This is a genomic window from Nocardioides sp. NBC_00368 (assembly GCF_036090055.1).
Lineage (GTDB): Bacteria > Actinomycetota > Actinomycetes > Propionibacteriales > Nocardioidaceae > Nocardioides.
Genome location: NZ_CP107970.1, coordinates 2501 through 117843, shown reverse-complemented (window position 1 = coordinate 117843; position 115343 = coordinate 2501). Strand labels below are relative to the sequence as shown.

Sequence of the window (115343 nt, the reverse complement as noted above, 5' to 3'; positions counted from 1 at the left end):
GAGCTCGGAGGGCTTGTGGCCCAGGCGCTTGCCGATGCCGAGGGTGTCCGCGATCATCTGCGCCCGCGCGCGCGTCTCGTCGGTCACCCGCTTGCCGGCCAGCTCCAGCGGCAGCTGGATGTTCTGCCCGGCGGTCAGCATCGGCAGCAGGTTGAACGCCTGGAAGACGAAGCCGACGTTCTCCCGGCGGAAGACGGTCAGCTGGTCGTCGTTGAGGTTCTCCAGCGGCTGGCCCGCGACCACCACCTCACCCGAGGTCGGGCGGTCCAGCCCGGCCAGGCAGTGCATCAGCGTCGACTTGCCCGAGCCGCTCGGGCCCATGATCGCGGTGAACGCACCACGGCGGATCTCGAGGTCGACCCCGCGCAGCGCGTGCACCTCGGTGGCACCCTTGCCATAGGTCTTGGTCAGGCCCACCGCTCGGGCGGCGGCCGTCATCGTGGGAACAGAGGTCTGTGTCATGCCTCAGAGCCTCTCGTCGCGAGGCGTCAGCCCACATCGGGCTGGGGGCTGATCCCGGCGTACGACCTGGGGCTGATCGGCAAGGGTCGGCTCGGGGTCATCCCCTATTCATGCCGCGGATTCGTGCCGCGGGTGAGCGTCACCCCGTCAGCCAACCGGTAGGGGTTGGTCGAGACGAGCGCGCCGATCGAGCGGCGCAGCCGGGAGACCTCCGCTCGCACGGTGACGATGTGCTCGGCGTCGCCGAAGACGGCCTCGCTGAGCCCGCGGGCGGTGAGGCCCGTGGGACCGGCGGCGTCGACGAGGGTGAGGATCTCGACGTGGCGGCGGGTCAGCGTCGTGCGCCAGCTGCCCGACTCGGAGACGACCTCGAGGGTGCCGTCGGGATCGAGCCGGGCGGTCAGGCTTCCCGAGCCCGCGGAGGTGGGCCGGACCAGCCAGCCGCGTTCGCCGACCCGCTCGGGCAGGCACAGGCCCAGGCCCGGGACGGTCAGCATCTTGTCCTGCCGAGGTGCCGCGATCCGGTCGCGGGCGGCCATCCCGGCGTGGTGGGCGACCCAGCCGTCGTCGTCGACGACCAGCAGCGGGCCCTCGACGGCGGAGACGACGTGGTCGGTCTCTCGGCGCAGCCGCTCGAGCCACTCCTGGTGGTGGCGCCACAGGCTCATCTCGGCCAGGCGCACCGCGCTCTCGACCAGGGCACCGATCGCCGGGTGCAGGGTCAGCGCGGGCCCGCTGACGTCGACCACACCGAGCAGTGCTCCGGTGCGGGGGTCGTGGATCGGCGCGGCCGTGCAGTACCACGGATGCTGGGCCTGCTCGAAGTGCTCCGCGGAGAAGAGCTCGACCGGTGCCGCCTCGGCCAGCGCGGTGCCGATGGCGTTGGTGCCGACCGCGCGCTCGGTCCACAGCGCGCCCTCGACGAAGCCGAGCTGGTCGGCGATCTTGAGCACCCGCGCCGAGCCCTCGCGCCACAGCACCACGCCCTCGGCGTCGGTGACCACCATCAGGTACGTCGCGGCGTCCGCCGCCGAGGTCAGCACCGCGCGCAGGTCGCCGATCACCGTCGCCAGCGGCGAGCGCGCTCTCCTGGCCGCGCACTCGGCGGCCGACGGCGTACGTCTGCCGTTGCTGCTGCCGGGCTCCAGGCCCATGCTCATCACCCGGCGCCAGGAGCGCTCGACCAGGATCCGGGGCGTGCTGGGCGGGCGACCGCCGGACAGGACGGCGTCGTGGACGCGTACGAGGTCGCGGGCGAGGCGCGGCAGGTCTGCTCCCGCCGGCACTGCTCCGGTCGCTGTCATCTGGCGTCCACCTCCGACTCCGAGGGTAGGTGCTCGCTGTGACCCGCGCCACATGCAATCCGTTGCAACCCTTTCTCCCGCGCCCGCGTGGCGGTGTGCTGGAGGCATGACGCAGACACTCGAACCCCCTACCGCGGCCGTGCAGAGCGGCCCGGCGCAGACCTGGCTCGCCGACTTCGAGGCGGCTCTGAAGGAACGCGACATCCCGCGGGCCGCGGGCCTGTTCGCCACCAAGAGCTTCTGGCGCGACCTGGTCGCCTTCTCCTGGAACATCACCACCGTCGAGGACCCGACCGGGGTCGCCGACCTGCTCTCGGCCACGCTGGAACGTGTCGACCCCTCCGGCTTCGCGCTCGAGGAGCCGGAGGCGACCGCGGACGGTGTGACCACGGCGTGGTTCACCTTCGAGACGGCGATCGGACGTGGCCGCGGGCTGCTGCGGCTCAAGGTCGACGGTGACCGCCCCAAGGCGTGGACCTTCCTGACCACGCTCTACGAGCTCAAGGGCCACGAGGAGCCCCGCGGCGAACGTCGCCCGAAGGGTGCCGAGCACGGCGTCAACCGCGACCGGGTCACCTGGGCCGAGAAGCGGCAGGTCGAGGCGGAGACGCTGGGCCTGACCGAGCAGCCGTACGCGGTCGTCATCGGTGGCGGCCAGGGCGGGATCGCGCTCGGCGCGCGGCTGCGTCAGCTCGGCGTGCCGTCGCTCGTCATCGACCGCTACGAGCGGCCCGGTGACCAGTGGCGCGGCCGCTACAAGTCGCTGTGCCTGCACGACCCGGTCTGGTACGACCACCTGCCCTATCTGAAGTTCCCCGACAACTGGCCGGTCTTCGCACCCAAGGACAAGATCGGCGACTGGCTGGAGTCCTACGTCAAGGTGATGGAGGTGCCGTACTGGTCCTCGACCACGGCCACCAGCGCCTCCTACTCGGAGGAGGACGGGGAGTGGACGGTCACCGTCGAGCGTGGCGGGGAGGAGATCACCCTGCACCCGAAGCAGCTCATCCTGGCCACCGGGATGTCCGGCAAGCCGAACATCCCCGACCTGCCGGGCATGGACATCTTCCAGGGCGAGCAGCACCACTCCTCCCAGCACCCGGGCCCGGATGCGTACGAGGGCAAGCGGGTCGTCGTGATCGGGTCGAACAACTCCGCCTTCGACATCTGCGGGGCACTGTTCGAGCACGGCGCCGACGTGACGATGGTGCAGCGGTCCTCGACCCACATCGTGAAGAGCGACACCCTGATGGACATCGGGCTGGGCGACCTCTACTCCGAGCGCGCGGTCGCCTCCGGGATGACCACGGAGAAGGCCGACCTGGTCTTCGCCTCGCTCCCCTACCGGATCATGCACGAGTTCCAGATCCCGCTCTATCAGCAGATGGCCGAGCGCGACGCCGACTTCTACGCGCGCCTGGAGAAGGCCGGGTTCCGGCACGACTGGGGCGACGACGGCTCGGGGCTGTTCATGAAGTACCTGCGCCGCGGCTCGGGCTACTACATCGACGTGGGCTCGGCCGAGCTGGTCGCCGACGGGTTGGTCAAGCTCGCGCAGGGCCAGGTCTCCCACCTGACCGCGACGTCCGTCGTCCTCGAGGACGGCACCGAGCTCCCCGCCGACCTGGTCGTGTACGCCACCGGCTACGGCTCCATGAACGGCTGGGCCGCCGACCTGATCAGCCAGGAGGTCGCCGATCGCGTCGGCAAGTGCTGGGGCCTGGGCTCCGACACCACCAAGGACCCCGGCCCGTGGGAGGGCGAGCAGCGCAACATGTGGAAGCCGACCCAGCAGGAGGCGCTGTGGTTCCACGGCGGCAACCTGCACCAGTCGCGCCACTACTCGCTCTACCTCGCGCTGCAGCTCAAGGCCCGGTTCGAGGGGATCGAGACGCCGGTCTACAACCTGGCGCCGGTGCACCACCTCTCCTAGCCGCGCTCCATGGCGGCACCATCGAACCCGATGGTGCCGCCATGATCAGCGCCGCTCCGTAGCGATCTCAGCAGTGGACGCCGACGACCTGCTTCCACGATGTTCCTCCGGTCTCCACCTCTGTCCAGGTGACCTGGACCTGCACCGTCCCGCGCCCCGTCGGGGGCAGGCAGTCGGGGCGACCGTCGGAGTGGAAGACGCCGTCCTTCGTCCACGCCACGTCGAGGGGCACTCCGTACTCCCCCTGGCCGGGCGAGTCGAGCGGGCCGCACGAGATGGCACCGACCGCCGACATGCATGCGACGTTCGCCTCATGCATGTGTGAGCGCCCTTGCGCGAACACGAAGCCGATCACGAGTCCCAGCAGCAACGCGGCGACTGCGATACCGATCGGGGTGAAGAGGCGGTCGCCCAGCCTCGTTGCATCGTCGTGACCTCGTGACGCCTGCTGGTCCATCTGGTTTCCCCTGACTTTCACGACGCACCGCGCTCACTGTCGCCGATACCGTTTGAGATGTGGTCTCGACCGGCTCGACCACGGGCGAGACTAGCGGCCGACCAGGCCGGTCTCGTAGGCCAGCACCACGAGCTGGACGCGGTCACGGGAACCGGTCTTGGCCAGCAGCCGCCCGACGTGGGTCTTCACGGTCGCCTCGGCGACCACGAAGGTCTCGGCGATCTCGGTGTTGGACAGGCCGCGGCCGACCAGCGTGAGCACCTCGCGCTCACGTTCGGTCAGCGCCGCCAGCTGCTGCTCGGCGGCCGCGGGGGCGGTGGTCGAGGGCGCGGAGGCGGCGAAGTGCTCCAGCAGCCGCCGGGTGGTGCTCGGCGCGACGACCGAGTCGCCGGCGTGCACCGTACGGATCGCGGTGAGCAGGTCCTCGGGACGGGCGTCCTTGAGCAGGAACGCCGCGGCGCCCGCCCGGATCGCGGCGAAGGCGTACTCGTCGAGGTCGAAGGTGGTCAGCACGATCACCCTGGGCGCGCCCTCGCGGCCGGCGATCAGGCCGGTCGCCTCGACCCCGTCCATGCGCGGCATGCGTACGTCCATCAGGACGACGTCCGCCTCGGTGCCGCCCGGGGTGAGCGCGGCGACGGCCTCCTGGCCGTCGCCGGCCTCGCCGACGACGCTGAGGTCGGGCTGGGAGTCGATGAGCATCCGGAAGCCGGCTCGCACGAGCTCCTGGTCGTCGACGAGATAGACACGAATCGTCATAGCGGCATCTTCGCGTAGACGCGGAACCCGCCGCCGGGCGCCGGGCCGGTCTCGAGGGTTCCGCTGTGAGCGCTGATCCGCTCCTCCATCCCGACCAGCCCGAGACCCCCGGACTCCTTCGCTTCCGCAGCGGCGCCCCGGCCGTCGTCGGTGACCTCGATCTCCAGGCTGCCGCTCCCGGCGGTCACGGCGACCCTGGCCGCGGCTCCGGGGCCGGCGTGCTTGCGTACGTTGCTGAGGGCCTCCTGCACCACCCGGTAGGCGGTCAGCGCGACACCCTCGGGCACCGCGAGGCCGGGCTCGGGAAGAGTCGCGGCCAGCTCCATCCCGCCGGCCCGGGTCTCCTCGACGAGCGTCGCGATGTCGCCCAGCCGCGGCTGCGGGCGGGTCAGCGTGTCCCCGTCGCGCAGCAGACCGAGGAGCTGCCGCATCTCCGTCAGGGCCTCGCGCGCGGTCTGCGCGACGGTCTCCAGCGCCTTCGGCGCCAGGGCCGGGTCCTGCTCGGCGGCATAGCGCGCGCCGTCGGCCTGGACCACGATCACGCTCAGTCCGTGGGCCACCACGTCGTGCATCTCGCGCGCGATCCGGGCCCGCTCCTGGGTCGCGCCGAGCTCGGCGCGCTGCTCGGCCTCGCGGCGCAGCTGCTCGTTGCGCTGGATGAGGGAGTCGACGTACGCCGTTCTGGTGCGGGCCAGGGCGCCCAGCGCCCAGGCGGCGACCGGGAAGGTGGCGAGCGAGAGCGCGACCGGGACGTAGGTGCTCCAGTTGATGCCGTCCTGCGGCTCGCCGGCGGAGGTGGTGTCGACGGAGCTCATCCAGTCGTGGGTGCCGAGGACGGAGCCGAACAGGCCCACCGCGAGCGCCGCCAGTCCCCAGCGCGGGCTGGCGTAGCGCGCCACCGAGTAGACCGCGATCGGATAGGAGACCTGCGAGACCAACGGGTAGTCGATGAGGAGCACCTGCAGGCCGCAGGCGCCGGCCACGATGGCATAGACGATCACCGGGTGCCGGCGGCGCCACAGCAGCGGCACCAGCTGGACCACCACGAGCACCAGGTCGGCGACGTGGCTGGTGCTGCCGACGTCCTTTGCGGCGCCACCGTCGAGCAGGACCTGGATGGCGTAGAACGGGATGATCAGGAACAGGGTGCCGGCGAGCAGGACGTCGAACCACCATCGCCCACGCGGGCCGAGCCGCCAGGGGCGTACCAACTCCTCCACAGGCCCACCGTAGAGGAGCCGAGGCGGCTGCGGCGTCAGCCCGGGGACGGATGTCAGGGTCAGACCGCGGGCGGACTAGAATCCAGAGGCTGGCAATGGATCTGGCATCGGTTACCGGGTCGGATGAATGGGGTTGGAGGACTCGTGGAGGCAGTGCGCTACGTCGCGATCGGTGACTCGTTCACGGAAGGGGTCGGCGACGAGAAGCCCGACGGTCACGTACGCGGCTGGGCCGACCTGGTAGCCCAGGGCTGGGCGGCCTCGGGCACGCGGGTGGAGTACGCCAACCTCGCCATCCGCGGGCGCCTGATCCGCCCGATCGTCGAGGAGCAGCTTCCCGCCGCGCTGGCGCTGAAGCCGACACATCTGTCCTTCAACGGCGGCGGCAACGACATGCTCCGCCCGAAGGCCGACGCGAACGCGATCGCCGACCTCCTCCACCCCGTCCTCGAGGCTTGCGACGCCCACGGGATCACGCTGATCCTGCTCTCCGGCGCCAACCCGTCGGCCCGGCTCCCCCTCGGCAAGGTGTTCCAGCGCCGCGGCGACGAGCTCGTCGGCCTGGTCGAGCAGCGGGTCGCCCACCGCGACGACATCGTGCGCGCCTACAACTGGCCCGACACCACCCTCATGGACGGCCGCTTCTGGTCCGAGGACCGGCTCCACATGAACGCCCGCGGCCACCACCGGGTCGCCGCCCGCGTCCTCGACTCGCTCGGCGTCGAGGTCCCCGAGGGCTGGTGGGACCTCGACTTCGAGGCCGCTGCGGGCAAGAAGGGTCTTGCCTACTACCGCGAGTTCGTCGGCCCGTGGATCCACCGCCGCCTCACCGGCCGATCCTCAGGCGACGGCCGAACCGCCAAGTTCCCCACCTGGACCGCGATCGCCGACTGACGGCCGAGGCGGCCGAGGCGGCCGAGGGGTCAGGACCAGTGGCGACGGATCACGGCGGTGACGTCGAAAGGGTCTGCGCCGCGCTGGGCGGCCAGGAGGCCGGCGCCCTCGGGTGAGCCGGTGTAGAGCAGGCCGGAGCCGCCGACCCAGCGCTCCCAGGCGGCGCGGAACGCCTTCGCATCGGCGGCGCGACGGCCGAGGGCGGTGGGGACCGCGTGCCAGGCCTCGGCCTCGGCGGTGTGTCTTCCGGATATCCCCAGGCGAAGGGTCGCGAGGGGGTCCAGGTCGCCCACGACCGGCCGCGAGACCAGGTAGCGGGGCGCGGCGATCGGCGCCAGCGCCTCCTCGAGCGAGGCCGCGAAGAGCGCCGACTCGGCCTCGGGCACCCCGGCCAGGTGGACGCGGTAGCTGCCGTCGGAGTCCACGGCGATCTCGAGCCCTGCGGCGCCGACCGAGGCCTGTCCGGTCTCGTGCAGACCGTCGGCGACCGCCGCAGCGACGGCGCCCACGCTCGGTCGACGGCGCAGCTGGGAGGCAATCCGGGTGCCGTCGCGGTAGACGTACGCCGCCCAGAGTGCCCACAGACCGCCGGCGGCGCCACCGAGCGCCGCCGCGCCGCCCCCGGCACCGGCGAGGACGATCCCGACGAGCACGACGCTCAGCAGCGCCGCGGGCGCGAGGACGGCCTTGGCCGGCAGCCGCCACTCCGGGACACGACCCTCCAGCAGCCGGAAGCCCGGCGGTCGCGGCGCGAGGACCACTCCCGCCGGCGCGCGCAGCGCACCGGCCCGGCGGAGACGGACCCGGACGGTACGACCGGCGACATCGGCGTACGGCTCTCCGATCCGCCACCGCTCCCGGATCGCGGCGCGGTCCTCCGAACGGGCGACCATGCGGGCGTTGACGGTGTCGAATTCGGACTCGTGCGGGGCGGCGTACGGGGAGAACGACTCGTCGATGTGGCCGACGCCGTCCACGACGGAGCCGTCCTCGTCGGCACCGAAGAAGCCGGTGTGCTTGCGGACCAGCCGCTTCCAGTCGTTGTCGCCGCGGGGGTGCTCCTCCTCGACGCAGACGACGGTCCAGTTGACGGCGACCTTGTCGGGCCGCCTGGGATCCGTACGCAGCGACCGCCCGCGCAGCTGCACGACCGCTGTCGTGGTCGTGGCGGCGGTGAGATCGACGATCCCGGTCACCGATCGGGCGTCCCAGCCCTCTCCGAGCAGGCCGCGCGTGCCGACCAGCACCCGGCACCCGCCGGCCTCGAAGAACCGGGTCACGTGGGCGACCCACTGCCGGCTCCCCCAGCGCCCCACGAGCGTGGCGTACGCCTCCTCCTTCTCGACCGCGAGACCTTCGGCGAGAGCGGGGTCGGTCTGCGCGATGTGCGCCACCAGCTCGGCGAGGGTCGCCGGCGGGCCGGCGACGGTGGCGCCGGTGACCAGCAGGACGTCGTCGTTGGCGGCGCAGAGCGTGGCGAGCACCGCTCGTGCGGAGCCGGACTGCTCGGCGATCACGCCCCGCAGGTCGACCGGCAGCGTGGCCGAGGCCCGCTCGTGGTCGGTGACGACGAGGAGCCGCAGCGAGTCGCCGTGCGCGAGCCGCTCGTGGTCGACGATGGCCGCGGTCGCCGTCGTCTTCGCCTCCGAGCGGGCCATTACCCGGTCCACCGGTGAGCGACCGGCCCGGATGCCACGCCGGGTCAGCGAGTAGCCGACCGCGGGCAGCGCCTGCTTGATCGCGGCCAGCGCGTCCTGGTCCGCCGCGTCCTCGGAGGACATGAGATGTCCGCGCACCCAGTCGCCGATCAGCGCCACCCAGTCCTCGGCGGACGGGTCGCGGCGATGGGCCTCGGTGAGCGTCGCCCCCTCGGGCAGCGCGAGCAGCCCGCGGTGGTGGGCCCGCAAAGCGGCGGTCGCCAGGTCGGGCGACGCCTTGGCGAGATCGGCCCAGGAGGGCGCACCCTCGGAACGCGCCACGAAGCGCCGGTCCAGCCAGGTCAGGAACGGCACGCTGCCCAGATCGGCCGAGGTCAGCGCGGTGAGCAGCTCCTCGAACCGCTCCGCGCTCCCCCGCAGCCACTCCCGCTCACCCGGCGTGGGCGTGGTCAGCCACACCAGGTCGGCGAACGGAGCCAGGTCGCCCTCGCGGACGACCGCCGGGATCGAGGTCGAGAAGACGATCTCGCCGAACAGCGTCCCGACCAGCGCGGACTCCTCCTTGGTCAGCGCCTCGGGCGGGGTCGCGGTCAGGCCCAGTACCCGCGCGTCCGGGAGCAGCTGCAGGATCTCGCCCAACAGCTCGCCCCAGACCTCGAGCAGGTGGTGGCACTCGTCCAGCACGAGCAGCAGCGGCCCGGCGCCTCGCAGCGCCTCGACCAGGGCACGGCCGTTGTCGTGCAGCCTGGCCAGGTGGCTCTCGCCGGTCTCCGCCTCGTCGTCGGGGTCGCCGAAGACCGCGACGGACTGGTAGGTCAGCGACGTCAGCGGCGCGTCGATCTCACGCGACGACGACGCCTGCAGGTCCCGCGCGGCCGCCTGGCGCAGCCACTGCCCCTGGATCGCCGTGTTGGGGCTGAGCACGACGACCTTCGCCCCGTCCGCGATCGCCTCCCGTGCCGTCTCCAGCCCGACCAGCGTCTTCCCCGCACCCGGCGGCAGCACCACCCACGCCCGCGACCGCCCCGCCTCCCAGGCCGCGCCCAGCGCGGACAGCGCACGCTGCTGATGGACACGGAGCTTCACTCCGCGAAGCCTAGCCAGCGCCGAGGCGTCCCGTACGTCGGCCGACGCGGATGACGTCTCGGCCGACGCGGGTGACGTCTCGGCAGGCTTGTCAGGCCGCGGTGGCGAAGGCCGCCTCGGACTCCGGGTTGCGGGCGACCGAGCGCCGCGCGAGGGAGAAGGCGACGGCGCCGAGGACCGAGGTGACCACCATGGTGATCGCCAGCGGCACCGCGGTGTGCTCGCCGGCGACGGCACCGAGCGGCGAGGCGAGGCCACCGCCGAGGAACATGATGCCGCCCATCAGCGCCGAGCCGGCGCCGACCGAGGGACGCGCCTGCTCGATGGCCAGGGCGCCGGTGTTGCCCATGATCAGGCCGACGGACGTGGTGACGACCACGATCGGCAGCAGGATGAGCACCTTCGGCGCCGGCAGCAGCGCCACGACCAGTACGAACAGGGCGGCCAGGGCCATCACCGGCTGCGCCGTCCGGATGATCCGGGCCGGGTGCACCTGCCGCTTGGCCAGCCGCGCCGAGACCAGCCCGGCGACAGTGAGGAACGCGGCGTTCACCGCGAACCCGATGCCGTAGACCGCAGCCGAGGTGCCGATCACCGACTGGTAGAGGAACGAGGAGGAGGAGACGTACGTCATCAGGGTGGCGAACGTGAGCGACTGGGTCAGCGTGTAGCCGAGGAAGGCGGGCTTGGCGAGGAGGCGGCCGAGGTCGGCGTACTCGACCCGGCTGCTCCGCCGCTCGGCCGGCAGGCTCTCCCGGATCACCAGGAGCACGACGACGACCTGAAGCACCGCGATCGCGGCGACGATGCCGAGCACCCCGCGCCACGGCACGAACCCGGCGAGGGCGCCGCCGATCACCGGGGCCAGGATCGGGGCGATGCCGCTGATCGACATCATGATCGACATCGCGCGGGCGGCGGCGAAGCCGTGGAGTACGTCGGCCACGATCGCCCGCGCCATCACGATTCCGGCCGCGGCGGCGAGCGCCTGCACGAACCGCGCGGCGATCAGCAGCTCGACGGTCGGCGCCAGCGCGGCCAGCACGCCGGCGACCGCGGCCACGACCGAGCCGATCAGCAGGGGCTTGAGCCGTCCGAAGCGGTCCGAGATCGGGCCCCAGGCGATCTGGCCGAGCGCGAGCCCGATCAGGAAGGCGGTGAGGGTCAGCTGCACGTTGCTCGCCGCGGCGCCGAGATCGGAGCCGATCTGCGGGAAGGAGGGTAGGTAGAAGTCGATCGCAAGCGGCGCGGATGCCGAGAGCAGGGCGAGTGCGAGCAAGAGCCGCGGCGGGACTGACGTCACCGAGGGAACCTCCGGAAGAGTCTGGTCGAAGAAAGCCAGTTGAAGAAGACAACCAACCGAACGTCGCAGCCCCGCCGGGCATTCCTCACCAGAGCGTGATGGACCTCTCGAAGATCCCGGTGAGGTCCTCGGCCGACGGCTGCTTCGGTGCGGTGGCGAGCAGCCGCTGCTGCTTGAGCGCCCCCTCGACCAGGTCGGGGATGTCGGCGGCGACGTAGCCGACCTCGCCGATCCCCGCCGGGATCCCGATGTCGCGCATCAGGTCGGCGAGCACCCGGGGCAGCAGATCGCGCGGCTTCTCCTGAGACTCGTCGAAGCCGGGAGCCAGCAGGCGGGCCGCGCGGAGGTGCCGCTCGGGTGCGGCGTCGAAGGTGTAGCGGAACGCCTCCGGAGCGGTCAGCGAGACAGCCATCCCGTGCGGCACCAGCGCCTCGTCCCCGGGGTAGTCCGCCGGGTGGAAGTCACGTACGCGCCCGGCGATCGGGTAGGCGCAGGCGTGCGGGATGTGCACACCGGCGTTGCCGAAACCGAGCCCCGCGAAGGTCGCCGCGAACGCCATGTCACCGCGGGCGAGGGTGTCGCCGCCGTGCGCGACCGCCTGGCGGAACGAGCCCGCCAGCAGCGACAGCCCCTTCTCCGACCACATGTCGGAGATCGGGTTGGCGCCGCAGTAGGGCACCCGCTGGGCGGGCTCCTTGCGGTCGTAGGAGGTGTAGGGGCGGGCGGTGTAGCTCTCCAGCGCGTGACACAGGATGTCCATCCCGGACGCGGCCGTCACCCCGGCCGGCTGAGTCATCATCAGGTCCGGGTCGACGACGGCCAGCGTGGGCCGCAGGCGCGCGTGGGAGATCCCGGTCTTCACCTTCAGCGACAGCACGTCGAGCACGCACACGGTCGTCGACTCCGCCCCGGTCCCGGTGGTCGTCGGCACCGCGACCAGCGGCAGCAGCGGGTTGGCCGGTGCGAGCCCGCGACCCACCGGCGCGTTGAGGTAGTCCATCAGGTCGCCGTCGTTGGTGGTCAGCAGGTTGACCGCCTTGGCGGTGTCGATGCTCGACCCGCCGCCGACCGCCACGATCGCGTCGAACGGCCCGTTCTCGCGGGCGAACTCCACCGCGGTCCGCATGCTCTCGTCGGTCGGCTCGACATGGACGCCGTCGAAGACGACGGCCTCGACGTCGTACGTCTTCATCTGCTCGGCCACCCGCTGCGGCAGCCCGGTCGCGGAGATGCCGGGATCGGTCACCACGAGGGCACGGCGGGCGCCCAGCGACGCCAGGTCGTAGCCGATCTCGGCCGATGCGCCGGTGCCGAACTTGAGTTGCGGGGAGCCATAGGTGAACACGGTATCGGGCGTTGCGTGCGTCATGACCGCACGATATCGACCGGCTCCCATGCGCATCATTGTGCGGAGTGCCCAAACGTCTCGTGAGACACCCGTGGTCTTAAGTCATGTATTTCACTAGACTTTATTCAGATCAAGCCGACGCCGTCAGAGGAGACCACGCATGACGATCACCGAAGCATCCCCCGTCAACGAGCTGACCGTCCACAAGGTCGGCGGGCGGATCGGCGCCCGCATCGACGGCGTGACCCTCTCCGGCGACCTGCCCGCCGAGACGGTCGCCGAGATCCGGGCCGCGATCCTGCAGCACAAGGTCGTCTTCTTCCGCGGCCAGGACCATCTCGACGACCGCACGCAGATCGCGTTCGGCGAGCGTCTCGGCCCGCTGACGACCGCGCACCCGACCGTCAACACCGGCAGCGCCCGGGTGCTCACGCTCAAGGCCAACCGTGGCATGGCCGCCAACTCCTGGCACACCGACGTCACCTTCGTCGACCGGCCGCCGGCGTTCTCGATCCTGCGTGGCGCGGAGATCCCGGAGTACGGCGGCAACACTGTCTGGGCCAACACGGTCACCGCCTACGAGAGGCTCCATCCGCAGCTCAAGGCGCTGGTCGACGACCTGTGGGCGGTCCACTCCAACGACTACGACTACGTACGCCCCGACCAGGCCGAATCCACCGACGACGTGGCCGCGCGCAAGCGTGAGGAGTTCATCTCCACGATCTACCAGACCGAGCACCCGGCGGTCCGGATCCACCCCGAGACCGGTGAGCGCGCGCTCGTCCTGGGTCACTTCGTCAAGCACTTCACCGGCCTGAACCAGAAGGAGAGCGCCACCCTCTTCAACCTGCTCCAGGACCGGGTGACCGCCCTGGAGAACACCGTCCGCTGGCACTGGCAGCAAGGTGACGTCGCGATCTGGGACAACCGCGCGACCCAGCACTACGCCGTCGCCGACTTCGACGAGCTGCCGCGCGAGGTGCGGCGTATCACCGTGCAGGGTGACGTACCCGTCTCCATCGGCGGCGCGCACAGCCGGGTCATCGAGGGCTCCGCCGAGGTCTACAACCGCCTCGACGAGCTGATCTCCTGACCGACGCGCGTACGTCCGGGAGGTCAGGCGATGGTGAAGCCGACCTTCCGGGCGGCGACGTCGGCCGTCTCCAGCCGCACCTGGACCTCCTCGCCCAACGGGAGGGCCGCCGCACTGGTGAGCCGGGCCTCGATGGCGGGCTCCTCCACGGTGATCGCGCCCTTCCGCTTGTCCTCGTCGTCGACCTCCACGACGACCGCGGCGAAGGTCTCGCCGACCCGCTCGGACAGCAGCCCGGCCTCGACGAGGTCGACCACGCCGCGCTCGTAGGCACCGCTGGTCCGGGACGAGGCCCGCATCGTCTCGGGGAGCGTGGTGAACGCTCTGGTCACCCAGTCGGGGACCGGCTGGTCGGCGCACAGCGCCAGGCAGACCTCGCCGGCGTAGCGGTCGATCAGCCGGCGCAGCGGGGCGGTGACGTGCATGTACTCGTTGGCCAGCGCCGAGTGCTCGGTCAGCTCGGGGAGCTCACCGTTGAACGAGGCGTACCCGCTCCCGCGCAGCAGCCTGGTGCAGGCGATCGCCATCGCGGCGTGCTTGCCGTTCTTGCCGTCCAGCGAGCGGATGAAGTCGGGGTAGAGCATCTCGGCGGGCCACTCCAGCCCGAGCGCACGGGCGGTGCGGTGCAGCCGCTGCACGTCTCGGGGATCGGGCTCGGGAAGGGTCCGCAGGAGCCCGACGCGGGCGTAGACCATCAGGTCCGCCGCCGCGAAGCCGGTGAGCAGCGAGATCTGGGCGTTCCAGTTCTCGACCGGCAGCAGGTCGCGGTACTCGAGCGACCAGTGCTCGCCCACGACCGAGATCTCCTGGTCGCGCAGCGGGAGGTTCACCCCACCGCGGGCCGCCTCGAGGGCGATCCGCTTCTCACCGATCTCCTTCAGCAGCTGAAGCGACTCGCCGACCCGTTGGTCGAGCTTGTCGAGACCACCGAAGCCCTCGCCGTCGAACATCTTCTGCACGCCGTCGTAGGACAGCTTCGCCCGCGACCTCACCAGCGCGCGCTCGACGAAGGTGTCGATCCCCTCGCCAGTGGCATCGAGCTTGTGGGTCCACAGCAGCGCCGGTCGCACCTGGTCGGGAAGCAGCGAGGCGGCGTCCTCGGAGAGCACCTTGGGGTGGAGCGGGATCTTCGCGTCGGCGGCGTAGAGCGACTCGCCACGCTTGTTGGCCTCGATGTCGACCGGGTCACCGGGCGCCAGGAAGGCGGCCACGTCCGCGATCGCGTAGTGCACCACGTAGCCCTCGCCGTCGCGCTCCAGGTGGAGCGCCTGGTCGAGGTCCATCGACGTCTCGGGGTCGATGGTCACGAACGGCAGGTCGGTGCGGTCCAGCTCGGGAAGCCTCGGGTCGGCCGCTGCGGCGGCCGCCGCCTCCTCCACCTCGGGCGGGAACTCGGCACTCACCCCCAGCTCGGCCTGGAGCGCGGCGATCCCGTCGCGGAGCGTGGTGGCAGCGACACCGTCGTCGGCACTGGCCACCCGGATGATGCGTGCGGAGCCCATGGCCGGAACTCTAGTGGCTACTTCTTCTTCGACTTCGCCTTGTAGGTCTTGTACAGCGAGGCGGCCTCCTTGCCGAAGGCCTTCGGGTTGCCCTTGAAGGCGGCGAACTGTTCCCACAGGTCCTTCTTGGACCCGTTGTACGCCTTCGCCGACCGGTCGATCCGGGCCAGCGCCTTGCGCTGGGAGGAGGTCAGCGACCGCTTCGCCCTGAGGTGCTCCGAGCGTGCCCGGGCCTTCTTCGAAAGGTCCTGGATCATCCAGAACACCCCGACGATGACGATCACGAGAAGGAGGCCGCCGAGGTTGGTCTCGGACGCGGTTTCGGCGGCCAGGGCGATCATCTCTGGACTCTAGGCACACCGCGTTCTCGCAGGTCACAGGCGCTTTGAAAGATACCCAATCCTCGATTCGGCCATCCTGCTCCCGGACGGCACCATAGTCACCGTGCTGATCCTGCTGCCGCCCTCGGAGGGCAAGACCGCGGCCGTACGCGGCAACCCGCTCACGCTCGACGACCTGAGCCTCCCGGTGCTCAACCCGGCGCGCGCCAAGGTCATCGACGCGCTGGTCGAGCTGTGCGCCACCCGGCCGGAGGCGGCCGTCGAGATCCTCGGCATCCCGAAGACCCAGCCCGAGCTGGTCACGTTGAACGCCGGGCTGTTCGACGCGCCCACCGCCCGCGCCGACCGGATCTACACCGGCGTCCTCTACGACGCCCTCTCCCCCGCGACCCTGTCACCGGCCGCGAAGCGCCGCGCGACGAGCCGGGTCATGGTGACCAGCTCCGTGTTCGGTCTCGTCGGCCTGGCCGACCGGATCCCTGCGTACCGGCTCTCGGGGGACACCACCCTCCCCGGCATCGGCGGCATCCAGTCCCACTGGCGCGCCCACCTCGGCGCCGGCATGACCGAGGCCCTCGGCGACGGCCTCCTCGTGGACCTCCGGTCCGGGACGTACGCCGCGTTCTGGCGCCCCGACGCCGAAGGGTCGAGCACTGTGCCCGCCCGCACCGCCACCGTCCGCGTCCTCCACGAGCACAACGGCCAGCGCAAGGTGGTCAGCCACTTCAACAAGGCCACCAAGGGCCGTCTCGTCCGGGCCCTCCTCGAGTCCGGCGCCAACCCCCGCACCCCCGCCAAGCTCGCCGAAGCCTTCCGCGACCTCGGCTGGACCGTCGAAGAAGGCGCGCCCACGAAGAAGGGCACCCAGCTCGACGTCGTCGTCACAGAGATCTAGCCGTCCCCGCCGACTCGGCGCGTCTGTCCCATCAGGGACCGTCGAGTCGGCGCGTCTGTCCCATCAGGGACCGTCGAGTCGGCGCGTCTGTCCCACGAGCACGAGACAGACGCGCCGACTCGGCGCTGCAATCCGGAACAGACGCGCCGACTCGGCGCTGGAATCCGGGACAGATGCGCCGAGTCGGCGTCCGGCGCGCGTCAGAAGGTGCCGGTGGCGAAGGGGTCGCGGGCGAGCGGGAGGCCGTTGAAGAGGCGCATGGAGGCGCGGCCGTCGGCGTAGAAGGACACCACGGTCACCGAGGCGGGCGAGAGCTCCATGTTGAAGACGCCGCCGATCGGCGTGCCCAGCGCGTGCGCGACGATCAGCTTGATCGGCGAGACGTGGGAGGTGACCACGACCGTCTCACCCGCGTGGGCCTCGAGCACGCGCGAGAGCCCGGCGAGCACCCGGGCCTGAGCGGAGTCGAACGACTCACCGCCGGGAGGCGCGACCTCGGTCGCGCCCATCCAGGTCTTCATCTCCTCGGGGTACTGCTGGGCGACCTCGGCGAAGGTGAGCCCCTCCCACTTCCCGAACTCGATCTCCGCGAACGCCGGCTCCTCCTCCAACCGGGCGCCGAGCGCGCCGGCGAGGATCTCACCGGTCTCGGCGGCCCGCAGGACCGGCGAGGTGACGACCGCGTCGACCGCGGACCCGAGCGGCTTGAGCCACTCCGCGGTCAGCAGCACCTGCTCGCGGCCCTCCTGGGTCAGCGGCGGGTTGTCGCCGCCGAGCCCGCCGGAGAAGGCCTTCACGGCGGTGTGCTTGGTGACCCCGTGGCGTACCAGGACGAGGGTCGTCGCGGCCGCTCCGGCGCTCCAGCCCCGCGCAGGCTTCTCGCTCACAGGCCGGACTCGGCGGTGCGGACCAGGATGCGGGAGCACTCCTCGCAGCGCACGACCTCGTCGGCGGCGAGACCGCGGATGCGGGAGATCTCGGCCGGGTCGAGCTGGAGGTTGCAGCCGCCGCAGCGCCGGGCACGCAGCTCCGCGGCACCGACACCCATCTTCTCGCTCAGGCGCGAGTAGAGGGCGAGCAGGTCCTCGGGGATGCCCTCGAGCGCCGGCGTACGCTCCTCGGCGACCGCGGCCAGCTCGGTGTCGATCTTCGAGGTCTCGACGTTGACGGAGTCGACGGCGACCGCCAGCTTCTCGGTGATCTCGGCGAGCTCGGCCTCGAGCCGGGTCACGTTCGACTGAGCCTCCTCGAGCTGCTCCATGACCTCGAGCTCCTCGTCCTCGAGCACCGAGATCCGGCGGTCGAGGGTGGCCAGCTCGTGCTGCATGCGCTCGAGGTCCTTGGCGCTGCTGATCGCCCCAGAGTCCATCCGCTCCTGGTCGCGCCGGCGGCGGGTCTTGACCGCCTCGACATCGGCGTCGGCCTTCTTCTGCACCCGCTCGAGGTCGTCGCGGGTGACCCGGGCGTCGCGTACGGCATCGTCGGTGGTCTTCTTCGATGCCTGCAGCTCCGCCACGACGGCGGCCTGCGGCAGATGCGCACGGCGGTGGCGCAGCTGGAGCGCACGCGAGTCCAGCTCACAGACGTCGAGCAGCTTCACCTGGGCGAACGGGTCGGCTTTCAGCGGATTCTCCTCAGTTGTTCACAATTCGCTTGGTCCACGGGTCGGTGACGATCTCCGAGACCCGGGTCTCCACCGTATCCCCGAATGCCTCACGAAGTCGCCTCGCCAGCACAGGCAACCAGGTCCACTCGGCCGCCCAGTGCGGAATGTCGATCAGCGCACCACCCTTCTCACAGAACTCCGAGGCCGGGTGGTGGCGCAGATCGCTGGTCACGTACACGTCGTACGCAGTCACCTGGTCGAGCAAGAAGTCACCCGCGCCGCCGCACAGCGCCACCGAGGACACCGGCCGGTCGAGGTCTCCGGCGACCCGGATCCCGGCCGCGGTCGCGGGCAGTGCCGCGGCCACCGACTCGGCGAAGGCACCCAGGGTCGTCTGCTCCACCGTCCCGGCGCGACCCGTGCCGACGTCAGGCGTCAGCCCCGGTACCAGCGGCCGCAGCGAGCTCAGCCCGAGCGCGAGCGCCAGCGACTCCGAGACCCCGCCGAGCGCCTGGTCGGCGTTGGTGTGCGCGGTCAGCAGCGCGCACCGCGCGGAGACGAGCGTCGAGAGCGTACGCCCTTTGGGGGTCGTCGGCGCGAACCCGTGCACGCCCTTCAGGAAGAGCGGATGATGGACCACGACCAGGTCCGCACCCCAGGCGGCCGCCTCCTCGGCGACCGGGAGGGTCGGGTCGACGGCGAGGAGCACCTTCGAGACCGGCTGCGAGGGTTCTCCCCAGACCAGCCCGACCGCATCCCACTCGTCGGCGGTGGCGGGCGGATACCAGTCGTCCAGCAGCGAGATGACGGCAGACAGTGTCGGCGGAGTCGGCGCGATCGGCATGGTGTAACCCTAGATCCCGCCACCGGGACCACGCTCAGCAGCAACACCCGGCACGGAATCCAGTTCGTAACCGTTCTTTTACAACCGATTCCGTACTTTTCACCGGATCTTGTGGTGGAATGCAGCGCTAAGTGAACAATCGACTGGAGCAGCGATGACCACGAAAGCTACCCCGGACCCATCCTCCGGCTCGGTGACGATCAGCGGCCTGACCAAGACTTACGGCCAGGCCACGGCGGTCGACGGCCTCGACCTGGAGATCAGGGCCGGCGAGTTCATCTCGTTGCTCGGTCCTTCGGGCTGCGGCAAGACGACGACGCTGCGCATGATCGCCGGATTCGAGAAGCCCGACTCCGGCAGCATCGTGATCGGCGGCCGGGACGTGGTCCGGCTCGCGCCCTACCAGCGCGACGTGAACACGGTCTTCCAGGCGTACGCGCTGTTCCCGCACAAGTCGGTCGCGGAGAACGTCGCCTACGGCCTGCAGCAGCGCAAGACGCCTCGGGCGGAGATCCGCGAGCGCGTCGTCGAGGCGCTGCGGATGGTACGCATGCTCGACTTCGCCGACCGCTCACCGACCCAGCTCTCCGGCGGGCAGCAGCAGCGGGTGGCGCTCGCCCGGGCGCTGGTCAACCGCCCCAGCGTCCTCCTCCTCGACGAGCCGCTGGGCGCCCTGGACCGCCAGCTGCGCGAGGAGATGCAGCTCGAGCTCAAGCTCCTCCAGTCCCGCCTCGGGATCACCTTCGTCTTCGTGACCCACGACCAGGGCGAGGCGCTCGCGATGAGCGACCGGATCGCGATCATGCGCGCCGGGAGGATCGAGCAGCTCGCCGACGCCGACACCGTCTACAACCAGCCCGCCAGCGCCTACGTCGCCGGCTTCGTCGGCCAGCAGAACTTCCTCCAGGGTGAGGTCAGCGCCGACGGCACCACCGTCGAGACCCCCTTCGTGGTCATCGAGGGTCCTGCGAAGCCCGACGGGAGGCCCGGCGAGCCCCACCAGGCCGCGATCCGCCCGGAGCTGATCTCGATCGAGCCGGGGACACAGGCCGAGAGCCTCAACTCCGTCGCCGGCGAGGTCCTGCAGGTCTCCCCGCTGGGCGAGGTGATCCAGTACCTCGTCAAGGTCACCGACGAGACCAGCCTCCTCATCCGCCGCCCCACCCACGGCGCCGTCCGGCTCTCCCCCGGCGACCCGGTCCTCTGCGGCTGGGCCGCCGAGGACGTACGTCTCTTCCCCCTCGACACCTCAATCGACCCGACCACGGCTAGGAGCCCGCAATGAGCAAGCCTGTCAACAAGAACGGCAACGTACGCATCCTGGCCAGCCATGCCGGCGCGCGAGCGATCCGCCAAGAGCTCTCCCGCCGCCACTTCCTGAGCCTGGCGGCTCTCGCCGGTGCAGGCGTCGCCCTGAGCGCCTGCGGCTCGGACGGCGGCGAGACGTCCAGCGCGGTCGAGCCGGGCGGCGGCGCGACCGGCGGGCCGGTGGAGAAGTCGCTCTCGATCTACACCTGGGGCGACTACGACTCCCCCGACGTGATCGACGGCTTCGGCAAGACCGGCCCGAAGGTGACCCTCGACTCCTACGGTTCCAACGAGGAGCTGATCTCCAAGCTGGTCGCGGCCAAGGGCACCAGCGGCTACGACATCGTCGTGCCGACCGGCGTCTACATCCCGCAGCTGATCGAGAACGAGATCATCGTCCCGCTCAACAAGGACCTGATCCCCAACATCGCCAAGGTCGACCCGCAGTTCCTCGGCCAGGACTGGGACCCGGAGAACGAGTACTCGGTGTGCAAGTGCTGGGGCACCACCGGGTTCGTCTACGACACCACCGTGATCAAGCGCGACCTGGCGACGTGGAACGACTTCATCGACGCGATGCAGAACGAGGCCTCGGGCAAGACCTCCCTGCTCGATGACCCGCAGGGTATCTCCGGCCTCTACTTCTGGGCCAACGACATCGACTGGAACACCGAGGACATGGCCGACTACGACGCCTACGAGGCCGAGGCGGTCGAGAAGTGGGCGCCGCACATCGCCGGCTTCGACTCCTACCCGGCCACCGGCGCGATGCAGCAGAACACCTTCGCGCTGATGCAGAACTGGAACGGCGACTCCCGCCTCGGCATCCTCGAGCACAAGCAGCCCGACCGCTGGAAGTGGGTGCTGCCCGGCCCGACGACCGAGCTGTGGATGGACAACTGGTGCATCCCGACCGGCGCCCCGCACCCCGAGGCCGCCCACGCGTTCCTCGACTACGTGCTGGAGCCGGAGAACTCCTTCCTGGAGATGGACTACATCGGCTACAACACCGGCGCGCTGGGCATCGAGGAGATGGCCAAGGAGCGCAAGGTCGAGCTGCCCGAGATGATCTTCTTCACCGAGGAGCAGCTCGCCACCATGAAGAACGGTGCGGTCAACGAGGCCCAGGACCGGCGTACGGAGGTCTACGACAAGCTGAAGGCCGCCGCCAGTGCCTAGGAGCGCGTCCAGCAGGCTTCCCGGGTTCGTCCTGGCCGTCCCCGCGTGGCTGTGGCTGACGGTCTTCTTCGTGGTGCCCTTCCTGCAGATCGCCTGGTTCAGCCTCGGTGAGAAGCCCGGGATGTTCGGCACCCACAGCAACGCGGTGATGTCGCTGGAACGCTACGCCGAGGCGTTCAGCCCGACCTTCTTCACCATCTTCCGGGCGACGCTGTGGATGAGCGTGCTGGGGACGATCGCCTGCCTGCTGATCGCGCTGCCCGCTGCGTACTACATGGCGCTCAAGGTCCCCGCACACCGTCGTGGACTGCTGGTCGCGCTGGTGATGGTGCCCTACTGGACCTCGTTCCTGATCCGGACGATCGGCTGGAAGGTGATCCTCTCCTCGGAGGGCGCCCTGGCCGGGTTCCTGACCGACGTCGGTCTGGTCGGGGACCCGCACGACCTGCTCAACACCCGCGGGGCGGTGCTGCTGGGCCTGATCTACAACTATCTCCCGCTGATGATCCTGCCGTTGTACGTCGCGTTCGACCGCGTCGACAGCGCGCTCGGGGAGGCGTCGAAGGACCTCGGCGCCGGCCGGGTGCGGACGTTCTTCCAGGTCACGCTGCCGCTGGCGCGGCCCGGCATCATCGCCGGTGTGATCCTCGTCTTCATCCCGATGATGGGCGACTACGTCACCCCGGCCGTCCTCGGCGGCGCCAAGGGCACCATGGTCGGCTCGCTGATCGCCAGCCAGTTCCTGACCGCCCAGAACTGGGCCCTGGGCTCGGCGATGGCGGTCGTCCTCATCCTGCTCACCATGCTCGTCGTCGTCCTCGCCATCGCGCTGCTGTGGGGCGTGGGGTGGCTCGTCGGGCGACGGACCAGGCTGGTCATCGGAACGAAGCCCGGAGCGAAGGCAGTCGGAACCAAGGAGGTGGCGACCGCATGAGCAGGCCGTCCGGAACCAATCTCGCGCTCGGCGTGTGGACCACGCTGGTCTTCGTCTTCCTGTTCGCCCCGATCATCGTGATCGGCATCTACTCCTTCAACGGCGGCCGCCTGCTGACCGCCTGGGACGGCTTCAGCCTGGAGCCGTTCACGGCGATCGTCGAACGGCCGACCGTACGCCACACCGTCGCCGTCTCCCTGCAGACCGCCGTGATCGCGGCGCTCCTGGCCAGCGCGCTCGGCACCCTGGCCGGGATGGCGATGGCCCGGTTCCCGGGCCGCTGGACGGGCCCGTTCACGCTGCTGTTGCTGCTCGTCTCGGTGACCCCCGAGATCGTCGACGGCATCGCACTGCTCCCCTGGTTCGTGACGCTCGGCCAGGACTGGTCGCTGCTGCCGTTCAACAACGGCTACGTACGCCTCGTGATCGGTCACTCGCTCTTCGCGACCGCGGTCGTCACCTACATCGTCCGTGCCCGGCTGGTCGGGCTGGACGCGTCCCTGGAGGAGGCGTCGGCCGACCTCTATGCCCGGCCGGTGGCGACGTTCTTCAAGGTCACGCTCCCCCTGGTCGGCCCGGCGGTCCTGGCCGGCGGGCTGCTCGCCTTCACCCTGAGCCTCGACAACACGGTGATCTCCTCGTTCATCAACGTCTCCGGCACGACCTCGTGGCCCGTCTACGTGCTCTCCTCGGTCCGCTCAGGTCTCAAGCCCGAGATCGCCGCGGTCTCCACCATCCTGCTGGTCTTCACGCTCCTGGTCCTCGGCCTGGTGGCGCGGGTGCTCAAGCGCTCGGGCTCCTCGGTCACCGACACCATGGCCGTGGCCTGATGGGTGGACGGGCTCTCCCCGCGGAGCTGCTGCTGCGCGGGGGCCGGGTGCTGCGCGAGGGCCGCTGGGAGGACGCGGCTCTCGCCGTCCGGGGCGGGCGGATCGCGGCCGTCGGCCCGTCGCTCGACTCGCTCGTCGGTTCCGAGACCGTCGTCGAGGAGCTCGACGGTCGCTGGGTCCTGCCCGGCTTCCACGACTCGCACGTGCACCCGGTCCAGGCCGGACTGGAGATGAACCAGTGCGACCTGACCGGTCTGTCCACGCTCGAGGACTACCTGGACGCCATCGGGTCCTACGCCGCCGCGAATCCGTCGCGGACCTGGATCTCCGGTGGTGGCTGGTCGATGGACTCGTTCCCGGGCGGGGTGCCGAGCGCCGCGCCGCTCGACCGCCTGCTTCCCGACCGGCCGGTGTTCCTGCCCAACCGCGACCACCACTCCGCCTGGGTCAACAGCCGCGCGCTCGAGATCGCCGGCATCGACGCCCGTACGCCGGACCCGGCCGACGGGCGGATCGAGCGGGACGCCTCCGGCAACCCGACCGGCGCGCTGCACGAGGGCGCGATGGCGTTGGTCGGCTCGCTGGTGCCCGCCCCGACCTCGCAGGACCTGATGGAGGCGCTGCTGACCGCGCAGCGCCATCTGCACTCCGTCGGCATCGTGGGCTGGCAGGACGCGCTCGTCGGCGACGGTCTCGGCATGCCCGACTCGCTGCCGACCTACATCGCCGCCCACGACTCCGGCGCGCTCACCGCGAAGGTCGTCCTCGCCCAGTGGTGGGACCGCGACCGTGGCTTGGAGCAGCTTCCCTCGCTCATCGAGCGGCGCTCCCTTGCCGCTCAGGTGGGATTGGACGCGGGCAGTGTGAAGCTGATGCAGGACGGCGTCTGCGAGACCCACACCGCCGCGATGCTCTCTCCTTATCTGGACACCCACGGCCGAGCCACCGACAACCGCGGACTCTCCTTCATCCCGGCCGACGCCCTGGCGGAGTACGTCGCGGCGCTGGACGCCCACGGCTTCCAGGCCCACATCCACGCCCTCGGCGACCGGGCGGTCCGCGACAGCCTGGACGCGATCGCGCACGCACGTGCGACCAACGGAGCCAGCGGGCTGCGGCACCATCTGGCCCACGTGCAGGTCGTCGACGCCGCCGATGTGCCGCGCTTCGCAGAGCTCGAGGTGACCGCCAACATCCAGCCGCTGTGGGCCTGTCTCGACGAGGCGGTGGAGGTGCTCACCCTGCCGTTCCTGGCACCGGCCGCGCGCGAGCAGCAGTACGTGTTCGGGTCACTGCTGCGTACGGGTGCCCGGATCGCGTGCGGCAGCGACTGGCCGGTCTCCGACCCGGCGCCGCTGCTCGGCATGCACGTCGCGGTCAACCGCCGCTCCCCCGAGCAGCCCGCCGACGCCTCTCCGCTGCTGCCCGACGAGGCGCTGTCGGTCACCGAGGCCCTCGCCGGCTACACCACCGGCACCGCCCACCTGAACCGCCTGGAGGGCTCCACCGGACGGATCGAGACCGGGTTCGCCGCCGACCTGGTCGTGGTCGACCACGACATCCTCGGCGAGGACACCACCGTCCTCGGCCGGACGCAGGTGACCCTCACGTACGTCGACGGTCGCGAGGTCCACCGGCTCTGACCGCGTGCAAGACTCGTGGACATGATCATCTTCGGGTTCAAGACCTACACGCGGCTGCTCGCGACGCTCTCGCTGGTCTGCCCGAACTGCGGGCAGCGGGCCGCGCAACGGCTCTTCGAGAACGTCAACAAGTTCACCCTCTTCTTCATCCCGCTCTTCCCCGTCAGCAGGTCTCGCCGGATGGACTGCACCTACTGCGGCTACGCCTCGAAGCTGTCCAACGAGCAGGCGACGCAGCTCATGTCCGGCCCGCGCCCGAGCGTCGGCTGATCCTCCGCGGACTTCACAGGAACCACACAGCCGGGGCAGGACGTCCTCACGGATCGGGGCGTCAGAGTCGGGTCAACAGAGCGAGACCGACGTCAAGGAGAACCGATGAGCCGCGTACCCGAACCCGAGAACACCCCTGAAGGCCCCGCCTATGAAGGTCGCCTGCTGGCCCGCCCCGCGGAGGAGGTGGTCGACCAGGGCGCCGGCTTCGACATCTCGACGCTGCTGACCCGTCGCAAGGTCCTCGGGCTCGTCGGGGTCGGCGTCGGGGCCGCCGCCCTAGCCGCCTGTGGGGCCGGCTCGTCCGGCTCCTCGAGCACCACCACCGGCGGCTCTGCGTCCAACGCGTCCACGACCGCCGACGGCGAGATCCCGCAGGAGACCAACGGCCCCTACCCGGCCGACGGGACCAACGGCACCAACGTGCTGACCGAGTCCGGGATCGTACGCAGCGACATCACCTCCAGCCTCGACGGCGGCACCACCGTCGACGGTGTGCCGCTCACCTTCACCTTCACCGTGACCGACATGGCCAACGACAACGTGCCCTTCGAGGGCGTCGCGGTCTACCTGTGGCAGTGCGATGCCGCCGGCCTCTACTCGATGTACTCGGAGGGAGTCGAGGACGAGACGTACCTCCGCGGTGTCCAAGTCGCCGACGCCAAGGGTCAGGTGACCTTCAAGAGCATCGTCCCGGGCTGCTACGACGGCCGCTGGCCCCACATGCACTTCGAGGTCTACCCCGACGCCGACTCCGCCACGACCGGCGAGAACGCGATCGCCACCTCGCAGGTCGCCTTCCCGGAGAAGATGCTGAGCAAGGTCTATCAGGACGACGCCTACGAAGGCTCGGCCGAGAACCTGACCAAGGTCAGCCTCGAGACCGACAACGTCTTCAGCGACGGCTACGACCTCGAGATGGGCACGTTCACCGGCAGCCCGAGCGCCGGCTACCAGGGCTCGCTCGCCGTCGCCGTCGACACCACCACCGAGGCCGCCATGGGCGCCGCGCCCCCGACCCGGCGCTGAGGTCCCGTCAGACCCCTGGTCGAGCAGGACGTCGCCCGCGCACCCACATCCGGGTGGCGACGCTGCCTGCGCCCTACCCTGATCGGGTGAACGACGCCCAGAAGCCGAAGGATCAGGCCGGCGACGCCGCGGCACGCGGGACGCGCCGACGGGAGCGAACCCGCGCCCGGGTGCTCGAGGCCGCCGAGCAGCTGTTGTCGCAGCACGCCCCTGAGGAGATCCGGATCGAGGACGTCGCCGCCCTGGCGGGGATCTCTCCGGCCTCGGTCTATGTGCACTTCGGCACCAAGGACGGGCTGATGGCAGCCGTCACCGAGCGACTGCTGACGGTGGCCACCGAGACGCTCCGGTCGGCCTACGCCGCGCAGACGACTCCGCTGGAGCGTTTCGCCGGCGTCGGGTCGGCCTACCTGAAGCTGCTGCTGGAGCACCCGTCGGTCGTGAAGTACCTGATGGTCACCGGCGAGCGCGGCCCCCGGTCGGCGGTGGAGGACCAGGTCGTCGAGCGGTTCAGCGAGCTGCGGGGCGAGTTCGAGCAGAGCATCCGCGACGCGGTGGACTCCGGCGCGATCCGGAAGGTGGATCCGGAGCTGTTGTCCTACTTCCTCTTCGGGTCCTGGAACGGGGTGGCCGCGCTGGCGTTGCGCCGGGACGCCCTGGCGGTGGAGCCCGAGCGCGTCGAGCTGGCCGTGATCGAAGCCGGCCTGGTGCTGCTCGAGGGTCTGATCCAGGCTCCGCCGCCTGCCTGACGGACAGCGGGACTTGGCGGAACGGGTCGAAACGAGTTAACTGGAGTCCGACTCCAAATTACTGCTTCGAAAGCGACCCGTGATGACGCAGACCGCGACACCCCCCACTCCGGGCCACGAGGCCGACGACCACACCTGGGACGCCGTGGTGGTGGGCGCCGGGCCGGGCGGCCTCACCTGCGGGGCCTACCTCGCCGCCAACGGCAAGCGGGTCCTGGTGCTCGAGGCCAACCAGGTCGTCGGCGGCAGCACCCAGGTCTTCCGCCGCGCGGGCAACAAGTTCGAGTTCGACGTCGGCACCCACTACGTCGGCGAGTGCGGCCCCGGCGGCCGGATGCAGACCGCGCTGTCCGGCCTCGCTCTGACGGAGCGGATCAAGTGGCTACGCCAGCGACCCGAAGGCCACTGCCAGGTGATGATCCCCGGCACCACCTTCCAGACGCCGACCGGCTGGGACACCTATCTCGACCGGCTCATCGAGGCCTTCCCCGGCGAGGAGGCCGGGCTGCGGCGCTGCGTACGGATCATGCGGATCATCGCCGCCGGAGAGCAGCCGCGGCTGCGCCCCTACCACCTGCTGCGCTGGGGCATCCGGCCGATCACGAAGCTGATGGACGCCTGCGGCCTGAGCGCGGACGCGCAGGCCGTGATCCTCGCCGAGAACGGCGACTACACCTGGCCGCCCTACCGCACGCCCACCGCGATGCATGCCGGCTTCCTCCACCACTACCTCCAGGCCGGCGCCTACTACCCGCGCGGCGGCGGGCAGGTCATCGGCGCCCATCTCACCGACGTGATCACCACGCACGGTGGCCGGGTGCGCACCAAGGCCCGCGTCGAGCGGATCCTCATCGAGGACGGACGGGCGGTCGGCGTACGTCTGGCCGACGGCGAGGAGATCCGCGCCGAGGTCGTCGTCTCCGCCGCGGACTTCAAGAAGACCTGGGCCGACCTGGTCGGCGACGGGCACCTGACCCGCCGCCTGCGGCGCCGGCTCCAGGACCTGGAGATGACGCTGCCGATGTTCGCGGTCTACGTCGCTCTCGACGTCGACCTGCGCGAACGCGGCACGCCGCCGCTGGCGTGGGTGTGGCCCACCAACGACATCGACGGCTACTACCGCGAGGTCGAGGCGGGCCGCTGTCCTGAGCAGATGCCCGTCGGGATCAGCTGCCCGACCGCCAAGGACCCCGAGGGTACGCACTCGGCGCCGGCGGGGTACTCCACGCTCGAGCTGGTCAGCTGGGCGCCGAAGGGCCACGAGTTCTGGAACGTCTCCGAGGACCCCACCGACGGAGCGTCGTACGGCCGTGACGAGCGCTATCTCCAGCTCAAGGAGGAGCTCACCCAGCGGGTGCTCGACACCGCCGAGCTGATGATCCCGGACATCCGCGAGCGGATGGTCTTCTGCGAGGCCTCCACGCCGATCACCCAGGAGCGCTTCACGTTGACCAGCGACGGCTCCTGCTACGGCATCGCGCCGCTGATCAAGAACCTCGGTCCCTTCCGGCCGCGGGTCACCACCCACATCCCCGGGCTGTTCCTCGCCGGGGGCAGCACGGAGCACATGTTCGGCATCAACGCCACCATCTGGGGCGGCATGGGCACCGCCAGTGCCGTGCTCGGTCGCGACCTCGTCGCAGAGGTACGCGACGGCGCGGTCTTCGTGGACGAGGCCGACCTGACCCCGATCACCGACGACTTCGACCCGCTCCTGGCCTCGAAGCCGGGCTCGGTGATCCGTCGGGCCGCCCGGCGTCGCCCCAGGGCGACGGCCTGAGCGACCCGTCGGACGTCTAGTTGACCTTGCGCTCGCGGTCGCCCCAGTAGGGCTCGCGGAGCTTGAACTTCTGCAGCTTCCCGGTGGCCGTACGCGCCAGGGAGTCGCGGAACTCGACGACCGTGGGCGCCTTGTAGCCGGCGGCGCGCTCCTTGCACCAGGCGATCAGCTCCTCCTGGGTCGCGGAGGCGCCTTCGGCGAGGACGACGAGGGCGAGGATGGTCTCGCCCCACTTCTCGCTGGGGATGCCGATGACGGCGACCTCGGCGACCGCGGGGTGCAGGAAGAGGACGTCCTCGACCTCGGCGGAGCTGACGTTCTCGCCGCCGGTGATGATGACGTCCTTGATCCGGTCGGAGATGGTGAGGTAGCCGTCGTCGCCGATGCTGCCGCCGTCGCCGGTGTGGAACCAGCCGTCGGCCAGCGCCTTCTCGGTCTCCTCGGGCTTCTCCCAGTAGCCCTCGAGCACCACGTTGGAGCGCGCCAGGACCTCCTTGTCGGGCGAGATGTCGAGGCTCACCCCGATCGCCGGCGCGCCGGCGCGGGTCAGCTTCGCGGCGCGCTCCATCGGGTCGAGGTCGTCCCACTCGGCGCGGGTGCGGTTGATGGTCAGCAGCGGCGAGGTCTCGGTGAGGCCGTAGATCTGGATGAACTCCCAGCCGAGCTCCTCCTGGACACGGACGACCGTCTTCGTCGGCGGCGGCGCACCGGCCATGATGATCCGCACCTTGTCCCGTCCCGGGATCTCGCCCTCGGTGGCCTGCCACTGCGGCAGCGCGTCGAGCACGGCGGCCGCCACCGCGGGGGCGGCGCACATGTAGGTGACCCCGTGGTCGCGTACGCGGCGCAGGATCTCCATCCCGTCGACCTTGCGCAGCACGATGTGCTTGATGCCGAGGCCGGTCGCCGCGAACGGCATCCCCCAGCCGTTGGCGTGGAACATCGGCAGCGTGTGCAGGTAGACGTCACGATCGCTCAGCCCGGCGTGGAGACCGAACGTCAGCGCGTTGGTCCAGATGTTGCGGTGGGTGATCTGCACGCCCTTGGGCCGGGCGGTGGTGCCGGAGGTGTAGTTGATCGCGGCGGTCGCGTTCTCGTCCCGCTCCCACGGCTCCGGCTCGACGCCCTCGGCGGCGTAGAGGTTGGCGTCGTCGCCGAGCACGAAACGGTGCTTGGCGGTCACATCCTTGAGCGCCTCGTCGACCTCCGGGTCGACCCAGAGCACCGAGGCGCCCGACTGCTCCACGATGTAGGAGACCTCGTCGGGGCGGAGACGGAAGTTGACGGGCACCAAGATGCGTCCGTAGCCGGAGACGCCGTAGAACGCGGTCAGCAGCCGCGCCGAGTTGTGGGAGACGATCGCGACCCGCTCCCCCACCCCGATGCCGAGCTCGTCCAGCTTCGCCGCCATCCGCTTGGCGAGCGCCTTCATCTCGGCGTACGTCACCTCCCCGAGGGAGGCCGCCGGCTGGTCGGGCTCGTCGACGATGCCCACCCGTTCGCCGTAGACGGATGCGGCTCGGTCGATGAAGTCGTTGACGCTGAACGGGACGAACACGGGCGTTACCTCCAGGTGCAAGTGGTGACCCGCATCACTGTATCGATGAGAGGTCTCTCATGGACCCCCACTTCGGACAGGTCGTCAGGCACTATCGGAGGGTCATGTCCCGCACCCTGAAACTCGTCCTCCCGCTGGTCGTGCTCGTGGCGGTCGGCGTCTACCTGGCCGGCTCCTTCGCCGGAGCCTCCGAGAACGACCCGCCGCCGCGCGAGCCCGTCGTGCTGCCCTCGCAGTCGGCCTCGCCGTCCGCGCCGAGCACCGGATCGTCCCCGAGCACGGACCCCTCGGGTGTCCCGGTCGTCACCCCTGGTCCCGTCGACGATGATGATGACGACGATGACCGCGACGACCGCCATGACGACGACTGACCCTCAGGCTCCCGAGACGACGCCACCGCCTCGCCGGGGGCTGTCCGTACGCGCCCGGATCACCGCCTCGGTCGCCCTCCTGGTCACCCTCGCCCTGGCCGGCGCCGGTCTCATCGTCTACGCCGTCGAGCTCGGCCGGGTCGACGCCGCGACCACACGCGAGATGGAGCAGGAGCTCGACGAGTTCTCCCGGCTGCGCACCGAGGGCATCGACCCCGAGACCCGGGCGCCGTACGACGTGGAGGGACTGCTGCGGACGTTCCTGAGCCGCAACGTGCCCGACGACGACGAGCTCCTCGTCGCCTGGGTCGACGGCAAGCCACGCGCGCACTTCCCCGAGGACCCGCTGATCTCCACCGCACGGTTCAGCAGGGCCGTCGCCGGCGTCGTCGTCGACGGCGGGACGACCTACCTCGACACGGCCGAGGGCGAGGTACGCATCACCAGCCAGCCCGTGCGGCAGGACACCGCCGCGGGCACGACCGAGGGTGCCCTCCTGGTGGTCTCCTACCTCGACGAGGACCGTGCCGAGCTGCGCAGCACGATGCGGACCTACACGATCGTGGCTGGTCTCCTCGCCCTGCTCGTCACCCTGGTCGCGGCCTGGCAGTCCGGGCGGCTGCTCGCCCCGCTGACCCGGCTGCGGCAGGCCACCGGCGCGATCAGCGCCACCGACCTCTCCGCCCGTCTGCCCGAGTCGGGCAACGACGACATCTCTGCTCTGACCAGGAACTTCAACGACATGCTGGCCCGGCTGGAGCAGGCGTTCTCCGACCAGCGGCAGTTCCTCGACGATGCCGGTCACGAGCTGCGTACGCCGCTGACGATCATCGGCGGCCACCTCGAGCTCCTCGACGAGTCCGACCCGACCGAGGTCGAGCAGACCCGACGGCTGGCGCTCGACGAGATCGACCGGATGAGCCGGCTGGTCGGCGACCTGATCCTGCTCGCCAAGCACGACCGGCCCGACTTCCTCACGCTCGAGGAGGTCGACGTCGACACCCTCACCGAGGACATCCTCGCCAAGGCCAGCGCGCTCGCCGACCGCGACTGGCACCTCGACGCGGCCACCCCCGGCACCTGGCGCCTCGACCCGCAGCGGGTCACCCAGGCGATGCTGCAGCTGTGCGACAACGCGGTCGGCCACACCTCGCCCGGCGACCGGATCGCGGTCGGCTCGGCGACCGTCGACGGCACGCTTCGGCTGTGGGTACGCGACACCGGCCCCGGGGTTCCGGCCGAGGACCGGGAGCGGATCTTCGAGCGGTTCGCCCGCGGCTCCGAGACCGGCTCGGGCGACCGGCCGGGGCTCGGCCTCGGCCTGGCCATCGTCTCCGCCATCGCCACCGCCCACGGCGGCACCGTCGGCGTCGAGGACGCGACACCGCCCGGCGCCCGCTTCACCATCACCCTCCCCGCACCCCACGACCCACACGAAGGAGAGGCATGGCCCGCATCCTGATCGTCGAGGACGAGGACCGTATCGCGGCCTTCCTGGCCAAGGGCCTCAGCGCCGACGGCCATCAGACGACCACCGTCGCCGACGGCCTCGAAGGACTCGAGGAGGCGCTCAGCGGCGCCTTCGACCTGATGGTGCTCGACATCGGCCTGCCGACCATCGACGGCTTCGAGGTGCTCGACCAGCTGCGCGCGCAAGGGTCGCGGATGCCGGTCGTGGTGCTGACCGCCCGCGACTCGGTCCACGACACCGTCTCCGCGCTCGAGGGCGGCGCCGACGACTACCTCGCCAAGCCGTTCCGCTTCGCCGAGCTGCGGGCCCGGATCAACGTACGTCTGCGGCAGCAGGACAACACCGACGCCGAGGTGGGCGAGCTCCGCTCCGGCTCGGTCGCGCTGGACCTGCGTACGCGACGGCTGCGGGTCGACGGCCGCGAGACCGACCTCTCCGCCCGCGAGTTCGCGCTGGCCGAGGTGCTGCTTCGGCATCCGGGCCAGGTGCTCTCCCGCGCCCAGCTGCTCGACCTGGCCTGGGGCATGGACTTCGACCCCGGCTCCAACGTCGTCGACGTCTACGTAGGCTACCTACGCAAGAAACTGGGCTCGGCCCGGGTCGAGACCGTCCGCGGCATGGGCTACCGCTTCCAGCCCTGACCGATACGACGGGGAGTTCGACAGGGGTTACTGACTGGTAACCCCTGTCGAACTCCCCGTCGTATCAGCCGATCCGCAGGCCACCCAGGACGGCGCGCGGCAGTCGCTCCACGGCGGGCGAGACCGTCTCGGCGATCTCGGCCGGCGCGGGCCGGTCGCCGGCATCCGGAGCGAGGCACGCCTCGATGACCTTGACGATCTCGGGCGGCGTACGTCTGGGGAGGGCGGCGGGGCGGGAGACGAGCTGCGGGTAGCGCTCGGTGCGGTCCGAGGCCGTCGGGTCGCCGTGGGCGAAGGGCCGTTCGCCGGTGACGGCGTGGAAGAGGGTCGCGCCGAGCGCCCAGACGTCGCTGGCCGGGCCGACCTCGCCGCGCTCGCCGGGGAGGCACTGCTCGGGCGCCATGTAGGCGTCGGTGCCGATCTCGTGGCGCAGCGCGGCAGCCGCGGCGACCGGCCTGGCCACGGATAGGTCGATGAGGCGCGCCGGCGAGCCCATGATCAGGTTGCTCGGCTTGATGTCGAGGTGCACCCACCCCGAGCGGCGCAGGTAGTGGAGCACCGAGGCCAGGTCGAGCGCGAGCGGCAGGTACTGCTGCTCCGGCAGGCGCCCATGGCGGCGGATCAGGGTCGAGAGCCGGGGGCCCTCGACGTGCTCCATCACGACGTACGGCCGCTCGCCGTCGAGGTCCTCGCGCAGACTGCGGACGAGGACAGGGTGCTTCAGGTTCGTCAGGGCGTCGGTCTCGCGTCGCAGCGCGTTGCGGCTGGTCTCGCTGTCGATCAGGTTCGGTCGCAGGACCTTGGCGACGACCGGACCGTAGGTGACCTCGTCGAAGGCCAGGAAGGCCTCGTACGACGAGCCGCCCCCGAGCAGCCGCATCGCGGTCAGCTCGGGGGTGATCGCGTCACCCTGGACGATGCCCCAGGTGTCGGTCATCTTCGACTCAGTCCTGGGTCCGGTCGTTGGTGTTGTCGTCGCGCGTGTTGTTCTTGGTGTTGTCATCCTTGGTCTGATCGTCGCGGGTGACCTTGTCGCGGGTGTTGTCCCGGGTGTTGTCCTTGGTCGCCCGGGTCACGCCGGTGCCGTTGGTCGCGGTGTCGTTGCCGGCGGCGTCGCGGGTGACGTCGTCGGCGTCGTTGTCGTCGTCATCGTCGACGGTGGTCACCTGGGTGTTGGACTTCTCCTCGCGCTTGGCATAGCCGTCGTCGTCGACAGCGGCAGCGCTCTGGTAGCCGAACACAGCGGCCGCGACCACGCCGACCAGGCCGGTCCCGAGGATCATCGGAAGCTTCTTCATCATTCGTCCCTTCAGGTTCTGCCCCGGGTGTTCCCGGCGCCATGCAAGAACCATCTCGACCCGCGGTGAGGTGATCGTGAGACGACCATGAGAGCTCTCTCATCCGCGAGCCGGTTCGGGTCCCGAGGCAGCTGGTGGTAGGAACGTCCCGTGCAACGCAGCGAGTGGCGCGAGATCGCGCTCAAGGTCGGGGTCCTGCTGCTGGTCGGCGTGCTGATCTCGGTGGCCGGCTACGGCTACTCCCGCTCACGCTTCCGCGAGCACGCCACCGAGCAGGCCGAGACGGCCGCCAGCCGGTTCGCCCGGACCACGAGCTGGACCACGGTCGAGGCGAAGCCGGAGCTGGTCGCGCAGTGGGCCCGGGCCTGCCCCGCGGTCCAGACCCCGCCGACCGAGAAGACCGCCGACGCCCGCGGCCACCTGGAGAAGGTACGCATCACCTCCACCGACCTCACCGAGACCGGTGCCACGGTGGAGCTGACCCCGGACGGCGGTCGGTCGGTGTTCACCCTCGTCGTCACCCGCTCCGGGGAGGGCAAGGACGAGGAGTGGCACGTCACCGAGGTGACCTGCGCAGCCGGCTGAGCGAGGCCCGTGTCAGATCCCCCACCGGTGGGTACCAGACCGGTATGGACACCGCTGGATTCACCAACTTGTTGAACCGCCCAGGTCCGTACGCCACCGTGCTGGCCGATGTCAGCCAGGACTCGGAGAACGCGGCCCACGCCAAGGAACTGCGCGTGCGTGCCGCGTGCGAGGCGCTCTCCGCCCAGGGTGCGCCACCCGAGGTCGTGGCACAGGTCTCGGAGCGGCTGGGGACGAACGTTCATCAGCCGGCTCCGCTGGCACACGTCGTCGTCGCGACGCCCGAGGGGATCGCCTACGACCAGGTGGCCGTCGCCGCGGTCCCGTCCCAGGTCGCGACCTGGGACGCGCTGCCCGACCTCGGCTCCTGGATCGCCGCCCGCGACGCCTCGACGCCCTTCGTCCTGGTTCTGGTCGACCACACCGGTGGCGAGATCTCCCTGTGGGACTCGGGCCTGCCGGAGCCGACCAGCACGAACACCGTCGACGGCGACGAGCTCGAGCACGTGCACAAGACCCAGGACAACGTCGGCTGGGCGGCCTACCGCATGCAGCAGACCACCGACAACGTCTGGCGCCACAACGCCGACAAGGTCGCCGCCGAGGTGACCAGGCTGATCCGCGACCACGGCCACGACCTAGTGCTCGTCGGCGGCGACCCGACCTCGGTGGGGCGGCTGCGCGCCGACCTCGCCGACCTGCCCGTCGAGGTGGTCGAGCTGGCCAGCGGGCAGCGTGCCGCGGACGGTGGCGACCAGGCTCGTGACGACGCCATCCGCAGCGCCCTGCTGGACCGGGTCGTACGCCGCCGCACGGCCCTTGTCCGCCGCCTCGAGGAGGCCTGGGGCCGAGGGGATCGTGCCGCGACCGGCGTGCGCGACGTCGCCGACGCGTTCGTCACCGGCCGCGTCGAGACGCTGCTGATCGACCCCGACGCGCTGGCCGGACACACGCTCGACCCGGCGGACCACCCCGGCCTCACCTTCGGCGAGGCTCCGGTCACCGGTCCGATCGAGGCCGGCGAGGCGCTCATCGCCGCCGCGGTGCTCACCGACGCGGAGGTGTGCGTCCTGCCCGCCAGCCTGCTGGGCGACGCCCCGGTCGCCGCGCTGCTGCGCTGGTCCTGACCCTGACCCTGATCCTGATCCTGATCCGGCGGCCGGCGCCGGGTCAGCGGTGCCAGGCCCGGATCTTGTCCGGCTCGGTGTCGGGAGACTCCGTGGCCGCCCAGACCTTGCGCCACTCGGCGATCTCCTCGCCGGCCGGGTCGGGCGTGCTGCGCTCGGCCGCGCGGCGCATCGAGGCGTACCAGTCGGTGGCGTCCTCGTCCAGCAGCCTCGACACCGCCGACCGGATCCGCGGCCCGAACTCGCGCACCGACTCGCCCTCGGCCGGGCGGAGCGGCTCCCCGAAGCGTACGGTCAGCTGACGGCGGCCCCCGGAGGTGTCCTTCCCGGGCCAGTTGACCCCGCGCGGCATGGCCGCGTAGGTGCCGCGGTGGGCGATCGGGACGACCGGGACGCCGTACTCGATGGCCAGGTAGGCGGCGCCGGACCGGAACCGGCCGACGGTGCCGTCCTTGGACCGGGTGCCCTCGGGGAAGACGACCAGCGACCAGCCCTCAGCGAGCACCTCCCCCGGCTGGGTCGAGAGCGCGCCGCCACGGCGGTCGATCGGCAGCGTGTTGAAGACCAGCGAGGAGCCCACCGCCCGCCACCAGGTGTCGAAGAAGTAGTCGGCCGCTGCCGCCACCGCGGTCTTGCGTCGCCAACTGTCCGGTAGCGACAGCAGGATCAGCGGCGTGTCCAGGTGGGAGGCGTGGTTGGCCACGAAGATCACCGGGCCCTCGAGCCGGTCGAGCACGTCGAGCCCCTCGACCTGGGTCTTCACCTGCGACCGGAACACCGCCTCGAGCCCGGCCTGCGCGACCTCCCGGACCGCTCGCGCGGCCGGCTTGCGCGACCACTCGTTGTCGAAGACCGTCGTCGTCGCCGGCGGCACGAACGGCTCCGCCGACCGCGGCACCTGCGCCCGGTGGCCCCAGCGCCAGCCCCGCTTCATCAGACGTACGTCGCGGACGGTGTCTTTCCAGAAACCGCTCATCGGACGTCCGCCAGCAGGTGCGGGGGGTTGCGCAGATAGGTGATCGACGGCGACGGCCCGACGGTCGAACTGGCCATCTCGAGCGCATCGCGCAAGGTGGTCGCCGACCGGAAGCCCATCCGGGCCGCGGCCTTGGGGTTCCCGCCGACCCAGATGACGTCGCCGAGGTGGTCGAGCGCGTGCGCGATCCAGTACCACATGTAGAACGGGTGGACCCCGTGGTAGGCATTCGAGGTGCGGTAGAGGTGGACGTACCAGGGGTCGGTGGCGAACTGCTCCTCGAACTTCGGCCCGATCAACGCGGGATCGGTGGTGTCGGCCAGCACCTCCTCGTAGAAGTCGACGTAGGAGGGGTGGGTCAGGGTGTTGAAGCCCTCGTCGAGCGGGTGGTAGAGGATCGCGACGCCGCCCTCGCGCACCACCGGCTGCCGCAGGTAGGAGTTGAAGTAGTAGCCCAGACCCATGCAGGCGGCCAGGATCGGGTTCATGGTCGAGTTGACGTTGTAGGGGCCGAGGTAGGGCACCCCCATCACCATCACGTCGGACTGACCCTCGACCTTGACCCGTTGCTGCTGGTGGACCCGCTGCACGGTCAGCTCGTGGACCGGCTCGACGGCTCCGGCGGTGATCCCGGTCAGCCCGTAGTTGGAGCGCAGGTCGTGGAACATCTTGTGGCGCATCTTCTGCGGCGCCACGGCCAGGCCTCGGCGCAGACCGAGCACGGTCGCCTGGTCGCGCAGCGACCACTCCCACTCGCGCTTGAGCAGCGTGTCGTAGGGCTTCCCGAAGACCTCGTTGTCGAGCGTCGTCTCGATCTGGAAGACCTTGACGTGCTCGCTGATCAGCCGGCCCATCCGCCAGGCCGACGAGTGCATCTCGGAGTGCTTGTGGTCCATGAAGGAGCGCGAGTGGACCATCGTCTTGGCGTTGTGGTGGTGCTTGATCGACTTGTACGACGCCAGCCCGATGCCGACCGACTTGTGGCCGCCGTCCATCGCGACGAGGTTGACGTTGACGTAGACGAGCAGGTCGGAGGTGGCCGCCCGCTTGTTGATCTCGACGTCCTCGCCCTTCTCGGTGACGCCCATGTGCTCGAGGTTGGAGCGGTCCTCGGCGTCGTGGTTGTAGAGCAGGCCCTGCGGCGCGAAGCTGCGGAAGACGCGCTCGCCGACGATGTGCTTCATCTCGGCGTCGGTCATCCGACGGTGCAGCGCGAGCGCGGCGATGATCTCGACGTCGTCGACGCCCTTCTCGGCCGCGATCGTGAGCACCTGCTCGATGATCCGGCCGCGGATGTCGGGGGCCTTCATCGTGGGCAGCGGCAGGGAGAGGTCGTCGAAGGCGATCGTCAGCCGCATCCCCGGGAACATCAGCTCGCGCAGCGGCTCGGAGTCGACCGGGCTCTCCAGGGCCTCCCGGATCGCCTCGTCCACGTCCGGAACCGTCGGCAGCGACTCGGGCGGGTAGACCACCCGGGTGCCCTGCGGGAACTCCTCCAGCCGGAACCCGAGCCCCTCGTGGACGAGCAGGGGCGGCGTACGGTCGTCGACCTCCAGAACGAATCCTGGGCGTGTCATCGATGACTCTCCTTCTATGACGGCTGTGTTCAACTGGTCCGGCGAGGATCGAACGCCACCTTGACGGTGCCGAGCCGACCGGCTGAGTGGGCATGGTCGAGGGCCTCGCGCCAGCGGTGGAGCGGGTAGGGCGCGACGGTCTTCGCGAGGCGGCACATGGCGTCGTGGCCGACCAGGTCGAGAGCGGTGGCGAAGTCGCCGGAGCCCCGCGAGGAGGCGTACGTCCCGACCACCTCGAGCTCCCGGAACCAGGCCGCGGACAGATCGGCGGAGGCGGGCATCCCGGAGAGCACCACGCGGCCGCCGGCGCGGGTCGCGTGCAGACACGTCTGCAGGGACTCCTTGGAGCCGACCGCGTCGATGGTCACGTCCACACCGCCGAGGAGGTAGGGCGCCGACAGCATCTCCGGCTCGAGCATGAAAGCGCTGGTCGCGCGTCTGATCCTGCGCAGGGTCTCCGACGGCGCGACCACCTCGGTGGCGCCGAACTCCATGGCCAGCTCGCGCTGGTGGGCGTGCTTGGCGACGACCAGGATCTCGCCGGCGTCGGTGAGCTCGCGCAGGGCCAGCGTGGCCAGCAGGCCGACCGAGCCGGCGCCCGAGACGAGCACCCGGTCCCCGGGCTTGATCGCGGCCCGTCGTGCCGTGTGGACAGCGCAGGCGACCGGCTCGGCGAGCAGCGCCTGCTCGTCGGAGTAGCCGTCCGGCACCACGTGGAGCTGGGAGCGGTGCACCGAGAGCTGCTGGGACCAGCCGCCGCCGGTGTCGTGGCAGAACCCGGTCTGCAGCCCGGCGGAGATGTCGCCGACGGTGATCCGGGAGCACCGGTTGGTCTCGCCCCGCGCGCACGCCTCGCACGCCTCCAGCCCGCGCGCGGCGCAGGTCAGGACCGGGTCGACGACCACGCGGGTGCCGGCCGCCAGGTCACCGCACGGGTCGAGCAGCTCGCCGACGATCTCGTGGCCGGGCACGAACGGCAGGCTGACCAGCGGCTGGAAGTAGAGGGAGGTCTTGCCCGACAGCATCCCCAGGTCGGACCCGCAGATGCCGGAGAGCGAGACCCGCAGCCGGGCCCACCCGTCGTGCTCGACCTTCGGCGGGTCGAGCGTCACCATCCGCAGCGGCGCCGCCGCACCGGTCAGCAGCAGCGGCATCCGTCCACCGGCGACCTTCCCCAGCGCCGTCTTGGCGACGCTGCGGTACATCTCGAGCGCGAGCATTCAGCCCCTCCTCATCGGTTCAGCCCGGCCGGGTCGAGCGTGCGGCTCGCATGCCCCGGGGACTCCCAGTCGACGATCGTCCAGTGCGATCTCTTGGCGTGCCGGAAGAGAGGTACGTCGGGCCGGACCGCAACCGGGTGACCGACCGCGGCCAGCAGCGGGAGGTCGGAGTGGGAGTCGGCGTAGGCGAAGCAGTCGGCCGGCGAGATGCCCTCGCGGCGGGACCACTCGCGGACGAACGCGCCGCGTGACTCCCCGACCAGCGGCGAGGCGGCCAGGTGGCCGGTGCAGTAGCCACGGTCGTCGACGGCCAGGTCGGCGGCCTCGATGTGGTCGAACAGCGGCAGCAGCGGCCTGGTCAGCGGCCGGATCGCGCCGGTGACCAGCACCGTCACGTGCCCCGCGGCGCGGTGCTCCCGGATCCGCCGGACCGCGTCCGGGGCCAGCCTCCCGAGGATGTGCGTGGTCAGGTGCTGGTCGACGATCTCGTCGAGCTCGGAGAGCCGCGCGCCGGCGTACTCCTTGTAGACCGTACGCAGCAGCGAGCTGCGCTCGGCCCGGTCCGCCCACACGTACTTGGGGACCTTGCCGGCCATCCGGGCGATCTCGGCGGCCTTCTTGGTGCCCGACAGCTCGCCGAGGCGCAGCCACAGGTAGGTCTCGATCACGTTGGAGGACATCAGGGTGCCGTCGAGGTCGAAGAAGGCAGCGACCCGCTTCTCGTCGGTGGGCGAGCCTGTCGAGATCCTCGGGAGCCGGCCGGGGACCGGCTTCTTCCGCAGCTTGCGCAGCTCGTCGAGCTCGCGGACCGGCTTGGTCACCGACGGCACATGGATGTCGTGGAGATACTCGTGCCAGTCGATCACGCCGGTGTCGAAGGCGAAGGTCTCCTGGTCGCCCGGCGACAGCGACCGATACAGGGCGAGCGTGTTGGCGTCGACGAAGCGGAGGTCGGCCTGGGCGTACTCCTTGTAGAGGTCCAGGTAGCGCCGCAGGAACTTCAGCCGCCGGCCCTGCCGGTCGAGGTCGCGCGCCCAGCCGCGGGTGCGGTCGCTGCGCGGGGCCAGCCCGAGCAGCGTGTCGGCGACCTTGTGCACCTTCTCCCCGGTCGCCATCATCCGCTCGACCGAGGCCCCGCCCGGGAAGGTCCACTCCGGCAGCCGCGCGGCACCGCGGTCGCCGGCCGCGAACGGCTGCTTCTCGAAGTAGGCGCGCACCGTCTCGTAGAGCATCCCGAACGTCACCGGGTTGCGGTCGCCGGAGGCGAGGTGGAAGTAGGCCGGCTCCCCGTGCTGCGGCGGGTGCGCCAGGCAGGCGACGATCGAGGCGACCACATGGTCGACGGGCACGATGTCGATGGCGGTGTCGGCGGCGGCCGGGAAGAGCGGCAGCTCGCCGCGCCCGTAGGCCAGGATCAGCGGCTCAGCCATCTTGAAGCCCTCGATCCAGCCCGGATGCGGACGGGAGACGGCCGACTCGATGATCGCCGGGCGGTAGATCGTGGCCCGGTGGCCGGCGGCTGCGTGGGCCTCCACGACCCGCTCCCCCAGCGCCTTGGTGAAGGTGTAGCAGTCGGTCCAGCCCAGCGAGCGCGCCCGCTCGGTGCCGAGACGTACGAGCTCCTCCTTCACCCACTTCTTGCGCGCCTCCTCGGCGGCAGCGGCGGCGGTCATCAGGCCGGCACGGCCGTGCTCGCGCTCGGCCTGCTTGCGCAGCTTGGAGATCACCTCGACGCTGCGCGAGCGCTCCTCGACGGCGGCGCGCTGCGCCAGGCCCCAGGCGAGCTCGGCGTCCACGTCGACGGCATGGTCGACCGGCCCCTCGGGGATGTGTCCCCGTCGCCGCCCGGACACGTATGCGGTCGAGACGTGCAGATAGTGGATGTCGCGCCCGGTCTCCTCGACCCGCTTGAGCAGCTCGCGCACGCCGACGACGTTGGTCACGAAGCCCTCGTCGACCGGCGGGTCGAAGGAGACGTCCCCCGCGGAGTGAACGACGGCGTCGAGATCGTCCGGCAGCGCGGGCGGGTCGGAGAGATCGCCCTCGACGACGTTCACCTCCGCGTCCGCGACCGCCTCGAAGATCGGCTTGGCCAGCAGCTTCGCGATCCGGTCGGCCCCTGGGGTCGATCCCTTCGGGCGCACGAGGACGCTGAGGCGTACGTCCGGCACCTCGGTCAGCAGCAGATGCAGCAGGGCCTCCCCGACGAACCCGGTCACGCCCGTGAGCAGGACGTGCTGTCCCGCGAGCCGTTCTCTGATCTCAGAGGTCACCCGGGTGATTCTGCCCAATCCAGCAAAGTCCGCACGTCAATTCTGTTCAAATCGGCACCCAACCTTTCGCCGGGCTCGATACGTGTAAGCCATCGGACGACCGATCTGGAGACCGATGTGCTGACTGACCTGCTCGAAGACCTCGCCCGCGAGGCGCCCACCGGCGGCGCTCCGGCTGGGCAGCTGTGGCGGCGTGGCCGTCGGATGGCGCGTACGCGGCGTGTCGGCACCGTCGCCATCGCCTCGATCGCCTGCTTGCTGCTCATCGTGCTGGGTTCGACCACCTGGCAACAGCGCGCCGACGTCGCGCCGGCGACGGACACCGGGTCGGGAACCTTCCTTCCCAGCCGCTTCCACGAGCCCAGCCCTCACCTCCCCGGCACGGACTCGGTGGGTCCGCCGGGTGTGCTCGTCGCGACGATCAGCGCACAGCGCAAGGGTTGGTTCGAGAGCGGTGAAGGACTGGTCGGCGTATCGGCCGACACCGGTGCGTACGCCTTCCTCGACCTGCCGCACGCCGCCACCCCCTATCTCAGCGGAGGCATGCCCTGCTGCGTACAGCGTTCTTCCTCACCGGCCATGCCGAGGACGCCGAGGACCTCGTTCAGGCCGCGCTCATCAAGGTGGTCCCGAAGTGGGGCAGGATCAAGGACAACCCCGAGGCGTACGTCCGCAAGGTCCTCGCCCGCGAAGCCACCACCCGATGGCGCACCCGTCGCTGGCGCGAGACCCTGGTCGACCGTCTTCCCGAACGTGCGGCCGCCGAGCCGAGCCTCAGCTCGAACCTCACTCTGCGCCATGCGCTCCTGCGGCTGCCGCCTCGACAGCGCGCCGTCATCGTCCTGCGCTACTACGACGACCTCACCGAGCGCGAGACCGCGGCCGCGCTCGGCGTCTCGGTCGGCACCGTCAAGTCCCAGTGCAGCGACGCGCTCGCCCGGCTCCGCGTCCTGATCCCCGATCTCGCCTCGCCCGACGGGTCCTCGGTTGCGGGCTTGCGAGGATGACCTGCAAAACTGACGGGACCCCGCAACCCCGAGGAGACGTACGTGTCGAGGAAGCTGCTGAGCGTCGCAGCCGTCCTCTCGGCGACCGCTCTCGCGGGCTGCGGGTCCGGGGAGCCCAGCAGCAGCAGTCCTGGCCCCAGCCCCTCCACCTCCGCCCCTGTCGAGGCTTCCGGGCCCTGTCTCTTCGAGCCCGCCCAGGTCGCTCGTGCCATCCCTGGGTCCTGGTCGCACACCGCCGACGAGGACGTCTGCACCTACACCAGCGACCGGGGCGCGATCTTCGTGACAACCTTGGTCGACACATCCGTCTCGGCTGGGCTCTCCGCCAGCCGGGAAGACTGCATCCCTTCTCCTCCGCCTGTTGAGGTCGGCGATCGGGCGTTCGTGTGCATCGAGTCGCACGACGACGGGGATCTCGTGGTCGGGAACGTTGCTGTCGGGAGTCGGTTGTGGTCGCTCGTCATCGTTCCTGACGAGGGTGTTCATGATGCTGAGCTCGGGGCCATGGGGCGGCTTGTCGAGATGGTCGCCGACTCGTAGCGGCTTCTCCGCTGGTCGAGGCCCGGCACGCCGGTGGTCGAGCTTGTCGAGACCACCCGTGAGGAAACCTCGGTTTAGCGACTGTTTCTTCGTTTCAGGGTTCGCCGCCGACCCTTGCTTTGAGTGTTTCTCGATCACGCGCCGCGTCAAGGACGGGCTTCGCCCGCCGCTTCGCGGTGGCCTGCGGCCATCCTTGACCCGGCACCCGATCGAGAAAGATTTCGCCTATATCGGGGCGGCGGCGAGGGTGTGGCGCAGCACTCACGTGACTTGTTCGCAGACTGCTTAACTGGCTTCTGACCAGCAAAAATAGGTGGCACTATGGTGCTCGATAGCATATAATAAGCACTATGTACGAGACCATCGACCGCCTCCTCGACGGGCCACCACCAGGTGCGCCCGAGGGTGAGCTGGTCGACTGGATAACTCGTCTCGAAGCAGTGAAGTGCCGCGCGGAGGCGGTCCAGGCGGAGGTCTCGGTACGTCTGGACGAGGCCGCGCGGGCACGACAAGCCGCCGCCGAGATTCCTGCCCGGAAACTCGGCGAAGGGGTCGCCTCCCAGGTCGCGCTGGCTCGGCGGGTCTCACCGGCCAAGGGTGCGAAGCTGCTGGGACTGGCGAAGTTCCTGATCGCGGAAATGCCGCACACCTTCGCTCTGATGAAGGCCGGGGTGTTCTCGCAGTGGCAGGCCACCATCCTGGCCCGCGAGACCGCCTGTTTGTCCCTGGAAGACCGTCTGGTCATCGACCACGAACTCTGTGCCACCGGGCCGAACGGTGAACCCGCCCGAGCGGTCTCGATGGGGCTACGGCAGCTCGAGAACGCCGCCAAGAAGCTCGCCATCACCCTCGACCAAGCCTCCGTGGTCGCCCGAGCCGCCAACGCCGAGAAAGACCGGCGCGTCAGCGTCCGGCCGGCACCCGACACGATGACCTGGCTCGGCGCACTCCTCCCGGTCAAGGACGGCGTCGCAGTGTTCGCCGCATTGGACCAGGCAGCCAACGCCGCACGCGCCGCCGGGGACGAACGCACCCGGGGTCAGGTCATGGCCGACACCCTCGTCGACCGCGTCACCGGCCGCGAGACCGGGGCGAAGCCCCGGATCGAGGTCAAGATCGTCATGACCGCCGACTCACTTGCTAACACCAGCGACCAGCCGGCGATGGTCGAGGGCTACGGGCCCGTCCCCGGCGCCTGGGCACGGGACGCACTGGCCGACGCCGAGGTGTTCGTCCGACGCCTGTTCACCGACCCCGCCGGGCACCTGGTCGCGATGGAATCCCGCTCCCGCAAAGCCCCGGACGGCCTGGCGGATCACCACCCGCGACGGCGGGATCTGTCGGACCGTCGGGTGTGATGCCCCCATCCGCAACATCGACCACATCGAGCGCCACGCGGACGGTGGCGAAACCAGTGCCCAGAACCTCCAAGGTCTCTGCGAACGCTGCAACCAGGCCAAGGAAGCGATCGGGTGGCAGGCCAGACCCGGACCCGACGGCAGCATCACCACCATCACCCCCACCGGGCACACCTACACCAGCCCACCACCCGACACTTGGCGGCCGGACCCACCACCCCTGTCCCGGGCAGAGCTCACGCTGCGCGACCTACTGCTCGATCACACCCTCGCGGCCTGACACCCCAGCCGTCCCAGGCTCTCGAGAACTTTCTTCGGATCAGTGCTTGACCCTGACGCTACGTCAGCCCTGCACGCTTCTTCCACAGCCCCAAACCAGCGGGCCGAAACCACCGAAGAAGGAACAGACATGAACAACATCCTCACCCGTCTCATCGGCGACAAGAAGGACTGGAAGCGCATGGAAGCCCGCGCCGCAGAACTCCCCGCCGACTACCGCACCGTCTACGCCGAGATGAAGAACTACATGTGGCGCTTCACCGCCGGCGACGGCATGGACATCGTCGAGATCCTGCGCGACGTCCTCGACCTCTTCGAGACCGAAGCCGCCGCCGGCCGCAGCGTCGTCGAGGTCACCGGACCCGACCTGGCCGCGTTCTGCGACGCCCGACTGCCCGAGCAGCAGGACGTCTACCGCGACAGGCTGCGGGCCAGCCTGAACGAGGTCGCGCAGAAGCTGTCGTGAGTCAGGGCAGGTCGAGGAAGGCGTACTGGGCGACCTTGTGCGGGAGCTGGACGACCGGGCCGCGCTTGAAGCCGTAGTCGTCGAGCCGGGCGAGAGACGCCTCGTTGGTGGCGTCCGGCTCGACGACGATGCGGCGAGCACCGGCCTTGACTATGACCTCCTCGATGAAGAAGTCCATGACGCCCTCGGTCCGGCCCTGGCGGGTGGGGGTGTCGGCCAGGAAGAGGTGGGCGCCGATGTCGCCGGGGCGGCGGTCGTAGAAGGTGCCGAGCTCGTCGACCTCGGGATCCCAGGTCTGGAACAGGGCGACCGGCTCGCCGCCGATCTCGACGATGTACGCCGCCAGGTGCGGTTGCTCCTGGAGCCAGGTGTAGATCTCCTCGATCTCCTCGCGCGGCTTCTCGACCATGCCCCAGAACTTGGCCCGGTCGTCGTGCAGCCAGCCGCACAGCAGGTCGATGTCGGCAGACGGCTCCAGGTCGCGAATGGTCAGGGCCGGGTCTGTCAGGGGCATGTCTTCTCCTCGGTGAGCAGGGACCAGTCGGTGACGACGCGTACCGCGCCTCCGCCGGCCCAGGCATCGTGCTGGTCGGAATGGTGGGGACTGGTCGGGTCGCCGCTGACACCCAGCGGTACGACCCAGCGGCTGTTGTCGCGGTCGGCGAGATCCCACGCGTAGCGGGCCACCGATCCACGGACGGTCACGGTGGTGCCCGGGATCCAGGCGTTGCAGCGGACCGTGTCGGTGTCGCCGGGCAGCGGGGTGGCGGGCGCGGACCGGGTGTGCGGGAGCTCGAACTGCTCCAGCGCATGCAGAGGCCAGAAGCGGTGATTCTCCGGCCATGGCGTCGGCTCACGGCCGGCCACGGCCCTCGCGGCCTCGCTGACCAGCTCGCGCATGTCCAGCCCGAAGGGCTTCTCGGCGGCCAGGATGACGTGCAGCGCACCGGCCACCCGGGCGGGGAGACTGAACCAGGGCGAATAGAGCGGCCCGTGCTCCGACGGCTCCCGTAGCGCCGCGAGCGCCGGTGCCGCGCAGATCCGGTCGACGACCTCGGCGCGCAGAGCGGCGTACCAGGCCGCGCCCGGCGATCCGTCCATCGCACCGTCCCACTCGTCCAGGGCCTGCGGCCACAGGTCGGCGGGCACCAGCGCCAGCAGCGGCCCACCGGCCATCTGGGTGGTGTCGGCGAGCACCGCCACCGCGTCCTCCGCGTCGAGCGGACCTGCGTCAGCGAGAAGCTCGCCGATCCGGTGCGCGCGGAAGGGCGGCGCGAAGCCGGTCGCGAGCACGTCGAACTCCGGCATGCACCGATCGTTGGCGGTCACCACGGCGCCGCCGGCAGGGGCCGTACGCCGCGGGAGCGGGTCGACCCAGCCGGTCCACTCCCCCGCCTCGTCACGGGTGGGCACCCGGCCGCCGACCGCGTGGACGACGTCGCCGGCCACGTCGGCGATCACCCAGTTGTTGGCCGGCTCGACCCAGTGCGCCACCGCGGCCTCCACGTCGGCGACCGAACGTGCGCGGAGCAGCGGCAGCAGGGCTCCGAAGCCGAGGTCGCCGAGCTCGTGGCCGGGCGTACGCAGCGCCTGACCCCACCCTTCCTCCGCATCATCGAGGACCACCGGCCCGCGCTCGGTCTCGAGGATCTCGACCGAGACCGGCTCCTGTTCGCGGACGAGCACCGTCTCCTCGCTCCGCCGCACCACGTCACCGCCCGGGCGCAGATCGACACGGTAGAGATCCTGGTAGTCACCCATCGCGTTGGTGATTCCCCACGCAACGGACCCGGCGTGCGCGAAGTGCTGCACACCGGGAACACCGGGGAAGGTCATCCCGACCACGTCGAAGGGGTCGTCGGGATCGGTGCACGCCAGCCGTACCTGGAGGTAGACGTTGGGCGCCTCGAAGACCCGGTGCGGGTCACCGGCCACCAGCGGCAGGCCGGAGCGGGTGCGGCCGCCACCGACGGCGTACGCGTTCGAGCCGCCGGACAAGCCTTCGGTGCGGAACAGCTCAGCCTCGGCACCGAGCACGCGTGCGGCCCGGGCCCCGAAGAGCTTCGAGGGGAACGAGCCGAAGAGGATCTGCTGGACCCAGAACACGGCGAGCGGCGTCCACGGCTGCCAGGTCCCGGGCGCCGGGCCGAGCCCGTCGGGCCCGTCGAGCTCGACGCAGGACGTCTCGGCGAGGCCGGTGCGGACCCCGTCGACGTACGCCGTCAGGAACTCCTGCGTCTCGACGTCGAGCCCGGCATAGGCAGAACGCGCGACGGCAGCGATCCGGGCACGGCGCGCGAAGGTGTCCCACTCCAGCCCGGCCGGGCCGAGCAGCTCGGCGGTGCGGCCCTCACCGCGCAGGCGCTCGATCTCGAGCTGCCAGGCGCGGTCCCGCGCGGTGGCCCGGCCCTGCAGCCGGGCCACCTCGGTCAGCGAGGCACCCCGCACGTGCGGGATGCCCCACTCGTCACGGAACAGCGTCATGCGACCGGACTGGCGACCGGGTCGGCGACCGGGTTGGCGAGCGTGCCCGCGAAGATGAGCGACTCGGCCTGGTCGGTGATGTCGACCATCTGCAGCGTGTTGCGCAGCTGCAGCCGGTTGAGGCACGAGTGGCGGAAGCGCGGGCGCAGGAAGTCGTAGCGCGCGACCGCGTCGGCCAGCTCGGGGTGGTCGGCGGCGTGGTCGACGATGCACGCCCGGGCCTCGGCCCAGAACTCGGTCTCCGGCAGCACCCCCTCATCATCGAGGATCGCGGCGACGTAGCGCAGCACCCCGTCGAAGATGTCGGTGTGGACCGCGAGCGCCTTGACGTCGTCAGGGAAGGAACCGCGGATCCGGGAGACCTCCTCGGGCAGCGGCAGGTCGCCCATCACCGCGACCTCCTCGCCGATGTCCTTCATGAACATCCGCACCGGGACGTGATCGCGCAGCACCATCACCAGGTTCTCGCCGTGCGGCATGAACGCCAGGTCGTACGCCAGCAGGCAGTGCACCAGCGGCCGCAGGTAGGCGTCGAGGTAGCTCCGCACCCACTCCCGGGCGGGAAGCCCGGAGGCGCGGACCAGCTCGGCGGCGTACGAGGCACCGGCCGCGTCGCGGTGCAGCAGCGCCGCCATCGTCGCGCACCGCTCCCCCTCGGCGAGCCGCGGCACCGGCGACTCGCGCCACAGCGCGGCGATCATCTTCCGGTAGGGCGAGGGGGTCGGCAGCTCGTGGAAGATGTCGCCGGTCCAGCCGATCGAGGCCAGCTCGCGCAGCACGCCGAAACCGCGCTCCTTCAGCTCCGCGTCGCCCTCGACCAGGTCGGCGACCCAGTCGTTGATGACCGGGGTCGCGGCCATGTAGGCCGGCGAGAGTCCGCGCATGAAGCCCATGTTCTGGATCGACAGCGCGGTCTTGACGTAGTGCCGCTCGGGCCGGCTGGTGTTGAAGTACGTCCGGATCGACTGCTGCGGACGGTGGACATCTTCCCCCGAGCCGACCAGCACGATCCGGCGCGCGGCGACGTCCGCGGCGAAGGTGACCGCCAGCTTGTGGCGCCACTGCCACGGATGGACGGGCAGGTAGCGGAACCCGTTCGGGTCGAGCCCGAGGCCGCGCAGCTTCGCCGCGAACCGGTCCAGGGTGGCCTCGCCGAGCTCGGCCGCGTAGAGGCGGTCCTCGTCCTCGCCGCGGCCCAGGGCCAGGTGGGACTGGTCCCGGGGGACGGCGACCCACAGCAGGCTGAGGTCGTTGCTCGTCTCCGGCGCCCAGCGGGCGTGGTCGTCGATGTCGAAGCCGATCCGGCCGTTGTTGGCGACGAAGGCCGGGTGACCCTCGCTCATCGCGCCTTCGACGCTCTGGTGGTCGGCGTCGACCAGGTCGGCGGCGGTCAGCGTCTGGTGCTCGAGCTTCCAGCAGGCCGAGGCGATCGTGGCCGCGAGCTCCTCGAGATAGGTGGGCAGCAGCTTGTCCGGGATGCCCAGGTCGGGCGCGAACTCGGCCACGAACGCCTGCGCGTCGACCACGTCCTCCACGTTCGAGCCGAACACGGTCCGCGCCTGGCCGGTGCGCCGCACGATCGAGTCCGGGTCCACGACCCAGTGGTCGAGCAGGAAGCGGCGCGCGGTGAACGAGTACGTCGAGGACGGCCCTTTCAGCTCCCAGCCGCCGTCGGTCTCGACCGGGGCGATCAGCCGCTCGTGGCTGAACTCCGCGATCGCCTTGGCGACCAGGTGCCGGTGAGCGACCCGAACGTTCTCCGGGCGCAGGTGGGCGGCTGCGTACATCTCCCGGGTGCAGACCGAGAGCATCGCGGTCTTCTCCCCGATGCTGATCTCGCGCAGCTCGACGAAGCCCGCCTCGGTGTTCTTGCGGCGGATCGGCTGGTTGCGTACGTCCGGCTCGACCACCACACGACGGACACCGGGGTCGGCGAAGCAGTGCCGCATGACCGCCCGGAAGACCCGGGTCGTGTAGCCCGAGACCGGCTCGCCGGAGGTGGGCGCGACCAGGACGTGCATGCCCAGGTCGCCCTGCTCCAGGTCGGGCACGTGCGTGATCCCGGCGAGCTCGCTCCGCGCGGGGTCGTAGGTCTCGACCAGGAACGCCGGCACGCCGTCGACCCGGCCGAGCCAGGCGTCGTGGTGCGGGTGGCCGGCGATGCGCTCGTACTCCGCGGCGACGTCCTCCAGCGTGGCGTCCAGCATCATCCAGTACGCCGAGCGCGGGTGGGTCACCCAGGAGTGCACGGTGCCGAGGTGAGCTTCGATCTCGAGCGGTTCGATCGTGATCCTCATCGGTTCTCCCTCTCTACGGTGGTCGAGCTTGTCGAGACCCCGGGCTGAAGCTTGAAGCGGTCGGGCACGCCGAACTCCTGGAAGGCGACCCGCTTCTCGACCGGGTAGGGCTCGCGGCCGAGGATGGCGGCGAGGATCACCGAGCTGCGGTAGGCGCCCATGCCGAGGTCGGGGGCGACGAAGCCGTGGGTGTGCTCCTCGCCGTTCTGCACCCAGATCTCGCGGTCGGCGGTGTCGACCGAGAAGGTCGGGCTGGCGGCGTAGCGACCCTGCTCGTCCAGGCGGATCCGGTCGCGGACCGGCTCCAGGAAGTCCGGGATGCCGGCCCGGTAGCCGGTAGCCAGGACCAGCGCCTCGGTCGACATCGCGTAGTCCTCCTCCTGCTCCACGTGGTGCAGCGCGAGGTGGTAGCCGTCCTCGGTGCGGGTCACGCCGCGCACCTCGGTGTTGGTCAGCAGCGTCGTCTCGGCCGCCTCGGTGACCGAGCGGGTGTAGAGCGCCTCGTGGATCGCGTCGATCGTGTCACCCGAGATGCCCTTGTAGAGGCTCTGCTGCGACTTCAGCAGCTGGTCGCGCTTCTCGGTCGGCAGCGACTGGAAGTAGGCAGAGTACTCCGGCGAGGTCAGCTCGAGGGTGAGCTTGGTGTACTCCATCGAGAAGAACCGCGGGCTGCGGGTCAACCAGACGAGCTGGTAGTCGTGGTCCGGCTGTGCGGTCAGCAGGTCGAGATAGACCTCGGCGGCCGACTGACCGCTGCCGACCACGGTGATGCTGCGCCGGGACACGAGCTCGTCCTTGCGGGCGAGGTACTCGGAGCTGTGCAGCGCCGGCCCCTCGGCCGCCACGGCCTCGGCCGCGCAGTCCGGGACGCGTGGGGTCGTCCCGGTCCCGAGCACCAGCCGTCGGGTTCGATGGGTCTGGGTTCGATTTCCCTGGCCGGAGGCGGTGGTGACGACGTACGTCTCGCCGTCGTGCTCCACGGAGGTGACGTGCTGCCCGAAGCGGACGGAGCCGAGCTGCGAGGCGACCCACTGGCAGTACTGGTTGTACTCACGCCGATGGGGCAGGAAGTTCTCGCGGATGTAGAACGGGTAGATCCGACCGGTCTGCTTGAGGAAGTTGAGGAAGCTGAACCGCGAGGTCGGGTCGGCCATCGTCACCAGGTCGGCGAGGAACGGCACCTGCAGGGTGGCCTCGTCGAGCATCATGCCCGGGTGCCAGTCGAACTGGTCACGGCCCTCGAGGAAGAGGCAGTCGAGCTCGTCGATCGGGTCGGCGAGGGCGGCCAGTCCGAGGTTGAACGGGCCGAGCCCGATGCCGATCAGGTCGTGGACGCCGGCTGATCTGTGGGGAGCGTTCATCGGGCGACCTCCGGGACGGCACGGCCCAGCGTACGGACCTGCTCGATGATGTCGAGTACGTCCTGCACGGAGGCCTTGGGGTTGAGCAGGGTGAGCTTGAGGAACTGCCGGCCGTCGACCTTGGTCGCGGCGACGACACCGCGACCGCCGTTCCACATCTCCGCGCGGATCCGTCGGTTGAGGTCGCCCAAGGCGTCCTCGTCCAGGTGCGGGTCGACGTAGCGGAAGACGACGGTGGAGAGCTGGGAGGGCGTGACGACCTCGATGTCGGACTGCAGGCTGAGGATGTCGTAGACCTCGCGGGCCAGGTCGATCACGGTCTCGAGGTAGGCGCCGATCTGATCGGCGCCCATCGTGCGCAGGGTCAGCCACAGCTTGAGCGCGTCGAAGCGGCGGGTGGTCTGCAGGGACTTGTCGACCTGGTTGGGGTTCTCCGACTCCCGCGGGTTGAGGTAGTCGGCGTACCAGGAGGCGTGCTGCATGGTCGCGAGGTCGCGGACCAGGAGGGCGCTCGAGGAGACCGGCTGGAACCAGGTCTTGTGGTAATCGATCGTGACCGAGTCGGACCGCTCGATGCCGTCGAGGAGGTGGCGGTACTTCGGCGAGGCGAGCAGCCCACCGCCGTACGCCGCGTCGACGTGGAACCAGACGTTGAAGTCCTGACAGGCGTCGGCGATGGCGTGGAGCGGGTCGATCACGCCGAAGTCGGTGGTGCCCGCGGTGGCGACGACCGCAGCAGGCACCAGGCCGTCGACGACGCACTCGTCGAGCGCCTCACGCAGCGCGGCGACGTCCATCCGGTGCTCGGCGTCGGTCGGGATCGCGATCGCGGCCGCGTCGCCCATGCCGAGCAGGCGGGCCGACTTGGCGATGGAGAAGTGGCTGTCCGCGGAGGTCAGGAAGCGCAGCCGGTCCAGCGGTACGCCGCGGCGCTCCGCCTCGCCGCGGGCCAGGAGCAGCGCCTGCAGGTTGGACTGGCTGCCGCCGCTGGTGAAGATGCCGTCGCGGGTCGCCTCCGGGTAACCGGCGCGGGCGGCGGTCCAGTCGATGAGGCGACGCTCCATGAACGTGCCGCCCACGGACTGGTCGAAGGTGTCCATCGAGGTGTTGACGGCCGCGATCAGCAGCTCCCCGACGAGGGAGGGGATGACGACCGGGCAGTTGAGGTGGGCGGCATAGGAGGGGTCGTGGAACCAGACCGCGTCCTGGAGCCACAGCTTGCTGACCTCGGCCAGCGCGGCGGCGCCGTCGACGAGGGGGTTGTCCAGGTCGACCTCGGCGACCGGTCCGGCAGCCTCCTCGGGCGAGATCCCGGTGGTGGGGCCCTCGAGGGTGGCGAGCTGGTCGACGAGCAGCCGGATTGCTTCGGTGATGCCGCTGGTGTACTCACGAGCATTGTCGGGGTGGAACAGATGCTCCAAGTGCGGTGCGCTCACTGGTCTCCTTCGACACGGGGGGATTAGGTTAGGCGAACCTAAGTGAGGCTACCCTAAACACATCCCCGCCAGACAGGTGGGCCAGAGAGAGGACGATCACACCCGTGCCGAACTCCCCCAGCCAGGCCACTCGCGTGCTCGCCGGCTTCGCGTTCGCCTCCCTCGGCAACGGCCTCACCCTGCCGTTCCTCTACGTCTACATGGCCCAGGTCCAGGACCTCGGCTCGTCGACCGCCGGCTGGATGTTCGCCTGGATGGGCGTGGTCGGCCTGCTCGCCGCCCCCGGCGTCGGAGCGCTCCTCGACCGCTTCGGACCTCGCGCGGTACTGCTGGGCGCGCTGGCCGTGGAGTCGATCTCGATCGGATCGCTCGGCTTCGTCGACGGCACCGTGCCCACGATGGCGGTGCTCGCCGGCGTGGTCGTGGGCGCCTCTCCGCTGTGGCCCGGCACCACGACCATGCTGGCCGCGATGGTCCCCGCCGCCGACCGCGAGCGCGCCTACGGGTTCGCCTTCCTGGGGCTGAACGCGGGCATCGGTCTGGGCGGCCTGGTCAGCGCGTTCCTGATCGACGTCGAGCGCCCGGAGACCTTCCAGACTCTCTACCTCTGCGACGCCGTCGCCTACCTCGCCTACGCCGCGGTGCTCGCCTTGCTGGTCCGCTCCCCCGCCCGTCCCACGCAGGACGACGCGGACAATGCGAGCGCCGGCTCCTGGGGCGAGGTGCTTCGGGACCGGCGGGCGGTGGCCCTGGTCGGCTGCGGCGTGCTCGCTGTGACCTTCGGCTACGGCCAGCTCGAGGCCGGCGCGACCGCCTACGCCGTGGACGTGGCCGACGTGCCGGCCACCGCCCTCGGCTGGGCCTTCGCCGCGAACGCCGCCGTGATCGTCTGCGGGCAGGTCGTCCTGCTGCGGCTCACGTCGGGGTGGCGGCGTACCACCGCATTGGCCTGCGCCGTGCTGACCTGGTCGCTCGCCTGGAGCGTGCTGGCGGCGGCGGACCTGATGCCCGTCGCCGGCGCGGTGGCCGCCGTCGTGATCGGCCTGGCGATCTTCGGTCTCGGCGAGACGCTGTGGGCGCCGATCGTGACCGGCCTGGCGAACACCATCGCCCCCGACCACCTGCGCGGCCGCTACAACGCCTCGCTCGGGCTCACCCTGACCCTCGGCCAGATCCTCGGACCCGCGCTGGCCGGCTCCCTCATCGGCAGCGGCCTCGGCCACCTGTGGGCGTTCGTCGTCATCGGCGGCACTCTCACCGCCGGCCTGGTGCTGACCCGGCTCCGCTTCCTGCTCACCGCGGCCGAGGACGGCGCCCAAGAGTCAGAGCCCATCCAGGAGCCGGCGGGCGCGGCCGCCGAGTAGGCGACCACGCCGGCCGCTCGTACGCGGGGTTACGCAGATCGGATCCATGCCCGAGCCGACGCACCATGTAGCCGGCATCGCCCGTGCTGTCGCCGCGGTTCAGCGATATCGCCCCGCTCGCCAGGCTTGACGACCGCTGGACGGAACGGAATCCGCCGAAATCGTCACAACCGAAGCCGAACGGCGACCGGCCAACGTACATTGGCGGATGTTCGTGCTGAGTCACCGAGGTGGGGGTCGGGTCGCCCATGAGTACGCATCCGCGGCGGAATTCGTTCCGCCTGGACGACCAAGTCCCGTACCTCCTCCGGTTGGAAGGCCCGGCTCGAGACGATGCCTTGCGGCTCGGACTCGAGGTGACATATCCCGGCAAGGCCGTGGTGATGCGGGCGGGTGAGCCCTCGACTCACGTGCTCCTGATCCGCAGCGGATGGCTGAAGGTCACCGGCACGACTCTGTCAGGGCACGAAGGACTGCTCGCCAGACGAGGACCAGGCGACGTGATCGGCGAGAGCGCCGGACTCGACGACACCGTCCGTGCCGTAACTGTGACCACGCTCGAGCCAGTAGTCGCTCGCCATGTGCCCGGCGAAGAGTTCTCCCGCTTCCTCGACCGCCACCGGAGCGCTTGGCGGCAGCTCCTCGCCCTCACCAACGACCGTTGGCGGACCTCGGACCGACAGCGGCTGGAGCAGGCCTCGAAGACGGTGCCCCAACGGCTCGCGCGCGTGCTCCTTGAGCTCGCCGGGGCCCATGGGGAGCGCCAGGAGGCCGGGATTGTCATCCGGATGTCGTTGACCCAGCACGAGCTCGCCGGTTCCGTCGGCTGCGCTCGCGAGGGCGTGACCCGGGTCCTCAAGGAGTTTCGCGAGAAGGGCCTGATCGCAACGAGCAACCGACGTTACGTCATCCTCCGACCAGGCATGCTGCGCCGCGTCAGCGAAGGTAAATCGGTCACATTCGACCGGTGACAACCGTCCTATCGGAACCCCGCGGCTGACGCGATGCTGAGGTCTCAATCGACTCATCGGAGGTGGAGACCATGGCCGATCCGGTCCACAAGACCCTGCTGGTGCTCGACATCGAGAAGTTCGGTCCACGACAGCACATCGAGCAGGCAGAGGCCCAGCGGGTCATGTACGGCTTCTTGGAGCAGGTCCTCGCCAAGGCGGAGATCGAGCAGACATCCGCGCGGGTGGAAGATCGGGGCGATGGCGTCCTCGTCGTTCTCGACGCGGACGTGGTGAAGGCGAAGCTCATCCGTTCCGTACTCACCGAACTGCCGACCGCTCTCTACGACTACAACCGTCTGGCCAGTGACACCGCGAAGATCCGGATGCGCGCTGCCGTGCACGCCGGTGACGTCGAGATCACGTCCCGGGGAGTCCTCGGAACTCCCGCAATCGAGGTCTTCCGCCTGCTCAACTCCAAGAAGCTGTACGCCCAGCTCGAAGAGTCCGGCGAACTGCTCGTGTTCGCAGTCAGCGAGACTGTTCACCACGACGTGATCCTCCACGACTTCAGCGGTATACGCGCCGACCACTTCCACCCGATCGATGCCGATGACAAGGAGCCACGGGTCGCTGGGTGGATCTACGCCACAACTCCGCCGCGGCACAGGGCACCTGCGGACCAGACGACATCGGCGGAGTCGGCGGCACCGACTCCGCAAACCACCCCCACACCGCGACCCGAGGCGCCTTCACCGCAACAGCCCGCACCGACGTCAGGCAACTTCTTCAGCGGCAGCGGCAACATCACGTTTCACGGTGACAACATCGCCGGCAACAAGACGGTGAATCACGAATGACCGCCGAAGCGCCCCCGGCCGATTCGGCAGAGTCCGAGGACACACGATCCGAGAACGCGAAGTCCGACTCCAACGAGTCAGGTACGAACGCCAACAGATCCGATCAGGGCGCTGAACATGGGCAGTCGGCGGAGCAGACCAAGGACAAGGCAGCGGACGACGAGGCCGAGGCCCAGGAAGCAGTCAATGACTTCCGACGGCAGGCCCGGGAGTATCTCGCGGACAGCGCGAACGTCATCGGTAAGGCAGAGTTCGGAGGTGATGCGGTAGGCGGCAACAAGACCATCACCCACAACTACTACGGGTTCTCGCACCGAAGGTCCACCAGCGGTCCGATGCCCGCGTCGTCGGTGACCTCACTCCTTCAAGGATTCGTCAGGACCTCTGATCACGACGAACTCGTGCAGCGTCTGCGCGACGACCGGGTCCTCGTGCTTTGTGGTCCGAAGGCATCCGGCCGCCGAACCGCGTCGATCGGCATCCTCACCGACGTCGACCAAGTCGCACGGCCCGTGCACGTTCTCAGTCCAAAGATCCAGCCAGACTATCTGGCCGACCAGGTGATCAACGGGGCCTACCACCTGATCTCTGACCTCTCGATCAACACCGACGACCCGCTCCGCCAACATCATCTGCACACGCTCCGAGAGAAGCTCGAGGACTGCGACGGCTACGCGATCATCACGATCGATCCGCGCACCGCGGTAGAGGCGGCTCTGACGGAGCAGCACGAATGGCGCCCACCGGCTGCTGGCGACATACTGCGCGCACACCTTGATACGTACCGTCTCGATCAGTCTCGCCTGAAGCTCGGACTGGACCTCGAGGAGACCCGGACGTACCTCGAGACCGAGCCGGCCCCTCAGGAGATCGTCGGGTACGCACGTAGACTCGCCGACTATCTCAACGGACAGGCGACCTTGCATGACCTCGCCGACTATCGGGTCACAGCTGCCGAGAACCACGCGCGGCGAGTGTTTGCGGACACCAACGGCTCCTTGCGCGAGAAGGCCTTCCTGATCGCACTCGCCGTGCTCGACCGGCTGCCCTACCCAACCATCGCCGAGGCAGGGGACGACCTCTACCGTACCTTCGAGGAACACCGGTCGCTGTCGACCTTCGGCACCAGTCACAGCGCCAGACTCGACTGGGCGCGAGCCTACGAAATCGACACGGTCGATACCGACCACGATCTCGCCCTGAACACGGTGACCGCCTTCCGCAATCCTGCGACCTGGCCGGCAGTGCTGCGCCACGTGTGGCTCGAGCATCCGACCGCACGCGACCCGATCCGCCGCTGGCTCCGCGACCTCGGCGCGACGGCACCACGAGCTTCCCGGGTGCGAGCCGCGCTTGCGGCAGGTTTCTTGGCATCGATCGACTTTCCTTCCATCGCCAACTCGCTGCTGGGACAGTGGGCAGGCTCCAAGCAGCTCGGACAACGGCAGGTGGCTGCCTGGGCGCTTTTCGCCGCCACGGAGCAGGGCGCCAAGACCAAAGTCGATGAGGTGCTGAAGCGCTGGGCCGAGGGAGGCGTAGCCAGGCGCTGGACCGTTGTCCATACCGCCGACGCGCTTGCCGACCTCTCCGACGCGTCTGCCATCTTGTTGATCTCCGAGATCGCCGAGATGCCGACCAGCGATCCTCAGCTCGAACGTGAGCTGGAGCGAGCGGCGGCGCGTCTGCTCATCAGTCCTCTCGCCAGCGAGGCACGAAACACCTTGGTCGGCTGGTCACGAGAACGCGGACCGCGCCGAGACCTGGCGCATCGGGCATTCGCGATCGCTGCCGGCGAGCAAACCGATGGACGACCGACGCTGCTGAACCACAGCGCCTCCGACAAGCAGGCCTGGGCTGCGCTCACCACGCTGTGGCGTGCCGCCCTGAACGACCCGGCGGTACGCGGCGACGCCCGCGACCGCCTCACCGACTGGATCACCCTCGCGCTCGAGGAGGACTCCCTCGTCCCGGAACTGCAGCGCCTCTTCGCCGACCTTGCTGTGAGCTCGAACGAACGCGCTCGGCTCGACTACCTGCTCCGCCACCTTCCCGCTGACGCGCCCCCGGATGCACGCCTTGTCGCAGATCGCATCCGAAACCACCTTCTCGAACAGTGAGGTATCCCCGATGTCCGAAGCATCCAACCCCATCCAACCCATCGAGCCCGTCGGGTACCCGGCCGTCGTGACCGACCCGATCCGCAGCGTGCGCACGCTTCGTCGCTTCGAGTTCGTCCGAGCCCCGCTCGAGGTCTCCGCTGACGCCGATCTGGTCCTCGTCGGCGCCGACGGCAGCCTCACCACATACATGGCCGCTCATCAACCCACCCGTGGCGAGCTCGCCTGGCGCAACTACGTCAAGCTCTACGAGGTCGACCGCGGCTACCATCACCAGTTCTTCGAGTACGACCTGCCCAGCTCGGGCGACGCCTTCTTCTTCCACACCGAGGTCGACGTAACCTGGCACGTTTTCGACTCCGGGACGGTCGTACGCAGCGGGGTTCATGACGTCCGGACCACGATCGAGCCGGAGCTCCGCAAGGTGCTGATCAGCCGAACCCGACAGTTCCAGATCGAGAAGAATGCCGAAGCCGAGATCGAGGTGAACCGGGCCCTCGAACAGGCCCGCATCGGCGAGCATCTCGGCCTGCGGGTGAGCTGCATCGTGCGACTCACCCTCGATGCGCAGGCGTTGGAACACTTCACCGCGCTTCGCCAGCAGCGATATCAGACGGAGCAGAACGCGGAGCAGCACATCACCAACCGGGCGGCGACCCAGCAGAAGCACGAGCTCACGCGGCAGAACACTGAGTTCTTCCAACAGTTCCTCAACGATGAAGATGCCATGTGGGCGCTGTTGATCGCGCAGAACCCAGGCAACGTCACGCACGCGCTGGAAGGACTGCGGAGCGACAAGCAACAAACCCTGGCCACCAAGGCACAGCTGGCCATCAAGCTTCTCGAGGAGGGCCGCCTCGAAGACCACCAGCTCGAAGACCCGGCCCGGATGGCCACCGAGACGATGCTCGAGATTCTCGAGACGGTCGCCAACAGCAGCACGGCGCAACGTCAGCCCCAGTTCGAGCAGCAGCTGCCCCAGCCCACACCCGACCCCGGTGCAGACGATGAAGACCGACGCGATCGCTGACCTGGCAATCTGGTGGGTTGTCGCGGCGACAGGTTTCTATCTCGCCTTCCGCTGGTTGCTGGGCCCGCTCGCCGAACGGTTCCCGGCCGGCGTCAGCCTCGTCGTTGATGCCGTCGGGGCAATCCTGCTCGTGCCCGAATACGCTTGCACGACGGTTCTCCGCAAAGCCGTCGGGCGGCCACTTCCGTTCCTCTTCGGCTACGGCGAGATCATCTCCGGCCTCGCCTGCACCCTCTACGCCCTCGGCCTGGTGGTATCCGATGCCGTCGACTTCGCATCACAGGAGACCGGACGTACGCAAGCCCTGGTCGGAGCCGGATTCAGCGCCATGTGCCTGGTGCTGCTGACATGACCCGGGAGCACAGCTCGGCGGCCGCGATCGTGGCTGACCTTCGCACCGAGGTGATCCACGCGGACACCAAGGCCGCCATGCTCATCGCCGCGATGAGCCTGGGTCTGGCGGCGCCGATCGGCATGACCAATCTCGACGGAAGCGGCCTGTCAGCTCTCCTGGCCCGACTTGGATGCATCCTGTGGTTCCTAGCGCTGGGGTGCCTTCTGAAGGTCCTGACCCCCCGTTATCGTCGCAGCGCTTGGACCACCGGAGCCGGGTTCTCATCCTTCGCCGACATCGACCGTGCTGCCAGGACCGGTCATCTCGCGTCTGCCTTGGACGGCGACGAGCCGGTCGAGCAATCCGGTTTGGTCGAGGCGGCCGCAGAGCTGAGCCACATCATCATCGTCAAGTATCGCTGGATACGCGCCGCTCTGGGGCTGTTCGCCATGGGCATCACCATCGCCGCCGCCTCGATGCTGACGTGACCGGATGACGCTGCGTTCGGCGGGCCGCCGGCGTGATCGGCCTCGCTATCTTTGGCCTCGGCGAGACGCCGACGCCTTTGCGGCGCCGGTCGACGTACGGATCTGACGGATCAGCCCGAGAACGGCACCGCCTTAGCCGGATCGGTGTGCCAGTTGGTGCCGATCGGCTGGTCGACCTCGGCGGTGCTCGGCAGCTTGAGGGACACCGGGTCCATGTCGCCCTCGTGCGCGGAGACGATGATCTCCTCGAACTGAACGCCGCCGTCCTGCGACCCGCTGTGCGGGTTGACCCCGGCGTACGCCTTGGTGGAGCCGGTCATCGTGATCGGGTCGCCCTCCGCCTGCTCGCTCGGCATCACGTCGCCGGATACGTCGGAGCCGAAGCCGGCCTCGATCGTCCGGCCCGCGAGGGTGCAGGTCACGCCGGGCTTGGCGGTCGCCGTGACCAGGTAGTAGCCGCCCGCCTGGGACTTCTCGGAGACGGTGAAGGTCAGGTCGCCGGTGGCGCAGGTGCCGCTGGAGTCCTCGGTCGGCTCGGTGCTGGGCTCGGCGCCCGGCTCGGTGGTCACCTCCGCGGACGGGCTGGGGCTGCTCGGCGCGCCCGCGCCGTCGGCGGTCTCGGAGGAGCATCCCGTGGCCGCGAGGGCGAGGAGCGAGGTGGCGAGGACGAGCGGCGCGACGCTGCGCCGGATACGGAGAGGCACCTGATGAATCTATACAGACCGAGCCGATTCCTTTACGTATCCCAGCCGCCCGCGCGTGGCGAGGACGAGGAGCGCTGCGACGACACCCGACCCGACCAGCAGCGCGAGCTGGAACTCGTCGGCGTCGACGTCAGGGAAGACCTCGGCGAAGGCCACCGACGCGAAGTTGTTGACGCTGACGTGCAGGAGCATGGCCAGCGGCAGGCTCTGCCCGGTGCGGTTGAAGACCCAGGTCATCACGATGCCGAAGGTGAAGCAGAAGCCCGCGAAGACGAGCGGCGCGAACCAGCTGACCTCCGGCCAGCCGCCCCAGTCGGTCAGGAACAGCGGCATGTGCCACAGCGCCCAGATCGGACCGAGCACGAACGCGGAGCCGAGCGGTCCGACCCGGCGCTGCAGCCGGGGCAGGGCGAAGTCGCGCCAGCCCGGCTCCTCGGCGAGACCGGTCGTGACCATCTGCATCAGCAGCCCCGGGACGTACGCCACCGCCACGATCAGCCACGCCTGCGACGGCGTCGCCATCTGGTGCCCGGTGGCCTGCAGCGAGACGATGATCGCGGCCGGCACGCCGATCAGGATGCCGGCGTACCAACGCCAGCTCGCCCGCCAGCGCCACATCCCCCGGACCCAGGCCCGCAGGCCGGCCCTGCCGCCGGCGATCCCGGTGACGAGCGCCGCGCTGCCGATCGGGCCGAGGTACGCACCTGGGAGCATCCCGAGGAGCTGACCGCCGATCATGCCGCCGGGGAAGGTGAGGTCCCAGAGGCCGAGGCCGCTGTTGGACAGGACGTAGGGCGTCCAGGCCAGCCAGCTCGCCGCGAGGGCGAGCACGAAGAACGTGGAGAGCTGGTGGCGGCGTACGAATGCTCGTAGGCCTTGGTCCGGCTGGGTCACCGGGAGTGTGGTCGTCATGGTCGTTCCCTTTCGCACAGGTCGGTTGCCTGACCGAACCTAGGAACCGGGCCGGTCCGGTCGCGCCTGGCAAAAGAGCGAACCTTCGCACTTGCATCGAAAGATGCTGGCGACCGCGACCGGTTGCGTAAAGGATGATGACGTGAACGAGGAGACGACCCGGATGATGCCGCGACTGATCGCACCTGTGGTGGTCTGGCTGGTCACGACGGTGCTGCTGGTGGTCGCGCCCGGCCTCGACTCCGCCGACCCGTCGGTCGCGGGGTCGCCGGCTCTCGGCAGCGTCGGCTGGTGGGTCGCGCTCGCAGTGCTCACCGGCCAGGCGGCGGCGCTCCTCGGGCGGCGTTCGCGGCCGCTGACGGTGCTGCTGGTCGTGGCCGCGGGTGCGGTGGCGCTGGCGATGAGCGGGGCGGGCGACGCCACCAGCCTCTCCTCGACGCCCGTGGTCGTCGCGGCGTGGTCGGCGGTGACCTCGACCCCGCTCCCCCACCGGATCCGTGCACTCGCCGGAGGGTTGGCCGGTGCCGGACTGCTGGTCGCGGCAGGAACGGCAGTGAGCCAGACGAGCATCGGTGTCGCGGCCGGCACCGCCGTCCTCGCGGGCCTCGTCCAGGGCGCGGGGGTGATCGCCGCGCCGGCACTGCTCGCCGCCACCGTGCGCGCACGCCGCGACGTACGCGAGGCCCGGACCGACCTCGCCGACGCCGTCGACCGCGAGCAGTCCGCGCAGATCGCCGCGGCGATCGCGGAGGAGCGTACGGCGATGGCGCGCGAGCTCCACGACATCGCCGCCCACCACCTGACCGGGATCGCGGTGATGACCGGCGCGGTCGAGCGGCAGATCGACACCGACCCGGCGGGCGCGAAGGAGTCCGTACGCCAGGTCCGCACCCAGAGCACCGCGATGCTGCGCGAGCTGCGCGGGCTGGTCACGCTCCTGCGGAGTCCCGGGCAGACCGAGGAGGCGAGCGGGCACGAGCGCCTCGCCCACCTGCCCTCGCTCGTCGAGGACGCCCGTCGCGCCGGCCTCTCGGTGTCGCTGTCCACGCTGGGTCCCGAGGCAGCCTTCGAGAGGGTCGGTCCGCTCGCACAGCTCTCCGCCTATCGCACCGTGCAGGAGTGCCTCGCCAACGCCGCCCGCCACGCGGCGGGAGCGCCGTGCGAGGTGATCCTCGACGCCCGGGAGCCGGGCGAGGTGGTGGTGACGGTGCGCAACGGGCCGCCGCCCGGGCCCGTGTCATCCGGGCCCCCGAGACGGCGTGGCCTCGGCCTCGTCGGCATGCAGGAGCGCGCCGACCTGACGGGCTCGACCCTCGAGGCCGGACCGACCGCCGAGGGTGGCTGGCAGACCCGGCTGCGGATCCCCGCGGCCGTGACCGCGGAGGTGTCCGGATGATCCGGGTCGTCGTCGCCGACGACCAGCCGCTGGTGCGTGCCGGGCTGCGTACGCTGCTGGGGACCGAGCCCGACATCGATGTCGTCGCGGTGGCCGAGGACGGTGCGGCCGCGGTCGAGCAGGCGCTGGCGCTGCGTCCCGACGTGGTCTGCATGGACATCCGGATGCCCGGCCGCGATGGCATCAGCGCCACCCGCGAGCTCTGCGGACCCGACGTCGCCGACCCCGTCCCGGTGCTCGTCCTGACCACCTTCGACATCGACGACTACGTCTTCGGCGCGCTCGAGGCCGGCGCGTCCGGCTTCCTCCTCAAGGACTCCGACCCCGACGCCATCGTCGCCGCGGTCCGCTCGGTCGCCGCCGGCCACGGCACCCTGGACACCTCCCTGACCCGCCGCGTCCTGCGCGAGGTCGTCACCCGCCGGCGTACGCAGCCCGTGACCGCCGTCCGCGGCAGCGAGCTCCTCACCACGCGGGAGCTTGACATCCTGCTCCACCTCGCCGAGGGCATGTCCAACGAGGAGATCGCCCAGGCCCTCGTCCTCGAGGTCTCCACGGTGAAGTCCCATCTGGCCCGGATGATGCCCAAGCTCGGCGTGAAGTCGCGGCTGCAGGCCGCCGTCTGGGCCTACCAGTCGGGGCTCATCGAGCACTGATTCAGATCAGGCCGGTCTCCTGGGCGACGTGGATGGCTCGGGACCGGCTGTCGACGTCGAGCTTGGTGAAGATGTGCGCGAGGTGGCTCTTCACGGTCGCCTCGGTGACGAAGAGGGTGCGGGCGATCTCCCGGTTGGTGGCGCCGCGCGCCAGGTGCCGCAGCACCTCGATCTCGCGGCCGGTCAGCCGCGGCAGCGGGCTCCGCATGCCCTTGAGCACCCGCGCGGCGAGATCCGGGGCGAGCACCATGTCACCGGCGGCGGCCCGCCGGATCCCCTCGACGATGACCTCGGGGTCGACGTCCTTGAGGAGGTAGCCGGCGGCGCCGGCCTCGATCGCGCCGAGCACCTCGGCGTCCCGGTCGAAGGTCGTCAGGATCAGCACCGCCGGTGCCGGGTCGAGGGCGCGGAGGGCGACCGTGGTCCGGATGCCGTCGATCCCGCTGCCGAGGCGCAGGTCGCACAGCACGACATCGGGTCGGAGGTCACCGGCGAGCACGATCGCCTCCTCCCCGGTGGCCGCCTCCCCGATCACCCGGAGCGACTCGCCGGCGTCGATCACCGCACGCAGGCCGCTGCGTACGACCGGATGGTCGTCGACGAGGAGCACCGTGGTCATCGCGGCCCCTCGATGTGGATCGGCAGATGCGCGGAGACCGCGGTGCCCTCGCCGAGTGTGCTCTCCACGTCGAGCCCGCCGCCGAGCTCGCGAAGCCGGGCCCGCATGAACCGCAGGCCGTAGCTCGACGATCCCGTGCCGGCGTCCTGCTCCCAGGCGGCGACGTCGAAGCCGGCGCCGTCGTCGCTGATGTCCATGCGTACCGAGTCCTGGTCGTCGGTCAGGGTGACGACGACCCGGGTGGCGCCGGCGTGGAGACGTACGTTGGACAGCGCCGACTGGGCGGTGCGGAGCAGGGCGACCTCGACCTCGGTCCGCAGCAGGGGGAGGGTGTCGTCGACATGCAGCTCGGTCAGTAGCCCGGCCTCGTCGTGGGTGCGGTCGAGCATGCGCCGCAGCGCCGAGGCGAGAGCGGCGTCCTCGAGCTCGGCGGGAGCCAGGGCCGCCACGATCCGGCGTACGTCGGCGAGGCTGTCGCCGGCGAGCGCCTCGACCTGCGCGAACGTGCGCGACGCGTCCTCGTCGGTGGTGCGGCTGCCGCCGGCATGGGTCAGCAGCCGGATCGAGGAGAGCGCCTGAGCGATGGTGTCGTGGATGTCGCGGGAGATCCGGGTGCGCTCGGCGACCGCTCCGGAGTGCCGCTGCGCCAGCACGAGCTCGTCCTGCAGCTCGGCCATCTCCTGCTGCGCGCTCCGCAGCGAGGTCACCAGCCGCTCGCGCTCGGCGGCGTCCCGCAGCAGCTGGAGGTAGCCACGCGAGATGCCGAACGCGAAGATGCCGCCGATGACCGGGCCGAAGACGTCCGCATAGCTGGTCGTGCCGCGGTCCAGGATCGGGGCGACGACCACGACCACGAGGACCAGCACCGAGAAGGCCAGCCCCCACCGCAGCGGCAGCAGGTGACCGGCGAGCAGCCACAGCAGGAATGCCAGCCAGACGAACTCGGCCGAGACCGCGACCGCAGCGGTCCAGATCGCGGCGAAGCCGACCAGCCACCCCACCAGGAGCCGGCGCGAGCGTGTGCGGGACGACAGGACCGCGCCGGCGGTGTGCCACCCGAGGATCGCGACTCCCGAGGCGACCGCGACGGGAAGCGCCACGCCGTCGCCGACGGCCCGGCTGACGCCGATCGCGGTCAGCACGACGGCGATGACGTGCTGGCCGACCTCCATGGCCCGCACCGTCGACCGGGCCGATGTCGAACCCGAGGGGCCGGTCCACCCCAGCGGCATGTGCACGACGCTCATGGGACCAATACTCTCCCGGGCTCCCCCACAGACCTGCTCGGCCACCAGATTCGTTCGCCGACGAGTGCGAAGATCGCCGGGACGATCACCGTACGCACCACCAGCGTGTCGACGAGCACGCCGACCCCGACGATCAGGCCGAGCTGCCCGAGGACCACGAGCGGGAGCACGCCGAGCGCGGCGAACACCGCGGCCAGCACGATGCCCGCGCTGGTGATCACGTTGCCCGTGTGGGCGACCGCCTCGACCATGGCCGCCCGGGTGCCGACCGCCTTCACCTCCGCGCGCGCCCGGTGGACGAGGAAGATCGTGTAGTCGATGCCGAGCGCGACCAGGAACAGGAACGCCAGGATCGGCACCTGCAGGTCGAGCGCATGCTGGTCGAACAGCACCCGGCTCAGCCAGCTCCCCGCCCCGATCGCAGCCGCGGCGCTGGCGAGGTTGACCAGGAGCAGCAGCACCGGGGCGACCAGGGAACGCAGCAGCGCGAGGAGGACGAGGAAGCTCACCGCGAGCACCAGCGGCGCGACCAGCAGCAGATCGCGCTCGCTCCCCTGCTTCGCATCCAGCTCGGTCGCGACCGCGCCGCCGACCAGCGCGTCCGCGCCCGGAACCGGGTGGACGGCCTCGCGCAGCTCGGTGATCTGGTCGAGGCTGCGCTCGGTGCCCGGCGAGAAGGCGCTGGTCACGGAGATCTTCGTGAGCGATCCGTCGTCGGTGGTTCCGGCCGGATGGGCGCGTACGACACCCTCGACCTCGGCCACGGCCGCCACCACCTCGTCGGCCGCCGTGCTGTCGGCGACGATGTGGATCGGCTGGGCCTCGCCCGCGGGGAAGTGGGCCGAGAGCGTCTCCAGGCCCGCGGCGGACTCGGACTGCACCCGGAACTTCTCGACCTGGTCGAGGCCCACCGAGGTGCCGAACAGACCCGCGGCCATCACCGCGAGCAGCGCGAGGCCACCGATCAGGCTCGCCGCCGGCCGCTTCGCGACCCTGGAGGCGATCGCCCGCCACGTACGCCCCTGGGCACGAGCCCCACCAGGCCGCGGGATGAACGGCCAGAACAACCGGCGCCCGCACACCGCCAGGAACGGCGGCAGCACGAACAGCACCGCGACCAGCGCGATCAGGAGACCGATCGCGGCCGGGACCCCGAGCCCGCGAGTCATCGGGATCGTGGCGAAGACCAGGACCAGCAGGGCGAGCACGACCGTCACGTTCGAGGCGAGCACCGCGGGGACCGTCTTGCGCCAGGCACGGCTCAGCGCCGCCCGGTCGTCGTCGCTCTCCTGCAGCTCCTCCCGATAGCGGGAGATCAGCAGGAGCGCGTAGTTGGTGCCGGCGCCGAACACGAGCACGCTGATGATTCCGGCGTCGAACTCGAGTCCCCACAGCGCCCCGGCCGCGGCCGTGACCCTCGCGGCCAGCCCGTCGGCGAGCGCGACCACGATCAGCGGGACGAGCCACAGGACCGGCGACCGGTAGGTGATGATCAGCAGGATCGCGACGATCAGGATCGTCACCAGCAGCAGCGTGACATCGGCGCCCTCGAACGCGGAGGCCATGTCGGCCCCGAACGCCGGCCCACCCGTCACCTGCACGACCAGCCCGTCGGGAGGCTGCGCCGCGATGTCGGTACGCAGATCCTCGATCACCTCCGCCGTCCCGGCGTTGTCGGCACCGACCGTGATCGGCACGGCCAGGACCGCGGCCCTGCCGTCCGCGCTGACCTCCGGCTCGCTCGAACCGGCCGCGCCGACCACCGGAACGAGCCCCTCCAGGTCACCCGCGGAGAGCTCGCCGCCGTCGGTACGCGAGGCGACGACGAGCACCGTCTGCCGGTCCGCGTCCGGGAACCCCTTCATCAGCTCACCGACGCGCGTCGCCTCCGAGCCCGCCGGCGCGTCACCGCTCCCTGCCGGGGCCTCCGCACCACCGAGGACCCCGAAGAGCACGCCCATCACGACCACCGCGAGCCCCAGCGCTGCCCACGCTCCCCGCCGAGAGGTCAACCTGTCTGCGAAGTGCGGACGGGCGCCCGACCGCGTACGAACCAGAGAATCTGCCATGCCACCAACTCCATCAGCGGTGGCATGGCAGATCATCGCGAACAAGGCTGAGGCTGGAATCAGCCAAACGGCTGATGCGGCAGCGCCCCGGCCTCGCTCAGGAGGCGACCACGGCCGGCTTGACCGCGAGCACCGGGCAGGTGGCGTCGAGCAGGATCCGCTGAGCAGTGCTGCCGAAGACCAGCTTGCCGACTGGGGTCCGCGCACGGAGCCCCAGGATGATCAGGCGGGCATCGAGGCGCTGGGAGACCTGGATGACGGTGTCGCTGGGGTCACCCAGGTCCCCCCGCTCGACCTCGACCCGGCCAGCGACCTCCGGCCAGCGGGCCTCGAGCTCGGCCATCTCGAGGACCCGCTCGCCGCGTACCGCGGGGACGATGACCACGGTCTCGCCCTCGCGTGACTCGGTGACCGCGGCCGTGACGGCGGCATGTCCGGGCGGGGTGTCGGCGTAGGCGACGACGATGGTCATCGGCGATCCTTTCGGTTCGTGGAAGGGCGGGAGATCGGCGCGATCACTGCAGCAGACCCAACGGCAGGTCGACCGGCAGCAGCGACGGCAGTGCCAGGAGCACGGCACCCAGGACGAGGGTGTAGATGATCGCCGTGCGTGGGCGGGTGCGGGCTGCGTACAGGAGGAACAGCGGGGTGAACACCAGCGTCGCCGCGAGGTAGCCACCGAGCATGACGAGGACCAGGAACGCGGCCATGGCCGCGAAGGTCCGAGCACCGATCATCAGGTCCTGGCGGCGGGCCAGGGCCCGGGCGTCGAGTATCGGCTCGACCCGGGTGGCGAGCATGGTCGCGCCGGAGGAACCGGCCGGCGCGTCGACGGGAACACTGCTGCCCGGTGGGACATCCCGCCGTCGTGCCCGAAGCTCCTGCCAGGTCAGCGCGGCCGCTGCGGCCAGGCCACCCAGGGCGACGAGCCGAGGCATCAGCTGCGCTTCGTCGGAGAACGATCCGCTCACCCACAACGCCCCGGCGAAGACGAGCACGGCGATCACGGCGACGCCGAGGGACCAGGGCGTACGTGCCAGCGAGCCCTCCAGCTCGTCGCCGTCGTTGTCGTCCTCGTGCTCGTCGCGGTGACCGTCGTCGACCGCCCCGGAGGCGCGGCGGAGCCGCTTGACCACGGACCACAGCACCGGCACGACCAGCAGCGCGGCGAAGACGAGCACGCCGGGCCGGGCGACCCAGGAGGCACCGTCGTACAGGCTCGCGGTCAGGTAGTAGTAGCGCTCCATCGGGATCGCCAGGACGAAGCCGATCAGGAACGGAGCCCGCGGCATCCCGGTCGCATTGAGGAAGAACCCGACCACACCGAGCGCGACCATCACCCACAGGTCGCCGATCTGGCCACCCTCCTGGAACGCACCCAGGAGCATCACCACGAGGAGGCCGGGCCCGAGCACGGCGAAGGGCACCTTGGTGAGCTTGGCGAGCGAGCCGGTGGCCAGGAAGCAGAGGAACGCTCCGGCGACCGAGGCGATCGCGAACGCCCACACGATCAGGTACATCAGGTCGAGATGGTCGGTGACGATCGCCGGCCCCGGCTGGATGCCGTACGTCAGCAGCATCCCGAGCAGCATCGCCGACGGCACGCCTCCGGGGATGCCGAAGAGGAAGGTCGGGATGAGGTCGCCGGCCTCGACTGAGTTGTTGGCGCTCTCCGGACCGACGATGCCGCGAGGGTCGCCCTTGCCGAACTTGCGCTTGTCCTTGGCGGTCGCGACGGCCTGCCCGTAGGCGAGCCAGGTGCCGGCGGTGGCGCCGACGCCGGGCAGGACACCGGCCCAGATGCCGATCAGGGCGCCCCGGATGACGTGGGTCCAGTGGGTGATCCACTCACGGATGCCGGATCCCCAGCCGCCGGAGAGCTCCACGGGCTTCTCGGTCACCCGGCGCTGACCGACGCGGCTGGCGATCTCGGCGAGACCGAACACGCCCAGCGCGACCGCGACCAGGGAGATGCCGTCGCTGAGGAACAGCGACCCGAAGGAGAACCGCTCCTCGGCCGTCGTGGGCGAGGTGCCGACGAGACCGAGCAGGAGACCGAGCAGGCCGGCGGTCAGGCCCTTGACGACGTTGCCCCGAGAGAGAACGGCGGCGAGCGAGACCCCGAGGATGGTCAGCATGAAGAGCTCCGGGCTGCCGAAGGACAGCACCAGGGGCCGCGCCAACGGGATGGCGAGCGTGAGCCCGACCGCCCCGATCAGGCCGCCGGCCATCGAGGAGAGGAAGGCGAGGGACAGCGCCCGTTTCGCCTGACCCTGTCTCGCCATGGAGTAGCCATCGAGCATCGTCACGCTGGCCGAGGCCGATCCGGGTGCTCCGAGCAGCACGGCGGCGACCGTGTCCGAGGTGTGCACGACGGCCAGTGCGCCGATGAGCATGGCGAGGGCGGGCTCGGGATCCATGCCGAAGGTGATCGGGAGCAGGATCGCCACCGCACCGGTGCCACCGAGACCGGGGATGAGGCCGATGATCAGACCGGCCACCACGCCGACAGCGAGCATGATGAGGAGCGAGGGATCGGCCAGGGAGGCCAGGGCCGAGAAGGCTGCGTCAGTCATGTGTCTGCCCTCAGTCGATCGTGATGTCGTAGTCGGTCTCGAGCAGCTCGAGGACGTCCTCTCGGACGCTCTCGTCCACCCGGTACGCCTCGCCGATCCGGTCGGCGAGGTCGGGTGAAGCGTCGAGCGGATAACCACCGAGCACCTCGGCCGCGGACTTCTGGAAGGCGGGCTCGGCGCCCATCTCGTCGGCCGTCGAGCGCAGCAGCTCGACCGCCTCGTCCGGTGTGTCCTCGGGCACCCAGAGCGCCTTCTGGTAGGTGTAGGTCAGCGCCAGGATGGCGCGATAGGTCTCCAGCGCCTCCGGGTCCGGCTGCTCGCCGTGGATCTGCTCGTAGACCTCGACGACGGTCGGCAGGTCGGGGAAGTTGGGATCGCGCACGATCTCGCCGTCCTCGTCCACCTGTCCCAGCGAGAAGAGCGGCACCGCGGTCCCGTCCTTCACCAGCGGCTCGACAGCAGGCGCGTACGAGGAGGTCGTCTGGTAGTCGATATCGACTTCACCGCGCTGCAGCGCGAGGTTGACCGGGCCGCGGCCCTCGAAGCCGAAGGTCGCGTCGATGTCGGCGGAGAGGAGGTCGAACGCCAGCATCGTGGTGAGATCGAGGCTGGTCGCCGCGATGCCACCGAAGATGAGGGGCTTGTCGCGGTCGACGAGGTCCTCCACCCCGCGTACGCCGGCGCCGGTCCGGGCGTAGACGACCGCCCCGGTGCCGTTGGCCAGGATGGGCCGGAGCTTGTCGAAGTCGTAGCGCACGGCCGGCATGTCGAGGAGGTAGGGAACCACCGTCGAGGCCGTGCTGACCAGCACCTCGGTGCCGTCGGTCTTCGCCGAGGTCATGAAGTGGTTGGTGCCGAGGATGCCCTCGCCACCGTCGTCGTTGACCGGCGCCAGGCCCGGTGATCCGGGCACCGCCTCGGTCAGCTCGGCACCGACGAACCGCGCCCAGGTGTCCGTGCCGCCACCCTCGGCCAGCGGGATCATCATCTCGACGGTCTCACCCGAGTAGTCACCGTCGGCCGTGGATGCGGCCGGGTTCAAGAAGTCGCCGCCCAGGACGGAGACGCCCACCGCCAAGGCGGTGAAGCCTGCGAGGACGGCGCCGGCGAGTCGCGGGGACGGCGCGGGGCGTTCCGGCGGATCCTGCGCGGAGCTGGCATCCTCGTCTGCGGTCGTGGCCACGTCCTCTTCTTCGACGTGCTGGGTCATGAGTTCCTCCAGGTGAAGCGAGCCTCACACGGGCATCCCGTGTCAAGGGGTCAGATGGTTAAGCCGATGCGGACGGCAGCAGCGGCGGGTCCGGCAGGACCACGGATCCGTGGGCGAGTCGGCGGTAGGTTCGTACGACGCCGACGACGGGGACGCCGTCGTGCTCCTCGGCGAAGGTGCTGACGCGGCCCGCGGGGGTACCGAGCCGCAGGCCGGTGGCGGACCGCCCCTCGGGGACGAGGTCGTGCACCACCGTTCCGGGGGCGTCGGCGGCCAGTGTCAGGGCGACCGACCCGGTCACCGGCACCGCGGGGTGGAAGCGCCCCATCGACAGCATCCGGACGGTCAGGTCGGTCCCTGCCTCGCTCGCCGGATCAGGCGCGGCGACCAGCGCGAGCTTGGGAACGGCCCGGGCGACGGCCTCCGGCGTCGGGGCGAGTCCCATCAGGACACCCGCTTCCCGACGTACGGCATCGAGACGGGCCAGCAGGCCCGGCACCGTGTCGAGCTCGGCGATGTCCTCGTCACCGCGCACACCGAAGTCGGCGGCGTGGGCGGCGACGACCGGGGCGCCGGCGTCGACGAGCGTGACGACCACGCGGCCCACGGCCTCGGACAGGACGTCACGCTGGTTCCCCGTGGGGAAGAGACGCCCGGTGCTGCGGCCGGCCGGGTCGACGAACCCCATTTGCACCGGTGCGCCGAGGAAGGGGACGCCGGGAATGCTCTCGGACGCGTCTTCGTCGAGCACGCCGCCGGGGGTGGGCACGCGCTGCACGATGAGCTGGTCGGTGTTGGTGTTGAGGACCCGAACCGCCGTCTCGGATGCCCCGGGCCGCACCCATCCCTCCCTGATCGCGAACGACGCGACCACCGCGGAGCAGTTGCCGCAGTTGCTCCCCCAGTCGACCTTGGCCTCCTCGATGCCGACCTGGGCGAACGTGTACTCCACGTCCACGCCGGACGTCGCCGAGGGCGCCAGGATGACCGCCTTGCTCGTGGTGGACGTGCCACCACCGACGCCGTCGACCTGGCGGTGGTCGGGGCTGCCGTAGATCCGCAGCAGCACCTCGTCGACGGACAGATCCGGGACCTGCAGGTCGTCGCGACGGAAGACCCAGCACTTGCTGGTGCCACCCCGCATCCATGTCGCGGCGATCTCGCGCATATTGCCTCCTGAGCCGAGTCGTCCGGGCTCTCCGGACCCACACAGACTGGAGCGAGGTGACTTGTAGCACAATCACGACTTCGAACATGATCGTGTAGCAAAACTGCATGCTCAGCCGACGCCTCCTGGCGGCCTCCGCTCCCTGCCGAGTGTCATCGCGGCTGAAGCAGCGCTGCACGCCTCTACATGGCCATGTAGAAGAACTTCATGCAGACTGGGGGCGTGCTCGACATCAAACGGCTGCAGATCCTGTTGGCGATCGTGGAGGAAGGATCGGTGACCAGCGCCGCCGCTGCGCTGGGCTACACACCGTCCGCGATCTCGCAGCAGCTCCTGCGGCTAGAGCGCGAGGCCGGGCAGCCGCTCCTCGACCGCCACGCCCGGGGCATGACCCCCACCGACGCGGGCCTGGTGCTCGCCACCCACGCGCGCAAGGTCCTGCGCCAGCTCGCGGCCGCCGAGTCAGACCTCGCCGACATCGCAGGGGTACGTCGCGGCAGCGTCACCCTGGGCACCTTCCCCACTATCGGCAGCTCCTTCCTACCGCTGGCGGTCCGGCGCTACAAGGAGCTCTACCCCAACATCGCGCTGACCATCCACAGCGGCCGCGAGGACGACCTCGTGCGCATGCTGGAGGAGGGCAAGGTCGCCATGTCCCTCCTGTGGGACTACGCGTGGGAGCGGGTCGACAACGACGAACTGGTGCTCACCGAGCTCTTCACCGACCCCACCGTGCTGCTCGTCGGCGCCACCCATCGCCTGGCCCGGCGGCGTACGGTCCGGATGGCCGACCTCGCCGAGGAGCCCTGGATCATCCGTGCGGGAGGACACCCGGTCGTCGAGGTCCTGCAGCGCAGCGCCGTCGCCGCCGGCTTCAACCCGACCATCGCGTTCCAGGCCAACGACTACCAGGAGGCCCAGGCCATGGTCAGCGTCGGTCTCGGGATCGCACTGGCCCCCAGGACGGCAACCGTCAACCAGCATCCCGACGTACGCGTCATCTCCCTGGGCGACACCGCTCCCCCGAGGCGCATCCTCGTCGCGCACCGCACCGGTCGCGTCCGCAGCGCTGCCGAGCTCGCCCTGCACGACGTGCTCGTCGAGACCTCGTCGACCTACTCCTGAGGCATCGCCGGATCACGCGACCGGTGGGCGTAGGCCGATCTCGGTCAGCCGTCGGCCGCGCCGCCGCAGCAGGTCCTGGAAGGCAGCGGCCAGCGTCGACGGCTTGCGGTCGAGCCAGCAGGCGCCGATGTGCCGCACCGCCTCCGGGTTGGTCAACGGCACCTCGACACAGCCCGCAGCCCCGTGGGGGTCGCGGGGAGCCAGGCTGACACCGAGGCCTGCCGAGACCAGGCCTCGGAGGGTGGCGAGGTCGTCGCCCTCGAAGCCGATCGTGGGCGTGACGCCGCTGGCCCGGGCGAGCTCCTCGAGCAGCGTACGCATCCCGTAACCGCGCTTCATGCAGATGAACGTCTCCTCGGCGGCGTCCTCGAAGCTCACCCGGGCACGTGTCGACAAGCGGTGCCCGGGCGGCACGACCAGGACGAGCGGCTCGGTGTGCAGCCGCCAGTGGCGCAGGCCGGCGCCATCCTCGAGCGGCGAGATAAGGGCGACCTCGGCGGAGCCGTCGGCGAGGGCCGCCAGGCACCGCGGACGCGAGGTCTGGATCAGGTCGACGGACGCCCCCGGATGCTCCTGGAGGAACGCCTTGACCAGCGCCGGCACGACCCGCTCGCCGAGCGTGCTCTGGAAGGCGAGGGCGATCCGTCCGCGGGCGCCGGACTCCTGAGCCTGCACCGCCTCGATGCCTGCCGTGGCCGCCGCGACCGCGGCCGCGGCATGGGGTGCGAGCGCCTCGCCGGCGCGGGTCAGCCGCAGACCTCGTCCGTGCCGCTCGACCACGTCCACGCCAAGCTCTCTGCCGAGCCGGGCGAGCATGCGGCTCACCGTCGGCTGCGGCATCTGCAGCAGGTCGGCCGCGGCGAGCGTCTGGCCGGTCTCGGCGAGCGCAGCGAGGGCCGGGAGCATCGGCAGGACATTTCGGGCAGCGGCATCCACCTTCGACACTATATGCGGCAACGCATTCTTACAGTGCCACCAATGCATTGGACGCATGGTTTCGAGCCGCCTAGCGTGCCAAGGGTGAGCGAACCGGCCGAAGCGGGACATCGACGCGTGCTGATCGCCCTCGTCGCGATCGGGATGACGACGTTCGTGCAGCTCTACTACCCCCAGGCGCTGATCCCGGCGCTCAGCCGCGACTTCGAGGTCGACGCCTCCCAGGCCGCTCTGACGATCTCCGGGGCGACGATCGGGCTCGCCGTCGCCGCGCTCGGCTGGTCGTGGATCGCCGACAGGATCGGCCGGGCCAGGGCGATGACGATCGCCATCGTCGCCGCGGCGGCCATCGGGCTGGTGCTGCCGTTCGTGACGTCGTTTCCCGTGCTCGTCCTCCTGCGCGTCGGACAGGGCATCGCCCTGGGCGGCACCCCGGCGCTCGCCATGGCCTACCTCGACGAGCGGGTGAGCCGACGCCGCGCCCTTGCTGCGGGGGCGACGTACATCTCCGGAACGGTTCTCGGGGGTGTGACCGGACGGCTCATCGCGGCGCCGGTCGCCGACGTGAGCGACTGGCGCGTGGCGGCCCTGGTGGCCGGAGTCGTCAGCGCTCTCGGCGCCGCCGTGGCGGTCATCGCCCTCCCGCGTGAGCGTCGCCGCGCGGCGACGGCGCGGTCGCGGCCGACCGGTGTCTGGCCGGGCATGGTCGCCAACCTCACCAACCCAGGCCAACTGGCGCTCTATGCGCAGGGGTTCCTCCTCATGGGCGCCCAGGTGGCGGTCTTCAACTACCTCGGCTACCGGCTCGAGCTGGAGCCGTTCGACCTGCCTCCGTCGCTGACCGCGGTGATCTTTCTCGCCGGGCTCTCCGGGGCGGTGTCGGCCCGGCTGGCGGCCACGCTCGCCGGGCGCTTCGGCCGCCGGCGCGTACTCCTGGCCTCATCCCTGACCATGGTCGCCGGCGCCGCGCTGACGATCCCCGACCGGCTGACCTCGGTCCTGATCGGGCTGCTGCTGTTCGCCACCGCCTACTTCGCCGCGCACTCGATCGCTTCGGGCTGGGTGGGACCGATGGCGACCAGCGGCGTCGCGCAGGCCACCTCGCTCTACACGCTCTTCTACTACGCCGGCTCCAGCCTCTTCGGCTGGCTCGGCGGCCTCGCCTTCGCCGCCGGCTGGACCGGCACCGCGACCATGGTCATCGCGATCGTCCTGATCGCCTTCGCCGCCGCCCGCACGCTCCTGCCCCGCTCCTCCGGCGAGGTCAGTGCGCAGACACCACCGAAGACGTACGCAGCTCCGCGCTGACCAGCGAGACGGTTGTCGCCGTATCGTGGACCAGCGCGGTGCGCCTGTCGCTCGCGCCAGGCCACCATTCGTCGGACCACGCACCCAAGGAGAAGCCGATGGCCAGGACCTATCGCGTCAACGCCGTCACACGCTGGGTCAACCACGCGTTCGCGGCGATGACCCGGCTGGGGCTGGGCAAGTCGTACCGGCACATCCTCACCGTCCCAGGCCGCCGCACGGGCACACCCCACTCCACGCCCGTCGACGTCATGGCCCGGGACGGCGAGCGCTGGCTGGTCGCCGGCTACGGCGTCACCAACTGGGTGCGCAACGCCCGCGCCGCCGGCCGGGTCACACTCAGCCGGGGCGGCCGATCTGAAACGCTGTACGTGACCGAGCTGGACCCGTCGGCCAGCGTTCCCGTGCTGCGCCAGTATCTGCGCGAGGTACCGGTGACCCGGCCCTACTTCGCCGTGACCGCGGACTCCCCCGACGAGGACATCGCAGCCGACGCACACCGCCATCCCGTCTTCCGGCTCACCGTCGCCGACATCGCCGTGGAGGACTGATCCTGTGGTGGACGCAAAGGGACTCGAACCCCTGACATCCTCCTTGTAAGGGAGGCGCTCTACCAACTGAGCTATGCGTCCGAAGCGCCCCAAGAGTACGCGATCAGGGGCGGGCCCGGCGAACCGGGCCGACGTACCAACCCTGAAATGGAAGTTGAGCCGCTGACGTCTCGGGTCATCAGCGGCTCAACACCTCAAGATTAGATCCCGCCCAGGGCATAGGAAAAGCGATGTAACCACCCTGTTAACGGAACTTGGATGACCCGTAAACTACCTGCTCAGGCGGCCGCGTGGAGCTGCCGGAGGTGCTCCTCGAGGTCGCGGCCGTCGGCGTTGTCGTTGTGCACGGCCCACCGCACGACGCCCGACTTGTCGATGATGTAGGAGGACCGGAGCGGGGCACCGGTGCGCTCGTTGAAGACGCCGTAGGCCTTGGCGACCTCACCGTGGGGCCAGAAATCGGAGAGCACCGGGAAGTTGAGCCGGTCGGTGTCGGCGAACTGCCGGATCGCGTAGACCGGGTCGCACGAGATCGCCAGGACCTCGGTGTCGAAGGTGACGAACTCGTCGAGCCGGTCGCGCAGTCCGCTCATCTCACCGGTGCAGACGCCGGAGAAGGCGAACGGGAAGAAGAAGATCGCGACCGCCTTCTTGCCGTGGAAGTCCGTGAGCGTGACGTCGGCCCCGAACTGGTCACGGAGGGTGAAGTCCGGAGCTGGGTCGCCGATCTGAAGTCCACTCACTGCCCTGCCGCCCTCTCGCCGTTCGATCCTGCTGCCTCGGTGTCCCAGGTCGCCAGCTCGCGCCGGAGCACCTTGCCCGTCGCATTGCGTGGCAGAGCGTCGGTCACGACGATCTCCCGCGGCACCTTGAAGCGAGCCAGATTCTCCTTGACCCAGTCCTTCAAGACCGCATCGACGTCGTCCTCGGCCCCGGGAACCACCACGACGAACCCGCGCAGGCGCTTGCCGAAGTCGGCGTCGTCGACGCCGACGCAGGCCGCGTCGGTGACGAGCGGGTGGCGCATCAGACAGTCCTCGACCTCCTGCGGGAAGACGTTCTCGCCGCCGGAGACGATCATGTCGTCGTCGCGGCCCTCGATGTAGAGCCGGCCGTCGGGACCGAACCGTCCGACGTCGCCGGTCGACATCAGGCCGTCGACGACCTCCTTGCCACCGCCGCTGGTATAGCCCTCGAAGAGGAGTCCGTTGCCGACGAAGATCCGGCCGGCCTCACCGTCGGGTACGGGGACGCCGTCGGCGTCGAGGACCTTCATCCGGGTGCCCCAGGGCACCTTCCCGGCCGAGGTCGGGGCCTCGCGCAGGTCGACGGGGTCGGCGATCGAGGCGTAGGAGACCTCGGTCGATCCGTAGACGTTGTACAGGCTGTCGCCGAACCGGTCCATCCACTCCAGCGCCAGGTCGCCGGGCAGCGCCGAGCCGGAGGACGCGACAGCCTTCAGCCGGGAGCCGATCCCCTCCAGGTCGTACGCAGCCAGCGTCTCCTCCGGCAGCGACAGGATCCGCTGCATCATCACCGGGATGACCACGAACGAGTCGGCCCGGGTCTCCGCGAGGGTCGCGAGCGCGTCCTCCGGGTCGAACCGGCGACGCAGGATCATGGTGGTGCCGAGCAGCTCGGCGAAGAGCAGGTGGGCGAGCCCCCAGGTGTGGAAGAGCGGCGCGGCGATGAAGCAGCGCCAGCCGTCCCTCATCGGCATCCGCGACATCAGCGCGACCGCGGCGTCGAACCCGGCCTCCGGACGCGGCGCCGACTTGGGCGCCCCCGTCGTGCCGGAGGTCAGGATCACGATCCGGCCGTGCCGCTTCGGCGGCGGCACCGGCCGCGCATCGCCGGCGACCAGCGACTCGAGGGTCTCACCAGGATCGTCGGAGTCGACCCACGCGACCAGGCGCTCGGCCGAGCCCGCCGCGGACAGCATCCCGGTGAACTCCTCGTCGTGGATGATCAGAGCGGGCTTGTCCCGCTCCAGCACCCCGACGAGCTGCGGACCGGCGAAGGCGGTGTTGAGGTAGAGAACATCGGCGCCCAGCTTCGCGACCGCCAAGGTGGCGTCGACGAACCCGCGGTGGTTGCGGCACATGATCGCGACCCCGTCGCCCTCGCCGATCCCCCGGGCCGCCAGGGCCCGGGCGATCGCGTTGGAGCGGCGGTCGAGGTCGGCGTACGTCAGCGACCCGAGCTCGTCGATGACCGCGGTGCGACGCGGATAGCGGTGGGCGAGGCCGATGAAGCCTCCGGCCGGGCCGGTGCCCCAGCGCGCGAGCGCCAGACCGGTCCGTGCGAGCCCGAGGGGGCTGACCGGCCGGACGATGCCGGAACCAGCCAGGATCTTCGCCGCGGATCCGGCGGTGCGTGCCTTGGCAGCCGTAGTCGAGAACACCGTTGGGAGTCTAACGTCGCTCACGCGAAGACTCCTGCGGGTGTCCAGCGACCCCGAGAACCGTTGCCATCAGGCAGGAGTCTTCGGCGCCAGCAGACGCGTCGCGGCCCAGTCCTTGCTCACAGATGCGGTGGTGGTCTGGGACAGTCCTGCGATCGGCGCGGCCTCGGCGATGTCCGCCGGGTCGACCGCACCGGGGCGGCCCACCTTCGGCGTCAGCAGCCAGATGACCCCGCCTCCGACGAGGTCGGTCAGCGCGTCGACGAGTCCGTCGACGAGGTCGCCGTCGTCGTCGCGCCACCACAGCAGGACGGCGTCGACGACATTGCCGTACTCACCGTCCACCAGGTCCGCGTCGACGGCGTCTTCGATGGCGACCCGCAGCTCGTCATCCGTATCGTTGTCCCAGCCCAGTTCCTGGATGACCATGCCGGACTTGAGGCCCAGCCGGTCCGCAGGCCCTGTGGCTGCGGTCGAGCTCACGTGTCTTTCCTCCAAGGCTTGATGTCCACGCCGCTTGCATGGACTTGGTTGGTGGTAGTCCAGCGGAGAACGCTGGTCCACGCAACCCCACCCGCCTGTCAGGCGCTAGATAACGGCGTGTCGGAGGCCTTTCAGGCCCTCGGATCGAGCAGATGGAGCAGTACGTTGCGATCCTGGGCCGTCCCGGAGAAGGGGTGTTCGGCGAGGGGGACCTTCGGTGCCTGCCAGTCGTTCGCGGCCAACTCACGCGACAACGAGGCGAGGTGGCCGACCTCCTCGATCGAGCCGCTCCACCGCGCGGGACCGGCGTGGTCGAGCATCGTCGTGGCGATGGTGAGCACGTCGCCGTCGGAGATCAGCTCGACGACCCGGCCCTGCTGCGGCCAGTCGATCAGGGACGGCGCGGTAACCTCCCACCACGATCCGTGAGGCTTCACCGACGTACGGTGGGTGTGGCCGTTGAGCCAGAGGACCGCGCTCTCGTGACGTGAGACGGTCTGCTCGATCTCGTCGCCGAGAACCCGCCGACTGCCGCCCGCGCCGCTCATGTCGTTGACCAGCGAGGCCACGTCGTGGTGACTGGCGATCACCGCGAGCCGCTCGTCGTAGTCGGTGGAGGCGAGCACGGCGTCGAGCCACTCCAGCTGTTCGGCGTCGATCGACCCTTGGAAGCCACCGGCCGGGTTGACCGTGTCCAGGACGACGAAGGTGACCTGGTCGTTGACGTCGTGGCGGTAGTAGGACTCGCCACCGGCCCGGAACCCGTGGCCCGCCGGCTTCGCCTCGTCGTGGACATGGGAGTCCACGAACTCCTGCAGCGTGGTCTGCCGGCGACGCCGGTCGGCGGTCACCTCGTAGGGCTCCAGCTCCGCGAGCATCCCCAGCGCGACCGGGTCGCCGGAGAACAGCCCGGCGATGAGCTTCGCCTTGGCCTCGTCGGTCCAGTGCTCGGGCATCGCGATCGCCTTCAGGTCGCCGACCGCGATCTCGGCGATGGCCGCGTTGCCCGGCACGGTGCCCTGCAGCAGCCCGTCGTGGTTGCCGTTGACGGCCAGCCAGGGCACCTCGAGCCCGGGTGAGTCGATCGCGCGGCGCACGGCCTTCAGCAGCCCCGGGACGAGCGGAAAGCCATGGTCGCCCCGGCGCATGTCGTACGTCTCGCCCTGGGGGTGCCAGAAGCGCTTGTCCGGCAGCACGGCGACGCCCTCGTAGTGCAGCATGTCGCCGGAGTCGGGGGTCAGCCGGCCGCCGTCGAGCAGCGTCAGATACCAGTCGAGCTCGTTGTACTGCCCGTTGTCGGTGTTGTCGCCGGTCGCGATCGCCAGGTCGAGCGGGCCGCCGCCGACGGGTCCTTCGGTGATCTCGTTGATCGCCTCGACCATCGCCGCCCCGACCTGTGCGGTCAGCAGCTCCTGGGCCCGGTACGTCCCGATCTCCTCGATCAGCTCCCGGGTGGAGGTGTCGGGGTCCATGAGCCGGTCCAAGACCTCGACCCGCGCCGGCGACTGGTGGTCGCAGATGTGCATGTCGGACAGGTGGGCGACGGTGAGCACCGGATCACCGAGCTCCTCGGGCTTCCGGGCCAGGTCGGTGCGCGAGATGTGGCGCTCCTGAGGGCCTTCGGCCAGACGTACGTAGGTGCCCTTCCGGCCACCCGCGACGATCCGCCCGCTCTCGCTCGTGACACCCATCTACGCCTCTTCTCCCTCAGCACCGGCCGCCGCGGTCCGTGCGCGAACGATACTCCCAGACCGCGGCGACCGCTCCTATCGGTCAGCCCGTGTAGACGGTCGCCTTGCCGTACAGGTTGCGGGTGACGTTGGAGAGGTAGGTGCTCGCGTCGGCGGAGCCGAGGTTGTAGGTGTTGAAGACGCCGTAGCCCTGGGAGACCGTGCGCGAGGCGAGGCTTGCGGCGGTCGAGGCCGCGGTGCCCTGGATGTTGATCGCGGCGGGGGCGAGCTCGGGCTTGCCGAGCCCGGGGACGTTCGGTACGCCCCAGGTGCCGTAGTAGGGGTTCCAGGCGTAGTCGAGCAGATCGCCGGCGTTGACCCCGCCGTAGGAGAGCCGCTGCGAGGACGGGCCGATGTAGTAGAGCGTGATCAGCTTGTCGGGAATCCGCGAGCGCAGCGCCTCGAGCAGGTAGACGAACGAGAAGTCGTTGGGCTGACCGGTGCCGTTGGCGCCGTAGTTGGACCACTCGTCGTCGAAGTCGATCCCGTCCAGCCCGTAGCGGGTCACCGCGTCGGCGAGCTGGTCGGCGAACGCCTCGGCGGACGCCCGATCCGGGAAGTTGGCGAAGCCGGCGCCCTGGTGGTTGCCGAGCACCGAGAGCAGGATCTTGATGCCCTTGGCCTGGGCCGGACGGATGTGCACGTCGGCGGCGTCGAGCTGCGCCTGCACCTGCGGGTTGTTGTAGAGATAGGCCCGCTGGCCGTCGTAGTTGATGTTGGCCGCGAAGATCAGACCGATGTCGAAGACGTTGCCGCCTCCGGCGAGCTCGTACTTGGCGACGTTGCCGATGCTGTAGTTGTTGACCTCGACGTATCCGGTCATCAGCGTCGGCGAGGCGAGCGGGCGCGCCGCCCCCGCCGAGGGGGCGAGGCCGGTGGCCGCCGTTGCGCCGAGGGCCGCGGCGCCCGCGCCGAGCAGCATGTGTCTGCGTGAGATGTGGGGAACTGACATGGTGCTGGTCTCCTTTAGTTGCGGTGGAACCTCAGGGTGCGGACCTCGAAGGCCCCGAGACTGAGCGCGACGACACCGCCGTCGGAGCTCACCTCGGCGATCGGGTCCTCCACGAGCGAGATCTCCTCGACCCGCTCGTAGCTCTCCGCGACGCGCAGCTCCCCCTGCGTACGCGCGCCGGTGGACTCGTAGACACGCACGACCAGGTCGCCGGAGCGATCGGCGGCGAGCTTCACGCTCGAGACCACCAGTCCATCCCCGGAGACGGTCACCAGCGGCTCGACGGCGGCCGCGCCGGTGATCTGACGGGCCGGGGTGTTGAGCGCCGCTCCTGCCTCGGTCGCGGTCGAGACGGAAGCCCCGATGACCAAGCCGTAGCGGTGGGTCTGCACGCCCTGGTCGGTCTCCGGGTCGGGGAACCGCGGCGCCCGCAGCAGCGAGAGCCGCACCTCAGTGGTGAGCGCGGTCGGTCGGGTGACGTCGAAGCCGTACGTCGAGTCGTTGATCAGCGCCACCCCGAACCCAGGCTCGGAAGCCAGCACCCAGCGGTGCATCGAGGTCTCGAACTTCGCCGCCTCCCAGGAGGTGTTGGTGTGGGTCGGGCGGCGGTGGTAGCCGAACTGGGTCTCGGCGAGCGTCTGCTCGGCCTTGACGTCGAGCGGGAAGGCGACCTTGAGGAACTTCTCGGTCTCGTGCCACTCGGTGCTCTGCGCGATGTCGAGCACGCGCGAGCCGGGTGCCAGCGAGAGCACCTGCGTGGTCGAGGAGTCGGCGGAGATGGGCCGCTCGACGACCAGCCCGTCCTCGGTGATCTTGATCGAGGTGACCTCGCGCAGGTCGGTGACCCGGTTGCGGTAGAACCGGTCCACGTCCCAGGCGTCCCACATGTTCGGGAAGTCCTGGTGGAGCTGGAGCAGGTTGGCCTCGGCCCCGGCCGGGATCGCGTCGCGCCCGGTCGCCAGGTCGACCGCCGAGGTGATCAGGCCCTCGGCGGAGACGGTGACCTCGACGACCCCGTTCCCCAAGACGTACGTCCCGTCCTTCTCGACCACGGAGACGGCCGCCGCTGGCTCGGCCGCGAGGACGCACCCGACGCGCCCGTCGGCACGCAGCGCGACGGTTCCCTCGCCGGCGAGCGCGGTGAGCGCCCGGTCGACGAGAGCCTCGGCGGCCTCCGCGACCCGGGCATACTGGGCAGCTGCCTCGCGGTGGACCCAGGCGATCGAGGTGCCGGGCAGGATGTCGTGGAACTGCTGGAGCAGGATCTGCTGCCACAGCGCGTCCAGCTCGTCGTAGGGGTAGTCGAGCAGGCCGCGGACGGCGGCGGTGGCCGACCACAGCTCGGCCTCGACCAGCAGGTGCTCGCAGCGCCGGTTGCCCTGCTTGGTGAGGTGCTGGGACGTGAGGGTGGCGCGGTGGAGCTCGAGGTAGAGCTCACCGACCCACACGGCCGGGTCCGGCAGCTCCGCCCGGGCCTCGGCGAAGAAGTCGTCCGGGTGACGCCAGGACACCTGCGCGGAGCCTTCGAGATCACGGAGACGACGAGCCTTGCCGGCCATCTCCCGGGTCGTGCCGCCACCCCCGTCGCCCCAGCCGACCGGAGCGATCGACGCGGTGGCGACCCGGTTCTCCCGGAACTGGCGGGAGGCCTTCGCGACCTCCTCGCCGGAGAGCCGGGAGTTGTAGGTGTCCATCGGCGGGAAGTGGCTCAGGATCCGGGAGCCGTCGATGCCTTCCCACTCGAAGGTGTGGTGGGGGAACTTGTTGACCTGGTTCCAGGAGATCTTCTGGGTGAAGAACCACTCGAACCCGGACCGCTTCATCAGCTGCGGCAGCGCCGGGCTGTAGCCGAAGGAGTCGGGCAGCCACACGCCGTGGCAGCGGATCCCGAACTCTTCCTGGAAGAAGCGCTGGCCGTAGAGGAACTGCCGCACCAGCGACTCCCCCGACGGCATCGTGGTGTCGGACTCGACCCACATGCCCCCGAGCGGGATGAAGCGGCCTTCGGCGACCGCGGCCTTCACCTTGGCGTAGACCTCGGGACGGTGCTCCTTGAGCCACGCATACTGCTGGGCGCTCGACATCCCGTAGCGGAAGTCGGGGTCCTCACCGAGCAGCTCGGTCATCGAGGAGGTGGTGCGGGCGACCTTGCGGATCGTCTCCCGCACCGGCCACAGCCAGGCGGAGTCGATGTGCGCGTGGCCGATCGCGGCGATCTGGTGCGCGGAGTCGTGCGCAGTCGCCTCGAGGACCTCGGTCAGCGCCTCCCGGGCGTCGGCGGCCGTCTCCCGGATCCGCTGCAGGTCGACCCGGTCGAGGGCGTCGTCGATCGCCTGCAGGATGCGGAACTTGCGCGGTCCCTCGGGCAGCTCGACCTGCAGCTCATGGAGCGTCTCCAGGTCGAGGCAGAGCTCGAAGACGTCCTTCTCGAAGACGGCCAGCTCGATCCGACGGGTGGTGTAGAGCCTCTTCTTCGAGGAGGTCTCGATGTCGCCTTCCTGGGTGGGCAGGAAGGGGTGGTAGTCGAGCAGGACCGGGTTGGCCGCGGCCTCCAGGAACAGCTCGATCTCCTCGCCACCCTTCGCCTCGTCGGCGACCAGCACCCACTGGTTGCGCGGGTTGAGGCTCTTGATCGGCTCGCCGTCGGGGGTGTAGACCAGCCCCTCGCACTGGAAGCCGGGCATGTTGACGTCGAAGCCGAGGTCGCAGACCAGCTCCACCCGCTTCCCCGCCCACTCCGCAGGCACGGTCCCGGTGATCCGGAACCAGGCGGTACCCCAGGCCGGACCCCAGTCGCTGCCGACCTCGAAGGGCTCGTAGGTCAGCGCCAGCCCGTCGGCCGGAGCGATCGGCTCCCCGGGCAGCTCGTGCCATGCGACGCTCACGGGCGCCGAGGTGGTGTGGACCGCCGGCCACAGGCGCTCCTTGAGGACCCGGCTCACCCGGCCCTCGGTGAGGTGTACGTCGTCGTGCATCAGTGCTCGTCCTGTCTGTTGTCTGCGTTGTCGGCGTCGTCTTCGATGAACTCCAGCTGCGTGAGCACGCAGTCGGTCAACGCGGTGAACCGCACGGCTCCCGCCATGACGGGGTTTCCACGGCGGATCCGGAAAACGCGGGTCTGACCTGCCCAGACGTACGGCTCGCCGGCCCGCTCCTCGCGGGCCACCGTCGCGCCGTCGGGGCCGAGATAGTCCAGCTTCCAGGCCAGGTCGCCCGGCTCGGCGGAGGTCACGGTGTAGAGCGAGAGCCGCCGCTCACCGACGAGCGGGACCTCCATCCGCTCCCCCGCCCTCAGCGCGACAGTGGTCTCGCCGGTGTCGTCGGTCAGGGAGTCCGGCACCACCACGGTCGCGTCGGTCACGGGGAGAGCGGGAGCCGTCCGGGACGCAGACGGCGGGCGGGAGTCCTTCGCCCAGCCGCAGGGTGTTTCGGAGAGCTCGACGACCAGGTGTGCGCCGTCGGCCAGGCGGGCGTGCGGGACCGAGATCACGTCCCACGGCTCGCCGTCGAGGGTCACCGCGCGGATGTGGCCGCCGGTGCCGACCGCCTCGATCACGATCTCCTTGCCGTCCGTCGGCCGCAGCACGGTGCGCCGCACCGACGGCGGGACGATCACGTAGGACGCCGAACCCGGCACCAGCGGATAGAGCCCGATCGTGGCGAAGACGTACCAGGCCGACATCTCGCCGTTGTCCTCGTCCCCGGGATACCCCTGGCCGAGATCGGAGCCGACGAAGAGACGGGAGACGCACTCGCGGACGATCCGGTGGGCGTCGTCGTGCCGCCCGGCGAACATGTACATGAACGGGATGTGGTGGGCAGGCTGGTTGGAGAGCCCGAGCATCCCCATGCGTACGTCGCGGGCCTCGGTCATCTCGTGGATCGCGAACCCGTAGTGACCCGACAGCGCTGCCGCGCCGGTCTCGGGACGGGCGAAGAACTCGTCCAGCTTCGCGCCGAGCCCCTCCTCGCCGCCGTGGAGCTCGGCCAGCCCCGCTCCGTCGTGCGGTGCGGTGAAGGCGGTTCCCCAGGCGTTGGTCTCGGTGTAGTCGTGGCCCCACACGTCGGGGTCGAACGTTGCACGCCACTCCCCCGCGGGGTCGCGCCCGATGAAGAACCCTCGCTCACGGTCGAACACGTTGCGATATCCGAGCGCCCGCCGCGCGAAGTACTCCTCCTCCGCGGCGAGGTCCTCCGGGGTTCGGGGTAGTCCAGGGAGTTTCCGTCGGTTACTGGCCGGTAAACCGACGGAAACTCCCTGGACTACCCCGCCCGCCCGCAACCTCCGAGCCAGCCGCGAGATCCCCCAGTCGTTGATCGCGTTGTCCAGGGTCCACGACATTCCCTCGTGGGTGTCGGTGTCGATGTAGCCCGCGAAGATCCCGCGCCGCAGCCCCTTCCGGCCGACACGTACGTCATCGGGCGGCACGGTCGCGTTCTTCAACGCGGAGACATAGGCGGTCTCCAGATCGATCCCGGGCACCTCGCGCAGGGCCAGGTCGGCGAGCACCGTGTCGAAGGTGGTGCCGGTCATGCAGTCCTCGGCTGCCGGAGCACTCCAGCGCGGCGTCCAGCCGCGGTCGCGGAAGTGCTCGACGAAGCCCTCGGCGAGCGCACCGGCACCGGCCGGATCGAGCAGCGCGAGCAGCGGCCAGGCGGTGCGATAGGTGTCCCAGAAGCCGTGGGTGACCGTCATCGGCGCATGCCGGACGGAGGTCAGGTCGTAGGGCGAGACGTGCGCGTGGGTCGGCCCCTCGCCGTAACGGTTCGGGTAGAGGAAGAGCCGGTAGAGGCCGGACCGGATCGAGACCAGCTGGTCCTCGCTCGCGCCCTCGACCTCGACGGTCGCCAGGACCTGCTCCCAGGCCGCACGGGCCGTGGCGGCCATCTCGTCGAACGATCCGGCGGCCTCGAGGTTGGCGGCCGCCTGCTCGTCGCTGACGGTCGAGATGCCCAGACGTACGTCGACAGCCCCCGCCCCGCTCAGCGCGATATGACCACGGAGCCGGCCATCACCCAGGCGCAGCTGGGAGGTCCCGGCGACGCGGAGATGGATGTGCTGGGCCGGCTTGCCCTCGCGGTCGTCCAGGAGAGCACGGACGACCATCTCGCCGCCGCCGTTCTCGCAGGTCAGCGACCGGATCTTGCCGTGATGGTCGAGCACCAGCGAGCGGGCACCGGTGAACCGCATCCCCAGCGCGAAGTCGCCGGGGACGAGTTCTGCGGTGACGCCGCCGTCGAGGGCGACCGCATACCGATGCGGGCCGGCCTCCTCGCCGGCGTGGTCGAATCCCAGGGCCCGCGCCCGCCGGTCGTCGTCCGGCTCGACGAGCGGGCTCGGCATCACCTGGAAGACCCCGTGATCGCCCATCCACGGGCTCGGGATGTGCGAGGTCGCGAACGCCTCGATCGCCGGCCGGTTGGGTCCGCCGGCGGTGTCGCGGTGGTGCGCGTGCCAGGCGTAGGGCCAGTTGCCCGCGGCGGCGTCGGTCATCGGCAGCCCGAAGACGCCGCCGTGCGGCAGCCCGACCAGCGGCGCGTTGTTGCCGCGCGAGAACCGGTCGCTGGAGTGGGTCCCGCGCCGGGTGTCGACCTGGTCGAGCGGCGCGGCCGGGAGCACGCGGGCGGGCCCGACGGCGACATCGTCGACCCACACCCGCAGCGGCATCTCGGCCGCCCGCGCCACGACGAGGAGCCGTTCGATCCGGCGCCCGGCGAGCCCGGTCAGCGGCACCCTGCGCAGGTTCCACTGGTCGACCCATGCCCGCTTCCCGTCGCCCTGACCGGTCGGGGTCAGCGCCTGACCGTACTGGTCCACGAGCCCGATCTCGCTGAGCCGCCGGCCGTTGCCGAGCAGCCCGTCGATACATACGTACGTCGCCTCCCACCGCCGCTCGTCGCTCGAGGCCGACTCGGGGAACACGACGAAGCGCAGCTCGTCTTCGTCGCCCACCTCCATCGGCGCCTCCAGCGGCAGCTCCGCCTCGACATGGCCGAGCCCCGGCTCGACCTCGAAGCACCACGCCCGCGACGAGGAGTACCCCACGCCCGCACGGGCGTTGACCGGGTCGGCGGGCCCGTTCCCGAGAGTGAGGCTCACGCGAGCCCCTTCAGCACCGCACCGGCGAAGCTCGCCCCCGCAGGAAGCAGTGGCAGGATCGCCATCTGGTAGGCGTGGTAGACGTCCGGCTTGCCCGGCCAGACGGTGGCCGAGGGGTGGTTGTGGGCGTCGAGCTCGTGGTGCCAGGAGCCGAGCTCGCGGTCGACCAGGTGCTCCTCGCAGTAGGCCCACCAGCGGCGTACGTCCGCGAGCGCTTCGGCCGATCCGGTGTCGCGGAAGAGCGTCCAGGCCGCGGCGACCGCCTCCGCCGCGACCCAGTGCATCCGCTCGCGCACGACGGGCTTGTCGGCGAAGTCGGTGGTGTAGACGAAGCCGGACGCACCGTCGACCGCCCAGCCACGCGAGGCCGCGGCGGCCAGCAGCGACTGAGCATCCTCGAGCAGCCACGACGGAGCCTCCGACCCCAGCATGGTCCGCGCGTGCAGCGCCAGCCGCGCCCACTCGAAGAGGTGGCCGATGGTGACTCCGTACGGCCGGAACGGATGCCCAGGATCGTCGATGTTGTAGTCCAGCTCGACCGACCAGGACGAGGAGAAGTGCTCCGGGAGCCGCCAGTCGTACTCGCGAGCGAAGCCGTGCACGACGCGTTCCAGGATCCGTACCGCCCGGTCGAGCCAGACCCCGCGCCCGGTCACCTCGGCGACCGCGAGGAACGCCTCGACGGCATGCATGTTGGCGTTGACGCCGCGATAGCCGTCCAGCGAGCCCCAGTCGGCGCTCCACACGTCGAGGATCAGCCCGTCCTCCTCGCGCCAGAACCGCTCCTCCATCACACGGAGCGCCTTGTCGAGCAGCGCCTCCCCACCGGGGTGGCCGGCGGCGTACGCGGTGGTGGCGGCGAGCACGACGAAGGCATGGGCGTAGCCCTCCTTCACCGTGCTGACCACCTCGCCGGTCTCCGGGGAGACCGCGGAGTGCCACCCGCCGTTCTCGGCGTCGTGGAGCAGCCCGGTGAGTGCGGCGACGCCGTGGTCGACGTACGCAGCGGCCGAGGCGTCACCACGCAGCTGCGCCAGCCCGAAGACGTGCGTCATCCGGCAGGTGATCCAGGTCTCGACGGGCCGTCCGGGAGTGAGCCGACCGTGCTCGTCGAGCCACCCGAACCCGCCGCTCTCATGACGGGAGCCGCGGGCGAAGGCCAGCAGGCGGTCGGCCTCCTCCTCGAAGCGGGCGATCTCGGCGGCGGTCAGTTGCTGGTCGGTCATCCCTTGATGGCCCCTTCCTCGACCCCGCGGAAGAAGTAGCGCTGCAGCACCGCGAAGACGATCACGATCGGGACGAACGAGATCATGGTGCCTGCCGCGATCAGGCGGGGGTTGTTGGTGAACGTGCCGGACAGATACTGCAGGCCGACGGTCAGCGTGAGGTTCTCCGGGTCGGTCAGCACGATCAGCGGCCACAGGAAGTCGTCCCAGGCCCCGATGAACGCGAAGATCGAGATGACGCTCAACATGCCGCGCACGCCGGGGAGGTTGACGTGGATCAGGCGCTGCCAGGCGTTGGCGCCGTCGACCTTGGCGGCCATCTCGAGCTCGTCGGGGATCGCGGTGAACGCCGCCCGCATCAGCAGGACGTTGATCATCCCGATCATCCCCGGCAGCGCGACCCCCAGCAGGGTGTCGGTCAGGCCGAGCGAGCGGACCGTGACGTACTGGGCGATGATCGTCGCCTCCCCCGGCAGGATCAGGGTGGCCAGCAGCGCGCCCAGCACCAGCCTCGACCCGCGGAAGCGCAGCTTCGCCAGCGCGTAGCCCGCCATCGTGGCGCCGAGGATGTTCCCACCCACGACCAGGACGGCGACGATCACCGAGTTCATCGCGTAGTCGACCACCGGCACCACCTCGGCGACCTTGACGTAGTTGGCGAACGTCGGGTGCTCCGGGATGAAGCTCGGGGTCGAGGAGTAGACGTCCTCCTCGATCGACTTCAGCGAGGTCGACAGCTGCCACACGAACGGCAGGATCGTGATCGCGAGCACCACCAGCAGCAACGCGTAGCGCGCCAGCATCTCGCCCGTGGACATCCGGTGGAAGGAGTACGACCTCTTCGCACGCGGCGCACGCGGTTGCCTGTCGGTCATCAGCCGTCCTTCCGGTTGAGCCGGGCCAGCAGCAGCATCGGCAGGAGGGTGAGCACGAAGAGCAGCAGGCTCAGCGCCGAGGCGTAGCCGAGGCTGCCGGTGAAGCCCGTGGAGTAGAGCTGGATCAGCATCACCATCGAGCTCACCTTGCCGCCGGGGCCTCCGGTGCCGCCGGTCATCACGTAGAGCTCGGTGAACACGCGCAGGGCCGAGATGGTGATCAGGATCGTGATCAGCAGCATCGTGCCGCGTACGCCCGGGACGGTCACGCTCCAGAAGCGGCGGACCGGGCCGGCACCGTCGACGGCGGCCGCCTCGTGCAGCTCCTTGCCGACGTTCCCGAGGGCCGAGAGGTAGATGATCATGTAGTAGCCCAGGCCCTTCCAGACCGTCAGGCTGATCGCGCTGAAGAGCAGGAGCCAACGGTCGGTCAGGAACGGGATGGGCTCGGTGACCACCTGCAACGTCGACAGGATCGAGTTGATCGCGCCGCGGTCGTCGAGCAGCCAGCTCCAGATCAGCGCGACCACGACCGCCGAGGCGACCACCGGGGTGTAGAAGGTGACCCGGAAGAAGGTCAGGCCCGGCAGCTTCTTCTCCACCAGCACCGCGAGCAGCAGCGGCAACAGAGTGAGCAGCGGTACGCAGACGATCATGTAGAGGATCGAGTTGGTCAGCGCGTGGACGAGCTGGTCGTCGTCGAGCATCCGCTCGAAGTTCGCCAGCCCGGTGAACTCCCCACCGCCCAGTGGCTTGGTGTCGGTGAACGCCATGTAGATGGTGTTGAGGGCGGGATAGACGTTGAAGACGCACAGCCACACCACGGCCGGCGCGACGAGCAGCCAGGGCGTGAACCATCGGTGGTCACGCACCTGGCCACTTGGCCTCGTGATCGGACTGGTCACTGGGTGAGGATCTTGTTGCATTCCTCGACGGCCTTGTCGAGGGCTTCCTGCGGGGTCGCGTCTCCGGTGATCGCCGCGGCGAGCTGCTGCTGCAGGATCGTCTCCATGGCCGGCGACCAGCGCGGGTTGTTGGGGATCGCGGTCGAGAGGGTCTCGAACGCGGTGACCTGGGCGTCACCGGCGTTGGTGCCGTCGCTCTTGGAGAAGAACTCGTCCTCGGCGGACTCGGTCGTGCTCGGGTAGATGCCCGGGACCAGCTCGGCGAAGGCCTTCTGGTTCTCGGCGTTGGTGACGAACTGGGCGAGCGCGTTGGCGGCTGCGAGGTTCTCCGACCCGGCGTTGACCGAGAGGCCCTGGACGTAGAGCGGGCCGTCGCCGAAGGCGTGGTTGGAGGTCGTCACGTCGACCAGGCTGGGGGCTTCGGTCTTCAGCGTCGTGTTGATGTGCTGGCCACCGCCGGTGGTCCAGGCGACCTTGGACTCGTTGTACATCGCCGAGTTGCCCTGGAACTCCTCCGAGAGCAGGTTCTTCGGCAGCAGGCCCGCCTCGTAGCCGTCGGCGAACTTCTGCACCAGCTCGACCACCTCGGGCTGGTTGAAGGTCAGCTCGGTGCCGTCCTCGTTGAAGATCTCGACGCCGAGGTTCTGGAAGTCGTTGATGCCCGGCTTGCGGCTGACCAGGTAGGACGAGCCCTTCGCCGTCTTCTGGTACGTCGCCGCCTGCTCGAAGAGCGAGTCCCAGTCGGTCGGGAGATCCTCCGGGTCGAGGCCGTTGTCCTCGAGCAGCTTGGTGTTCCAGTAGTTCACGTCGGTGCCGAGGTACCAGGGGTAGCCGTAGGTGCCGTCGAGGCCGTTGTAGCGGTAGCCCTGCAGGCCGCCCTCGACGAACGTCCCCTCCAGGTCGACGTCGGTCTCCTCGAGGTCGAGCAGCTGCTCCTGCTCGGCCAGCGGAAGCGCGAAGTCCGGCGGCAGGTTGACGACGTCGGGGAGATCACCGGACTGGGCCTGGGTGAGCACCTTCTGGTCGTAGCCGTCGCCGGGCTGGTCGAGCCAGGTGACCTCGACGTCCGGGTGTTCCTTCTCGAAGGCAGCGATCACGCCTTCGACGTAGTCGGTGAACTTGGGCTTCAGCGCCCAGGTCTGGATCGAGACCTTGCCCTCGATCTTGCCGTCGAGGTCACCGGCGGACGGCTCGTCGCCTGCCCCGCAACCCGTCATCGCAGTGACGCCCATGGCCAATCCAGCGGCGACCCCCACCAACCGGCGTACGCTCATTTTCGGCTCCTTGCTGAATGCTTTTGATAAAGCGGTTAAGTTCGGGCCGTACTATTCACCGAACGAGGTGTGCCGTCAAGGCATCCGTGTGAGGAGCGCCACAATCGGCCTCCTGCCTCGACCCAGGAAGGACTTGCCCGATGGCACGACCCACGATCGCGGACATCGCCGAACGCGCCGGCGTCTCCAAGGGCGCGGTCTCGTTCGCACTCAACGGACGGCCGGGAGTCAGCGAGGAGACGCGGCGACGCATCCTGGCCGTCGCCGACGAGATGAACTGGCGCCCCCACCGGGCCGCCAGATCCCTGGGCAACTCGCGCGCCGGAGCCGTCGGCCTGATCCTGTCCCGCCCCGCTCGTACGCTCGGGCTCGAGCCCTTCTTCGGCCAGGTCGTCTCCGGCCTGCAGGCGGGCCTGGCCGAGGACGGCACCGCGCTGCAGCTGCTCGTGGTCGAGGATCCCGAGGCGGAGATGGCCGCCTACCGCAACTGGGCGGCCGAGAAGCGGGTCGACGGTTTCGTGCTCCTCGACCCACTCATCGAGGACCCCCGGTTCGCCGCGCTCGAGGCGCTCGACGTGCCGGTGATGGTGCTCGGCGGACCGCTCCCGGACACGTCGCTGAGCTACAGCTGGGCCGACGACAGCGAGGCCATGCACGAGGCGGTCGACTACCTCGCCGCGCTCGGCCACCGTCACGTCGTCCACGTCGCCGGTATGCCGCAGTTCCTGCACACCAAGCGCCGGATGGACGTGCTCACCGAGGCCAAGGAGCGCCACGAGCTGGCCGAGGTGGTCTCGATCCCGACCGACTACAGCGACTCCGAGGGCGCCGTCATCACCCGACGGGTCCTGTCGCGGCGGGAGCGGCCGACCGCGATCGTCTACGACAGCGACGTGATGGCCGTGGCGGGGCTGGGCGTCGCCCTGGAGATGGGCGTGCGGGTGCCGCAGGATCTCTCGATCCTCTCCTTCGACGACTCCCTGCTGGCCCGGCTCACCCATCCCGCACTGACCGCCCTGACCCGTGACACCCAGGGCTGGGCGACCGAGGCCGCCCGCGAGCTGCTCCGGCTGATCGGCGACCCGACCCTCACCGTGCGCCACCAGTCGAGCACGCCGGTGCTCGTCCCCCGAGAGAGCACGGCTCCGCCCGCTGGACACTGATTGCCTGGTTTACTTAAACGGTTTATATTGCGCGGGTGTCAGCTCACCCGCCCCCCTCCGCCACTGCCCCGTTGCGCTTCGGAGCCAACCACGTGCCCTCAGCCGGCTGGTTCTACTCCTGGCTCGACTTCGACGCCGACCAGATCGCCCGCGACTTCGACGATCTCGCCGGCCTCGGTCTCGACCACGTACGCATCTTCCCGGTCTGGCCGTGGATCCAGCCCAACCGCTCGCTGATCCGCTCCGCGGCGGTCGACGACGTGCTCACCACCATCGACCTGGCCGCGGCCCGCGGCCTCGACGTCTGCGTCGACCTGGTCCAGGGCCATCTGTCGAGCTTCGACTTCCTGCCGTCATGGGTGCTCACCCATCACCAGCGATCGGTCTTCAGCCACCCGGAGGTACGCGCGGGCCTGCGCACCTACGTCGACACCCTCGCCGCCGCGGTCGCCACCCGCGACAACGTCTTCGCTCTGACCCTCGGCAACGAGGTCAACAACCTGTGGCCGTCCAACCCGACCACCATCGCCGATTCCCGCTCCTGGGCCCAGGAGCTCCTCGAGACCGCCCGCAAGGCAGCCCCCGGCCTGCTCTGTCTCCACTCGCTCTTCGACGACGCCTTCTACGCGCCCGATCACCCCTTCGCACCCGCCGACGTCACCACGCTCGGTGACCTGAGCACCGTGCACTCGTGGGTCTTCAACGGCGTCGGCGCGATCGACGCGCCCCTGGGACCGGCCACGCTCACGCACGCCGACTACCTGGTCGAGCTCGCTGCTGCGTACGCCACCGAGCCGGGGCGTCCGGTCTGGCTCCAGGAGATCGGCGCTCCCCTGCCGGAGATCACTCCGGAGAGCGTGCGCGAGTTCGTCACCGGCACGATCGACCACGTCGTCCAGAACCCGGCACTGTTCGGCATCACCTGGTGGTGCTCCCACGACCTGGACCGGTCACTGGTCGACTTCCCCGAGCGGGAGTACGACCTCGGGCTCTTCACCGTCGACCACCGGCGCAAGCCGGTCGCCGAGGCGCTGGCGGCGGCGATCGCCGAGCACGGCGGCACCCGTCCCGCGCCGAGCCCGCGCAGGCAGTTCGAGTGCCCGGTCGACCTGATCCGCGAGCCCGAGCGCCGGGCCGAGGTCGCGCCCGGCAGCGAGTTCCACCGCGCCTGGGTCGCCGCCCGGATCGAGGGGCCCGTCGAGATCGTCGCGCCCCACTGACCAGGGCCCGGCCTGCCCGGCCCGGCCCTGGCCGCGATCGATCACGGGGCCGGCACGGCGCCGTCCCCGTGCCGGTCCCGCGGTGAGATCAGGCGGAGCGACGGCACGGCGAGGACCAGCGCGACCCCCGTCAGGACCGCCGCGACCCACACCGGCCCCAGACCGCCGACCTCCGCCAGCGCGAACGCTCCGATCGCCGGCCCGGCCGCGGCCCCGACGTTGAGCGCCACGGTCGCATACGCACCGCCCATGGTCGGCGCGCCGGACGCCGCGTAGAGCACCCTCGCGATCAGGCTGCTGCCGACCGCGAACGCGAGCACGCCCTGGACGAGCACCAGCACGAGCAGCGGCACCGCGCGGTCCGCGAGCAGCCCCAGGGCCAGCCATCCCAGGAGCAGCGCGGGCGAGGCGACGGCGATGACCAGCTGCGGGTGCCGGTCGGAGAGCCGCCCGGCGGCGGCGACCCCGACGAAGGAGCCGATGCCGAACAGCACCAGTGCCAAGGGCACCCAGACCTCGGCCAACCCGGCCGTGTCGGTGACGATCGGCGCCAGGAAGGTGAACGCGGCGAAGGTGCCGCCGTTGACCAGCGCGCCCAGCGACATCGCGACGAGCAGTCGCGGCGCTCTCAGCTGGGCGAGCTCGGCGGTCAATGACGGACCCGGCACACTCGATGTCTCCCGGGTGCCGGACCGCACTCCGTTGGCGATCCCGAAGGCCGCCGGCACGCACAGGAGCGCGACCGCCCAGAACGTGGCCCGCCAGCCCAGGGCCGTACCGAGCAGCGCGCCCGCGGGCACACCGGCGACGGTGGCGAGCGTCGTACCGGACAGCAGGACCGCGAGCGCGCGTCCCTTCCGGTCGGGGGCCACCAGGCGAGTGGCGGTGCTGAGCGCGACCGCCAGGAACCCGGCGTTGGCGACCGCCGCCATCACCCGGGTCGCGAACAGCACGGAGAAGGTCGGAGTGAGGGCGGCGACGACATGACAGGCGGCGAAGAGGGCCAGACAGCCGAGGAGAGCGGCGCGGGCCGGCCACCGGCGCGCGAAAGCGGCCATGACCGGCGCGCCGAGGATCATCCCGACCGCGAACGCGGACGTGAGCAGACCGGCGGTCCCGACCGAGACGTCGAGGCCGGCGGCGATGTCCGGCACGAGACCGGCGAGCATGAATTCCGAGGTGCCCATGGCGAAGACCGCCAGGGCGAGCAGGTAGAGCGCGAGAGGCATGTGGGTACTCCGAGGCAGGAAACGGACGGAAGGCGTCTCGTCACCACGGCCAGCACCCAGGGATGGCCGAACGACCGCCCGCGCGAAACGCGCCGGGGCGGGAGGGCTGGAACCTCAGTGGTTCAGGGGGCTGACGGCGTGACCGAAAGCCCCCACAGTGCTTGCCTCAGGGCTCGACATGGCCTAAAGGCTACCGCAGCGCCCTGCCGGCGTACGCCACCTGGCGGTCGGCTGCCTGCCCGCGCTTCCACACCCGGAAGCTGTCCTCGCTGTTGCCGCGGCGCCAGTAGCCGGAGATCGACAGGTCCCCGCGCGGCATCCCGCGCTCGCGCAGCAGGTAGGGACGGATCCGCTGCATCGTGACCTCGGCCTCGCCGTGCACGAACGCGTGCACCCGGCCGAGCAGCCAGGGCAGCTCGCGGACGACGCTCTCCAGAGGCGGATCGACGCTGGCGTCCACCCAGCGCACCTCGACCCCGGCCGGCGCCGCGACCTGCTGGAGGTGCTCCGCGGAGGGCACCTCGATCACGGCGTAGCCGACCGCGTCGGCCGGCAGCGCCGCCAGTGCCGCCCGGATCGCGGGCAGACCCGACTCGTCGCCGACGAGGAGATGCCAGTCGGCAGCCGGGTCCGGGGCGTACGTCCCACCCGGCCCACGCACGGTCAGTACGTCACCCGGAGCCGCGGTCGCGGCCCAGCGGCCGGCGACGCCTTCGTCACCGTGGTGCACGAAGTCGACGGCAAGGGTGCCCTCGTCGACCGAGGGGTCGAGCGCGGTGTAGGTGCGGCAGACGGTCGAGCCGTCACCGACGGGAATCTCCAGACGCAGGAACCGGTCGGTGCACACGCTGCCGTCGAACGCGGAGAGGTCGTCGGCACGGAAATGGACGCGGATCATCCCAGGACTGAGCCGACGGGTGGCGGTGACCACGACCCGTGTCTCCGGCTTTGTCTCCGGCTTGACCGCGCGAAACATGAGGGGAGCCTAACCTAATTTCCGAGAAATGCAGATGGTGGCCCGCCGACTGCCCTAGAGTTGCGCCGTGCTCTACTCCGCCGGGTTCGAGTTCGAGTATGCCCTGGTGACGGAGTCGCCCGACGTAGGCGCGGGTGCGATTCGCGACGTGGGCACATTCCGTGACTTCGTGGACCTCGACTTCGACGCCCTCCAGCGCGCTCTCGCCGACGGCTCCGGCACGACCGACGACGGCCTCGTCCGCGGCGACCTCGGCATCAAGAGCGGCTACTGGTACCTCGAGGGCGACGAGCGGTTCGACGCCGAGGGCACCTTCACCACGATGCTGGTCAAGGGCGTGGAGATCCGCACTCCGATCTGCCCGAGCATCACCGAGGCCGCCGACCGGCTCGTCGACCTGCAGGGCGACATCGCCAAGCGCCTCGAGCCTCTCGGCCTGCACCTGGGCATCGTCGGTTTCAACCCGGTCCGCGAGGCGTACGTCCTCGACCCGCCGCTCAACGAGTGGGAGCAGCGGATGCGGGCCGAGCACCGGGAGTACGACCACGCCGAGGTCTCCAACCTGAGCTACGGCCCCGACATCAATCTGTCCTTCCCCGGGCTCTCCGCGACGGAGGTCGTCGAGGTGACCCGCCGGCTGACCTACTACAGCCCCTTCATGGTGCCGTTCAGCTTCAGCTCGCCCTTCCACGCCGGCCAGCCGTGGCACGGCCCCAGCAAGCGCACCTACGAGCGCACCTGGCGGCGGGTGGCCGCGCGCTGCTTCGTCGATCCGCCCGCCGGCGCCGAGCCCACGATGGTCCACCGACCACGGATCGCTCGTGAGGAGGGACGCATCGAGTTCAAGGCCTTCGACTCCTTCCTCACCCGCGAGCTGCTGCTCGCCGGCGCGGCACTGACGCTCGGTGTCTGCCTCGCCGGCGACCTTCCCGGGCTCGCCGACAAGCCCAGTCGCGACCTCCACCAGCGCGCCGCGACCGCCGCGTTCACCGACCCCGAGATCGCCGCCGGCGCCCGCCAGGTGCTCGCGGCGGCCCGCCGGGCACTCTCCGAACGTGCTGGCCTGCGGCACGAAGTCGGCCACCTCGATGGTCTGGACCAGTTGCTGAGCGAGGGACGTACCCCAGCCGATAGCCTTCTGGACGCATATTCGCGCACCGGCCTGATGTACCACCCGGAAGGACTTCGTTGACTGATCTCCCCGCCGACCTGCCCGCTGACCGACTCGTGACACTTCCTGCGGAGGCCGACGTGGCGATCTGCGGAGCAGGCCCGATCGGCGCCGCGACGGCCACGTTCCTGGCTCGGCCCGGCCTGCGGGTGGCGCTGATCGACCACGACCCTGCCGAGGACCCCGGTCATGTCGCGACCTACCGCTATTCGGGCGGCAGCATCCGGTGGACCTGGCCCGACCCGGTCAAGCGCGAGATGACGACCCAGACCGAGCAGTTCATCCGCGGCGCCGCGGACGGCGCCGAGCTGGGGATGATCGAGAACACCTACCACCTGCTGCACACCGGTGAGCACATCCCCGCGCTCAACGTCTCCGCGACCGGGCTCGTCGGGATGCTCCGCGACCAGGCGCTCGAGGCGGGAGCGACGCTGGTCGACGCGGTCGTCACCGGCGTACGTCCTGACGGCAGCGGTCATGTGGTCGAGACCTCCCGCGGCACCATCCGCGCCGGGCAGGTCCTCGGCGCGATGGGCGCGGCGAACGCGTCGGTGTTCCCACAGACGAGCGCGGAGCCCGAGAAGCGCCAGCTGTTCGTGCTCGACCTCCCGGTTCCGCCCGAACGCGAGCTTCTTCCCCACACGATCGTGCCGATCGGCGACGGGTTCGGCTATGTCTTCGTGAAGCTCATCGACGGGCAGCTGAGAGTGCTCGTCGGCCAGGAGGACATCGTCGAGGACGAGGACACCTCCGGACCCGTCGACCACTGGAAGGAGATCCTCGACAGCGGGCTCGCCGCGACGCTCCCCTGGCTCCGCGACGCCCGTGTCGACGACATCCTCTGGGGCGTCGACACAGCACAGAAGACCCTCGTGGTCGACGAGCCGAGCCCTGGCGTCCTCGTCGCCAACTGTGGGAGCGCCATCCGCTCCGCGGCCTGGCTGGGACGTACGCTCGCCGAGCGGCTCGCCACCTAGATCTCGAGCTCGGCCCGGGTCGGCGGGTTGGCACCGGCGCGCGAGACGGTGACGGCCGCCGCCCGGACGCCGTGGGCGAGCACCTCACGGCGGTCGCGGTCGAAGTCGTCCCAGAGCGCGTCGACCAGGCCGGCGGAGAAGGTGTCGCCGGCACCGATCGTGTCCACGACGGTCACCTTCCGGGCCTCGACGTCGATCCGCTCGGACGCGGTGATCCAGCTGGCACCGTCGCCGCCGCGGGTCACCGCGACCGCCCCGGCCCCGAGCTCGAGCAGCCTGGCGGCCGCCTTGTCCAGACCGATCCCGGGATAGAGGGTCTCGAGGTCCTCGTCGCTGGCCTTGACGACATCGGCGTACGCCGCCGCCCGCTCGATGCGCGAGACGATCTCCTGGCCGGTTCCGGTCAGCGTGGGCCGCATGTTGATGTCGTAGAGGACGCGCACGGAGTCGGGGAGCCCGTCGAGCAGCGCGAAGACGGTCTCGGCGCCAGGCGAGAGCACCGGCGCGAGCGAGCCGATGTGCACGAACCGCGGCGTCCCCACCTCGACCTCGCCGAGCTTCCACTCCAGGTCGAAGACGTACGTCGCCGAGCCGTCGGCCGTGATGGTCGCCTGCGCCGTCGAGGTGCGGGCCAGCACGTGCGGGTCGCAGGCCATCTCGACCCCGGAGCCGGCCAGGTGGGCGGCGAGGGCCTGCCCACGGGCGTCGTCGGCGTAGGAGGCCGCGTAGCGCACCGGACGGCCGAGCCGGCCCAGCGCGACGGCGACGTTGGCACCGCTGCCGCCCGGATGGTCCTGGGTCACACCGTCGGACGTGGTGACCACGTCGACCAGTGCCTCACCTACCACCAATACGTCAGCAACGGCATTGTCACGATCCAGGCTGGTCACGGGCGGCAGATTAGCAACTCGACGTACCAACGAATTTTCGGGGTTGACCAGCAGAAACCTCCTACTGTCCAGTAACCCACCGCGGGTGCGCGACCGCTCGCGACCGCGTGCGACCATTGAGGATGTGACCGAAGAATCCACCGAGACGACTGGTGGTCCGCAGGGCCCGACCCCCGCCCAGCCGACCGTAATCCACGAGGGTCTACCGACCCAGCTTCCGGACATCGATCCCGAGGAGACCAGTGAGTGGCTCGGCTCGTTCGACGCGATGCTCGAGTCGAGCGGGCGCGAGCGGGCCCGCTACGTCATGCTGCGTCTTCTGGAGCGCGCCCGCGAGCAGTCCGTCGGCGTGCCCGCCCTGCGAAGCACCGACTACATCAACACCATCCCCTCCGACCGCGAGCCGTGGTTCCCGGGCGATGAGGACATCGAGCGACGCATCCGCGCCTTCATCCGCTGGAACGCCGCCGTCATGGTCTCCTCCGCCAACCGCAAGGGCCTCGAGGTGGGCGGCCACATCGCCACCTACCAGTCCTCCGCGAGCCTCTACGAGGTCGGCTTCAACCACTTCTTCCGCGGCAAGGATCACCCCGGCGGTGGCGACCAGGTCTTCATCCAGGGCCACGCCTCCCCCGGCATCTACGCGCGTGCCTTCCTCGAGGGCCGGCTCACCGAGGAGCAGCTCTTCCGCTTCCGCCAGGAGGTGCAGCACGGCGTCGGCCAGGGCATCTCGTCCTACCCGCACCCGCGCCTGATGCCGGACTTCTGGGAGTTCCCGACGGTCTCCATGGGCCTGACCGGGATCAACTCGATCTACCAGGCGCGGTTCAACCGCTACCTGCAGAACCGCGGCATCAAGGACACCTCCGACCAGCGCGTGTGGGCGTTCCTCGGTGACGGCGAGATGGGTGAGCCGGAGTCCCTCGGCGCCATCCGCGTCGCCGCCCGCGAAGAGCTCGACAACCTGGTCTGGGTGGTCAACTGCAACCTGCAGCAGCTCGACGGCCCGGTGACCGGCAACGGCAAGGTCATCCAGGAGCTGGAGTCCAACTTCCGCGGCGCCGGCTGGAACGTCATCAAGGTCATCTGGGGCCGCGAGTGGGACCAGCTGCTCGCCAAGGACGTCGACGGCGTCCTGGTCAACAAGATGAACTCCACCCCCGACGGCCAGTTCCAGACCTACTCGGTCGAGACCGGTGCCTACGTCCGGGAGAACTTCTTCGGCTCCGACCCGCGCCTGCGCAAGATGGTCGAGCAGATGAGCGACGAGCAGATCCGCAAGCTCCCCCGTGGCGGCCACGACTACCGCAAGGTCTACGCGGCCTTCGACGCGGCCACCAAGACCGTCGGGCAGCCGACCGTGATCCTGGCCCACACCATCAAGGGCTGGACGATCGACGCTCTGGAGGGGAAGAACGCCACCCACCAGATGAAGAAGCTGACCATGGCGGACCTGAAGAAGTTCCGCGACCGTCTGCTCCTGCCGATCTCCGACAAGGAGCTCGAGGCGACCTACGAGCAGACCGGCGCCGCCCCGTTCTTCAACCCGGGTCCGGAGTCGGCCGAGATCGAATACATGATGGAGCGCCGCAAGCAGCTCGGCGGCCCGCTCCCCCAGCGCCGGGTCGAGTTCAAGCCGCTCACCCTGCCGGGCGACAAGGTCTACTCCGAGCTCAAGCAGGGCTCCGGCAAGAACAAGATCGCCTCCACGATGGCCACCGTCCGGCTCCTCAAGGACTGGATGCGTGACCCGGAGATCGGCAAGCGCATCGTCCCGATCGCCCCCGATGAGTACCGCACGTTCGGCATGGACGCGATGTTCCCGAGCGCCAAGGTCTACAACCCGGGCGGCCAGCAGTACGAGAGCGTCGACCGCAAGTTGTTGCTCTCCTACAAGGAGTCCGCGCAGGGCCAGCTGCTCCACGAGGGCATCTCCGAGGCTGGGGCGCTGGCTTCTGCGACCGCTGCGGGCACGGCGTACGCCACCCACGGCGAGCCGATGATCCCGTTCTACATCTTCTACTCGATGTTCGGGTTCCAGCGCACCGGCGACTCCATCTGGGCGATGGCCGACATGATGGGCCGCGGCTTCCTGATCGGCGCCACCGCCGGCCGCACCACGCTGACCGGTGAGGGTCTCCAGCACGCCGACGGTCACTCCCCGCTGCTCGCGGCGACCAACCCGGCGGTCGTGCACTACGACCCGGCGTTCGCCTACGAGGTCTCCCACATCATGCAGAGCGGCCTCGAGCGGATGTACGGCACCTCCGAGGAGCACCCGCACGGCGAGAACGTCATCTTCTACCTCACCGTCTACAACGAGCCGGTCAGCCAGCCCAAGGAGCCCGAGGGCGTCGACGTCGAGGGCATCCTGAAGGGCATCCACCAGGTCTCGACCGCCGAGGGCGAGGGTCCGAAGGTCCGCCTGCTCGCCTCCGGCGTCGGCTTCCCGTGGGTCGAGGAGGCTGCCCGCATCCTCGAGGAGGACTGGGGCGTGAAGGCCGACACCTGGTCGGTCACCTCGTGGAACGAGCTCGCTCGGGACGCCATCGACGCCGAGCAGTGGAGCCTCAACCACCCGGGCGAGACCCCGCGCACGCCGTACGTCACCGAGAAGCTCTCGGCGTCCAACGGCCCCGTCATCGCGGTCTCCGACTACATGCGGGCCGTCCCGCTGCAGATCGCCCGCTGGGTGCCGGACGACTACCGCGTGCTCGGTGCCGACGGCTTCGGCTTCGCCGACACCCGCCCGGCCGCGCGTCGCTTCTTCCAGATCGACGCCCAGTCCGTCGTCGTCCAGGCCCTCCAGGCACTGGCCGAGGCCGGCGAGATCGACGCCGCGCTGGTGAAGAAGGCCTTCGACACCTACCGCATCGACGACCCGACGGCCACGAAGGGCATCATGCAGGAGGGCGGCGACGCCTGAGCCTCGTGGCGCCGAGTCGGCGCATCTGACCCCGTGTCTGGCGAAGCGAAGCGAGCCAGAGGGGTCGGATGCGCCGACTCGGCATGTCATCAGATGTACTAAGCGCAAGAATGGACAACGTGACCGCAGTGATCCCTCCCACCCGCCAGCGCACCGCGCAGGCGCTGCGGCGAGCCACCGGCCGGCTGGCGACCGCAGCGACCTCGCGGATGGACGACGCGATGCCGTGGTTCAAGGATCTCTCCGCGAAGAACCGCTCCCTGGTCGGCCTGATCGTCCAGGCCGGCATCAAGGAGTTCGTCGGCTGGTACGCCGGCGGAGCCTCCGCCGACACCGCCAAGCCCGACCTGGCGGCCTCGATGTTCGGCGTCGCGCCGCGCGCGTTGACCGGCATCATCACGCTCCAGCAGACCGTCGACCTGGTCCGGCTCTCGATCGAGGTGGTCGAGGCCAACATCGACGACCTCCTCGGCACCGAGGACGCCGCCGACGTTCATGAGGCCATCGGCCGCTACGCCCGCGAGGTCGCCTTCGCCACCGCGGAGGTCTATGCCCGCGCCGCCGAGCAGCGTGGCGCGTGGGACGCCCGGCTCGAGGCGCTCGTGGTCGACGCGGTCCTGCGCGCCGAGACCGACGAGGTCGTCCTCTCCCGGGCCAGCGCGCTCGGCTGGGACGCCGACCTGCAGCTGTGCGCCGTCCTCGGCCACGCACCCGAGGGAATCGGCCTCGACGCCGCCCTGGAGGAGGTACGCCGCCGCGCCCGCGTCCACGACATGCACACCCTGTGCGCGGTCCAGGGTGACCGCCTCGTCGCCCTGCTCGGCGGTATCGAGGACCCCCTCGAAGCCGCAGGTCGCATCGTCGACCTGTTCGCCGACGGACCCGTCGTGGTCGGGCCGATGGCGACCGGCCTCGCCACCGCCGCCGAGTCCGCGCGAGCCGCACTCTCGGCCTACCGGGCCGCGCCCGGCTGGCCGGACGCGCCTCGTCCGGCACGGAGCCAGTCGTTCCTGCCCGAACGCGCCCTGGCCGGCGACGCCTGGGCCCACCGCTACCTGATCGAGCATCTCTACCAGCCGTTGGTGGAGGCCCGCAGCACCCTGATCGAGACGCTGGCGGCGTACTTCGCCGCCGGAGGCGGCCTCGAAGCCACCGGTCGCACCCTGTTCGTGCACCCCAACACCGTTCGCTACCGGCTCAAGCAGGTGGCCGAGCTCACCGGCTTCACCCCGACCGACTCGCGGGACGCTCTTGCGCTGCAGGTCGCCCTGATCCTCGGCAGGCAACAGGACCATTAACCCTGGTAACGGCGGAAATTGTAGAACCCCTACAGAATTGCGTGACAGATATTCGTCGCCGCCGAAGGTGAACCAGGACCCCTCCAGACGGGACCATCGTTCCGTGCTCGTCATTGTCGCCCCCGGACAAGGTGCTCAGACACCAGGATTCCTCACCCCGTGGCTGGAGGACCCCGCTTTCGCCGCTCGTATGGAGTGGCTCTCGACCGTCGCAGGCATCGACCTGATCGACTACGGCACCAATGCCGACGCAGAGACGATCCGCGCCACCGAGATCGCCCAGCCCCTGCTGGTCGCCACCGGCCTGGTCGCGGCCCTGCAGCTCTTCCCGCAGCCCGCGGACGCCTTCTCGAAGATCGGCGCCGTCGCCGGCCACAGCGTCGGTGAGATCACCGCCGCCGCAGGCGCTCGCGCGATCAGCGCCGAGCAGGCGATGGTCCTCGTCCGTGAGCGCGGCAAGGCCATGGCCGAGGCCGCTGCGAAGACGCCGACCGGCATGACCGCCGTCCTCGGCGGGGTCCGCGAGGAGGTCCTCGCCGCGATCGAGAAGCACGGCCTCACCCCCGCCAACGACAACGGCCCCGGCCAGATCGTCGCCGCGGGCACGCTCGAGCAGCTCGAGGCCTTCGCCGCCGAGCCGCCCGCCAAGGCCCGGCTGATGCCGCTCAGCGTCGCCGGCGCCTTCCACACCAAGCACATGGAGCCCGCCGTCGGCCACCTCGCCCGGCTGGCCCAGAGCGTCTCGACCCACGACCCGCGTACGCGCCTGATCAGCAACAAGGACGGCCAGATCGTCCACGACGGCGCCAAGGCGCTGGACCGGATCGTCGGCCAGATCGCCAACCCGGTGCGCTGGGACCTCTGCCTCGACACGATGTCCGACATCGGCGTGACCGGCATCCTGGAGATGCCGCCGGCCGGCACCTTGACCGGGATCGCCAAGCGAGCCCTCAAGGGCGTCGAGACCTTCGCCCTGAAGACGCCCGACCAGCTCGAGGACGCCCGTGCGTTCGTCGAGAAGCACGGCGAGGCCAACCCGATCGAGACCACGCCGACCTGGCGCATGGTCGTCTCCCCGTCCAAGGGGACCTTCAAGCTCTCCGAGACGATGTCCGGTCTCGACGTGATCCCGGCCGGCTCCGAGATCGGCGCCATCGCCAGCCTGCGCGACACGATCGCGATCACCTCGGCCCACGGTGGCGAGGTCATCGAGTGGCTGGTCGAGGACGGCGACCTCGTCTCCCCCGGCCAGCCCTTGCTTCGTCTGCACCCGACGGGAGCGCAGCACTCGTGATCTCATCCCCTACAGGTGCCCCGCACGCCCGCATCCTCGGTGTGGGCGGCTACCGTCCGAGCCGGGTCGTCCCCAACAGCGAGATCGTCGGCCTCATCGACTCCTCCGACGAGTGGATCCGCACCCGCTCCGGCATCGTCGAGCGCCGCTGGGCGAACGACGAGGAGACCGTGCAGATGATGTCGGTCGCCGCGTCCCGCAAGGCTCTCGAGCACGCCGGCATCGGTATCGACCAGATCGACTGCGTGATCGTCGCCACGGTCAGCCACATGCGCCAGACCCCTGCGGTCGCCGCGCTGATCGCCGACGAGCTCGGCGCCGACAATCCGGCCGCCTTCGACATCTCGGCGGCCTGTGCCGGCTTCTGCCACGGGATCGCGATGGCCAACGATCTCGTACGCGGCGGCAGCGCTCGCCACGTACTCGTCATCGGCGTCGAGCGACTCTCCGACATCACCAACCCGCACGACCGCGGCACCGCCTTCATCTTCGCCGACGGCGCCGGCGCAGCGGTCGTGGGCCCGAGCGACGAGCCCGGCATCGGTCCGGTCGTGTGGGGCTCCTCCGGCGACAAGGCCGACCTGATCCAGACACCCGACTGGTTCGTGGCCAACGAGGCCAAGGAGACGCCCTGGCTCACGATGGAGGGCAACCCCGTCTTCCGCTGGGCCTCCTTCGCGATGGCCAAGGTCGGCCAGGAAGCGCTCGAGAAGGCCGGCATCACCGCCGACGAGCTCGACTGCTTCGTCCCGCACCAGGCCAACATGCGCATCGTCGACGCCCTGGCCCGCTCCATGAAGCTCCCGGAGTCGGTCAAGATCGCGCGCGACATCGCCACGATGGGCAACACTTCGGCGGCCTCGGTGCCACTGGCCCTTGAGCGGATGGTCGAAGAGGGGCAGGCTCAGTCGGGCGACACCGCACTGCTCATCGCATTCGGCGCCGGGCTGGTCTACGCCGCCCAGGTCGTCGTCCTGCCCTAGCCCCACCACCACCCAGAGTTTCACCACAAAGAAAATCCGAGAGGAAGCACCACACATGGCCACCACCGAAGAGATCCGCTCCGACCTCGCCGAGATCGTCAACGAGGTCGCCGGCATCGATGTCGCCGACGTCCAGCTCGACAAGTCCTTCGTCGACGACCTCGACGTCGACTCGCTGTCCATGGTCGAGGTCGTCGTTGCCGCCGAGGAGAAGTTCGGCGTATCCATCCCCGACGAGGAGGTCAAGAACCTCAAGACCGTTGGCGACGCGGTGAGCTTCATCGAGAAGGCTTCCGCGAACGCCTGACGCGCCCCGGCGGCTCGGCCAACCCTCCCAGGCCGAGCCGCCGGACCTGTTGCACCTGATCCCAACGCGCCAACACCCCACGGAGACCACATGAGCAGCCGCACCCGAGTCGTCGTCACCGGATTGGGCACCACCAACCCGGTCGGCGGAGACGTAGCCACCACCTGGGATGCCTTGATCGCCGGCCGCTCCGGCATCCGCCAGCTCACCGAGGAGTGGGCTCAAGACCTTCCCGTACGCATCGCCGGCCGCATCGCCGTCGAGCCGTCCGAGGTCCTGGAGAGGGTCAAGGCCAGGCGCCTGGACCGCTCCGCACAGTTCGCCGTGGTCGCCGCGGCCGAGGCCTGGAAGGACGCCGGCTTCGAAGGCACCGCGACCGAGGCCGGCCTCGACGGTGAGCGCCTCGGTGTGGCCGTCGCCACCGGGATCGGCGGCGTGACCACCCTGCTCGACAACTACGACACGCTTCTCGCCAAGGGGCCGCGCCGGGTCAGCCCGCTGGCCGTCCCGATGCTGATGGCCAACGCCTCGGCAGCCAACATCTCGCTGACCTACGGCGCCCGCGCCGCGGCTCAGACCCCGATCTCTGCCTGTGCCTCCGGCTCGGAGGCGGTCGCTCTGGCCGCCGACCAGATCCGTCTGGGCCGCGCCGACGTCGTGCTCGCCGGTGGCACCGAGGCCGCGATCCACCCGCTGCCGATCGCCGCGTTCGCCAACATGATGGCCCTGTCCAAGACCGCGTCCGGCCCCGACGGCGGCGACCCGACCGCGGTCAGCCGCCCCTGGGACACCGGCCGCGACGGCTTCGTCCTCGGTGAGGGTGCCGGCATCGTCGTGCTCGAGTCGCTCGAGCACGCCCAGGCCCGTGGCGCCCGGATCTACGCCGAGGTCCTCGGCTCCGGCGTGACCGCCGACGCTCACGACATCGCCCAGCCCGACCCGGAGGGTCGTGGCGGCAGCCGCGCCATCAAGCGCGCGCTCGAGGACGGCGACATCGACCCGAGCACGATCGCCCACGTCAACGCCCACGCGACCTCGACCCCGCAGGGCGACATCGCCGAGGGCCTGATGCTCCACGCCACCCTCGGCAAGCACGTCGAGGACGTCGTGGTCACCTCGACCAAGTCGATGACTGGTCACCTGCTCGGCGGCGCCGGGGCACTCGAGACGGTCGCGACCGTGCTGGCGATCCACCACCGCCAGTCGCCGCCGACCATCAACCTCGACAATCTCGACCCCGCGGTCGAGCTCGACATCGCCACCAAGGCGCGCGACCTGCCGGTCGGCGACATCGCAGCCCTCAACAACTCCTTCGGCTTCGGTGGCGCGAACGTCGCGGTCGTCTACGGAAGCATCTGATGACGATCACGGCGCCTGCACCGGCCCCCGCGGCGAAGCAGAAGCTTCCTCGCGACCAGGACCCGCGCAACCCGCTGACCCGTCTGAAGGCGCTCTTCGACGAGGGCACCGTCAAGCTCATCTCCCCCGACGACGACTCCGGCATGCTGGCCGCCGTCGGCGAGGTCGACGGCACCCGGGCGGTCGCCTTCTGCTCCGACGCCACCGTCATGGGCGGTGCGATGGGTGACCTCGGCTGCCGGGTGGTCGTCGACGCCTACCACCGGGCGATGACCGACGGCATCCCGATCATCGGCCTGTGGCACTCGGGCGGTGCCCGGCTCGCCGAAGGCGTCCTCTCCCTGCACGCCGTGGGCCGGATCTTCCACGCGATGACGCAGGCCAGCGGCAAAATCCCGCAGATCTCGGTCGTCCTCGGCCCCGCCGCCGGGGGTGCCGCCTACGGTCCTGCTCTCACCGACGTCGTCATCCTCGGCCCCGAGGGCCGGATCTTCGTGACCGGCCCCGACGTCGTACGCTCCGTCACCGGCGAGGACGTGGACATGCTGCGCCTCGGTGGCCCGGAGCCGCACGGCCGCCGATCCGGTGTCGTCCACATCCTCACCGAGTCCGAGCGCGAGGCGCTCGACAAGGCCCGCACGGTCACCTCCCTCCTCGGTTCCCAGGGTGGCCTCGACGTTGCCGCCGTGGAGGACAAGGACCTCGCCGAGCAGCTGCCGGAGTCGAAGAAGCGCGCCTACGACGTACACCCGCTCGTGGAGAACATCCTCGACGAGGGCACCACCCAGGAGCTGCACGCTCGCTGGGCGCCCAACATCGTCACCGCCCTGGGCCGCTTCGGCGGCCGCACCGTCGGCGTCGTCGCCAACAACCCGCTGCGGCTCGGCGGCTGCCTCGACTCCCTCTCTGCGGAGAAGGCCTCCCGGTTCGTACGTCTCTGCGACTCGCTCGGCGTCCCCCTGATCGTCGTCGTCGACGTCCCGGGCTACCTGCCGGGCGTCGGCCAGGAGTGGGACGGGGTCGTCCGCCGTGGCGCCAAGCTCCTGCACGCCTTCGGCGAGTGTGTGGTCCCCCGGGTCACCCTGGTGACCCGCAAGACCTACGGCGGCGCCTACATCGCCATGAACGCACGTTCCCTCGGCGCCACCAAGGTCTTCGCCTGGCCGGGCGCCGAGGTCGCGGTCATGGGTCCGGTCGCCGCCATCCGCATCCTGCACCGCCGCAAGCTCGCCGAGGTCGCGCCCGACCTCCGTCCTCAGGTCGAGGCGGAGCTCGCGGCCGAGCACGAGCGCCTCGCCGGCGGTGTCGACAAGGCCGTCGAGATCGGTGTCGTGGATGAGGTCATCGAGCCCGCTGCGACCCGCAGTGCGATCGCTGCCGCCTTCGAGGACGCGATCCAGACCGTCGGCGTACGCCGCGGTGCTCACGGCAACATCCCACTCTGACCGACACCGGCCAGACACGGACCGAGGCCCCGGAGCTCACGCTCCGGGGCCTCGGTCCGTCATCGGCCGTGCTCCGCGGCCGACGGGTCGCTCAGACGACCTGGTGCAGCCAGCGTACGGGCGCGCCCTCTCCCGCGTGACGGAAGGTCTCCAGCTCGTCGTCCCACGGCTTGCCGAGGAGCTTGTCGACCTCGAGCTCGAGCGTGGTGTCGCCGAGAGCGGCCTTCACGACGGCGGCCTTGAGCCGGTCCTCCGGGATCATGATGTCCCCGTGCATACCGGTGACGGCGTGAAAGACGCCGAGGTCGGGGGTGAAGGAGTAACGCCCACCCTCGGAGGTGGACGTCCCGTCCTCGGTGACCTCGAAGCGCAGGTGCGTCCACCCCTTCAGCGCCGAGGCGATGGCCGCTGCGGAACCGATCGCACCCGACCAGAAGAGCTCGGCTCGGTAGGTGCCGGCCTGGGCGGGCTGAGCCGTCCAGTCGAAGTTCACCGGCACGCCCAGCACCCCCGCGACGGCCCATTCGATGTGAGGGCAGAGCGCGGAGGGAGCCGAATGCACAAACACAACGCCTCGGGCGATACCACGCGAGGCGCTCGGGTCCTTGATCTGAGTGGTCACCGAATATCTCCTTCGTTGCGGCGCGAGCTACGCCTTCCCCAGCGGGCTCGATGATGCGTGAAGGAACACTTCGGTGGATCACATTGATGTAGTTGTGCTGTCCATTCTTACCTACGCGGCCCAGGATCTCCAGTATCGGGCCAAAACGGTCAGTGGCGACCGACACAGACGTCGATCGCCACTGATCATGCGAACTGATGAGGTTCTCAGTCCCTCTCGACCGTCTTCTCGAGCGCCTCGGCCCGCGCCGCGGCGTCGGTGATCTCGTCGGCGTCGATCGCGTACGTGCGGTGGAACCAGGTCAGCGCGTCCTTGTCCCGGCCCGCGTCCTGGAGCGTGTCGGCGTAGGCGTAGCGCAGTCGCACCACCCAGGGCTCGCGGCTCTTGTTGTTGAGCGGCGACTGCTCGAGGATCCGCAGGGCCGCGTCGTACTGGCCCATGTCGCGGCGAGCACCGGCCTCGACGATGGTCATCTCGGCCTTCGCCGGCGCCTCGAAGTTCACCACGGACGGGCTGTGAGCGAGCTTGATCGCCTGCTCGGGCTGGCCGAGCGCACGGTGACAGTCCGCCATGATCGGCAGGTAAGCCGTCGCCCCGTTCATCCGCTTCGCTGCGCGCAGCTCGGCGAGCGCCTCGGAGTAGTGCCCGGCAGCGTACGCCGCCTCCCCCAGCGCCTCGCGGATCACAGCGATCCGCTGCGTACGCGACTTGGCCGCCTTGGCGTGCTGGTAGGCCAGCTCGGGGTCGGAGTCGATGAACATGTCGGCAGCGACCAGGTGACGGGCGATCCGCGCCGCAAGCTTCTCCGGCAGACCGCGCAGCTGAGCCGAGATCGCACGGTCCAGCTCTTTGCCGGTCACCTCGTCCGGCAGCTCCGGGCCGTCGTAGGCGCGCTGGTCGGCCGTACGCTCCTCGCGCGGCTCGTCGAAGCGGCGCTGCGGCCTGCCACCGGGCTTGCCGCCGCGGTCCTTGGAGTAGCCGCCCTTGCGGTCGCTACCGCCACCGCGCTTCGGGCCGTCAGAGCGCTTCGGACCGTCGGTGCGACCGCCCGCGCGAGGACCACCGCGCCCGGTCGACGGCTTGCCGTCGCGGCGCTCATCGCCACCTCGCCCACCGTCACGGCGCTGCTCGCCTCCGCGGCCGCCACCGCCATCACGACGGTCGCTGCTGCGACCCGCACCCGTACCGGGCCGGCCGCTGCCACCCGCACGGCCGCCTCGGCCGCCGGTGGACGATGAACCTGAGCTCTTCGGACGCCCCGGGCGTCCGGCGGGCTTACCGCCTCTGTTGCTACGGCGCTCGTCAGCCATAGCCGCCATCCTCACTGCTGCGTACCGCAGCGACTTCGAACGATCCCCAGATCGTCACGTTGACAAACACAGTGCCAGTAAAAGCAGTAGAGGCCGCCCAATGGGCGGCCTCTACCTGAAATTTTGTCCGGCGGCGTCCTACTCTCCCACAGCCTCTCGGTTGCAGTACCATCGGCGCTGAAGGGCTTGACTTCCGGGTTCGGGATGGGACCGGGTATTTCCCCTTCGCTATGGCCGCCGTAACTCTATCGACTCACCCCCGCTGCATCTGCCGGCGCTTTCGCTGCCAGGCAGATCTGCTTGGGGTGGCCAAGCCATTGTTCAGTTCTAGCTTGTTGCTAGTTGGTGTGGACGCGAACAGTCTCATCAAAGAGTCAGTCTTCGATGGTTGTTGTTTTTGTTGAGGGTTTATGAAAGATAAGCCCTCGGCCTATTAGTACCGGTCGGCTGGGCATCACTGCTGTACACCTCCGGCCTATCAACCCCATAGTCTGTAGGGGGCCTTAACCCATAAAGGGTGGGAAACCTCATCTTGAAACGTGCTTCCCGCTTAGATGCGTTCAGCGGTTATCACTTCCGAACGTAGCCAACCAGCCATGCACCTGGCGGTACAACTGGCACACCAGAGGTTCGTCCATCCCGGTCCTCTCGTACTAGGGACAGCCTTTCTCAAGTTTCCTACGCGCGCGGCGGATAGGGACCGAACTGTCTCACGACGTTCTAAACCCAGCTCGCGTGCCGCTTTAATGGGCGAACAGCCCAACCCTTGGGACCTACTCCAGCCCCAGGATGCGACGAGCCGACATCGAGGTGCCAAACCATCCCGTCGATATGGACTCTTGGGGAAGATCAGCCTGTTATCCCCGGGGTACCTTTTATCCGTTGAGTGACCACGCTTCCACATGCCGTGGCCAGATCACTAGTTCCGACTTTCGTCCCTGCTCGACATGTCTGTCTCACAGTCAAGCTCCCTTGTGCACTTACACTCGCCACCTGATTGCCAACCAGGCTGAGGGAACCTTTGAGCGCCTCCGTTACATTTTAGGAGGCAACCGCCCCAGTTAAACTACCCATCAGGCACTGTCCCTGAACCAGATCATGGTCCGAAGTTAGACATCTAGTACGACCAGAGTGGTATTTCAACGATGACTCCACACACACTGGCGTGTGCGCTTCACAGTCTCCCACCTATCCTACACAAGCCGAACCAAACACCAATACCAAACTATAGTAAAGGTCCCGGGGTCTTTCCGTCCTGCCGCGCGTAACGAGCATCTTTACTCGTAGTGCAATTTCGCCGAGTCCACGGTTGAGACAGCGCCCAAGTCGTTACTCCATTCGTGCAGGTCGGAACTTACCCGACAAGGAATTTCGCTACCTTAGGATGGTTATAGTTACCACCGCCGTTTACTGGGGCTTAAATTCTGAGCTTCGCCTTACGGCTAACCCGTCCTCTTAACCTTCCAGCACCGGGCAGGAGTCAGTCCGTATACATCGTCTTACAACTTCGCACGGACCTGTGTTTTTAGTAAACAGTCGCTTGGGCCTGGTCTCTGCGGCCCTTCACGCTTCCCCCAGCTAGTGGGTTCACGATCCGGGCCCCCCTTCTCCCGAAGTTACGGGGGCATTTTGCCGAGTTCCTTAACCATGGTTCGCTCGATCGCCTCGGTATTCTCTACCTGATCACCTGAGTCGGTTTGGGGTACGGGCGGCTCATGACTCGCTAGAGGTTTTTCTCGACAGCATAGGATCATCGACTTCACCAAACGGCTCCCCATCACATCTCAGACATACAGAGCCCGGATTTGCCTAGACTCAGTCCTACATGCTTGGCCGGCGACAACCATCGCGCCGGTTCGACTACCTTCCTGCGTCACCCCATCACTTGACTACTACACACTCGGGTCCCATGTTCCACACACACGCCTCACCCCGAAGGGATCGGTCACGTGTGCTTCAGATGGTTAGCATCATGCGCCTCATCATGGGCGTCACTTCGCCGGTACGGGAATATCAACCCGTTGTCCATCGACTACGCCTGTCGGCCTCGCCTTAGGTCCCGACTTACCCAGGGCAGATTAGCTTGACCCTGGAACCCTTGATCAATCGGCGGATGTGTTTCTCACACATCATTCGCTACTCATGCCTGCATTCTCACTCGCGTACCGTCCACCGCTGGATCACTCCGCTGCTTCACCCGATACACGACGCTCCCCTACCCACCCCGGAAAACCGGAGTGCCATAGCTTCGGCGGATAACTTGAGCCCCGCTACATTGTCGGCGCGGAATCACTTGACCAGTGAGCTATTACGCACTCTTTCAAGGGTGGCTGCTTCCAAGCCAACCTCCTGGTTGTCACTGCGACTCCACATCCTTTTCCACTTAGTTACCGCTTAGGGGCCTTAGCTGATGGTCTGGGCTGTTTCCCTCTCGACAATGGAGCTTATCCCCCACTGTCTCACTGCTGCGCTCTCACTTACCGGCATTCGGAGTTTGGCTAACGTCAGTAACCTGGTCGGGCCCATCGGCTATCCAGTGCTCTACCTCCGGCAAGAAACACACAACGCTGCACCTAAATGCATTTCGGGGAGAACCAGCTATCACGAAGTTTGATTGGCCTTTCACCCCTAACCACAGGTCATCCCCTCCATTTTCAACTGAAGTGGGTTCGGTCCTCCACGCCGTCTTACCGGCGCTTCAACCTGCCCATGGCTAGATCACTTCGCTTCGGGTCTAGAGCGCGCGACTCAATCGCCCTATTAGGACTCGCTTTCGCTACGGCTACCCCACACGGGTTAACCTTGCCACACACCGCTAACTCGCAGGCTCATTCTTCAAAAGGCACGCCATCACCCCCACTACCCCGAAGGGTCGGCCGGGCTCTGACGGATTGTAGGCACACGGTTTCAGGTACTATTTCACTCCCCGCCAGGGGTACTTTTCACCTTTCCCTCACGGTACTGGTCCGCTATCGGTCATCAAGAAGTATTTAGGCTTAGCGGGTGGTCCCGCCAGATTCACACGACATTCCACGAGTGCCGTCCTACTTGGGAAGTACATCAACCCAGCCAAACACATACGATTACGGGGCTATCACCCGCTACGGCCCAGCTTCCCAACTGGTTCACCTTCATGCTTGGTTTCTTACTGAGCTCACCGCCGGCAGACGATGAAAGACATATCCCACAACCCCAACTACGCAACGACTGCCGTCTATCACACGCAGTTGGTTTGGCCTCATCCGATTTCGCTCGCCACTACTCTCGGAATCACTATTGTTTTCTCTTCCTACGGGTACTGAGATGTTTCACTTCCCCGCGTTCCCTCCAAACGCCCTATAGATTCAGGCGCAGGTAACACGACATGACTCGTGCTGGGTTTCCCCATTCGGACACCCCCGGATCAACGCTCGGTTGCCAACTCCCCAGGGCTTATCGCAGGCTCCAACGTCCTTCATCGGCTCTTGATGCCAAGGCATCCACCATGTGCCCTTCATAGCTTATCTCTCACAAACACTCAACAAAAACAACAAACACAACAACATCACGTTGTCGAGCCTGTCATGCGCTACGAAGACCAACACACACCCACACCCTCACCAAAGGAGTAACCCCGAAGGTTCCAACCCAAGGCTCAAGTGCCTACAAGGTGTGTGCATTCTTATTAAACAAGATGCTCGCGTCCACTATCCAACTATCAACTCCAACGCTCATCCGGGACGAACCCAGCAGCGCCGGCCAGCCCGCACAACCCCATCCAGTGCTCATACCGAGCTCCTTCAGGCGAAGGGGGCGAAGAGACAATCACTTGATCTGATCAACAGACCCGTGTGATTCCTCAGGGCCCAACAG

The 115343-nt window shown here is 69.7% G+C and carries 97 protein-coding genes, 1 tRNA gene and 2 rRNA genes (1 of these 100 cut by a window edge); 46 read left to right on the top strand and 54 right to left on the bottom strand.

Going from position 1 to position 115343, the window contains the following annotated elements; genetic code table 11:
• Both OG984_RS00505 and OG984_RS00500 read right to left on the bottom strand, forming a co-directional pair.
• Positions 1-462: the 5' portion of an ABC transporter ATP-binding protein gene (locus OG984_RS00505; RefSeq protein WP_328529729.1), read on the bottom strand. It extends 249 nt beyond the left edge of the window; the window shows 462 of its 711 coding nt (coding positions 1-462); it begins with the start codon at positions 460-462; its stop codon lies beyond the left edge, outside the window.
• Positions 463-566: 104 nt separating this feature from the next.
• Positions 567-1766 (bottom strand): GAF domain-containing protein, encoded by a 1200-nt coding sequence (locus OG984_RS00500; RefSeq protein WP_328529728.1) that lies wholly within the window; start codon positions 1764-1766, stop codon positions 567-569.
• 106 nt (positions 1767-1872) lie between these two features.
• On the opposite strand from OG984_RS00500, the gene OG984_RS00495 reads away from it, so the two are divergent.
• Positions 1873-3699: a flavin-containing monooxygenase gene (locus OG984_RS00495; protein WP_328529727.1), complete on the top strand. Its 1827-nt coding sequence runs from the start codon at positions 1873-1875 to the stop codon at positions 3697-3699.
• A gap of 67 nt (positions 3700-3766) precedes the next feature.
• Here the strand turns inward: OG984_RS00495 and OG984_RS00490 are convergent, their stop codons facing one another.
• From OG984_RS00490 to OG984_RS00480, 3 genes are all read right to left on the bottom strand, one after another.
• Positions 3767-4156 (bottom strand): hypothetical protein, encoded by a 390-nt coding sequence (locus OG984_RS00490; RefSeq protein ID WP_328529726.1) that lies wholly within the window; start codon positions 4154-4156, stop codon positions 3767-3769.
• A gap of 90 nt (positions 4157-4246) precedes the next feature.
• Entirely contained in the window at positions 4247-4915 is a 669-nt protein-coding gene (locus OG984_RS00485) for a response regulator transcription factor (protein ID WP_328529725.1), read from the bottom strand.
• Positions 4912-6135 (bottom strand): sensor histidine kinase, encoded by a 1224-nt coding sequence (locus OG984_RS00480; RefSeq protein ID WP_328529724.1) that lies wholly within the window; start codon positions 6133-6135, stop codon positions 4912-4914. Before OG984_RS00480 ends, OG984_RS00485 begins: the two co-directional genes overlap by 4 nt.
• Before the next feature lie 144 nt (positions 6136-6279).
• Between OG984_RS00480 and OG984_RS00475 the strand changes: the two genes are divergently transcribed.
• Complete coding sequence (locus OG984_RS00475; protein ID WP_328529723.1) at positions 6280-7029, top strand: SGNH/GDSL hydrolase family protein; 750 nt, start codon at positions 6280-6282, stop codon at positions 7027-7029.
• A gap of 29 nt (positions 7030-7058) precedes the next feature.
• Here OG984_RS00475 and OG984_RS00470 read toward each other — a convergent pair whose 3' ends face one another.
• The 3 genes from OG984_RS00470 to OG984_RS00460 form a co-directional block, all read right to left on the bottom strand.
• On the bottom strand, positions 7059-9773 hold the full coding sequence (locus OG984_RS00470) for a DEAD/DEAH box helicase family protein (RefSeq protein ID WP_328529722.1): 2715 nt from the start codon (positions 9771-9773) through the stop codon (positions 7059-7061).
• 91 nt (positions 9774-9864) lie between these two features.
• Complete coding sequence (locus OG984_RS00465) at positions 9865-11076, bottom strand: multidrug effflux MFS transporter (protein WP_328529721.1); 1212 nt, start codon at positions 11074-11076, stop codon at positions 9865-9867.
• An 85-nt stretch (positions 11077-11161) separates the two neighbouring features.
• Positions 11162-12445 carry a hydroxyacid-oxoacid transhydrogenase gene (locus OG984_RS00460; protein ID WP_328529720.1) on the bottom strand — a complete coding sequence of 428 codons (1284 nt, stop codon included), beginning with the start codon at positions 12443-12445 and terminating at the stop codon, positions 11162-11164.
• Between the two features lie 139 nt (positions 12446-12584).
• Here OG984_RS00460 and OG984_RS00455 point away from each other — a divergent pair, with 139 nt between their 5' ends.
• The gene (locus OG984_RS00455) at positions 12585-13517 is read left to right on the top strand and encodes a TauD/TfdA dioxygenase family protein (protein WP_328529719.1); all 933 of its coding nucleotides are present in this window, start codon (positions 12585-12587) and stop codon (positions 13515-13517) included.
• A gap of 23 nt (positions 13518-13540) precedes the next feature.
• On the opposite strand, the gene OG984_RS00450 is transcribed toward OG984_RS00455, so the two are convergent.
• Both OG984_RS00450 and OG984_RS00445 read right to left on the bottom strand, forming a co-directional pair.
• Positions 13541-15019 (bottom strand): RNB domain-containing ribonuclease, encoded by a 1479-nt coding sequence (locus OG984_RS00450; RefSeq protein ID WP_328529718.1) that lies wholly within the window; start codon positions 15017-15019, stop codon positions 13541-13543.
• Between the two features lie 17 nt (positions 15020-15036).
• Positions 15037-15360 (bottom strand): hypothetical protein, encoded by a 324-nt coding sequence (locus tag OG984_RS00445; RefSeq protein WP_328529717.1) that lies wholly within the window; start codon positions 15358-15360, stop codon positions 15037-15039.
• A gap of 103 nt (positions 15361-15463) precedes the next feature.
• Between OG984_RS00445 and yaaA the strand changes: the two genes are divergently transcribed.
• On the top strand, positions 15464-16255 hold the full coding sequence (gene yaaA, locus OG984_RS00440; RefSeq protein WP_328529716.1) for a peroxide stress protein YaaA: 792 nt from the start codon (positions 15464-15466) through the stop codon (positions 16253-16255).
• Positions 16256-16455: 200 nt separating this feature from the next.
• Here yaaA and OG984_RS00435 read toward each other — a convergent pair whose 3' ends face one another.
• Genes OG984_RS00435 through OG984_RS00425 form a run of 3 tightly spaced genes read right to left on the bottom strand, consistent with a single transcriptional unit; the run spans position 16456 to position 18705 of the window.
• Positions 16456-17142, bottom strand: coding sequence for a histidine phosphatase family protein (locus OG984_RS00435; RefSeq protein ID WP_328529715.1), 687 nt, complete (start codon positions 17140-17142; stop codon positions 16456-16458).
• Entirely contained in the window at positions 17139-17855 is a 717-nt protein-coding gene (locus OG984_RS00430; RefSeq protein WP_328529714.1) for a zinc ribbon domain-containing protein, read from the bottom strand. The genes OG984_RS00435 and OG984_RS00430 overlap by 4 nt, the downstream gene beginning before the upstream one ends.
• 34 nt (positions 17856-17889) lie before the next feature.
• A complete protein-coding gene (locus tag OG984_RS00425; protein ID WP_328529713.1) occupies positions 17890-18705 on the bottom strand; it encodes a Nif3-like dinuclear metal center hexameric protein in 816 nt (271 codons plus the stop codon).
• Positions 18706-18859: 154 nt separating this feature from the next.
• Here OG984_RS00425 and OG984_RS00420 point away from each other — a divergent pair, with 154 nt between their 5' ends.
• From OG984_RS00420 to OG984_RS00380, 9 genes are all read left to right on the top strand, one after another.
• Positions 18860-19990, top strand: coding sequence for an ABC transporter ATP-binding protein (locus tag OG984_RS00420; protein WP_328529712.1), 1131 nt, complete (start codon positions 18860-18862; stop codon positions 19988-19990).
• On the top strand, positions 19987-21192 hold the full coding sequence (locus tag OG984_RS00415) for a polyamine ABC transporter substrate-binding protein (RefSeq protein WP_328529711.1): 1206 nt from the start codon (positions 19987-19989) through the stop codon (positions 21190-21192). The genes OG984_RS00420 and OG984_RS00415 overlap by 4 nt, the downstream gene beginning before the upstream one ends.
• Positions 21185-22126, top strand: coding sequence for an ABC transporter permease (locus OG984_RS00410; protein ID WP_328529710.1), 942 nt, complete (start codon positions 21185-21187; stop codon positions 22124-22126). The genes OG984_RS00415 and OG984_RS00410 overlap by 8 nt, the downstream gene beginning before the upstream one ends.
• The gene (locus OG984_RS00405; RefSeq protein ID WP_328529709.1) at positions 22123-22956 is read left to right on the top strand and encodes an ABC transporter permease; all 834 of its coding nucleotides are present in this window, start codon (positions 22123-22125) and stop codon (positions 22954-22956) included. The genes OG984_RS00410 and OG984_RS00405 overlap by 4 nt, the downstream gene beginning before the upstream one ends.
• Positions 22956-24599 (top strand): amidohydrolase, encoded by a 1644-nt coding sequence (locus OG984_RS00400; RefSeq protein WP_328529708.1) that lies wholly within the window; start codon positions 22956-22958, stop codon positions 24597-24599. Before OG984_RS00405 ends, OG984_RS00400 begins: the two co-directional genes overlap by 1 nt.
• Positions 24600-24620: 21 nt before the next feature.
• Positions 24621-24869 (top strand): zinc-ribbon domain-containing protein, encoded by a 249-nt coding sequence (locus tag OG984_RS00395; RefSeq protein WP_328529707.1) that lies wholly within the window; start codon positions 24621-24623, stop codon positions 24867-24869.
• A gap of 105 nt (positions 24870-24974) precedes the next feature.
• Positions 24975-25898, top strand: coding sequence for an intradiol ring-cleavage dioxygenase (locus tag OG984_RS00390; RefSeq protein WP_328529706.1), 924 nt, complete (start codon positions 24975-24977; stop codon positions 25896-25898).
• A gap of 86 nt (positions 25899-25984) precedes the next feature.
• Complete coding sequence (locus OG984_RS00385) at positions 25985-26647, top strand: TetR/AcrR family transcriptional regulator (protein ID WP_328529705.1); 663 nt, start codon at positions 25985-25987, stop codon at positions 26645-26647.
• Between the two features lie 82 nt (positions 26648-26729).
• A complete protein-coding gene (locus OG984_RS00380) occupies positions 26730-28427 on the top strand; it encodes a phytoene desaturase family protein (protein ID WP_328529704.1) in 1698 nt (565 codons plus the stop codon).
• A gap of 16 nt (positions 28428-28443) precedes the next feature.
• Here OG984_RS00380 and OG984_RS00375 read toward each other — a convergent pair whose 3' ends face one another.
• Positions 28444-29985, bottom strand: coding sequence for an AMP-binding protein (locus OG984_RS00375; RefSeq protein ID WP_328529703.1), 1542 nt, complete (start codon positions 29983-29985; stop codon positions 28444-28446).
• Positions 29986-30089: 104 nt separating this feature from the next.
• On the opposite strand from OG984_RS00375, the gene OG984_RS00370 reads away from it, so the two are divergent.
• From OG984_RS00370 to OG984_RS00360, 3 genes are read left to right on the top strand one after another with little or no spacing between them, the layout of a single operon-like run.
• Positions 30090-30356 (top strand): hypothetical protein, encoded by a 267-nt coding sequence (locus OG984_RS00370; RefSeq protein ID WP_328529702.1) that lies wholly within the window; start codon positions 30090-30092, stop codon positions 30354-30356.
• The gene (locus tag OG984_RS00365; RefSeq protein ID WP_328529701.1) at positions 30325-31818 is read left to right on the top strand and encodes a sensor histidine kinase; all 1494 of its coding nucleotides are present in this window, start codon (positions 30325-30327) and stop codon (positions 31816-31818) included. The genes OG984_RS00370 and OG984_RS00365 overlap by 32 nt, the downstream gene beginning before the upstream one ends.
• Positions 31803-32468: a response regulator transcription factor gene (locus OG984_RS00360; protein WP_008358089.1), complete on the top strand. Its 666-nt coding sequence runs from the start codon at positions 31803-31805 to the stop codon at positions 32466-32468. Before OG984_RS00365 ends, OG984_RS00360 begins: the two co-directional genes overlap by 16 nt.
• Before the next feature lie 64 nt (positions 32469-32532).
• On the opposite strand, the gene OG984_RS00355 is transcribed toward OG984_RS00360, so the two are convergent.
• Both OG984_RS00355 and OG984_RS00350 read right to left on the bottom strand, forming a co-directional pair.
• Entirely contained in the window at positions 32533-33405 is an 873-nt protein-coding gene (locus OG984_RS00355) for a serine/threonine-protein kinase (RefSeq protein ID WP_328529700.1), read from the bottom strand.
• 7 nt (positions 33406-33412) lie between these two features.
• Positions 33413-33766, bottom strand: a complete 354-nt coding sequence (locus OG984_RS00350; RefSeq protein ID WP_328529699.1) for a hypothetical protein — start codon at positions 33764-33766, stop codon at positions 33413-33415.
• A 150-nt stretch (positions 33767-33916) separates the two neighbouring features.
• On the opposite strand from OG984_RS00350, the gene OG984_RS00345 reads away from it, so the two are divergent.
• Entirely contained in the window at positions 33917-34351 is a 435-nt protein-coding gene (locus OG984_RS00345) for a hypothetical protein (RefSeq protein ID WP_328529698.1), read from the top strand.
• Positions 34352-34395: 44 nt separating this feature from the next.
• The gene (locus tag OG984_RS00340) at positions 34396-35478 is read left to right on the top strand and encodes a baeRF2 domain-containing protein (RefSeq protein WP_328529697.1); all 1083 of its coding nucleotides are present in this window, start codon (positions 34396-34398) and stop codon (positions 35476-35478) included.
• A 43-nt stretch (positions 35479-35521) separates the two neighbouring features.
• Here the strand turns inward: OG984_RS00340 and OG984_RS00335 are convergent, their stop codons facing one another.
• The 4 genes from OG984_RS00335 to OG984_RS00320 are packed head-to-tail and all read right to left on the bottom strand — an operon-like array spanning position 35522 to position 41524.
• Positions 35522-36454, bottom strand: a complete 933-nt coding sequence (locus OG984_RS00335) for a lysophospholipid acyltransferase family protein (RefSeq protein WP_328529696.1) — start codon at positions 36452-36454, stop codon at positions 35522-35524.
• Positions 36451-38031 carry a lactate racemase domain-containing protein gene (locus OG984_RS00330; protein ID WP_328529695.1) on the bottom strand — a complete coding sequence of 527 codons (1581 nt, stop codon included), beginning with the start codon at positions 38029-38031 and terminating at the stop codon, positions 36451-36453. The genes OG984_RS00335 and OG984_RS00330 overlap by 4 nt, the downstream gene beginning before the upstream one ends.
• A 29-nt stretch (positions 38032-38060) precedes the next feature.
• Complete coding sequence (locus OG984_RS00325; RefSeq protein ID WP_328529694.1) at positions 38061-39251, bottom strand: zinc-dependent alcohol dehydrogenase; 1191 nt, start codon at positions 39249-39251, stop codon at positions 38061-38063.
• Between the two features lie 11 nt (positions 39252-39262).
• Positions 39263-41524 carry an HAD-IB family hydrolase gene (locus tag OG984_RS00320; RefSeq protein ID WP_328529693.1) on the bottom strand — a complete coding sequence of 754 codons (2262 nt, stop codon included), beginning with the start codon at positions 41522-41524 and terminating at the stop codon, positions 39263-39265.
• 473 nt (positions 41525-41997) lie between these two features.
• On the opposite strand from OG984_RS00320, the gene OG984_RS00315 reads away from it, so the two are divergent.
• The 5 genes from OG984_RS00315 (at position 41998) to OG984_RS00300 (ending at position 45174) form a co-directional block, all read left to right on the top strand.
• The gene (locus OG984_RS00315; RefSeq protein ID WP_328532300.1) at positions 41998-42531 is read left to right on the top strand and encodes a SigE family RNA polymerase sigma factor; all 534 of its coding nucleotides are present in this window, start codon (positions 41998-42000) and stop codon (positions 42529-42531) included.
• Between the two features lie 42 nt (positions 42532-42573).
• Positions 42574-43071 carry a hypothetical protein gene (locus tag OG984_RS00310; protein ID WP_328529692.1) on the top strand — a complete coding sequence of 166 codons (498 nt, stop codon included), beginning with the start codon at positions 42574-42576 and terminating at the stop codon, positions 43069-43071.
• Between the two features lie 350 nt (positions 43072-43421).
• A complete protein-coding gene (locus OG984_RS00305; RefSeq protein ID WP_328529691.1) occupies positions 43422-44429 on the top strand; it encodes a DUF222 domain-containing protein in 1008 nt (335 codons plus the stop codon).
• Positions 44386-44709: an HNH endonuclease gene (locus tag OG984_RS29470; RefSeq protein WP_442940996.1), complete on the top strand. Its 324-nt coding sequence runs from the start codon at positions 44386-44388 to the stop codon at positions 44707-44709. The genes OG984_RS00305 and OG984_RS29470 overlap by 44 nt, the downstream gene beginning before the upstream one ends.
• 129 nt (positions 44710-44838) lie before the next feature.
• A complete protein-coding gene (locus tag OG984_RS00300) occupies positions 44839-45174 on the top strand; it encodes a DUF1048 domain-containing protein (protein ID WP_328529690.1) in 336 nt (111 codons plus the stop codon).
• A 1-nt stretch (position 45175) separates the two neighbouring features.
• Here OG984_RS00300 and OG984_RS00295 read toward each other — a convergent pair whose 3' ends face one another.
• From OG984_RS00295 to OG984_RS00275, 5 genes are read right to left on the bottom strand one after another with little or no spacing between them, the layout of a single operon-like run.
• A complete protein-coding gene (locus OG984_RS00295) occupies positions 45176-45688 on the bottom strand; it encodes a GNAT family N-acetyltransferase (RefSeq protein ID WP_328529689.1) in 513 nt (170 codons plus the stop codon).
• The gene (locus OG984_RS00290; RefSeq protein ID WP_328529688.1) at positions 45679-47658 is read right to left on the bottom strand and encodes a penicillin acylase family protein; all 1980 of its coding nucleotides are present in this window, start codon (positions 47656-47658) and stop codon (positions 45679-45681) included. The genes OG984_RS00295 and OG984_RS00290 overlap by 10 nt, the downstream gene beginning before the upstream one ends.
• Positions 47655-49955, bottom strand: coding sequence for a GNAT family N-acetyltransferase (locus OG984_RS00285; RefSeq protein WP_328529687.1), 2301 nt, complete (start codon positions 49953-49955; stop codon positions 47655-47657). The genes OG984_RS00290 and OG984_RS00285 overlap by 4 nt, the downstream gene beginning before the upstream one ends.
• The gene (locus OG984_RS00280) at positions 49952-51316 is read right to left on the bottom strand and encodes a lysine N(6)-hydroxylase/L-ornithine N(5)-oxygenase family protein (protein ID WP_328529686.1); all 1365 of its coding nucleotides are present in this window, start codon (positions 51314-51316) and stop codon (positions 49952-49954) included. Before OG984_RS00280 ends, OG984_RS00285 begins: the two co-directional genes overlap by 4 nt.
• Complete coding sequence (locus OG984_RS00275) at positions 51313-52752, bottom strand: pyridoxal phosphate-dependent decarboxylase family protein (protein ID WP_328529685.1); 1440 nt, start codon at positions 52750-52752, stop codon at positions 51313-51315. The genes OG984_RS00280 and OG984_RS00275 overlap by 4 nt, the downstream gene beginning before the upstream one ends.
• A gap of 104 nt (positions 52753-52856) precedes the next feature.
• On the opposite strand from OG984_RS00275, the gene OG984_RS00270 reads away from it, so the two are divergent.
• The 7 genes from OG984_RS00270 to OG984_RS00240 all read left to right on the top strand — a co-directional run bounded on the left by OG984_RS00270 (position 52857) and on the right by OG984_RS00240 (position 59895).
• Complete coding sequence (locus tag OG984_RS00270) at positions 52857-54116, top strand: MFS transporter (protein ID WP_328529684.1); 1260 nt, start codon at positions 52857-52859, stop codon at positions 54114-54116.
• A gap of 248 nt (positions 54117-54364) precedes the next feature.
• Positions 54365-55087 carry a Crp/Fnr family transcriptional regulator gene (locus OG984_RS00265; RefSeq protein ID WP_328529683.1) on the top strand — a complete coding sequence of 241 codons (723 nt, stop codon included), beginning with the start codon at positions 54365-54367 and terminating at the stop codon, positions 55085-55087.
• A 71-nt stretch (positions 55088-55158) separates the two neighbouring features.
• Entirely contained in the window at positions 55159-55926 is a 768-nt protein-coding gene (locus tag OG984_RS00260; RefSeq protein ID WP_328529682.1) for a hypothetical protein, read from the top strand.
• The gene (locus OG984_RS00255; RefSeq protein ID WP_328529681.1) at positions 55923-58043 is read left to right on the top strand and encodes a hypothetical protein; all 2121 of its coding nucleotides are present in this window, start codon (positions 55923-55925) and stop codon (positions 58041-58043) included. Before OG984_RS00260 ends, OG984_RS00255 begins: the two co-directional genes overlap by 4 nt.
• Before the next feature lie 10 nt (positions 58044-58053).
• Complete coding sequence (locus tag OG984_RS00250; RefSeq protein ID WP_328529680.1) at positions 58054-59073, top strand: hypothetical protein; 1020 nt, start codon at positions 58054-58056, stop codon at positions 59071-59073.
• The gene (locus OG984_RS00245; RefSeq protein ID WP_328529679.1) at positions 59051-59425 is read left to right on the top strand and encodes a hypothetical protein; all 375 of its coding nucleotides are present in this window, start codon (positions 59051-59053) and stop codon (positions 59423-59425) included. Before OG984_RS00250 ends, OG984_RS00245 begins: the two co-directional genes overlap by 23 nt.
• Positions 59422-59895, top strand: coding sequence for a Pycsar system effector family protein (locus tag OG984_RS00240; protein ID WP_328529678.1), 474 nt, complete (start codon positions 59422-59424; stop codon positions 59893-59895). The genes OG984_RS00245 and OG984_RS00240 overlap by 4 nt, the downstream gene beginning before the upstream one ends.
• 110 nt (positions 59896-60005) lie before the next feature.
• Here the strand turns inward: OG984_RS00240 and OG984_RS00235 are convergent, their stop codons facing one another.
• Together OG984_RS00235 and OG984_RS00230 are read right to left on the bottom strand one after the other, a co-directional pair.
• Positions 60006-60599, bottom strand: a complete 594-nt coding sequence (locus OG984_RS00235) for a DUF4232 domain-containing protein (protein ID WP_328529677.1) — start codon at positions 60597-60599, stop codon at positions 60006-60008.
• A 9-nt stretch (positions 60600-60608) separates the two neighbouring features.
• Complete coding sequence (locus OG984_RS00230; RefSeq protein WP_328529676.1) at positions 60609-61511, bottom strand: type II CAAX endopeptidase family protein; 903 nt, start codon at positions 61509-61511, stop codon at positions 60609-60611.
• A 142-nt stretch (positions 61512-61653) separates the two neighbouring features.
• Here OG984_RS00230 and OG984_RS00225 point away from each other — a divergent pair, with 142 nt between their 5' ends.
• Both OG984_RS00225 and OG984_RS00220 read left to right on the top strand, forming a co-directional pair.
• On the top strand, positions 61654-62907 hold the full coding sequence (locus tag OG984_RS00225) for a sensor histidine kinase (protein WP_328529675.1): 1254 nt from the start codon (positions 61654-61656) through the stop codon (positions 62905-62907).
• The gene (locus tag OG984_RS00220; protein ID WP_328529674.1) at positions 62904-63563 is read left to right on the top strand and encodes a response regulator transcription factor; all 660 of its coding nucleotides are present in this window, start codon (positions 62904-62906) and stop codon (positions 63561-63563) included. The genes OG984_RS00225 and OG984_RS00220 overlap by 4 nt, the downstream gene beginning before the upstream one ends.
• A gap of 1 nt (position 63564) precedes the next feature.
• Here the strand turns inward: OG984_RS00220 and OG984_RS00215 are convergent, their stop codons facing one another.
• The 7 genes from OG984_RS00215 to OG984_RS00185 form a co-directional block, all read right to left on the bottom strand.
• Positions 63565-64182: a response regulator transcription factor gene (locus tag OG984_RS00215; protein WP_328529673.1), complete on the bottom strand. Its 618-nt coding sequence runs from the start codon at positions 64180-64182 to the stop codon at positions 63565-63567.
• Positions 64179-65429, bottom strand: coding sequence for a sensor histidine kinase (locus OG984_RS00210; protein WP_328529672.1), 1251 nt, complete (start codon positions 65427-65429; stop codon positions 64179-64181). The genes OG984_RS00215 and OG984_RS00210 overlap by 4 nt, the downstream gene beginning before the upstream one ends.
• Positions 65426-67498, bottom strand: coding sequence for an MMPL family transporter (locus OG984_RS00205; protein ID WP_328529671.1), 2073 nt, complete (start codon positions 67496-67498; stop codon positions 65426-65428). The genes OG984_RS00210 and OG984_RS00205 overlap by 4 nt, the downstream gene beginning before the upstream one ends.
• 97 nt (positions 67499-67595) lie before the next feature.
• Positions 67596-67970, bottom strand: coding sequence for a universal stress protein (locus OG984_RS00200; RefSeq protein ID WP_328529670.1), 375 nt, complete (start codon positions 67968-67970; stop codon positions 67596-67598).
• 43 nt (positions 67971-68013) lie between these two features.
• Positions 68014-70074: a tripartite tricarboxylate transporter permease gene (locus OG984_RS00195; RefSeq protein ID WP_328529669.1), complete on the bottom strand. Its 2061-nt coding sequence runs from the start codon at positions 70072-70074 to the stop codon at positions 68014-68016.
• Between the two features lie 10 nt (positions 70075-70084).
• On the bottom strand, positions 70085-71284 hold the full coding sequence (locus OG984_RS00190; protein ID WP_328529668.1) for a Bug family tripartite tricarboxylate transporter substrate binding protein: 1200 nt from the start codon (positions 71282-71284) through the stop codon (positions 70085-70087).
• Between the two features lie 58 nt (positions 71285-71342).
• Positions 71343-72452, bottom strand: a complete 1110-nt coding sequence (locus OG984_RS00185) for a PrpF domain-containing protein (RefSeq protein WP_328529667.1) — start codon at positions 72450-72452, stop codon at positions 71343-71345.
• Positions 72453-72659: 207 nt separating this feature from the next.
• Between OG984_RS00185 and OG984_RS00180 the strand changes: the two genes are divergently transcribed.
• A complete protein-coding gene (locus OG984_RS00180; RefSeq protein ID WP_328529666.1) occupies positions 72660-73577 on the top strand; it encodes a LysR family transcriptional regulator in 918 nt (305 codons plus the stop codon).
• A 12-nt stretch (positions 73578-73589) separates the two neighbouring features.
• Here the strand turns inward: OG984_RS00180 and OG984_RS00175 are convergent, their stop codons facing one another.
• Positions 73590-74513, bottom strand: coding sequence for a LysR family transcriptional regulator (locus tag OG984_RS00175; RefSeq protein ID WP_328529665.1), 924 nt, complete (start codon positions 74511-74513; stop codon positions 73590-73592).
• An 84-nt stretch (positions 74514-74597) separates the two neighbouring features.
• Between OG984_RS00175 and OG984_RS00170 the strand changes: the two genes are divergently transcribed.
• Positions 74598-75821, top strand: coding sequence for an MFS transporter (locus OG984_RS00170; protein ID WP_328529664.1), 1224 nt, complete (start codon positions 74598-74600; stop codon positions 75819-75821).
• Positions 75822-75919: 98 nt separating this feature from the next.
• Positions 75920-76372 carry a nitroreductase/quinone reductase family protein gene (locus tag OG984_RS00165; protein WP_328529663.1) on the top strand — a complete coding sequence of 151 codons (453 nt, stop codon included), beginning with the start codon at positions 75920-75922 and terminating at the stop codon, positions 76370-76372.
• A 5-nt stretch (positions 76373-76377) separates the two neighbouring features.
• Here OG984_RS00165 and OG984_RS00160 read toward each other — a convergent pair.
• The 12 genes from OG984_RS00160 to OG984_RS00105 all read right to left on the bottom strand — a co-directional run bounded on the left by OG984_RS00160 (position 76378) and on the right by OG984_RS00105 (position 92321).
• Positions 76378-76453: transfer RNA gene (locus tag OG984_RS00160), tRNA-Val, on the bottom strand.
• A 197-nt stretch (positions 76454-76650) separates the two neighbouring features.
• Positions 76651-77115, bottom strand: a complete 465-nt coding sequence (locus OG984_RS00155; RefSeq protein ID WP_328529662.1) for a peroxiredoxin — start codon at positions 77113-77115, stop codon at positions 76651-76653.
• On the bottom strand, positions 77112-78776 hold the full coding sequence (locus OG984_RS00150) for an AMP-binding protein (RefSeq protein ID WP_328529661.1): 1665 nt from the start codon (positions 78774-78776) through the stop codon (positions 77112-77114). Before OG984_RS00150 ends, OG984_RS00155 begins: the two co-directional genes overlap by 4 nt.
• Positions 78777-78845: 69 nt before the next feature.
• Entirely contained in the window at positions 78846-79259 is a 414-nt protein-coding gene (locus OG984_RS00145) for a DUF3052 domain-containing protein (protein ID WP_165111741.1), read from the bottom strand.
• A 131-nt stretch (positions 79260-79390) separates the two neighbouring features.
• Positions 79391-80950, bottom strand: a complete 1560-nt coding sequence (locus OG984_RS00140; protein WP_328529660.1) for a TIGR03767 family metallophosphoesterase — start codon at positions 80948-80950, stop codon at positions 79391-79393.
• A gap of 82 nt (positions 80951-81032) precedes the next feature.
• Positions 81033-81941 (bottom strand): endo-beta-N-acetylglucosaminidase H, encoded by a 909-nt coding sequence (locus OG984_RS00135; RefSeq protein WP_328529659.1) that lies wholly within the window; start codon positions 81939-81941, stop codon positions 81033-81035.
• 14 nt (positions 81942-81955) lie between these two features.
• Entirely contained in the window at positions 81956-84916 is a 2961-nt protein-coding gene (locus OG984_RS00130) for an alpha-mannosidase (protein WP_328529658.1), read from the bottom strand.
• A complete protein-coding gene (locus tag OG984_RS00125; RefSeq protein WP_328529657.1) occupies positions 84916-88041 on the bottom strand; it encodes a GH92 family glycosyl hydrolase in 3126 nt (1041 codons plus the stop codon). Before OG984_RS00125 ends, OG984_RS00130 begins: the two co-directional genes overlap by 1 nt.
• Positions 88038-89267 carry an AGE family epimerase/isomerase gene (locus tag OG984_RS00120; protein WP_328529656.1) on the bottom strand — a complete coding sequence of 410 codons (1230 nt, stop codon included), beginning with the start codon at positions 89265-89267 and terminating at the stop codon, positions 88038-88040. Before OG984_RS00120 ends, OG984_RS00125 begins: the two co-directional genes overlap by 4 nt.
• Complete coding sequence (locus OG984_RS00115; protein WP_328529655.1) at positions 89264-90142, bottom strand: carbohydrate ABC transporter permease; 879 nt, start codon at positions 90140-90142, stop codon at positions 89264-89266. Before OG984_RS00115 ends, OG984_RS00120 begins: the two co-directional genes overlap by 4 nt.
• Positions 90142-91014, bottom strand: a complete 873-nt coding sequence (locus OG984_RS00110; protein ID WP_328529654.1) for a carbohydrate ABC transporter permease — start codon at positions 91012-91014, stop codon at positions 90142-90144. Before OG984_RS00110 ends, OG984_RS00115 begins: the two co-directional genes overlap by 1 nt.
• A gap of 29 nt (positions 91015-91043) precedes the next feature.
• Positions 91044-92321, bottom strand: a complete 1278-nt coding sequence (locus OG984_RS00105; protein ID WP_328529653.1) for an ABC transporter substrate-binding protein — start codon at positions 92319-92321, stop codon at positions 91044-91046.
• Positions 92322-92461: 140 nt separating this feature from the next.
• Between OG984_RS00105 and OG984_RS00100 the strand changes: the two genes are divergently transcribed.
• Together OG984_RS00100 and OG984_RS00095 are read left to right on the top strand one after the other, a co-directional pair.
• Positions 92462-93484, top strand: coding sequence for a LacI family DNA-binding transcriptional regulator (locus OG984_RS00100; protein ID WP_328529652.1), 1023 nt, complete (start codon positions 92462-92464; stop codon positions 93482-93484).
• 92 nt (positions 93485-93576) lie between these two features.
• Positions 93577-94704: a glycoside hydrolase 5 family protein gene (locus tag OG984_RS00095; RefSeq protein WP_328529651.1), complete on the top strand. Its 1128-nt coding sequence runs from the start codon at positions 93577-93579 to the stop codon at positions 94702-94704.
• 41 nt (positions 94705-94745) lie between these two features.
• Here OG984_RS00095 and OG984_RS00090 read toward each other — a convergent pair whose 3' ends face one another.
• Positions 94746-95933: a Cmx/CmrA family chloramphenicol efflux MFS transporter gene (locus OG984_RS00090; protein WP_328529650.1), complete on the bottom strand. Its 1188-nt coding sequence runs from the start codon at positions 95931-95933 to the stop codon at positions 94746-94748.
• 190 nt (positions 95934-96123) lie between these two features.
• Positions 96124-96909 carry a siderophore-interacting protein gene (locus tag OG984_RS00085; RefSeq protein ID WP_328529649.1) on the bottom strand — a complete coding sequence of 262 codons (786 nt, stop codon included), beginning with the start codon at positions 96907-96909 and terminating at the stop codon, positions 96124-96126.
• Positions 96910-96976: 67 nt separating this feature from the next.
• Between OG984_RS00085 and OG984_RS00080 the strand changes: the two genes are divergently transcribed.
• Both OG984_RS00080 and OG984_RS00075 read left to right on the top strand, forming a co-directional pair.
• A complete protein-coding gene (locus OG984_RS00080; protein ID WP_328529648.1) occupies positions 96977-98101 on the top strand; it encodes a glutamate-cysteine ligase family protein in 1125 nt (374 codons plus the stop codon).
• The gene (locus OG984_RS00075) at positions 98098-99057 is read left to right on the top strand and encodes an NAD(P)/FAD-dependent oxidoreductase (RefSeq protein ID WP_328529647.1); all 960 of its coding nucleotides are present in this window, start codon (positions 98098-98100) and stop codon (positions 99055-99057) included. The genes OG984_RS00080 and OG984_RS00075 overlap by 4 nt, the downstream gene beginning before the upstream one ends.
• Here OG984_RS00075 and OG984_RS00070 read toward each other — a convergent pair.
• The gene (locus OG984_RS00070) at positions 99054-99947 is read right to left on the bottom strand and encodes a carbohydrate kinase family protein (protein WP_328529646.1); all 894 of its coding nucleotides are present in this window, start codon (positions 99945-99947) and stop codon (positions 99054-99056) included. The two genes, OG984_RS00075 and OG984_RS00070, sit on opposite strands and share 4 nt — an antisense overlap.
• A 190-nt stretch (positions 99948-100137) precedes the next feature.
• Here OG984_RS00070 and aceE point away from each other — a divergent pair, with 190 nt between their 5' ends.
• The 7 genes from aceE (at position 100138) to OG984_RS00035 (ending at position 109559) form a co-directional block, all read left to right on the top strand.
• Positions 100138-102873 (top strand): pyruvate dehydrogenase (acetyl-transferring), homodimeric type, encoded by a 2736-nt coding sequence (gene aceE / locus OG984_RS00065; protein ID WP_442940995.1) that lies wholly within the window; start codon positions 100138-100140, stop codon positions 102871-102873.
• A gap of 110 nt (positions 102874-102983) precedes the next feature.
• Complete coding sequence (locus OG984_RS00060) at positions 102984-104171, top strand: PucR family transcriptional regulator (protein WP_328529644.1); 1188 nt, start codon at positions 102984-102986, stop codon at positions 104169-104171.
• Positions 104172-104274: 103 nt separating this feature from the next.
• Entirely contained in the window at positions 104275-105465 is a 1191-nt protein-coding gene (locus tag OG984_RS00055; protein ID WP_328529643.1) for an acyltransferase domain-containing protein, read from the top strand.
• A complete protein-coding gene (locus tag OG984_RS00050) occupies positions 105462-106448 on the top strand; it encodes a beta-ketoacyl-ACP synthase III (protein WP_328529642.1) in 987 nt (328 codons plus the stop codon). Before OG984_RS00055 ends, OG984_RS00050 begins: the two co-directional genes overlap by 4 nt.
• A 55-nt stretch (positions 106449-106503) precedes the next feature.
• The gene (locus tag OG984_RS00045) at positions 106504-106755 is read left to right on the top strand and encodes an acyl carrier protein (RefSeq protein ID WP_008364250.1); all 252 of its coding nucleotides are present in this window, start codon (positions 106504-106506) and stop codon (positions 106753-106755) included.
• Between the two features lie 90 nt (positions 106756-106845).
• On the top strand, positions 106846-108114 hold the full coding sequence (locus OG984_RS00040; RefSeq protein WP_328529641.1) for a beta-ketoacyl-[acyl-carrier-protein] synthase family protein: 1269 nt from the start codon (positions 106846-106848) through the stop codon (positions 108112-108114).
• Complete coding sequence (locus tag OG984_RS00035; RefSeq protein ID WP_328529640.1) at positions 108114-109559, top strand: acyl-CoA carboxylase subunit beta; 1446 nt, start codon at positions 108114-108116, stop codon at positions 109557-109559. The genes OG984_RS00040 and OG984_RS00035 overlap by 1 nt, the downstream gene beginning before the upstream one ends.
• Before the next feature lie 91 nt (positions 109560-109650).
• Here OG984_RS00035 and OG984_RS00030 read toward each other — a convergent pair whose 3' ends face one another.
• From OG984_RS00030 to OG984_RS00015, 4 genes are all read right to left on the bottom strand, one after another.
• Positions 109651-110181 (bottom strand): DUF3145 domain-containing protein, encoded by a 531-nt coding sequence (locus OG984_RS00030; RefSeq protein ID WP_442940937.1) that lies wholly within the window; start codon positions 110179-110181, stop codon positions 109651-109653.
• Positions 110182-110387: 206 nt separating this feature from the next.
• Entirely contained in the window at positions 110388-111491 is a 1104-nt protein-coding gene (locus OG984_RS00025) for a tetratricopeptide repeat protein (protein WP_328529639.1), read from the bottom strand.
• Positions 111492-111616: 125 nt separating this feature from the next.
• Positions 111617-111733: ribosomal RNA gene (gene rrf, locus OG984_RS00020) — 5S ribosomal RNA — on the bottom strand.
• Between the two features lie 171 nt (positions 111734-111904).
• Positions 111905-114997: ribosomal RNA gene (locus tag OG984_RS00015) — 23S ribosomal RNA — on the bottom strand.
• Between the last annotated feature and the right edge of the window lie 346 nt (positions 114998-115343).

Bases quoted from the DNA above. Each gene is read 5' to 3' on its own strand.
- OG984_RS00100 (WP_328529652.1), top strand. From the start codon at position 92,462: ATGGCACGACCCACGATCGCGGACATCGCCGAACGCGCCGGCGTCTCC.
- OG984_RS00450 (WP_328529718.1), bottom strand. From the start codon at position 15,019: ATGGGCTCCGCACGCATCATCCGGGTGGCCAGTGCCGACGACGGTGTC.
- OG984_RS00255 (WP_328529681.1), top strand. From the start codon at position 55,923: ATGACCGCCGAAGCGCCCCCGGCCGATTCGGCAGAGTCCGAGGACACA.
- OG984_RS00415 (WP_328529711.1), top strand. From the start codon at position 19,987: ATGAGCAAGCCTGTCAACAAGAACGGCAACGTACGCATCCTGGCCAGC.
- OG984_RS00500 (WP_328529728.1), bottom strand. From the start codon at position 1,766: ATGACAGCGACCGGAGCAGTGCCGGCGGGAGCAGACCTGCCGCGCCTC.
- OG984_RS00090 (WP_328529650.1), bottom strand. From the start codon at position 95,933: ATGCCTCTCGCGCTCTACCTGCTCGCCCTGGCGGTCTTCGCCATGGGC.
- OG984_RS00490 (WP_328529726.1), bottom strand. From the start codon at position 4,156: ATGGACCAGCAGGCGTCACGAGGTCACGACGATGCAACGAGGCTGGGC.
- OG984_RS00265 (WP_328529683.1), top strand. From the start codon at position 54,365: ATGAGTACGCATCCGCGGCGGAATTCGTTCCGCCTGGACGACCAAGTC.
- OG984_RS00445 (WP_328529717.1), bottom strand. From the start codon at position 15,360: ATGATCGCCCTGGCCGCCGAAACCGCGTCCGAGACCAACCTCGGCGGC.
- OG984_RS00455 (WP_328529719.1), top strand. From the start codon at position 12,585: ATGACGATCACCGAAGCATCCCCCGTCAACGAGCTGACCGTCCACAAG.
- OG984_RS00205 (WP_328529671.1), bottom strand. From the start codon at position 67,498: ATGGCAGATTCTCTGGTTCGTACGCGGTCGGGCGCCCGTCCGCACTTC.
- OG984_RS00325 (WP_328529694.1), bottom strand. From the start codon at position 39,251: ATGCTCGCGCTCGAGATGTACCGCAGCGTCGCCAAGACGGCGCTGGGG.
- OG984_RS00240 (WP_328529678.1), top strand. From the start codon at position 59,422: ATGACCCGGGAGCACAGCTCGGCGGCCGCGATCGTGGCTGACCTTCGC.
- OG984_RS00220 (WP_328529674.1), top strand. From the start codon at position 62,904: ATGATCCGGGTCGTCGTCGCCGACGACCAGCCGCTGGTGCGTGCCGGG.
- OG984_RS00390 (WP_328529706.1), top strand. From the start codon at position 24,975: ATGAGCCGCGTACCCGAACCCGAGAACACCCCTGAAGGCCCCGCCTAT.
- OG984_RS00130 (WP_328529658.1), bottom strand. From the start codon at position 84,916: ATGCACGACGACGTACACCTCACCGAGGGCCGGGTGAGCCGGGTCCTC.
- OG984_RS00165 (WP_328529663.1), top strand. From the start codon at position 75,920: ATGGCCAGGACCTATCGCGTCAACGCCGTCACACGCTGGGTCAACCAC.
- OG984_RS00140 (WP_328529660.1), bottom strand. From the start codon at position 80,950: ATGGGTGTCACGAGCGAGAGCGGGCGGATCGTCGCGGGTGGCCGGAAG.
- OG984_RS00460 (WP_328529720.1), bottom strand. From the start codon at position 12,445: ATGACGCACGCAACGCCCGATACCGTGTTCACCTATGGCTCCCCGCAA.
- OG984_RS00300 (WP_328529690.1), top strand. From the start codon at position 44,839: ATGAACAACATCCTCACCCGTCTCATCGGCGACAAGAAGGACTGGAAG.
- OG984_RS00085 (WP_328529649.1), bottom strand. From the start codon at position 96,909: ATGTTTCGCGCGGTCAAGCCGGAGACAAAGCCGGAGACACGGGTCGTG.
- OG984_RS00040 (WP_328529641.1), top strand. From the start codon at position 106,846: ATGAGCAGCCGCACCCGAGTCGTCGTCACCGGATTGGGCACCACCAAC.
- OG984_RS00135 (WP_328529659.1), bottom strand. From the start codon at position 81,941: ATGTCAGTTCCCCACATCTCACGCAGACACATGCTGCTCGGCGCGGGC.
- OG984_RS00420 (WP_328529712.1), top strand. From the start codon at position 18,860: ATGACCACGAAAGCTACCCCGGACCCATCCTCCGGCTCGGTGACGATC.
- OG984_RS00260 (WP_328529682.1), top strand. From the start codon at position 55,159: ATGGCCGATCCGGTCCACAAGACCCTGCTGGTGCTCGACATCGAGAAG.
- OG984_RS00280 (WP_328529686.1), bottom strand. From the start codon at position 51,316: ATGAACGCTCCCCACAGATCAGCCGGCGTCCACGACCTGATCGGCATC.
- OG984_RS00200 (WP_328529670.1), bottom strand. From the start codon at position 67,970: ATGACCATCGTCGTCGCCTACGCCGACACCCCGCCCGGACATGCCGCC.
- OG984_RS00425 (WP_328529713.1), bottom strand. From the start codon at position 18,705: ATGCCGATCGCGCCGACTCCGCCGACACTGTCTGCCGTCATCTCGCTG.
- OG984_RS00185 (WP_328529667.1), bottom strand. From the start codon at position 72,452: ATGCGCGAGATCGCCGCGACATGGATGCGGGGTGGCACCAGCAAGTGC.
- OG984_RS00245 (WP_328529679.1), top strand. From the start codon at position 59,051: ATGAAGACCGACGCGATCGCTGACCTGGCAATCTGGTGGGTTGTCGCG.
- OG984_RS00370 (WP_328529702.1), top strand. From the start codon at position 30,090: ATGTCCCGCACCCTGAAACTCGTCCTCCCGCTGGTCGTGCTCGTGGCG.
- OG984_RS00285 (WP_328529687.1), bottom strand. From the start codon at position 49,955: ATGAGGATCACGATCGAACCGCTCGAGATCGAAGCTCACCTCGGCACC.
- OG984_RS00360 (WP_008358089.1), top strand. From the start codon at position 31,803: ATGGCCCGCATCCTGATCGTCGAGGACGAGGACCGTATCGCGGCCTTC.
- OG984_RS00340 (WP_328529697.1), top strand. From the start codon at position 34,396: ATGGACACCGCTGGATTCACCAACTTGTTGAACCGCCCAGGTCCGTAC.
- OG984_RS00115 (WP_328529655.1), bottom strand. From the start codon at position 90,142: ATGACCGACAGGCAACCGCGTGCGCCGCGTGCGAAGAGGTCGTACTCC.
- OG984_RS00195 (WP_328529669.1), bottom strand. From the start codon at position 70,074: ATGACTGACGCAGCCTTCTCGGCCCTGGCCTCCCTGGCCGATCCCTCG.
- OG984_RS00120 (WP_328529656.1), bottom strand. From the start codon at position 89,267: ATGACCGACCAGCAACTGACCGCCGCCGAGATCGCCCGCTTCGAGGAG.
- OG984_RS00215 (WP_328529673.1), bottom strand. From the start codon at position 64,182: ATGACCACGGTGCTCCTCGTCGACGACCATCCGGTCGTACGCAGCGGC.
- OG984_RS00025 (WP_328529639.1), bottom strand. From the start codon at position 111,491: ATGGCTGACGAGCGCCGTAGCAACAGAGGCGGTAAGCCCGCCGGACGC.
- OG984_RS00395 (WP_328529707.1), top strand. From the start codon at position 24,621: ATGATCATCTTCGGGTTCAAGACCTACACGCGGCTGCTCGCGACGCTC.
- OG984_RS00250 (WP_328529680.1), top strand. From the start codon at position 58,054: ATGTCCGAAGCATCCAACCCCATCCAACCCATCGAGCCCGTCGGGTAC.
- OG984_RS00400 (WP_328529708.1), top strand. From the start codon at position 22,956: ATGGGTGGACGGGCTCTCCCCGCGGAGCTGCTGCTGCGCGGGGGCCGG.
- OG984_RS00060 (WP_328529644.1), top strand. From the start codon at position 102,984: ATGGACAACGTGACCGCAGTGATCCCTCCCACCCGCCAGCGCACCGCG.
- OG984_RS00035 (WP_328529640.1), top strand. From the start codon at position 108,114: ATGACGATCACGGCGCCTGCACCGGCCCCCGCGGCGAAGCAGAAGCTT.
- OG984_RS00190 (WP_328529668.1), bottom strand. From the start codon at position 71,284: ATGACCCAGCACGTCGAAGAAGAGGACGTGGCCACGACCGCAGACGAG.
- OG984_RS00230 (WP_328529676.1), bottom strand. From the start codon at position 61,511: ATGACGACCACACTCCCGGTGACCCAGCCGGACCAAGGCCTACGAGCA.
- OG984_RS00290 (WP_328529688.1), bottom strand. From the start codon at position 47,658: ATGACGCTGTTCCGTGACGAGTGGGGCATCCCGCACGTGCGGGGTGCC.
- OG984_RS00295 (WP_328529689.1), bottom strand. From the start codon at position 45,688: ATGCCCCTGACAGACCCGGCCCTGACCATTCGCGACCTGGAGCCGTCT.
- OG984_RS00405 (WP_328529709.1), top strand. From the start codon at position 22,123: ATGAGCAGGCCGTCCGGAACCAATCTCGCGCTCGGCGTGTGGACCACG.
- OG984_RS00330 (WP_328529695.1), bottom strand. From the start codon at position 38,031: ATGACACGCCCAGGATTCGTTCTGGAGGTCGACGACCGTACGCCGCCC.
- OG984_RS00350 (WP_328529699.1), bottom strand. From the start codon at position 33,766: ATGAAGAAGCTTCCGATGATCCTCGGGACCGGCCTGGTCGGCGTGGTC.
- OG984_RS00365 (WP_328529701.1), top strand. From the start codon at position 30,325: ATGACCGCGACGACCGCCATGACGACGACTGACCCTCAGGCTCCCGAG.
- OG984_RS00495 (WP_328529727.1), top strand. From the start codon at position 1,873: ATGACGCAGACACTCGAACCCCCTACCGCGGCCGTGCAGAGCGGCCCG.
- OG984_RS00485 (WP_328529725.1), bottom strand. From the start codon at position 4,915: ATGACGATTCGTGTCTATCTCGTCGACGACCAGGAGCTCGTGCGAGCC.
- OG984_RS00305 (WP_328529691.1), top strand. From the start codon at position 43,422: ATGTACGAGACCATCGACCGCCTCCTCGACGGGCCACCACCAGGTGCG.
- OG984_RS00180 (WP_328529666.1), top strand. From the start codon at position 72,660: ATGCAGACTGGGGGCGTGCTCGACATCAAACGGCTGCAGATCCTGTTG.
- OG984_RS00045 (WP_008364250.1), top strand. From the start codon at position 106,504: ATGGCCACCACCGAAGAGATCCGCTCCGACCTCGCCGAGATCGTCAAC.
- OG984_RS00335 (WP_328529696.1), bottom strand. From the start codon at position 36,454: ATGAGCGGTTTCTGGAAAGACACCGTCCGCGACGTACGTCTGATGAAG.
- OG984_RS00105 (WP_328529653.1), bottom strand. From the start codon at position 92,321: ATGAGCGTACGCCGGTTGGTGGGGGTCGCCGCTGGATTGGCCATGGGC.
- OG984_RS00355 (WP_328529700.1), bottom strand. From the start codon at position 33,405: ATGACCGACACCTGGGGCATCGTCCAGGGTGACGCGATCACCCCCGAG.
- OG984_RS00210 (WP_328529672.1), bottom strand. From the start codon at position 65,429: ATGAGCGTCGTGCACATGCCGCTGGGGTGGACCGGCCCCTCGGGTTCG.
- OG984_RS00380 (WP_328529704.1), top strand. From the start codon at position 26,730: ATGACGCAGACCGCGACACCCCCCACTCCGGGCCACGAGGCCGACGAC.